Source organism: Bacillus sp. EB106-04-02-XG92 (genome assembly GCF_058791995.1).
Map to the genome: position 1 here is coordinate 84,446 of NZ_JBYTEA010000005.1, position 115,343 is coordinate 199,788.

At 35.7% G+C, this 115,343-nt stretch carries 101 protein-coding genes, 1 pseudogene, 2 riboswitches and 4 other annotated features (2 of these 108 running past the window's edge); of the genes and pseudogenes, 23 read left to right on the forward strand and 79 right to left on the reverse strand.

Going from position 1 to position 115,343, the window contains the following annotated elements; translation table 11 throughout:
- Positions 1-784, reverse strand: the beginning of a protein-coding gene (topB, locus tag AC3WVA_RS14280; RefSeq protein ID WP_098520193.1) for a DNA topoisomerase III. 1,361 nt of this gene lie to the left of the window's left edge; the window shows 784 of its 2,145 coding nt (coding positions 1-784); its start codon is at positions 782-784; its stop codon lies beyond the left edge, outside the window.
- A gap of 336 nt (positions 785-1,120) precedes the next feature.
- Here topB and AC3WVA_RS14285 point away from each other — a divergent pair, with 336 nt between their 5' ends.
- Positions 1,121-1,666, forward strand: a complete 546-nt coding sequence (locus AC3WVA_RS14285) for a hypothetical protein (protein WP_098520194.1) — start codon at positions 1,121-1,123, stop codon at positions 1,664-1,666.
- Positions 1,667-1,717: 51 nt separating this feature from the next.
- Here the strand turns inward: AC3WVA_RS14285 and AC3WVA_RS14290 are convergent, their stop codons facing one another.
- Both AC3WVA_RS14290 and AC3WVA_RS14295 read right to left on the reverse strand, forming a co-directional pair.
- A complete protein-coding gene (locus AC3WVA_RS14290; RefSeq protein WP_098520195.1) occupies positions 1,718-3,358 on the reverse strand; it encodes a multicopper oxidase family protein in 1,641 nt (546 codons plus the stop codon).
- A 118-nt stretch (positions 3,359-3,476) separates the two neighbouring features.
- Positions 3,477-4,760, reverse strand: a complete 1,284-nt coding sequence (locus AC3WVA_RS14295) for an aminopeptidase P family protein (protein ID WP_098345605.1) — start codon at positions 4,758-4,760, stop codon at positions 3,477-3,479.
- Between the two features lie 219 nt (positions 4,761-4,979).
- Here AC3WVA_RS14295 and AC3WVA_RS14300 point away from each other — a divergent pair, with 219 nt between their 5' ends.
- A complete protein-coding gene (locus tag AC3WVA_RS14300; RefSeq protein WP_098345604.1) occupies positions 4,980-5,963 on the forward strand; it encodes a F510_1955 family glycosylhydrolase in 984 nt (327 codons plus the stop codon).
- Positions 5,964-5,978: 15 nt separating this feature from the next.
- Positions 5,979-6,698, forward strand: a complete 720-nt coding sequence (locus AC3WVA_RS14305; RefSeq protein WP_255294395.1) for an urease accessory protein UreH domain-containing protein — start codon at positions 5,979-5,981, stop codon at positions 6,696-6,698.
- A gap of 46 nt (positions 6,699-6,744) precedes the next feature.
- Here the strand turns inward: AC3WVA_RS14305 and AC3WVA_RS14310 are convergent, their stop codons facing one another.
- Positions 6,745-7,668, reverse strand: coding sequence for a hypothetical protein (locus tag AC3WVA_RS14310; protein WP_098345602.1), 924 nt, complete (start codon positions 7,666-7,668; stop codon positions 6,745-6,747).
- Positions 7,669-7,915: 247 nt separating this feature from the next.
- Here AC3WVA_RS14310 and AC3WVA_RS14315 point away from each other — a divergent pair, with 247 nt between their 5' ends.
- A complete protein-coding gene (locus AC3WVA_RS14315) occupies positions 7,916-8,146 on the forward strand; it encodes a DUF896 domain-containing protein (RefSeq protein ID WP_071757868.1) in 231 nt (76 codons plus the stop codon).
- A 47-nt stretch (positions 8,147-8,193) separates the two neighbouring features.
- Here the strand turns inward: AC3WVA_RS14315 and AC3WVA_RS14320 are convergent, their stop codons facing one another.
- The 9 genes from AC3WVA_RS14320 to AC3WVA_RS14360 all read right to left on the reverse strand — a co-directional run bounded on the left by AC3WVA_RS14320 (position 8,194) and on the right by AC3WVA_RS14360 (position 16,979).
- On the reverse strand, positions 8,194-8,673 hold the full coding sequence (locus AC3WVA_RS14320; protein ID WP_071757867.1) for a CcdC family protein: 480 nt from the start codon (positions 8,671-8,673) through the stop codon (positions 8,194-8,196).
- Between the two features lie 15 nt (positions 8,674-8,688).
- Positions 8,689-9,084 carry a DUF2871 domain-containing protein gene (locus AC3WVA_RS14325; protein WP_098345601.1) on the reverse strand — a complete coding sequence of 132 codons (396 nt, stop codon included), beginning with the start codon at positions 9,082-9,084 and terminating at the stop codon, positions 8,689-8,691.
- Positions 9,085-9,230: 146 nt separating this feature from the next.
- A complete protein-coding gene (locus tag AC3WVA_RS14330; RefSeq protein WP_098345600.1) occupies positions 9,231-9,626 on the reverse strand; it encodes a cytidine deaminase in 396 nt (131 codons plus the stop codon).
- Positions 9,627-9,659: 33 nt separating this feature from the next.
- Positions 9,660-10,961, reverse strand: coding sequence for a pyrimidine-nucleoside phosphorylase (locus AC3WVA_RS14335; RefSeq protein ID WP_001983022.1), 1,302 nt, complete (start codon positions 10,959-10,961; stop codon positions 9,660-9,662).
- Positions 10,962-10,997: 36 nt separating this feature from the next.
- Positions 10,998-12,179, reverse strand: a complete 1,182-nt coding sequence (locus tag AC3WVA_RS14340) for a NupC/NupG family nucleoside CNT transporter (RefSeq protein ID WP_341013672.1) — start codon at positions 12,177-12,179, stop codon at positions 10,998-11,000.
- 102 nt (positions 12,180-12,281) lie between these two features.
- Positions 12,282-12,953, reverse strand: coding sequence for a deoxyribose-phosphate aldolase (deoC, locus tag AC3WVA_RS14345; protein WP_001017445.1), 672 nt, complete (start codon positions 12,951-12,953; stop codon positions 12,282-12,284).
- A gap of 307 nt (positions 12,954-13,260) precedes the next feature.
- Positions 13,261-14,208 carry a DNA-binding transcriptional repressor DeoR gene (gene deoR, locus AC3WVA_RS14350; protein WP_016717188.1) on the reverse strand — a complete coding sequence of 316 codons (948 nt, stop codon included), beginning with the start codon at positions 14,206-14,208 and terminating at the stop codon, positions 13,261-13,263.
- Positions 14,209-14,624: 416 nt separating this feature from the next.
- On the reverse strand, positions 14,625-15,800 hold the full coding sequence (locus AC3WVA_RS14355; protein WP_492322010.1) for a DUF4272 domain-containing protein: 1,176 nt from the start codon (positions 15,798-15,800) through the stop codon (positions 14,625-14,627).
- Between the two features lie 441 nt (positions 15,801-16,241).
- Complete coding sequence (locus tag AC3WVA_RS14360; RefSeq protein ID WP_048527498.1) at positions 16,242-16,979, reverse strand: DUF975 family protein; 738 nt, start codon at positions 16,977-16,979, stop codon at positions 16,242-16,244.
- Positions 16,980-17,404: 425 nt separating this feature from the next.
- Here AC3WVA_RS14360 and AC3WVA_RS14365 point away from each other — a divergent pair, with 425 nt between their 5' ends.
- Positions 17,405-17,833 carry a hypothetical protein gene (locus AC3WVA_RS14365; RefSeq protein ID WP_492322011.1) on the forward strand — a complete coding sequence of 143 codons (429 nt, stop codon included), beginning with the start codon at positions 17,405-17,407 and terminating at the stop codon, positions 17,831-17,833.
- A gap of 467 nt (positions 17,834-18,300) precedes the next feature.
- Here AC3WVA_RS14365 and AC3WVA_RS14370 read toward each other — a convergent pair whose 3' ends face one another.
- The 10 genes from AC3WVA_RS14370 to AC3WVA_RS14415 all read right to left on the reverse strand — a co-directional run bounded on the left by AC3WVA_RS14370 (position 18,301) and on the right by AC3WVA_RS14415 (position 34,813).
- Positions 18,301-18,579, reverse strand: coding sequence for a hypothetical protein (locus AC3WVA_RS14370; RefSeq protein ID WP_098345596.1), 279 nt, complete (start codon positions 18,577-18,579; stop codon positions 18,301-18,303).
- A complete protein-coding gene (locus tag AC3WVA_RS14375; protein ID WP_098345595.1) occupies positions 18,551-20,188 on the reverse strand; it encodes an SWIM zinc finger family protein in 1,638 nt (545 codons plus the stop codon). The genes AC3WVA_RS14370 and AC3WVA_RS14375 overlap by 29 nt, the downstream gene beginning before the upstream one ends.
- Positions 20,164-21,270 carry a VWA domain-containing protein gene (locus tag AC3WVA_RS14380; protein WP_492322012.1) on the reverse strand — a complete coding sequence of 369 codons (1,107 nt, stop codon included), beginning with the start codon at positions 21,268-21,270 and terminating at the stop codon, positions 20,164-20,166. Before AC3WVA_RS14380 ends, AC3WVA_RS14375 begins: the two co-directional genes overlap by 25 nt.
- On the reverse strand, positions 21,260-23,566 hold the full coding sequence (locus tag AC3WVA_RS14385; protein ID WP_098345593.1) for a DUF5682 family protein: 2,307 nt from the start codon (positions 23,564-23,566) through the stop codon (positions 21,260-21,262). The genes AC3WVA_RS14380 and AC3WVA_RS14385 overlap by 11 nt, the downstream gene beginning before the upstream one ends.
- Positions 23,527-24,633: an ATP-binding protein gene (locus AC3WVA_RS14390; RefSeq protein WP_098345592.1), complete on the reverse strand. Its 1,107-nt coding sequence runs from the start codon at positions 24,631-24,633 to the stop codon at positions 23,527-23,529. Before AC3WVA_RS14390 ends, AC3WVA_RS14385 begins: the two co-directional genes overlap by 40 nt.
- A 15-nt stretch (positions 24,634-24,648) precedes the next feature.
- Entirely contained in the window at positions 24,649-28,077 is a 3,429-nt protein-coding gene (locus AC3WVA_RS14395; RefSeq protein WP_492322013.1) for a DUF4132 domain-containing protein, read from the reverse strand.
- 575 nt (positions 28,078-28,652) lie between these two features.
- Entirely contained in the window at positions 28,653-29,732 is a 1,080-nt protein-coding gene (gene nheC / locus AC3WVA_RS14400) for a non-hemolytic enterotoxin NHE subunit C (protein WP_098345590.1), read from the reverse strand.
- Between the two features lie 260 nt (positions 29,733-29,992).
- Positions 29,993-31,201 carry a non-hemolytic enterotoxin NHE subunit B gene (gene nheB / locus AC3WVA_RS14405; protein WP_098880777.1) on the reverse strand — a complete coding sequence of 403 codons (1,209 nt, stop codon included), beginning with the start codon at positions 31,199-31,201 and terminating at the stop codon, positions 29,993-29,995.
- Positions 31,202-31,232: 31 nt separating this feature from the next.
- Positions 31,233-32,393: a non-hemolytic enterotoxin NHE subunit A gene (gene nheA, locus AC3WVA_RS14410; RefSeq protein ID WP_098880778.1), complete on the reverse strand. Its 1,161-nt coding sequence runs from the start codon at positions 32,391-32,393 to the stop codon at positions 31,233-31,235.
- 593 nt (positions 32,394-32,986) lie between these two features.
- On the reverse strand, positions 32,987-34,813 hold the full coding sequence (locus AC3WVA_RS14415; RefSeq protein WP_071758985.1) for an APC family permease: 1,827 nt from the start codon (positions 34,811-34,813) through the stop codon (positions 32,987-32,989).
- Positions 34,814-34,957: 144 nt separating this feature from the next.
- A riboswitch (cyclic di-AMP (ydaO/yuaA leader) is annotated at positions 34,958-35,104 on the reverse strand.
- A 139-nt stretch (positions 35,105-35,243) separates the two neighbouring features.
- On the opposite strand from AC3WVA_RS14415, the gene AC3WVA_RS14420 reads away from it, so the two are divergent.
- On the forward strand, positions 35,244-35,372 hold the full coding sequence (locus AC3WVA_RS14420; protein WP_257192073.1) for a hypothetical protein: 129 nt from the start codon (positions 35,244-35,246) through the stop codon (positions 35,370-35,372).
- 55 nt (positions 35,373-35,427) lie between these two features.
- Here AC3WVA_RS14420 and panE read toward each other — a convergent pair whose 3' ends face one another.
- Complete coding sequence (gene panE / locus AC3WVA_RS14425; RefSeq protein WP_429603635.1) at positions 35,428-36,372, reverse strand: 2-dehydropantoate 2-reductase; 945 nt, start codon at positions 36,370-36,372, stop codon at positions 35,428-35,430.
- 175 nt (positions 36,373-36,547) lie between these two features.
- Between panE and AC3WVA_RS14430 the strand changes: the two genes are divergently transcribed.
- Positions 36,548-38,023 (forward strand): hypothetical protein, encoded by a 1,476-nt coding sequence (locus AC3WVA_RS14430; protein ID WP_492322014.1) that lies wholly within the window; start codon positions 36,548-36,550, stop codon positions 38,021-38,023.
- Positions 38,024-38,213: 190 nt separating this feature from the next.
- Here AC3WVA_RS14430 and trhO read toward each other — a convergent pair whose 3' ends face one another.
- Positions 38,214-39,173 carry an oxygen-dependent tRNA uridine(34) hydroxylase TrhO gene (gene trhO, locus AC3WVA_RS14435; RefSeq protein ID WP_088315063.1) on the reverse strand — a complete coding sequence of 320 codons (960 nt, stop codon included), beginning with the start codon at positions 39,171-39,173 and terminating at the stop codon, positions 38,214-38,216.
- Between the two features lie 478 nt (positions 39,174-39,651).
- Here trhO and AC3WVA_RS14440 point away from each other — a divergent pair, with 478 nt between their 5' ends.
- Complete coding sequence (locus AC3WVA_RS14440; RefSeq protein ID WP_048527295.1) at positions 39,652-40,947, forward strand: Nramp family divalent metal transporter; 1,296 nt, start codon at positions 39,652-39,654, stop codon at positions 40,945-40,947.
- Here AC3WVA_RS14440 and AC3WVA_RS14445 read toward each other — a convergent pair.
- The 3 genes from AC3WVA_RS14445 to AC3WVA_RS14455 form a co-directional block, all read right to left on the reverse strand.
- Positions 40,904-41,845 (reverse strand): M23 family metallopeptidase, encoded by a 942-nt coding sequence (locus AC3WVA_RS14445; protein ID WP_098880781.1) that lies wholly within the window; start codon positions 41,843-41,845, stop codon positions 40,904-40,906. The genes AC3WVA_RS14440 and AC3WVA_RS14445 overlap by 44 nt on opposite strands.
- An 82-nt stretch (positions 41,846-41,927) precedes the next feature.
- Positions 41,928-42,995 carry a sensor histidine kinase gene (locus AC3WVA_RS14450; RefSeq protein ID WP_142341990.1) on the reverse strand — a complete coding sequence of 356 codons (1,068 nt, stop codon included), beginning with the start codon at positions 42,993-42,995 and terminating at the stop codon, positions 41,928-41,930.
- Positions 42,985-43,683, reverse strand: coding sequence for a response regulator transcription factor (locus AC3WVA_RS14455; RefSeq protein ID WP_098520212.1), 699 nt, complete (start codon positions 43,681-43,683; stop codon positions 42,985-42,987). The genes AC3WVA_RS14450 and AC3WVA_RS14455 overlap by 11 nt, the downstream gene beginning before the upstream one ends.
- Before the next feature lie 142 nt (positions 43,684-43,825).
- On the opposite strand from AC3WVA_RS14455, the gene AC3WVA_RS14460 reads away from it, so the two are divergent.
- Positions 43,826-44,356: a GNAT family N-acetyltransferase gene (locus AC3WVA_RS14460; RefSeq protein WP_048527291.1), complete on the forward strand. Its 531-nt coding sequence runs from the start codon at positions 43,826-43,828 to the stop codon at positions 44,354-44,356.
- Between the two features lie 147 nt (positions 44,357-44,503).
- On the opposite strand, the pseudogene AC3WVA_RS14465 reads toward AC3WVA_RS14460, so the two are convergent.
- The 11 genes and pseudogenes from AC3WVA_RS14465 to AC3WVA_RS14515 all read right to left on the reverse strand — a co-directional run.
- A pseudogene (locus AC3WVA_RS14465) lies at positions 44,504-44,650 on the reverse strand (radical SAM/SPASM domain-containing protein); the annotation flags it as partial.
- Positions 44,651-44,678: 28 nt separating this feature from the next.
- Positions 44,679-46,724: a class I SAM-dependent methyltransferase gene (locus tag AC3WVA_RS14470; RefSeq protein ID WP_098346855.1), complete on the reverse strand. Its 2,046-nt coding sequence runs from the start codon at positions 46,722-46,724 to the stop codon at positions 44,679-44,681.
- A 307-nt stretch (positions 46,725-47,031) separates the two neighbouring features.
- Positions 47,032-47,412, reverse strand: coding sequence for a BA_1872 family lipoprotein (locus tag AC3WVA_RS14475; RefSeq protein ID WP_492322015.1), 381 nt, complete (start codon positions 47,410-47,412; stop codon positions 47,032-47,034).
- A 245-nt stretch (positions 47,413-47,657) separates the two neighbouring features.
- Complete coding sequence (locus tag AC3WVA_RS14480) at positions 47,658-49,283, reverse strand: peptide ABC transporter substrate-binding protein (protein WP_088315068.1); 1,626 nt, start codon at positions 49,281-49,283, stop codon at positions 47,658-47,660.
- Between the two features lie 144 nt (positions 49,284-49,427).
- Positions 49,428-50,753 (reverse strand): bifunctional S-methyl-5'-thioadenosine deaminase/S-adenosylhomocysteine deaminase, encoded by a 1,326-nt coding sequence (locus AC3WVA_RS14485; RefSeq protein ID WP_142341991.1) that lies wholly within the window; start codon positions 50,751-50,753, stop codon positions 49,428-49,430.
- A 53-nt stretch (positions 50,754-50,806) separates the two neighbouring features.
- Positions 50,807-51,166 carry a YunG family protein gene (locus tag AC3WVA_RS14490; RefSeq protein WP_048527286.1) on the reverse strand — a complete coding sequence of 120 codons (360 nt, stop codon included), beginning with the start codon at positions 51,164-51,166 and terminating at the stop codon, positions 50,807-50,809.
- A 27-nt stretch (positions 51,167-51,193) separates the two neighbouring features.
- Entirely contained in the window at positions 51,194-51,637 is a 444-nt protein-coding gene (locus tag AC3WVA_RS14495; RefSeq protein WP_048527285.1) for a GNAT family N-acetyltransferase, read from the reverse strand.
- A 212-nt stretch (positions 51,638-51,849) separates the two neighbouring features.
- Complete coding sequence (scpC, locus tag AC3WVA_RS14500) at positions 51,850-53,364, reverse strand: succinyl-CoA:acetate CoA-transferase ScpC (protein ID WP_098346852.1); 1,515 nt, start codon at positions 53,362-53,364, stop codon at positions 51,850-51,852.
- Between the two features lie 127 nt (positions 53,365-53,491).
- Positions 53,492-54,136 carry a LytTR family DNA-binding domain-containing protein gene (locus tag AC3WVA_RS14505; protein ID WP_071758995.1) on the reverse strand — a complete coding sequence of 215 codons (645 nt, stop codon included), beginning with the start codon at positions 54,134-54,136 and terminating at the stop codon, positions 53,492-53,494.
- An 81-nt stretch (positions 54,137-54,217) separates the two neighbouring features.
- Positions 54,218-54,823 (reverse strand): pentapeptide repeat-containing protein, encoded by a 606-nt coding sequence (locus tag AC3WVA_RS14510; RefSeq protein ID WP_048527282.1) that lies wholly within the window; start codon positions 54,821-54,823, stop codon positions 54,218-54,220.
- A gap of 54 nt (positions 54,824-54,877) precedes the next feature.
- A complete protein-coding gene (locus tag AC3WVA_RS14515; protein WP_048527281.1) occupies positions 54,878-55,801 on the reverse strand; it encodes an alpha/beta hydrolase in 924 nt (307 codons plus the stop codon).
- A 205-nt stretch (positions 55,802-56,006) separates the two neighbouring features.
- Between AC3WVA_RS14515 and AC3WVA_RS14520 the strand changes: the two genes are divergently transcribed.
- Entirely contained in the window at positions 56,007-56,768 is a 762-nt protein-coding gene (locus AC3WVA_RS14520; protein ID WP_048527280.1) for a DODA-type extradiol aromatic ring-opening family dioxygenase, read from the forward strand.
- Between the two features lie 53 nt (positions 56,769-56,821).
- Here the strand turns inward: AC3WVA_RS14520 and AC3WVA_RS14525 are convergent, their stop codons facing one another.
- From AC3WVA_RS14525 to AC3WVA_RS14535, 3 genes are all read right to left on the reverse strand, one after another.
- A complete protein-coding gene (locus tag AC3WVA_RS14525; protein ID WP_048527279.1) occupies positions 56,822-58,036 on the reverse strand; it encodes a multidrug efflux MFS transporter in 1,215 nt (404 codons plus the stop codon).
- Between the two features lie 167 nt (positions 58,037-58,203).
- Entirely contained in the window at positions 58,204-59,055 is an 852-nt protein-coding gene (locus AC3WVA_RS14530) for a GNAT family N-acetyltransferase (protein WP_141539462.1), read from the reverse strand.
- A gap of 18 nt (positions 59,056-59,073) precedes the next feature.
- Positions 59,074-59,790 carry a DUF554 domain-containing protein gene (locus AC3WVA_RS14535; RefSeq protein ID WP_098880785.1) on the reverse strand — a complete coding sequence of 239 codons (717 nt, stop codon included), beginning with the start codon at positions 59,788-59,790 and terminating at the stop codon, positions 59,074-59,076.
- 215 nt (positions 59,791-60,005) lie between these two features.
- Here AC3WVA_RS14535 and AC3WVA_RS14540 point away from each other — a divergent pair, with 215 nt between their 5' ends.
- Both AC3WVA_RS14540 and AC3WVA_RS14545 read left to right on the forward strand, forming a co-directional pair.
- The gene (locus AC3WVA_RS14540; RefSeq protein ID WP_098880786.1) at positions 60,006-61,109 is read left to right on the forward strand and encodes a CapA family protein; all 1,104 of its coding nucleotides are present in this window, start codon (positions 60,006-60,008) and stop codon (positions 61,107-61,109) included.
- Positions 61,110-61,161: 52 nt separating this feature from the next.
- Positions 61,162-61,389, forward strand: coding sequence for a hypothetical protein (locus tag AC3WVA_RS14545; RefSeq protein WP_000910227.1), 228 nt, complete (start codon positions 61,162-61,164; stop codon positions 61,387-61,389).
- Between the two features lie 80 nt (positions 61,390-61,469).
- On the opposite strand, the gene ilvA is transcribed toward AC3WVA_RS14545, so the two are convergent.
- From ilvA to ilvE, 6 genes are read right to left on the reverse strand one after another with little or no spacing between them, the layout of a single operon-like run.
- A complete protein-coding gene (gene ilvA / locus AC3WVA_RS14550; protein ID WP_098346847.1) occupies positions 61,470-62,732 on the reverse strand; it encodes a threonine ammonia-lyase IlvA in 1,263 nt (420 codons plus the stop codon).
- Positions 62,733-62,763: 31 nt separating this feature from the next.
- Positions 62,764-64,437, reverse strand: a complete 1,674-nt coding sequence (ilvD, locus tag AC3WVA_RS14555; protein ID WP_098346846.1) for a dihydroxy-acid dehydratase — start codon at positions 64,435-64,437, stop codon at positions 62,764-62,766.
- Between the two features lie 46 nt (positions 64,438-64,483).
- Positions 64,484-65,491: a ketol-acid reductoisomerase gene (locus AC3WVA_RS14560; protein ID WP_098346845.1), complete on the reverse strand. Its 1,008-nt coding sequence runs from the start codon at positions 65,489-65,491 to the stop codon at positions 64,484-64,486.
- A gap of 14 nt (positions 65,492-65,505) precedes the next feature.
- The gene (locus AC3WVA_RS14565) at positions 65,506-65,736 is read right to left on the reverse strand and encodes an ACT domain-containing protein (protein WP_048527271.1); all 231 of its coding nucleotides are present in this window, start codon (positions 65,734-65,736) and stop codon (positions 65,506-65,508) included.
- A complete protein-coding gene (gene ilvB / locus AC3WVA_RS14570) occupies positions 65,733-67,445 on the reverse strand; it encodes an acetolactate synthase large subunit (RefSeq protein WP_098346843.1) in 1,713 nt (570 codons plus the stop codon). Before ilvB ends, AC3WVA_RS14565 begins: the two co-directional genes overlap by 4 nt.
- Before the next feature lie 22 nt (positions 67,446-67,467).
- Positions 67,468-68,367 (reverse strand): branched-chain-amino-acid transaminase, encoded by a 900-nt coding sequence (gene ilvE, locus AC3WVA_RS14575; protein ID WP_048527269.1) that lies wholly within the window; start codon positions 68,365-68,367, stop codon positions 67,468-67,470.
- A 152-nt stretch (positions 68,368-68,519) separates the two neighbouring features.
- Positions 68,520-68,758 (reverse strand) — a binding site (T-box leader).
- Between the two features lie 67 nt (positions 68,759-68,825).
- Positions 68,826-69,071 (reverse strand) — a binding site (T-box leader).
- Between the two features lie 265 nt (positions 69,072-69,336).
- Here ilvE and AC3WVA_RS14580 point away from each other — a divergent pair.
- Positions 69,337-70,095 carry an SDR family oxidoreductase gene (locus tag AC3WVA_RS14580; protein WP_098346842.1) on the forward strand — a complete coding sequence of 253 codons (759 nt, stop codon included), beginning with the start codon at positions 69,337-69,339 and terminating at the stop codon, positions 70,093-70,095.
- Positions 70,096-70,186: 91 nt separating this feature from the next.
- A complete protein-coding gene (gene msrA / locus AC3WVA_RS14585; protein WP_098346841.1) occupies positions 70,187-70,723 on the forward strand; it encodes a peptide-methionine (S)-S-oxide reductase MsrA in 537 nt (178 codons plus the stop codon).
- Positions 70,724-70,886: 163 nt separating this feature from the next.
- On the opposite strand, the gene AC3WVA_RS14590 is transcribed toward msrA, so the two are convergent.
- On the reverse strand, positions 70,887-71,087 hold the full coding sequence (locus AC3WVA_RS14590; protein ID WP_341013686.1) for a hypothetical protein: 201 nt from the start codon (positions 71,085-71,087) through the stop codon (positions 70,887-70,889).
- Positions 71,088-71,284: 197 nt separating this feature from the next.
- Entirely contained in the window at positions 71,285-72,181 is an 897-nt protein-coding gene (locus AC3WVA_RS14595) for an RCC1 domain-containing protein (protein ID WP_098520306.1), read from the reverse strand.
- A 364-nt stretch (positions 72,182-72,545) separates the two neighbouring features.
- Here AC3WVA_RS14595 and AC3WVA_RS14600 point away from each other — a divergent pair, with 364 nt between their 5' ends.
- Positions 72,546-73,430, forward strand: coding sequence for an NAD(P)-dependent oxidoreductase (locus tag AC3WVA_RS14600; protein ID WP_303660238.1), 885 nt, complete (start codon positions 72,546-72,548; stop codon positions 73,428-73,430).
- Positions 73,431-73,502: 72 nt separating this feature from the next.
- On the opposite strand, the gene AC3WVA_RS14605 is transcribed toward AC3WVA_RS14600, so the two are convergent.
- From AC3WVA_RS14605 to AC3WVA_RS14620, 4 genes are all read right to left on the reverse strand, one after another.
- Positions 73,503-73,886 (reverse strand): MerR family transcriptional regulator, encoded by a 384-nt coding sequence (locus AC3WVA_RS14605; protein WP_098880790.1) that lies wholly within the window; start codon positions 73,884-73,886, stop codon positions 73,503-73,505.
- A gap of 292 nt (positions 73,887-74,178) precedes the next feature.
- Positions 74,179-74,820 (reverse strand): FusB/FusC family EF-G-binding protein, encoded by a 642-nt coding sequence (locus AC3WVA_RS14610; RefSeq protein ID WP_098880791.1) that lies wholly within the window; start codon positions 74,818-74,820, stop codon positions 74,179-74,181.
- Positions 74,821-74,928: 108 nt separating this feature from the next.
- The gene (locus AC3WVA_RS14615) at positions 74,929-75,615 is read right to left on the reverse strand and encodes a DUF421 domain-containing protein (RefSeq protein ID WP_098346838.1); all 687 of its coding nucleotides are present in this window, start codon (positions 75,613-75,615) and stop codon (positions 74,929-74,931) included.
- Positions 75,616-75,792: 177 nt separating this feature from the next.
- Entirely contained in the window at positions 75,793-76,056 is a 264-nt protein-coding gene (locus AC3WVA_RS14620) for a CD3324 family protein (RefSeq protein ID WP_098520284.1), read from the reverse strand.
- 325 nt (positions 76,057-76,381) lie between these two features.
- On the opposite strand from AC3WVA_RS14620, the gene AC3WVA_RS14625 reads away from it, so the two are divergent.
- The gene (locus AC3WVA_RS14625) at positions 76,382-77,086 is read left to right on the forward strand and encodes a polysaccharide deacetylase family protein (protein WP_098520285.1); all 705 of its coding nucleotides are present in this window, start codon (positions 76,382-76,384) and stop codon (positions 77,084-77,086) included.
- A gap of 41 nt (positions 77,087-77,127) precedes the next feature.
- Here AC3WVA_RS14625 and AC3WVA_RS14630 read toward each other — a convergent pair whose 3' ends face one another.
- Positions 77,128-78,465 (reverse strand): sodium-dependent transporter, encoded by a 1,338-nt coding sequence (locus AC3WVA_RS14630; protein WP_492322016.1) that lies wholly within the window; start codon positions 78,463-78,465, stop codon positions 77,128-77,130.
- A gap of 300 nt (positions 78,466-78,765) precedes the next feature.
- Positions 78,766-78,988, reverse strand: a binding site (T-box leader).
- Positions 78,989-79,208: 220 nt separating this feature from the next.
- On the opposite strand from AC3WVA_RS14630, the gene AC3WVA_RS14635 reads away from it, so the two are divergent.
- The gene (locus AC3WVA_RS14635) at positions 79,209-80,843 is read left to right on the forward strand and encodes a putative polysaccharide biosynthesis protein (protein WP_098520286.1); all 1,635 of its coding nucleotides are present in this window, start codon (positions 79,209-79,211) and stop codon (positions 80,841-80,843) included.
- A 40-nt stretch (positions 80,844-80,883) separates the two neighbouring features.
- On the opposite strand, the gene AC3WVA_RS14640 is transcribed toward AC3WVA_RS14635, so the two are convergent.
- The 6 genes from AC3WVA_RS14640 to AC3WVA_RS14665 form a co-directional block, all read right to left on the reverse strand.
- Positions 80,884-81,708: a DUF4037 domain-containing protein gene (locus AC3WVA_RS14640; protein WP_098880792.1), complete on the reverse strand. Its 825-nt coding sequence runs from the start codon at positions 81,706-81,708 to the stop codon at positions 80,884-80,886.
- Positions 81,709-81,800: 92 nt separating this feature from the next.
- Complete coding sequence (locus tag AC3WVA_RS14645) at positions 81,801-82,313, reverse strand: GNAT family N-acetyltransferase (RefSeq protein WP_098880793.1); 513 nt, start codon at positions 82,311-82,313, stop codon at positions 81,801-81,803.
- A gap of 77 nt (positions 82,314-82,390) precedes the next feature.
- Complete coding sequence (gene cysK, locus AC3WVA_RS14650; protein ID WP_098880794.1) at positions 82,391-83,308, reverse strand: cysteine synthase A; 918 nt, start codon at positions 83,306-83,308, stop codon at positions 82,391-82,393.
- 11 nt (positions 83,309-83,319) lie between these two features.
- Positions 83,320-84,531 carry an MFS transporter gene (locus AC3WVA_RS14655; protein WP_098880795.1) on the reverse strand — a complete coding sequence of 404 codons (1,212 nt, stop codon included), beginning with the start codon at positions 84,529-84,531 and terminating at the stop codon, positions 83,320-83,322.
- A 266-nt stretch (positions 84,532-84,797) separates the two neighbouring features.
- Positions 84,798-86,057 carry a GTPase HflX gene (gene hflX, locus AC3WVA_RS14660; protein ID WP_098880796.1) on the reverse strand — a complete coding sequence of 420 codons (1,260 nt, stop codon included), beginning with the start codon at positions 86,055-86,057 and terminating at the stop codon, positions 84,798-84,800.
- A 483-nt stretch (positions 86,058-86,540) separates the two neighbouring features.
- Positions 86,541-87,095 carry a cobalamin biosynthesis protein CbiN gene (locus AC3WVA_RS14665; RefSeq protein WP_195756156.1) on the reverse strand — a complete coding sequence of 185 codons (555 nt, stop codon included), beginning with the start codon at positions 87,093-87,095 and terminating at the stop codon, positions 86,541-86,543.
- 180 nt (positions 87,096-87,275) lie between these two features.
- On the opposite strand from AC3WVA_RS14665, the gene AC3WVA_RS14670 reads away from it, so the two are divergent.
- Positions 87,276-88,259 (forward strand): ketoacyl-ACP synthase III, encoded by a 984-nt coding sequence (locus AC3WVA_RS14670; RefSeq protein ID WP_098346829.1) that lies wholly within the window; start codon positions 87,276-87,278, stop codon positions 88,257-88,259.
- Positions 88,260-88,347: 88 nt separating this feature from the next.
- Here AC3WVA_RS14670 and AC3WVA_RS14675 read toward each other — a convergent pair whose 3' ends face one another.
- Positions 88,348-89,616: an MFS transporter gene (locus AC3WVA_RS14675; RefSeq protein WP_098346863.1), complete on the reverse strand. Its 1,269-nt coding sequence runs from the start codon at positions 89,614-89,616 to the stop codon at positions 88,348-88,350.
- A gap of 339 nt (positions 89,617-89,955) precedes the next feature.
- Entirely contained in the window at positions 89,956-90,768 is an 813-nt protein-coding gene (locus tag AC3WVA_RS14680) for a polyphosphate kinase 2 family protein (protein WP_098880798.1), read from the reverse strand.
- Between the two features lie 402 nt (positions 90,769-91,170).
- On the opposite strand from AC3WVA_RS14680, the gene AC3WVA_RS14685 reads away from it, so the two are divergent.
- Positions 91,171-91,635, forward strand: coding sequence for a YozF family protein (locus AC3WVA_RS14685; protein ID WP_098880799.1), 465 nt, complete (start codon positions 91,171-91,173; stop codon positions 91,633-91,635).
- 19 nt (positions 91,636-91,654) lie between these two features.
- Here the strand turns inward: AC3WVA_RS14685 and AC3WVA_RS14690 are convergent, their stop codons facing one another.
- On the reverse strand, positions 91,655-91,933 hold the full coding sequence (locus tag AC3WVA_RS14690; RefSeq protein ID WP_098347636.1) for a hypothetical protein: 279 nt from the start codon (positions 91,931-91,933) through the stop codon (positions 91,655-91,657).
- A gap of 28 nt (positions 91,934-91,961) precedes the next feature.
- Positions 91,962-93,224 carry an MFS transporter gene (locus AC3WVA_RS14695; protein WP_098347637.1) on the reverse strand — a complete coding sequence of 421 codons (1,263 nt, stop codon included), beginning with the start codon at positions 93,222-93,224 and terminating at the stop codon, positions 91,962-91,964.
- A gap of 134 nt (positions 93,225-93,358) precedes the next feature.
- Here AC3WVA_RS14695 and AC3WVA_RS14700 point away from each other — a divergent pair, with 134 nt between their 5' ends.
- The gene (locus AC3WVA_RS14700) at positions 93,359-93,844 is read left to right on the forward strand and encodes an 8-oxo-dGTP diphosphatase (protein ID WP_048527245.1); all 486 of its coding nucleotides are present in this window, start codon (positions 93,359-93,361) and stop codon (positions 93,842-93,844) included.
- Positions 93,845-93,872: 28 nt separating this feature from the next.
- Here AC3WVA_RS14700 and AC3WVA_RS14705 read toward each other — a convergent pair whose 3' ends face one another.
- The 3 genes from AC3WVA_RS14705 to AC3WVA_RS14715 are packed head-to-tail and all read right to left on the reverse strand — an operon-like array spanning position 93,873 to position 97,027.
- Entirely contained in the window at positions 93,873-95,498 is a 1,626-nt protein-coding gene (locus tag AC3WVA_RS14705; protein WP_098347638.1) for a YndJ family protein, read from the reverse strand.
- Between the two features lie 5 nt (positions 95,499-95,503).
- Complete coding sequence (locus AC3WVA_RS14710) at positions 95,504-96,115, reverse strand: DUF4166 domain-containing protein (protein ID WP_098347639.1); 612 nt, start codon at positions 96,113-96,115, stop codon at positions 95,504-95,506.
- A 3-nt stretch (positions 96,116-96,118) separates the two neighbouring features.
- Complete coding sequence (locus AC3WVA_RS14715; protein ID WP_098347640.1) at positions 96,119-97,027, reverse strand: DoxX-like family protein; 909 nt, start codon at positions 97,025-97,027, stop codon at positions 96,119-96,121.
- 192 nt (positions 97,028-97,219) lie between these two features.
- A riboswitch (Lysine riboswitch) is annotated at positions 97,220-97,406 on the forward strand.
- A 199-nt stretch (positions 97,407-97,605) separates the two neighbouring features.
- On the opposite strand from AC3WVA_RS14715, the gene AC3WVA_RS14720 reads away from it, so the two are divergent.
- Positions 97,606-98,835, forward strand: a complete 1,230-nt coding sequence (locus tag AC3WVA_RS14720) for an aspartate kinase (protein ID WP_098347641.1) — start codon at positions 97,606-97,608, stop codon at positions 98,833-98,835.
- 188 nt (positions 98,836-99,023) lie between these two features.
- Here the strand turns inward: AC3WVA_RS14720 and AC3WVA_RS14725 are convergent, their stop codons facing one another.
- Both AC3WVA_RS14725 and asnA read right to left on the reverse strand, forming a co-directional pair.
- Positions 99,024-99,473, reverse strand: coding sequence for a helix-turn-helix domain-containing protein (locus tag AC3WVA_RS14725; RefSeq protein ID WP_098347642.1), 450 nt, complete (start codon positions 99,471-99,473; stop codon positions 99,024-99,026).
- A gap of 137 nt (positions 99,474-99,610) precedes the next feature.
- Entirely contained in the window at positions 99,611-100,594 is a 984-nt protein-coding gene (gene asnA, locus AC3WVA_RS14730) for an aspartate--ammonia ligase (protein ID WP_098347643.1), read from the reverse strand.
- 70 nt (positions 100,595-100,664) lie between these two features.
- Positions 100,665-100,923: a binding site (T-box leader), on the reverse strand.
- A 403-nt stretch (positions 100,924-101,326) separates the two neighbouring features.
- Here asnA and AC3WVA_RS14735 point away from each other — a divergent pair.
- The gene (locus AC3WVA_RS14735) at positions 101,327-101,461 is read left to right on the forward strand and encodes a DUF3934 domain-containing protein (RefSeq protein ID WP_000047591.1); all 135 of its coding nucleotides are present in this window, start codon (positions 101,327-101,329) and stop codon (positions 101,459-101,461) included.
- A gap of 100 nt (positions 101,462-101,561) precedes the next feature.
- On the opposite strand, the gene AC3WVA_RS14740 is transcribed toward AC3WVA_RS14735, so the two are convergent.
- The 6 genes from AC3WVA_RS14740 to AC3WVA_RS14765 all read right to left on the reverse strand — a co-directional run bounded on the left by AC3WVA_RS14740 (position 101,562) and on the right by AC3WVA_RS14765 (position 111,694).
- The gene (locus AC3WVA_RS14740; RefSeq protein ID WP_492322017.1) at positions 101,562-104,756 is read right to left on the reverse strand and encodes a DEAD/DEAH box helicase; all 3,195 of its coding nucleotides are present in this window, start codon (positions 104,754-104,756) and stop codon (positions 101,562-101,564) included.
- Positions 104,757-104,874: 118 nt separating this feature from the next.
- The gene (locus AC3WVA_RS14745) at positions 104,875-105,807 is read right to left on the reverse strand and encodes a response regulator (RefSeq protein WP_098347645.1); all 933 of its coding nucleotides are present in this window, start codon (positions 105,805-105,807) and stop codon (positions 104,875-104,877) included.
- A 2-nt stretch (positions 105,808-105,809) separates the two neighbouring features.
- The gene (locus AC3WVA_RS14750; protein WP_098347646.1) at positions 105,810-107,108 is read right to left on the reverse strand and encodes a sensor histidine kinase; all 1,299 of its coding nucleotides are present in this window, start codon (positions 107,106-107,108) and stop codon (positions 105,810-105,812) included.
- Between the two features lie 63 nt (positions 107,109-107,171).
- Complete coding sequence (gene malS / locus AC3WVA_RS14755) at positions 107,172-108,884, reverse strand: oxaloacetate-decarboxylating malate dehydrogenase (protein WP_142321107.1); 1,713 nt, start codon at positions 108,882-108,884, stop codon at positions 107,172-107,174.
- A gap of 74 nt (positions 108,885-108,958) precedes the next feature.
- Positions 108,959-110,398, reverse strand: coding sequence for an aspartate ammonia-lyase (gene aspA, locus AC3WVA_RS14760; RefSeq protein ID WP_341013692.1), 1,440 nt, complete (start codon positions 110,396-110,398; stop codon positions 108,959-108,961).
- A gap of 24 nt (positions 110,399-110,422) precedes the next feature.
- Positions 110,423-111,694: a cation:dicarboxylate symporter family transporter gene (locus AC3WVA_RS14765; RefSeq protein ID WP_000713281.1), complete on the reverse strand. Its 1,272-nt coding sequence runs from the start codon at positions 111,692-111,694 to the stop codon at positions 110,423-110,425.
- 377 nt (positions 111,695-112,071) lie between these two features.
- Here AC3WVA_RS14765 and pyrH point away from each other — a divergent pair, with 377 nt between their 5' ends.
- A complete protein-coding gene (gene pyrH / locus AC3WVA_RS14770) occupies positions 112,072-112,815 on the forward strand; it encodes a UMP kinase (protein ID WP_048527234.1) in 744 nt (247 codons plus the stop codon).
- 53 nt (positions 112,816-112,868) lie between these two features.
- Here the strand turns inward: pyrH and AC3WVA_RS14775 are convergent, their stop codons facing one another.
- From AC3WVA_RS14775 to AC3WVA_RS14785, 3 genes are all read right to left on the reverse strand, one after another.
- Positions 112,869-114,080, reverse strand: a complete 1,212-nt coding sequence (locus AC3WVA_RS14775) for a phospholipase D-like domain-containing protein (RefSeq protein ID WP_142320963.1) — start codon at positions 114,078-114,080, stop codon at positions 112,869-112,871.
- A gap of 111 nt (positions 114,081-114,191) precedes the next feature.
- A complete protein-coding gene (locus tag AC3WVA_RS14780) occupies positions 114,192-115,337 on the reverse strand; it encodes an ABC transporter permease (RefSeq protein ID WP_098345333.1) in 1,146 nt (381 codons plus the stop codon).
- A 1-nt stretch (position 115,338) separates the two neighbouring features.
- On the reverse strand, positions 115,339-115,343 hold the final stretch of the coding sequence (locus AC3WVA_RS14785) for an ABC transporter permease (RefSeq protein ID WP_098345334.1). Its footprint extends 1,105 nt past the window's final position; the window shows 5 of its 1,110 coding nt (coding positions 1,106-1,110); the start codon falls outside the window, past its right edge; it ends in the stop codon at positions 115,339-115,341.

Here is a 115,343-nt window from a genome sequence, read left to right on the forward strand (position 1 = left end):
AAAATGCCGCAATTTTATTCGCCATATCAGGGTCTTTTAAACGGGATTCATTATCCTTTTCCCATTTCCCGTCATATTTCTTTCCTTCTATATTAAAGGTTGCGAACACTTCCCAAAAAGGTTCTGACTTAAAGTTTTCAATTTCTTTCTCTCGCTTTACGATCAATGCGAGTGTCGGTGTTTGTACACGACCGGCTGAAAATACATCGTTCATTCCTTTTTTCTTTAGCAAAATACTAAAGACACGCGATGCATTCATACCAACGACCCAATCGGCGCAAGATCTTGTATATGCTTCGTAATACGTATTGATTGTATCTGATTCATCTAGTAAATTTTTAAAACCTTGATAAATAGCTTGCTTCGTTAAAGATGAAATCCAAAGACGTTTCATCGGCTTCTGTACGTTACAAAGGTTAATTATATTCCGTACAATCAATTCCCCTTCACGCCCAGCATCGCCCGCGTGAATAATTTCTGTTACCTGTGGATTATGTAACAGCTGTTTCACAACGTTAAATTGCTTATACTTTGATTTTGTTACTTCAAATTGAAAACGCTCTGGAATCATAGGTAACGTATCAAGTGACCATTTTTTCCACTCTGCGTGATAATGTTCTGGATTACATAACTGCGTCAAATGACCAATTGCCCATGTACAGTACGCTCCATTTGGAAATAACTCATTCGCTTCTACTTCTAAATATCCATCTTTCCGGCGATATTTAAATTGTGAAACAAGAGCCAAACCTTGATCTGGTTTCTCGGCAATAATTAATTTCATTGTATAACTCCCTATCTGTATTCCAGTGTTACTTTCATTGTCTATCTGTTTAGAGGCGATGATAAAACAACAATCTTATTTATCATTCGCGGGTTACTCCCCATAATGGGATAACTATAATATTATACGCTTATTCTTTATGGCTTCACAATAGAAACTCTTCATTTAACTCTTACATTCACATGCTCATAATTAAAAAGCCGTCCCCCAAAAAATCACAAGCCTTCTTGCTTACCTTTATGGAAATTGTGCAGATAATATGCAGATATAAATAAGCATAAGTACTCTCCATATGAACATATGATGAAATGAATGATAAGACAAGGAGGTATCATAATGTTCACTTACACATTAACCGCCTTAACACTTTGTTGTATCTCGATTCTTATTACATCATATATGTCTAAACGTAAGGGTACCCTAATGGAGTATATGGTATTTATTATGTCTTTTAGTATGAGTATCGGTTTAAGTATCGGGTTTTATTTAGGTATTCTTTTTAAAGGTGAATTACTATATTCTACTTTGCTTGCTATTTTGATTAGTGGTTGTATCGGTTTTTTAGTCGGTCTACGGTTTCACCTATTTACTGCTTTAGAAGGAATGTTCTCTGGATTAATGGCCAGTATGATGGGAGCAATGATTACAGAAATGTTAAACGCTCAACAAGCTCATAGTATACTGTTTATTAGCCTTTTACTTACGATAACAATAACTATGTCATGTATAATTCAACTTTTATCAGAAACTTTTTCTGCTTTTATCCAAAGGCGTTTTTTATTATTACTTTCAATTAGTGTAGTAATTATCGTTGCCGTATTCGTGACATTCCCAGATCATACTCCTCCACCTTCAATCGGGCATGATCAACATATACATTGATACTTGCACCGAAATTGAATAAGCAGCTATCCATAGGATAACTGCTTCATCTTATTCTGGCTTATTAGGAATGTTTGGATTTGGAATATAGTCAGATTTATAGTCTGTATATTTCACCTCTGTTACCATCCCCGCTGAAGCATGGTGTAAATCATGACAGTGGAACATCCAATCACCCGGATTGTCTGCTACAAAGGCTACTTCATATTCTTCTCCTGGTTTTAAGTTCAATGTATCTTTCACAATTGGCGAACCTTCTATCGGTTTTCCATCTTTACTCAACACCTGGAAGAAGTGACCGTGTAAATGCATCGGATGATCGTCCATTTTAGAACGATTTACCAATTTCACTTTAACTAAATCACCCTTTTTCACTGGAATTGGATCAATATCTGGAAATACCTTTCCGTTAATTGTATATACCATTTCATTTCCATTCATTTGCGTATTTAAGTCCATATTATATGTGGTCGTATACTGCTGATTTAACGTGAAACCACCTAGTTTTTTAGCACCATATGTCGTCATATCTAATTTCGATAATTTTTCTTTTTCATCTGCTTTATCTTTCATCTCTTTGCTGCCATCATATTCAATTACAGCTTTCATTTCTTTTGCACCTTTATTTGCTGAATGGTCTTCAACATACCATTTCCCAGGATTATTAGCAGTAAATTCAATATCATAACGTTCACCAGGTGCGATTGAAATGACTTGATCCCTTATAACTTTTGGATCGTTTATTGGTTGACCATCTGTCGCAATTACTTTTATATCATGACCGTGAACATGTATATTATGTGATAAATAACCAGCATTAACGAGTCGCAGACGAACTTTATCCCCCTTATTCACTTTTAACGGTTCTACTAAATCCCCGCTTTTACCATTAATTGTGAATAAATCATACATACTCATATCATGACCTTCCATCTTCATATTTCCATGGTCCATTCCTGCCATATTGCCAGAGTCTTTTTTACCACTGCCCATGTCCATACTAGAATGATCCATAGCGTTCTTATTATCATTCTTTTTCGTATTTTCATTATCCTTAGATTTATTACCTATTTGCCCTTTTGTCATTTCTTTTAACTGATTATTAATTTCTTCTTTATCTGTTACCCATTCATCTAACATTAATGTGTAATCTTTATCATACTTTTCATTTGTAGCTTCTACAATAAGCGCTCCATACAAACCTCTGTCTAATTGATTTACAGAATCTTGATGTGAGTGATACCAATACGTTCCTGGGACGTTCGCTTCAAACTCGTAGGTGAAACTTTTTCCAGGTTCAACTGCATCTTGCGTCACACCTGGAATTCCATCCATATTATTTGGGACAGGATACCCATGCCAATGAATAGACACTGGTGCAGATAGTTCATTTTTTAATGTCACTTTCACCTTTTCGCCTTTTTTCACCCGAATTTCCGGACCAGGAGATGAACCATTAAATGTCCAGACCGGAACAATAACACCATTACTTAATTTTTGCTTTTCTTCTTTCGCTATTAAAGTAACTTCTGGTCCTTTTTCAACTTTCAATGGTTTTGTAGCTGTTTCAGTCTGGGTTATTTTTTTATCATTCATATTTTTAGGATCGTTTGTTGTATTTGTGGTCGCAGAACATGCAGAAATTAAAGATATGACAGAGACTGTAACTGCTGTTAATACAAATCGCTTCATGGAAAGCCCCTCCTTTTTCTTTTTCATAATCATTATAAAAAATGACTTTCAAGAAAATATGGAGATATGCAATGAACCAAATAAAAAGACGCCCAAAATTGAGCGCCTCTACTTTTGATTATTTCGTAACTACTTCATCTTCTTTTACATTCACATTATTTTCTCTCATAAACGCTTCAATCTCTTCAACTTCTCTAATGATATCTTTTGACAAGTTTTCATGTCCGTCTTTCGTTACAAGAATATCATCTTCAATACGAATTCCAATTGATTCTTCTTCAATATAAAGACCAGGTTCAATTGTTATAACCATCCCTTCTTCTAGCACTCTATCTTTATATGTTCCTACATCATGCGTGTCTAAACCAAGGAAATGGCTGACACCGTGATAATAGTATTTTGATAACTCTTCGTCTTCTTGAATTAAACCAATTGCTTTACACTCTTCTGCTAGTACCTTTTTTGTATGCTCATTTAATGCAGCAAACTTTACTCCTGGCTTAATGAGCTCTGTTGTTTCTTTCAATGCTTTTAATACAATATTATACATTTGTTTTTGGCGACTAGAGAATGTTCCATTTGCCGGGAATGTATAACTAATATCGGCATTATAGTAATCTTTTTGAGCGCCTAAATCTAGCAGTACTAAATCACCATTTTGAATTTGTGCATCATTATCTTCATAATGAAGAACTGTAGCATTTTTCCCACTTGCCAAAATTGTATTGAACGCATGATGTTTAATGCCAGATGACTTCAGTGTGAAATCAAACTGAGCTTCTAATTCATACTCCATCATGTCAGCTTTTGCATGCTTAAGTACGTTGTAAATACCCTCTTTTGTTACAGCAATCGCTTCTTTAATGATTTCAATTTCTTCTTCTGTTTTAAACACCCGTAATTCACAAATATTCGGATATACATTACCAATTAAAACGTGTGGATACTGTTCTCTTACATGTTTAGCAAATGCTAGCGTTTTTGTCTCCGTACCATTCCACTCACGACGCTCTAAATCTAAATAAAGATGCTTCACATTTTCAGTGAAAAGTATATTTGACATCGTCTTTTCAAAGCTATCTAAATATACAACTTTCTTTATACCTGAAGTTTTCTCTGCTTCCTCGTTAGAAACTGTTTTACCGACCCATTTTTCCATTACTGGATCTGACTTTTCAATGAAAAGTGTTTCTTCTACACTACCTCCAACCTTCTTCAACATGAAAATAACATTTGGTTCATCGATCCCTGTAACATAGTAAAAGTTTCGATTCGGCACAAATTTATAATGTGCATCCGCTGACATATGAGGTGCTTGTCCAGCAAATAAAATAGTAATAGATTCATCTGGTAATGTGTTTACTAATCGTTCTCTATTTTGAGCAAAAAATGTTGATTTCATAATAATCCCCCTAGCGTTCTATGTATGATTAAAAAACTAATGATCTAATCAATTCATTTTATTATTGTTACAATTTTTCGTCAATTAATAGTACTCATAGAAAAAGGAAAATCACCCTTACTAGTGCCCCTCTAATCTACATTATGCATACCACTCCACAATTTCTTGACATTTATTCCATATACTTAAAATCTCATATATAGGAAAGGAGCCACAACTTTGAAACATTATGTAGCAACAGGGTTAGCAATTACTTCCTTATTCATAATTACTGGATGTTCTAGCAACACCGAAACAGCACCCGTGAAGAAAGAAACGGTGCAATCTGAGTCAAAAAATATAGAAACAGCAAATACGAGTCCGCAAGACTTCTATAAAGAAATTACATCTGGAAAAATCGAGCACATTCACGGAATTGGCTATGCAGGAAATATGTCTGGGGTTTCTATCGCCACTCATAGCGGAATAAAAGTTTATCAAAATGGAAAATGGCTTGAAACTAAGACTGGATTACATGATTATATGGGGTTTCAGGCAACGAAGAACGGGTTCTTTGCCAGCGGCCATCCTGAACCAGGTGCAAATTTAAAAAATCCTTTAGGATTAATGAAAAGTTCTGATGGTGGTAATACCCTTGAAAAGCTAGCTTTTTACGGAGAATCTGATTTTCATAACCTTGCTGTCGGATATAATACAGAAGCAATTTATTTATACAATGAGCGTCCTAATTCTAAATTGCAACAAGGTTTTTATTTCAGTACGAACAACGGACAAGATTGGAAAAATAGTAAGTTAAAAGGTCTTTCAAGTACAATTCATTCCTTTTCCGTACACCCTGATCAATTTAGTGTAGTCGCGGTAAGTGCTAAAAACGGTGTTTACTTATCTACAGATTACGGAAATACATTTGAACCATTCTCTACATCACTTGAATCGACAGCAGTTACATTAAGTAATGAAGATGTTTTTTACGCCCCTATCAATAAGCAAATGATAACGAAGAAATCAATTGCTACAAATGAAGAGACAAACATACAAATTCCACCTTTAGATTCTAAAGATGCAATTATGTACATTTCACAAAACCCTCAAAATTCAGCTGAAATAGTATTTGCTACAATGAAAGCAAATGTGTTCCTTTCTACAGATGAGGGGGAAAATTGGAAGCAGATTACGAAAGAAGGAGCATTTCAATTTAATTAGAAAGGTGAATATAACGTGTTTTCAACAATTAGCGAGTGGAGTTATCAACTCATGTCTCCTTTAATGGATGTCGCGAATGCTACGAAATCAATTCCTCTTTTATTTGCATTTTTATTAGGCATTGTAGGTACCCTTGCTCCTTGCCAATTAACAGGAAACATTAGCGCTATTACACTTTACGGGAATCAATCTTTACAAAAGGGACATGCATGGAAACATATATTGTTATTCATTTTAGGAAAAATAATAGCTTTTACGACACTTGGACTATTAGTATGGTTTTTAGGAAAAGAGATTCAGCAAATATTAACTTTGTATTTCCCATGGTTACGAAAAATAATTGGACCTTTATTAATTTTAATGGGGCTAATGTTGGCAGGTATTATAAAAGGGAGAAGTTTCTTCTCAATCAAATTTATACGAAAACAAAATGAGATTGGCTCATTTTTACTTGGATTCTTCTTTTCCTTAGCTTTCTGTCCGACTATGTTCGTTCTATTTTTCGGAACGTTAATCCCTTTATCTTTCTCATATAATTATGGTTACTTGTTTCCGACATTCTTTTCGATAGGAACTGCTCTCCCTATCGTTATATTAATGTTCATCATCTCCTATCTTGGATTAAATGGAGCACTACTTAAAAAGAGCCGAAAAATAGGAAAACACATTCAACTTATAGCAGGGATACTACTCATTTTAGTTGGAATTTATGATATATCCTTATATTGGGTATAAATATAAAAGGTAAGTTCAAGTGATTTGAACTTACCTTTTTTACAAATTATATTTCACTCTTCTGCATGCCCTTTTGCTTCATCTCCCACTTCTTATACAATAGTACTGCACCAAATAAAAATACCCCTGCAATGAATGAACCTACTGGTAACATTTTTATCATTTCATCAGGAAATACGAGCGGTAATAATGGAAATGCATACGCTGCTGGAATACGTACTCCAACAATTTTTAATAAAATAAGCATTACTATCATATTGAATAAAGTAACTACAATCCATGAATCAATCGCAAAGTACAATAACGTTCCAACAGTTGCCGATATAGTTAATACCACGATCTGCTTAAACGCCATTTTCTCATTGTACATCGGTTTTTGAAGTGATTCATACACAACGACTAGAATTGGCGGAATAACCGCTAATTGTTCATAACCAGTTATCCAACATAAACTGATCCATACAAAATTTAAAAATAAAAATACAACCATATATTTATATTGGATTTTAACTTTTCTCTCAATACCATTATTCAATTTAAAAATAAGAACACCAATCATTAAAATAAATGTCAAAACGAAGACTGCGATAACAAATGACCATTCCGTCGCATTTGTTACTAATGGTAATAAGCCAGTCGCAATAGATGGTGCTAAATTAGATTGAATTACACGTAAAAATAGCATCATCAGTACAAGTGTTATGCTTACTTTCCCTAAATAGGCTATTTCCATTTGATTCACCATAAAACCAATTACAGCTGTTATTGACGGTGCAATAAAGATTTTTTCTGGTTGTCTTAACCAACCTGGCTCACGATACACCCATAAAGCAATTGCCATTGCTGCTATTTCCGGCAAAATGACTTCCGGGTCATTTAATAAAACACCTGCTGTTACCATTGCTAAAATAAATAAAATAGCAATCGTATATGAGATGATTGTTTCTCTCTTTGAAATTGCTGCATTCATTCATACATACTCCTTTTTGCTTGTTACTTTCATAATAAAAAATAACACTTTTATATACCCTACTAAGGTATTGTATATTAGCATCTTTTCTATTTCAAGTATTTGTAGTTTTTTTCATTTTTTATCCCCACATACACTTACAAAACAAGACATGTTTATAAGCATTGACACTTATAAAAAGATACGTTACAATAACTATACATTAGTAAGTAACTAATGTAATTAATTAAAACTAGAGGTGAAACAAATGAAAAACATTTTATTCCGTATTAACGAATTATCAAAAAAAGAGAAAACATCTGGATTAACAGTTGATGAAAAACAAGAACAACAAATGTTGCGTCAAAACTATACAAAAACATTTCGTGGAAGCTTAGATTCCATTTTATTAAACACAAAAATTGTGGATCAAAATGGTCATAACGTTACACCAGCCGCATTACAAGATGCTCAAATACGTTTAAAATTAAGCAAATGAGTTCCGAGCTAAAGAATTTCAATAAAACATAAACAGAGCTGGATTTCCTATATAGAAATTCCAGCTCTGTTTATTGTCTTTTCTAATTTAGTAAACGAGCGATACATCGCAACTCTCCACGACACAATCATCGCAAATGCGAGTAAGAAAAACATTCCGCTTAACTCTGCCAAATCAATTGATTGGCTTAAATATGATTTTAACGCCACTCGTACAGCTAATAATCCGACTAAAATAAATATGAATGCTTTTGACGGTTTCATATATATATGTTCATTTCTCATTTCAAACTTCGTTGTTTTAATAAGAAATATAGAGAAAATAAGTCCTATGCCAATCGCCTCTATCATTTCTAACGACGTTAATCGAAACTCTGGTAAGAAGTACATCATTGCGCCAGTACTCATAAAAATTGGCGGTAATATAATTTTCTTTTTCGTTACCGGTTTCTTCGCTGCTTTAAAGCGAAGAAACATTACCCCAACAGCCATACAAACTGCTACAATACTTGATAAAAGTGCTATCATCCTCTCCACTCCTATCTATTTAACAGACTTTTTGAGTAAAATCATAAACCAAACGAGCCCGATACTTATAATAACGTGACCTAATCCAGCCATGTGGCTTAAACCGTTAAAGTCAGTTCCATTTACTTGTAGAAGTCCTCTCCATAGCATTGTAGCAATAGTAAAAATTAATCCTACATTATAAACTACAAACCATGCACGAAAGCTCTTTGTTTCTTGTACATGAAATACTTTAAATAGACCCAAAGCGATTAAAAAGAAGACGAAACCAAGTATTAACACATGTGTATGCACCAATTGCAACATTGTGGACCCTTTAATTCCTTGTGCTTTCGAATACTCTCTGGCAAATACTCCTGATAATAAACCGATAATTAAGTAGCTGAATGCTGCGTTATATAATTTCTTCATTTTATTCCTCCTGTTGTAAACTTTCCATATTCGCTGCAATCATTTTACGGAAAGTTTATGAACGGAATATGAACAAAATATTACATTCAACTTTCGAAAATAAAAAAACCATTCCACAATTCATATTTGTGGAATGGCTTTTCAACTTATTTTAAATCTTCTATTGAGAAAGCACCTGGAAGTAATTGCTCAACCGTCACTTCTTTTTCATCGCCTTTTACATTCGTTAGTAAAACTGGCATTTTCGGTTCACAGAATTCAGCAATTACTTGTCTACAAGCACCACATGGTGAAATCGGTCCGTCCGTTTCGCCTGTAATAACTAAATAACTAAAATCGCGCTCACCTTCTGATACTGCTTTAAAGATCGCCGTTCTTTCTGCGCAGTTACATAAACCATAAGAAGCATTTTCTATATTACAACCAGTATAGATTTTACCTTCTTTCGTAACTAACGCTGCACCAACAGGAAATTTTGAATACGGAATATACGCTTTTAATAACATCTTATTTGCTTCTTCGATATATTTTTTCTTATCCATATTATTTCCTCCTCAAAGTAAGTATAATTATGATTAGTCAGTAATCACTGTATGAACTAATTTAGGTGCTACTGCTGTTTCAGCGATAGAAATGTTCTCATAGATTTTTGCTTTTACATCTTCTACATTTTCACGGTTTGCATAGATTGTTACGAATGGCTCGCCTTCTTTTACTGCATCGCCAACTTTTTTACGTAACATTAATCCTACCGCTAAATCAATTTCATCTTCTTTTGTCGCACGGCCAGCACCAAGTAACATAGCTGCGATACCGATTTCATCTGCAACAATGTTAGAAATAACACCTGAAGTTTTAGCAGGTACATCAATTACATACTTCGCCTGTGGCATTTTTTCTGGATTGTCTACAATTGAGCTATCTCCGCCTTGATTGCTTAAGAACTCTTTAAACTTCTCAGTTGCTTTTCCGTTTTTCATCACTTCAATTAGCATTTCACGAGCTTCTTCTAACGTATTTGCTTTTTTCGCAAGTACGACCATTTGACTTCCTAATACAAGTACTAATTCTGTTAAATCTTCTGGACCTTCACCTTTTAACGTATCGATCGCTTCTTTCACTTCTAGAGCGTTACCAATCGCAAATCCAAGCGGTTGTGACATATCTGAAATAACAGCCATAGTTTGACGTCCTACATTATTTCCGATACGTACCATTGCATGTGCTAATTCTTTTGCATCTTCTTCTGTTTTCATAAATGCGCCAGCACCTGTTTTTACATCAAGTACGATTGCATCTGCACCAGCTGCAATTTTTTTACTCATAATTGAACTTGCGATTAAAGGAATTGAGTTTACTGTTCCTGTTACATCGCGTAATGCATAAATCTTTTTATCGGCAGGTGTTAAGTTTCCTGTTTGTCCAATAACTGCTACTTTGTCACGGTTTACAATATCAATGAACTGCTCTTTCGTAATTTCAACGTGGAATCCTTCTACCGCTTCTAATTTATCAATTGTTCCGCCTGTATGTCCTAAACCACGACCAGACATTTTTGCTACTGGTACATCTAAAGCAGCTACTAATGGTCCTAATACTAATGTTGTTGTATCACCAACACCACCAGTTGAATGTTTGTCTACTTTAATTCCTTCAATTGCTGATAAATCGATCGTTTCTCCAGACTCTACCATTGCCATCGTTAAATCTGCACGTTCGCGATCTGTCATATCTTTAAAGAATATTGCCATTGCAAGTGCACTCACTTGATAATCAGGAATACTTCCGTCTGTATATCCATTAATAAAGAATTTAATTTCTTCAGTCGTTAATTCTTTGCCATCACGTTTTTTTGCAATAATATCTACCATTCTCATTACAATCACCATTCCTTTTTATATGATATAAATCTATTAAAATAATAAGCCAACGATTGTTGCTGATAAGAAACTTACTAATGTTGCACCGAACAGTAATTTCAAACCAAATCTTGCGACTACATTCCCTTGTTTTTCATTTAAGCTCTTAACTGCCCCTGCAATAATTCCAATTGAAGAGAAGTTTGCAAATGAAACTAAGAATACAGATATAATCGCTGTCGTTCTATCTGAGAAATTAAAGTTTCCTTGTGCTAAATCTGTCATAGCGACAAATTCATTTGATACTAATTTTGTTGCCATAATATTTCCGGCATTAACTGCTTCATGCCAAGGTACACCCATAATAAATGCAAATGGTGCAAATACATAACCAAGTATTTCTTGGAATGAGATACCAATTACACCTTTAAATACTGCATTAATGAATGCGATAAGAGCAACGAAACCGACTAACATAGCTGCTACTGTGATCGCAACTTTAAATCCGTCTATAATGTATTCACCTAATACTTCAAAGAAAGTCTTTTTCTCTTCTTCTTGCACTTCTAACATATCTTCTTCTTCAGTAACTTCATACGGGTTAATGATAGAAGCGATAATAAAACCACCGAATAAGTTAAGAACTAAAGCGGTTACAACATATTGCGGTTTTAATAACACCATATATGATCCAACGATAGACATTGAAACGGTAGACATTGCAGATGCACATAATGTATACATTCGTTTCTCTGGCAATAATCCTAGTTGTTTCTTAACTGAAATAAACACTTCAGATTGTCCTAAAATCGCAGAAGCAACAGCATTATATGATTCTAGTTTCCCCATTCCATTTACTTTACTTAATGCTAGACCGATAGATTTCACAATAATAGGTAATACTTTAATGTGTTGCAATATACCTATTAGTGCTGAGATAAATACGATTGGCATTAATACACTTAAAAAGAACGAAAACTCTTTTTGATTTACTAATCCACCAAATACAAAATTCACACCGTCAGCAGCATATTTTAATAACTCTCCAAAACCATCTGCTATTCCGCTAATTAATATATTCCCTACACTTGTATTTAATAATAAAAACCCCAAAATGAATTGTAAAATAACCATCGTTATGATTGGGCGATATTTGACTTTCTTTCTATTATTACTAGCAAGCCAAGCGATACCTAAAATCAATACGAGGCCAAAAGTACCAATTAAGTATTTCATAAGCCTTCCCCTCCCATTCGTATCCGCTTACATCTTTTTCAATTGTTAAAGCAATAGATACACTTTACTTTGTGTATCTATTGCTCTTCACTCCATTAATGATTAGTAGTTATCTGTAGCACCTTTTGCATCATTTAATACGATTGCAACACTAGCACTTGCTCCAACGCGAGAAGCTCCAGCAGCTACCATTTTGTCTGCATCTTCACGTGTACGAACGCCACCAGATGCTTTTACACCAACGTTTGGTCCTACTGTTTTACGCATTAATGCGATGTCTTCAGCAGTTGCTCCGCCAGTTGAGAATCCAGTTGAAGTTTTTACGAAGTCAGCACCAGCTTTTACTGATAATTCACAAGCACGTACTTTCTCTTCATCTGTTAATAGGCAAGTTTCAATGATTACTTTTACAAGAGCTTTTCCTTTTGCTGCTTGTACTACTTCATAAATGTCTTTTTCAACAAGTTCGTTGTCGCCATCTTTTAAAGCACCTACGTTGATTACCATATCAACTTCAGTTGCTCCTTTTGCGATCGCATCTTTTGTTTCAAATGCTTTTGTTTCAGTCGTGCTTGCTCCTAATGGGAAACCGATTACAGTACAAACATCTACATCATGTCCAGCTAATTCTTCAGCAGCTAGCTTCACCCATGTAGGATTAATACAAACAGAAGCGAATTTATATTCCTTTGCTTCTTCGATTACTTTCATAACATCTTCTTTAGTAGTATTAGCTTTTAAAATTGTATGGTCAATTAACTTTGCAATGTTCATTATCTTCACTCCTCATATCTTTTAACAACTTCATTCTAACCCTTAGTTGAACAAATGTAAATACACTTTTGAAATTTTGTTCATTCTTTTTTAGAAGGGAATCTCTTGTAGTAAATAAAGCTCATTCTAACTAAGAAACACTTCCTATTTTAAAATCAAAACTTTTATATTAACAATGGTAGTATGTATCTCAATATCCATAATTATTTTAAAAAAGGCAATTTGTATTCAAAAAGCACCCCATAATTCATACTTAATAAAATAAAAGGCTTTCTCAAAATTAATATCTTGAGAAAGCCTTTTATTTCTAATCTTTTTGATAATGTAACAATTCCTTTGCTGTATGCTGATCGATAATTAATACATTTGCATACCCGCCACGTAACGCACCATCAATTGCTTTTATTTTTCTATTACCACCTGCAACTAAAATAGAACGTTTCTTTAATTTCAGTTCTTCTAACTCAATTCCAATGGTCCGCTTATTAATTTCTTCACTACTAATATTTCCGTCCCCATCAAAGAAACGTGAACAAATGTCACCGACCGATTGTTTTTTGAGTAAACTCGTTTCATCCTTATCGAAATAACCTAATCGGAATAATAGCGCTTCATCTCGCACTGTCCCTACAGTGAAAATTGCAATATTCGCTTGTTTCCCCATTTCAATAATGTGATGAATATGTCGATCCTGCTCTACTAATTCCTTTGTCACTGCGTTATCAAATATAACTGGAAGGGGTAGATTTCTTGGCGTCGTTTGAAAAGCATCTGCAAATAAAGCGATTGTTTCATTCGCATATGTATTTACACTCGAATGACTAATACCACCTTTTAACTGAACAACTTCTACACCTTTTACATGTTGCGGTACGATTTTTCTAGCGATTTCATACATCGTCATTCCCCAGCTTACACCAACGATATCCCCGTTTTTAACCGTTTTTTCCATATACTCTGCTGCATATTTACTAATATACTCTGTAATCGTTGCATATTCTGGCACTGGTGAAAATACGACATGCGCCTCTAACAAGTTGTACTTTTCTTTCAGTAAATTGCCAACGTTATCTAAATCAGCAAATGGATCGGCTATGCTAATTTGAACAAATCCTTTTTCTTTTGCGTACTTTAATAATCTAGAGATAGTCGGTCTTGAAATATTTAATTTATTAGCAATTTCTTGCTGACTATAATCTGATTGATAATATAATCTTGCAACTTCAACGCTTAATTGTTGTTTATCTTTATCCATAGTAACTCGCTACATATCCTTTCCTGTATTTCCTTTTCGTTACAAGCATTATACAGCTTTATGCAAAAAAATTCGACTACCCAATTTTATCTAACTGAACTTCTACTACACTTATTATATACAATGAAAACTTATTGTGTAGATTTACAAACTCAATATAGATACGCTTGAAACATGTAAATCGATTATCATTTCATTCACGCATTTTCTGCAATAACGATAACAAATCCGTTCAAAAACGTACGGTAGAATCAAGTTATTTAACATAGAAAAGTTGTATATGAGGCCTAGGATATCAAAGACTGTTTTTCTCATACTTATGGAATTCCCGTTCGTTTTTCTGTAAGAGATTGAACTAATGAAGCAATAATTTTATTATATAAAATACAAAACTTCTACTGAACAAAGAATATACATTATGTATCCATGGAAATGCAATCCCACTCTTCATTTTTATAATTGATTAGCCAAAACAAGCCCCTTCTTCTTTCAATAACAATACTTTCCTGCATACCTGTAGTTGCTTCTCTTACATTAATTCTATCATGCACACAAGCCCAATGAAGCCGATACACGAGGTCAGCCTCGTCCAAAATCTCTTCTGCATTTCGCAATTTTGTTTTTTGATAAAATTCATTAAAAGAACTACAATCAGAAACAAGTTTAATTGCATAATGACAGTCACAGATTTCTTTTGGAAATTTCAGTTTATTCACGAGACCTATTGACCAAAGCAAAACCCATTGGGCTTCATACTGCCATGCAATCTGTATCGCTTCTTTCTCGTCAGGTTGCTCTGAATTTAGAAAATTCCTTTCCTGCATCGTTAATGATTCAACCACATCAAATTGGTTCAGCAGCTCCATGACGAACTCTTTGGAAGTTTTCAAATCACTTTCTTGAGCAACATCACAAGCATATTGTATAACAATCAGCAAAGCTACTGCTCTCTTCGTGATCTCTTCTCGACTTCTTAACTGAATACTTGTCAAAGGAGGCAATTGAGGCAATCCTTCGATATACGGAATCCCTTTATCTTGCAGATAGCTTATCGATTTCTGTTTTCTTTTCTCCCCATCCGTAGAAGTACTATTCTGTCCCCTTATTTTGTTCGTACATGCTTGAGGAGTAAATTCTGAGGGCCCAGAGGACCCATCCGGAAATACGATTACTTTTCCATCCTTCCCGACGAGAGTTCGATCAGGGATAAAACCAATACCGTTCACCTCATTAAGTAATTTAAGAAACAGCTCCACGTATTCATCACTATAATCCTTCTTCGTCTCTATAGCGATTATGGTATTAATTACAGAAATCTGTGCCAAAACCATCCTCTTAAGATGTTCTTCTTGAAATTCGATTTGATCGTACATGTGCATCATTCCAGGAATATTATTGGCAAAATAATTAGGAGATGATTCTTCAGAATCCACCCGGATAATAATTTTATTTTTGCCAAATAGCCTTTTCGATTGAATCGTATATTCATTTTTATTGCGTTCAACCTTGAACCCATTTTGAAAAACTTGAGTAATGAAGCCTTCTACATCACTTGTATCATTTCTTGATGCAAATATCGTAAAAAATCTCAATCTTCCCCCTCCTCTAATTCTTATATTCTTCTTTACTATTAAATTTAAAAAACAAAAGAACATAAACTATTTAATATATTAAACAGCCTTTTATTATGTCTTATTCTTCAACTAAGATACGTTTGATTGTCTTAGTTGTTAATATAAATGATTATACTATTCAGTTAGGAGCGCCGCCATATGCCCATCTATTTAACGATTTTATAATACCCAAAACGAAAAAATGTTTTTTATTACAACTATTATAATTATGAAGAAGCTCACTTAAAGTTACGGGGGCGTCAGTAAAATAACAAATAACAAAACAATCAAACTTTTTTATAAAATCTTTACACCACTTTTCAAGAAAGAACTCCATTTTAATCACTCCTTTTTCAAAATAGAGTCTTTGTGTTTGTCATAAAATCAAGATACATACAATATTCCGAATCAAAATTAAAGTCAAATAGTTAACTTTTTTTCCTGCATAACAGTATCTTTATTCACTATTTTCAAATAGAAATGCGATACTGTTGTAATGTAGTATGGATAGATCCAAAGAAACGGGATACCAAATGTGAAAAATCCGATGATAACACCTAAAATAAACCATCCGATAAAACTTAACGATAGTAGGAATAAATCTAATTTATGTCCTTTCATCAGTACTTGACTCTTTTTAATTGCTTCACTCGCCGTATATTCTGGATGATCTAACAAAATATAGTAAGCCATAGAATAAGAGATAAACTTTATAATACCCGGCACAATTAATAATACACTCCATAAAAGTGTATATACAGTCATTAAAGTAGTCACCTTTATAGATCTAAACACATTACTTTTTTGAAATCCTTCAAATAACTCACCAATTGTAGTAGATTCTTGTTTTGCTAAATGCAATGTAACTTTAAGATACCCATAATTCATAATGCCTTGTACACTTACTAAACAGATAAATAGAACAACAAAAACAAGTAAATAAGAAAAAGCACCTGCTGCATTTAACTTCTCGTCTCCTGTAATGGAATAACTAGCATTCATTATTTCACTTAATATGATACCAAGAAACAAAAGGGGAAATCCTATAATTAGCATACAAACTCTAGAAATAATATGATAAAGAAACGATGACAATACCGCCAATCCCCATTTGTCTTTCAATGAAGATACGGCCGCTTTTTTTAAGCAACTAATCATTTTGATCCTACCTTCCATTTTTTCTTTTACATGAACTACTTTTACATAAGGAATAATAGCATATTTTAACAAAATTCACATTATATATAATTCCATTAACATCCAAATGAATGGTGAAACTGTTCCAAAAGTGTTATTTTTAAGTAAGTATCAAATTCAGTACTTCTAATGCTTTTCTAACACTACTTGACTAATTTTTGTATGTTTATTTTTAATCCATTAATCATGTAATTTATTTAAAAACACAATGAATATACTCGCTACATAAAATCCATTACCAAACTGAAATGATTCTATAATAGCTTAAATTAAGTTCGAAATAATCAAAAACACTCTGAATTAGCCATTTTAGTTTTTATTCTTGTTCAATATGGTATAGAAAAAGATTAATTATTTACAAGACAAGAAGCTAGGAGATGTTACATATGAAATATTTTGTAATAGAAAATGATGAATTATCAAGCTGTGGTGAAGAGACAATATATGTTTTTGAACATAGCAAAGAAAAAAACAGTTACTACACGATTAAAACCTTGGAAGATTTTGCAGCAACATGCCAATTCATTGAACGAAGAAATACGCATTGGTTTTGGTATAAAGGAAAACACGTTGAAGATATGCCTATTTGGGAATTTGAAAAAAAATTTAGAGCTGAACAAGAAGAACTGAAAACAATATCCCAAGAAGAATTCACAGAATTGAGAAACAGATATGCCCCACTTATTAAACCTATCGAGTTCCCTATGGGAGGAATCCGAATTGCTTATGCTTATGAACCAGAATGGAATGATGAATTTTTTGTTATGGAAACGGAAGAAAGTTATTTTTCCGTATATTGGTTTACAACGGCTTAATAATCGTTTTTATAACAAACCAACAGATTTCTTATCCGAAAGGACTTTCGATAAAGTGAAACTTTAATCAGTGGGGGTTTTGTTCATTCCCCACTGATTATTAGTTGAACCAATCGGACTTTTATGGGCAGTTGATTCTCCACCTAAATTCTTTGCTTTCGCTGAATTTTGAGGTGGAGGTCTTACTGCCCATTAAAGCGGGATAAATACGAATTAGGTGTTTAGAAAGTTTCTTCAAAGTCAGGGTGTCTATGCTTGGGTATTCCTATTACTTGTTCTCCACTGCTAATATGATGAATAAAGCGAAACTGTAATGAGTGGGGATTCTTCATTCCCCACTCATTATTAGTTGAAACATTCGGGCTTTTACGGACAGGTCCTCTCCTACTTACCTTCCTAGCACTTCTCTAAATCTTGAGGCGGGAATTTTATTGCCCGTTAATACGGCTTCCCATTCAATCACATCTTTATAAATGTAGCATTTCAGCCTTTACAACTCGAATATATTCCTGCAACTTGCAAAACGCTTCCGTTAATTCCCCAGTTTCTTCTTTATGAAGAAAGCGAGCCTTGTTTCGTTCTTCCTCTATGACAAGTAGTTGCGCAGCTGCATAAGAAAGACCGTACTTTTCGCATTTTCGTTTTATATCTTGAAAAAAAGAAGGAGGTACCGTCCCTGCTCCTGAGACAAGCATCTCATCTAGAGCTTGTTCCAATTCATTGATTATGTGCACTAACTCTATCATAAAATGTTTCCCCTTCATTAAGTGTAATATTTATAATTTCTCCTACTTCTGTATATAAAATAATAGGTGTAACTACGAGCTTTGTTCCTTCCTGATAAGGATGAACTAGCATTCTCTTTACATGTAATGAGTCCAAATATATTTTTACAAGTCGAATCGTCCACTCATTTTCTGGTTGTTTCATCATTTGCAGTTGTAATATTTCCCCCTTTTTATCAATAAGAGGTATAATCCATTTTTGCTCTTTCTTTTGAAACTTCCATTCTTCCATTTCAGTAAATTCAATACAAAAGACTCCTTGTTTAGATGTCTCTAACCTGTTTGCTTTTACTTTTTTTAGTAGTTCTTCCCATGAGGTTATAAAGAGCGATTGCCACTCTGTTACATTTGTTTTCCCTCCTGCTTCTCCTACTGTTTGTGAGCTAGATGACAATTGAAAATCGACGTTAAGCTTTGCATGTTTCAACCATAGACATGAACGAGACAGCTCGTTTCCCTTCCCTGCAATCCCCCATGGAACTTGCTTTTCATGGAGATCTTCAGAAGTTATGTTGCTCCCTTCATAAAACATGGGGCGTGACTTTGTGTATGTGATCCACTTTTCCTGTTCTCGATTATAGAAATAATAGGTCACACCAACATAACCAGATTTCGTTTGCCAGCCGGCTGCGCCAAAGGCATGCAAAGTAAGGGGTGGTACTTCATAATATTCCGAACGATACGGACTCTCTTGCAGACGATGCTTTTCTAACAACACAATGTATTCATAAATCGCGGACAGCGTTTGCCGATAGGATGCCATTTGAAAAGAGGCATGTTTCATTCGGTATAGTCTAATATCAGTCCCGAGCTTGCGAAATAAATTTTCTAACTTTGCTAGTTTCAAAGAGCGCGCTTTTACAGAAAGTTGTTCTATTTCATAGATTGTTTTTTCTGTAAGACGTGTTAAGCCCAAGTGAACAATTTGCTCAATCATCTCTTTGAAAATAGATAGCTTATCCGACTCAATAATAAGACACTGCACTTGTTTCGTTTCATGCGAAATTCCTCTTTCTTTTTGATACCAATATATCGCTTCCGCCTTATGCCGGCATATTCCCTCTGTTTTACATGTACAAATCGCATCAGCTACCGACTCAGCTGTCAGAAAACGAACCGTTATAGACTCTTCTGGAAAAGAGGCAATTAAAGCACCCTCCTCTTCCAAAACAATTTTTTGATGAAATGTTTCGCGAAACATCATTTCATCCCACATTTTTTCGGAGACACTATTGCGAACATCCACATTCAAAAGGGCAGAGAGATCAACTTTTATGTTTTCTTCACCTTCGTACATCTTCTTCGCTTCTAATAAAGCCATCATGACATGCTTACAAATCGAGCGCGCTTCACAAGTGCAGGAGTAACTGCGTATATCTCCCGTAAACGTTACAGTAGTTTCATCATCAAGATGTATTTGCGCTATATCCTCTTCTAAATCTATTTTGATATTTTTTACAACTGCCAAATCCTTTATTGCTCTTTTATATGTTCCTTTGTTGGACATGGCAATTAAATATGTTTCATCGATAGAGGAAAGAACATTTAAGAAATGATTGTTGCGATCCATTGCGCCAACCTCCCTGGTGTTAATGCTGCTACATGAGCACCAAGCACCGCCATTTTTTTTGCTGCCTGTTTATCATAAAAAGGCTGTGCAGTCGGATCAAGAGAAGTAAGCACAATCAGCTTCGCCCCTGATTCTACAATCTTCATCGCTTCTCGGTACATTTCATTGTAACTACCGCCTTCATATAAATCCGTTACAAGTACGACAATTGTTTTATGAGGTACCTCAATTTTATTCGTTGCGTAACGCAGCGCCTGAGCAATATAGGTTCCTCCACCAAGCTGTACACTCATAAGCGTTTCCACCGGATCGTCAATACGATCCGTTAAATCAACAACAGCTGTATCAAAGATGAACAGATCTGTCTTAATCGTCGGTAAGCTTGCAAAAATACCTGCCATAACTGCGCTATGGATAACAGAATCAATCATACTTCCACTCTCGTCTACTGCGAGGATTACCCGCCATGTGCTAACATGCTTCGTGGCAGCGTAAAAGTATGTTTTTTCAATATGAATGGTATTTGTTTCTTTGTCAAAATGCTTTAAGTTTTTTCGAATCGTTTTCTTAAAATCAAAATTGCGCATCGTGCGTACGCGGCTAGAATGATTTCGATCCGGTCTACCGCTTAATGCGTGCTTCACTTCTTGCTCTAAATTACGACGCAACTCTTCAGTGACTTTCGCTACAATACGTTTAGCTGTGTCTAATACATCCGGTTTTACATAATCTTTAAATTGTAAAATGCATTTTAATAAATTTATATTCGGCTCCATTTTTTCAAGTGTTTGCTTATCGTGCAATAGAGCGGTTAATTCATATTTTTCTAACGCATGATTTTCCATAATTTCAATGGTTTCCTTCGGAAATAACTCTCGCACTTTCGAAATCCAAGTCGGCACGGTTAGCTGAGATGGGTCTAAGGATCCACCGCGCTCTTCTCCGCGTTCTCTCTCGTACAAAAAGTCCAGCATCTCGTCCATTTCTCTGTATGCAGGCTCTTCTTCCTGAAATGTGATTTGGTCATCTGCATGTTTCCCGAGAACAAGACGCCAGCGATTTAAAGAAATGTTATTCTCCATCTTCTAGCCCCCGTCTCATTAAAATCCCCTTTGCTTTCCGGTCTAACTGCATTACATACAACAGCATCTCTTCGGAAATTGGGTCTTCTTTTATCGCTTCTTCTGTAGCACCATATAACTTGGAAATATGCTTAGCAATCGTATCCACTTCAACCGGCGTGAATTGACTGAATAAAAGGCGCAAATGTGGCAACACTTGTAGAAATATCTCTTCATCAAGTTCTTCTAGAACATGAGACATTCCGCTAAGCAACGATTCGTTATATAAAAAGATATCTTTGGCGCCAGCAAACAAACCATTCAAAAATATCGGAGCTTGCTTTTGCATATCACCACTTCCATAAAAATATCCTTCTGTCACTTGCATTACTTCATCGATTTCCCGCTTCCCTAAAGAAGTTAACAGCCCAAATACCGCTCCCTCTACTTGACTTTCTCTCTTTTCCTTTTGTAAATAAAGCTCTAATGCGTCAATAAATTGCTGATCTGTATGCTTCATTGTATACAAATCGATAAGTTTTTCTGCAATAATTGCTGGTTCGCCCCCATCTAAAACTGAAAATAACGAAAGTGCTTTATTCCTAGCGTACTCCGCTTGCTGATTTGCTTTTTCTATTTGTGATAAATAATAAGCACAATCTGCCATAGAAGCAAAATCTCCATCCTTTTGCACAACTTCATCTATAAATTGGGTGTACATGGAAAAGTCGGAAAACAAACCACTTAAATAGGCTTCTAGCAATAAAAGGGCCACCTCTCCAGCCCGTCCCTTTTCCTTGTTCAGCTTTGCTCTTAACATTTCCTGCGCCGCTTCTCTCACCGTTCCGCCATACACAGATAAATCAATTAGAGAACTTTCTACTTGTGCTGAAAAACGATATTTCCAAGTTTCACGCATAAGATTAATATGCTGTTTTCTAGCTATGTTTGGACCGCGTAGTCTCTCGCAAAATGGAACTCCTAAAAAAGCAAGGCAATGAAAAAATTGACTTAAGCGCAAGTGCTTTTCTTTCTTGTATATGTCCAGAATCGTCTCCTGCGGTACAGTTGAACGTACTGGTAGACGAAACGACCGAACAGAAGCACGAAAATCATGCACGAGCGGCGGCAAATCGGCTTCTTTTGACAATTCCCCGCGCTTTACCCCTTGCAAACTCTTCTGAAGTAATGTGAAAGGCTTATTTGCTGAGAATATCTCACCTTTCACAAATGTACTGCGCACTGCGTCCATCAATTCATACAATCCGGATTGCATCTTTCCACGAAGCAGTGCAAGTTCACGTATCATTCGTGCAGCCTCAATCTCATCTGCCATTGATATTCCTTCTACCTTTAGCTGTCTAGCAATTCGTATCATAAATTGCTCAGCTATCGATTCATCCCTGTTTTCCCAAATATGTTGGTAAAAAGCAGGTGCAGGCATTCCGCTCTCATAGCCACGCATCTGATCGCTTTCTAAAAAAGAATACGGCATAAGATAGTTTTTAGCATTCGATTTAGATAACGGGCTTTTCGACAGCTTTTTCTTTTTTCCTTCCAATTCAAGGAGCCCTTTCACATGAAAGCCTCCAGTAATAACGAGCACCTTGTCATACACTTTACGCGCTTTTTCAATTTCTTTTGCCATATGTATCTCCCTGGCTTCACAACCGTCTTCTGTCAGCATCCCCTGCGTATAGTCCGCGCGTGTATAATAGCAGTAATGGAATAACTGACGAACAAATTCCTCGCTTGTCATATGAAAACCTTGCAACTCAAAGTATTTCTCCCAAAACTCATGGAAACTTCGGCACCCCGTTTTTTCCGAAAGCATACGAACATATTGACTATGCTGGAAATATCGCTCGTCATTTTCCTCATTCTCTTCCTCATTTTTCGCTAGAAACAAATATTCTTTATAAGGAAGATCAATAAATGAAACAGGAATGTTCTGCGCAGCTCCTTCTCGCAGTGCGACAAGTTCCGGTGAATAGTCGAGAAATGGATAGTACGCACGGTACTTTCCACTTTCTCCTCTTTCAAGCACATTCGTTTTATCATCATAACTGCAATATATACAAATTGGAGCTTTACTATCTGCACTCACAATATGCGGAATAAGTGGGTTGCAGTCTATCGGGCCTTCTATAAGAATTACATTTGGTTTATAGCATTTAACAATCTTCTGTATATGAAAAGAGCACGCTGGACTATGATGGCGAATCGGCACGTATACGACGTTTCGATCTAAATTGTAAGCTCTTTGAAACAATGCATTTACTTCAGCTGATTGCGAGCTTCGAAAAACGACTTCCATACCTCTCCTCCTATTTGACCTCGCGCCTTAACGATGCTTGTAAAATAACTGCGTAATTTTTCTAAATCATCCTTGTTTTCTTTCGCAATCGTCCCTGACAAATATCGAACAAGCGCATCCATTTTCACTTCTCCACTTCCATAATAGTACGTATCCATTGCACTTTGATAATATACAGATACAGCTTCTGCAGTACTCATAACAGAAGATGGCTGATCAATTCGTTTTCCTTCAGCAGTTATCCCTTCCCGTAGTTCATGAAAAACAGTCGCTAACAGTTGAACAACCGTTTTATCCACTTTTGGTGCGATGCCTGATGCCCCTAATAACCGCGTTACTTGTGACTCTATTATTTTTGCTTCAAGCTTTACATCTTGAATTGGATGTACCGTTTCAAAATTAAAACGACGTTTCAATGCACTACTCATCTCATTCACACCGCGATCTCGTGTGTTAGCCGTTGCAATAATATTGAAGCCAGGCTTTGCTGTCAGAATTCCTTGTTCTCCAAACTCCGGAATAGTGAGCACCTTATCGCTCAGAACGCTGATCAATGAATCTTGCACTTCCTGTGGGCAGCGCGTTAACTCTTCAAATCTAGTTAATATCCCTTGCTCCATTCCAACAAAGAGAGGCCCTGGCACAAGTGCTTCCCTTACAGGTCCTTTCGCAAGAAGAAGTGCATAGTTCCACGAATACTTAATTGTATCTTCCATCGTAGCAGCGGTTCCTTGTACCGTATTACGGCTATTTCTGCATATTGCGGCAGAAAGTAGCTCACTCAGCATCGTCTTTGCAGTCCCAGGCTCTCCAATTAACATAAGTCCGCGATTCCCTGCTAATGTAACAATCGCTCGTTCCACAAGTGCATCATTCCCATAAAACTTACGGCTAATTTCCACTTCTTTTCCTTCCGAAAGAAGCGCTTCTTCTTGTCCGATAATAAACGTACGAACAGCACGTGGTGACAATCGCCAATTCGGTGGTTTTGGAAACGAATCATTCGCTTCTAACGCATTCAGTTCTATTTCATACAATTCTTCCATTAATGGTTTAATAGATTGCATATGTCATTTCCTTTCTTATCGCTTACTACGCCAGTTTTCATCATGGCCAAGATTCGATTCTGTTGTCCGTTTTATATCATATAAAATTTCGCTAAAAAATCGTTCAGGTACTTGCTTTGGTACAATGCGTCTCGCATCATCAACTTCATCATAGGAGTATGAGCCGCGGCTCACTGTGCCTGCTTTATAAAATTGAATTTCAAATAGGCATACATCGTCCTCTTCTTCATATCCAACAGGTGCACCCTCAAACGCAAGCTCCGCCCCTAATCCTGCGCGAGTGTCTTCTTTATAGAAAGAATAATACACACCAGCATCTTCAACTGATCCGCGATTCCAGCCATACTTCGTTAGCTTACCAAACAGCGAACGACCATTGATTTGAATACCTCCAAATCTTTCCACAGTTACTTTCTCATCTTCCTCCGCCAAAAATACTTCTCGAACAATCTGCGGGAATGGTTGGATAACCTCATAATCTTCTAGCTGTTCCTTCCATAATTCCCTTTCCTCTTCGGACAATTCTAGCGGATGAATCAGACCGATAACAGTGTCTGGCGTAAGCTCATGCTCTTCTTCGTCAATCGTATTAAATGTTCCGTCCTCCATATAACGGAACATCGCAACCAACGTTCCTTCCTTATACTCGCCCCAAATCAGTGAGATAGCAAATTGCTGCATAATTGGATTTGCTACAAACAGAGATTTCCATGTATGTTGCGACCAATAGCGATTAAGAGAAAGTGCTGTTTCGAGACGTTGCGTTTGCATACTAATGATGCTTCGAAGCTGTTTCTTGATAGACGATAACTCCCCCTTAGCCTCTTCTGCTTTTTCCACATGATCTTTTGCATTTGGCTTCGGAAGCGACTTTATTCGTTTTCCCTCTTCTGTTTTCAACTCGATTTTCAGGTTGGACGTTAAATAGGCAGTAAATGCCCTGCTTCCGTAATCAATTGTCTTTTCACCGTGTTTATTAAAACCAAGGTCTGGAACAAGCTGATCCTCTAGCTCTTCTTCTGTTATACCGCGTGTTTTAGCAGCGAGACTCAACGCTTCTTTCGCAGCACTACGTACCTGCTTGTGTTTATATTTAAATGCCATAGTATTAATCGTCATAAGTGCAAGATATGATGAAGATAACGCCAACGCCTGAACAGCTGCGGCAGCAATAGCTCCACGCATGCCAACAGCCCACTCATCAATCTGCTTTTTGAGTAGCAGCGCCATTTCATCATCACTATAAATGCCGTACATCGAAAGAATACCGCGTTTTTTCGCCCCCGCCCCTTGAGAAACCCACAACTGATAGATTGCTTGTATATTTTCTTTCAAATCTTGTTCATTCAAAGCCGCAGCTATCATTTCCGCCGCTTCCTTTTTCAAAATTACAGACTCTGATACATACTGCTGAAAATAAGCTAGTGGAAGCGTTGTATCGGCAATCGTATCAGAGTCACGAAGACGAATTTGTGGTTCAAATCCGATCCATTGTACGAGTGCATTTCTTTTTTGCGGTGTTAAGATACGTGTACAAAAAGCTTCGATACTTCCTGATACTCCTTCTATGTCTTCATCGCCAATCAGCGGAGCAAACTTCTCCATCAAGGAAGCATTTTTCTTTTCTTTCAAAGCTTCTTGCACAAGCTGTGTATATTTTTCAGATTTATAGTATAAAAGTGTTTGCATTACATTTTCGCGTACGACTTTCTTTCTACTATTCAATTCCTTCGCTACATCATCTGCAGCTTCAACATCTTTTGTAAGAAACTCGACTGCGGCAGTACGTACTTTTTTAGAGGAATCTCCAAGACTTTGAATAAGAAGAGCACGCGTTTTAACCGCATCATACTTTGCTAGCTCATCCAAAATGAAAATCCGTTCATCTACAGAATAATCAGTAAATACTCCTGTCACATATGCCTGTTCTTTTACAAATAAACGAACGAGTGCTTCTTTTGCCTTACTTTCCTCCTTACTGTGCCGAGCAGCTTGTTTAACTGAATAATAAACAAGTTTCTCCTTCGATAAACCGTAGGATAGAAGATCTTCCAACATTCGTTCAAGCGAACCTTCCTTATGAGAATACTGTTGCAGAAGTTCATATAATTTATAATTATAGTCATTTCCAAATTGAAGTTTGAGCGCTGCTTCCCTCTTTACCGCTTCCTCTATATCCCAAAGGAGTGCAATTGCTAAAACAGACATTCCCCGGTAATTATTTTGCTGCTTTGAACTCTCAAGCACTTGCTTCATATCTTCAAATGATAATCTCCCAACTAAATAGTCACGATATGTATCACGTATGTCAGATGATTCGGACTCAAGGGCAATCATTAAAAATTCTTCACGTAATCTGTTTCGATTAAATTCGTATCCTTTTTCCGCCAAAAGCATCACCACGAAAAGATAATAACTTTGACTTAAATATTGCAGCGTACGCTGAACAAATTCTGGCTGCTCTTCCACCATACGAAGCAATAATTGATATTCATATACTTTGTCGGAGTTAAAGACGCCTAAATGACGCCATGTAAGACGGTATGCGAAAAACCTTTCCTCTGAAACACCGAATTGTTCGCACAAGTTTAGACTGGTTTCATACGCTTGTTTATCAAAACTCCTTGTTCTTACATGATTTCCAAACTGATCAAGAACATGACACACATGATCCGTTGCATAATCCATAAAATTTTTAACAGAACGTTTCGCTAACAAGTCAATATATCGTCTTGCCACATTTGAATGCTGATAAATACGAAATAATAGGTGCCAGGTTACATCAGGTAAAGATGAACCAACAGTAACTTCACTATCAGATTCACCTCGAACGTATCTTTTCGCCAATTCTATCTTCTCTCGATCCCCATCCAGTTTTAATATAAACTCCGCATGCTCTTGCAGCTCTTCCTCCAATAAAGAACTGTACGTAAGAAATCTCTCATAATCTGCATCTAGCATATGCAGAAGCAAAACCATCTTTGGTCGACCTGTTATAACTTGCAACTTCTCTTCTATGTACTTTGGATTCTCCCTTATTAATTCCCTAAGAAAAACATCCGCTTCATTTACAGAACGGGAAAGATTCGTTAAATACTTACACGCCAATTCTACAAGACTATCAAATGCAAGACCGCTTTTTTCAAAATAAACTTTTATATCTGGAAAGCTCATATGTGAAAAGCGTACGAGAAGAACGTTCAACAGTTGATCTTCCAGCAAGTAATAAAATAAACGAAAAAAACCTGCGTCTTGCTTATACGTTTCCCTAAAATCACTCATAAACTGCCAAGCAAAATCACTACGTTTATTGTCACGAATCGTCGTTTGTTCTATATGTTTTAAGACTTCTTCATCTCTCGTCTGTAAGTAACGTAACGCTAATTCCCCTTGTTCTCCTGTTATATTAAGATGTTGAAACAGCTGATATGTACTGACTGCCATCTTCTCTGCCTCCCTAGTTCTTTTATAAATTCATCGTTATATCATTTACCTATCATAATAACTACCATCTCACATGTCTGAAATTTCAGATACAGAAATACGGAATATATTTACATTATTAGTATATCACATCACCCGAAAAAGAACATACGTTTCCTTTTGGAATTTCATATTTATTTAAAACAACCAATGAAGATTTGGTTTAGAGGTAAACACAAGTAATCAAAATTTTTATCAAAAGTGAGATAAAGTGGACCTTTCAGAATTACCTTTATACACTGAAACTGAGTATATCTTTTATCCAGTTCTATTCTTCTTTCATTATATTTATTGTGTACGTTCATATAGTGTATATCGTTCTAATGCAAAGAAACATATATATATATATTTCTATAAGGGTCTATTTTAGGTCTCACGACATCACAGTCACACTAAGAAAAGCCAATACCCCGAGATAAGAAGATTGGTATACTCAGCAAAAAATGCACATTTTTTGTTCTGAGGTGCTATCAAATTACAAGTCCACCTCTCACAAAAAACAGGATAAAAAATAAACAGCGGAACTAGTCCACTGTTTACTGCGCCACGCCTTCATGTAATTTTTCTGTATAATCTTTTACATCTTTCCAGCTATCTTTTGCTGTATGTAAATCTTCTTTTATGAAGGTAAATTCTTCAGGGCTGATTCCTTTTACGTTTTGTAGTAAATTATTATATTTTGCCCCTACTGTATACCATTGATTTGATATATTTTGCAATGCTGTAATTGCTGCATCAATCGTTTCAGTCATATTTGTTGTTTTATTTTTTACATCTGTCAATATCACCACTTCTGCTTGTGCACCAGAAATTCTATCCTTTAAACTAGCGATTTCTCGTTCTGCATTTGCGATATCTTTTTTCGCAATGGCAATCATCGGTCCGCCAGCAAGACATGTAATTAATGCTACGCAAAGTACGCCACCAGCAATGACCATATCATTACTCTTTTTGATCGAATCGTTATATGTATTGATTTGTTGCTCTAGAGCGGGGATACCAGCATTCGTACTTGCCAAAATCGAGGTTAGTTGATTTGTATCCTCTTTAAAGCTATTTGTATCTTTCGCCATTCTATCACGAAAGGCTTTCAAATCTCCTAATAATACATCTACCTCATTTTGATTCTTTACAATATCCGCATACAATTTTTCTAAATCCGCTTTCAACTTTACGCTATCTTTTTGATCAATCGCAATTAGCATGCTATTATAATACGTTTGAAAAGTATTATTGTAATTAATAATATTTTGATCTGTTTTCATAATTTGTGGCTTCATATGATCTAACCAATACGCCGCGTTAATTTTTGCATCTCTTTGGTGCTGAATCATATTTCCTTTAAACTCACTATTAATGGAACTTATTTTACTCAAATCAGTCTCTTGTTGATTTTGAATTAATTTTGCATATGAATCCATTGCAAATATGCTCGATGTCGTTTGTGCCATAACATCTTGGAATCCAGCTGGTCCGAGAGAATAATGTTTCACACTTTCTTGCAATGTTTTTACGTTTTGTTCTGCTGCAAAAGGATGTAAAGGAAATACATTACTCGTTGCCACCCCAGCAATCATTAACGTTAAAAGACATTTTTTATAAAATCGTTTCTGCATACTTTTCACCTATTTTCTTTATAAGGGTATAAAGTGAAACTTTAATCAGTGGGGGTTTTCTTCATCCCCCACTGATTATCAGCCCTCACCAATCGGACTTTTATGGGCAGCCCGACCCCCACCTAACTTCTTTGCTTTCGCTGCATTTTGAGGTGGGGGTCTTACTGCCCATTAAAGTGGGATAAAAAGCTCCTGCTCACAACTGAACAGGAGCTTCAAATCTTTCATCAATACGTAACGCTCTAACGATCCGTATTTGATTAAGCTTTTTTCGTATCTACTACTTTAATATCTTCAGCATAAATCTTTTCTGCATAGTCTTTAATGTTTTTCCAGCTATCTTTCGCAATGTTTAAATCTTCTTTAATGAAAACAAGGTCATTCGGACTAATTGAATCTACATTTTGAAGTAAAGAATTGTATTTTGATCCCATTGTGTACCATTGGTTTGAAATGTTTTGCAACGCTGTAATTGCAGTATCAATTGTATTTGTTAAATACTCCGTTTGTGTTTTAATGTTCGTTAACCCAGCTACTTCTAATTGAGCAGTTGTAACTTGTCCTGTTATTTTTTGAATTTCAGCTTGTGCATTATCAAGTTCTTTCTTCGCTAATACGATACCAGCTGTACCACCGCCTACAGCTGCTGCACCACCTGCAATTAACGCGACTCCTAGCGGCGTTCCTGCACCTGTAGCAATCACTACTGCACCACCGATAATTGCAATTGGTCCTAAAGCTGTTGCAACAGATGAACCGATAATAATTGCATTATATTTACTAATTGCTTCATTGTACGTTGTAATTTGATTTTGCAGAAGCGGAATTCCAGCATCTTGACTAGCTAATATAGATGTAATTTGATTTGCATCACCTTTGAAGTTTTGCGTATCGGACGTCATTTTGTTTCGGAATTTTTTTAAGTCTTCTACTAATTGATCTACTTGCGCTTTATTTTCATTAATACTACTTGATAATCTAGTTAACCCTTTCGTAAGAGTCGCTTTATCCTTCGCATCCACCGCAGCAACTAAAGTATCGTAATAGTTTTGGAATTTCGTATTGTAGTTAATGATATTTTGATTCGTTGAAATAAGCTGTGGCTTTAATACATCTAACCATTGCTTCGCATTTCCTCTAGCTGTATCTTGGTGCTGAATTACTTTCCCTTTTAAAGTCGCATCAACAGACGATACATTACCAAAGTTAACATTACCTTGTTTAATAATTGTTAAAGCGTACAGATCCATTACTAAAGCGTTTGAACCTGTTCTTTCCATTGCATCTTTTAGGCCTTCTGGTCCTAATGAGTATTCTTCATAGTCATTATAAGCTTTTGCTACCGCATGAACTGGAGCTTGTTTCACTGTACTTTCAGCTGCATACGTATGAGCTGGTATAATGTTTCCTGCTGCAAATACTGCCATAAGTGCTGATAGAGCCATTACTTTATAAGGTTTTTTTATCATTTTTCTTCTCTCCCTATACCGTTACTTATTTTTAATGTACTTCAACGTTTGTAACGTAATCTTCAAATTGATTCGTTTGTTTATTCATTTCATCACTTACTTTTTTAATTTGGTTGAAATGTTTTTGTAGTAAACTACTATCTGTATATGTGCCTTCTTCAACATTCTTTTGAATTTGGATCATATTATTGTTTAGAACTTTCCAATCTGTTAATAACGTTTCTAAAGTTGTAATTTGACGATCGATTAGTTCTGTAAAGCTACTTACTTGATCTTCAACGAATGTAATTTGTGTCGCCTCTGCTTCAGTTTGTGATAATTTTTGAATAAGTGGTAGTAGCTCTTTTTGCTTTTGCTGAATGCGGAGAGCTGCTTCCCTCGTTTGACTATCGGCAGCATTTACAATTTCATTACTTAAAGTACCGATAGAAACGAAATCAATTGTTTTCGTTTGTGCAGTTTGATTTGTAATTGTAAATACTTGTTTGCCGATATTAATAGAACCTTTAATAATTTCTTGAGGTCTATTCAATATAGTAGTTAGTTCAGCTTGAATTTCCCCTTGAATTCTTTTAATATCTTCTCTTAACTTCACAATATCTCCACTTGATCCTTGTAGTGTCTTTATTGCTTCATCAGCCTTTATCGATAAGTTATTACTATCTTTGTCTAATACTGTTTTAAATCGATTTAGCTCTAATAAATCTTGCTCCATACTCTCTTGGATGCTTTGTACTTGCAATTGTAATTTTCCATATGCATTTGTAAAATCTGCTTTTGCCTGCTCATCTTCATTTACGTTTCCTGCTAATTCATAGAGCTTACTATAGTAACTATTAAATCGAGTACTATATCTCATCATCTCTTGATTTAAGTCGATTAGCTTTGGATTATATTCATCAATCCACTCTCTTACATTTGCCTTCGCAAACTTTTGATGATTCGTCAAACTACTCATCGCATTCACTTTAATGTCTGGCTGTTGTAAGATAACTAATCCGTATGCTTGTATAAGTGGTGACTGTGATCCTAACATTCTAATTGAATTAGATAATGTATTTGGAGCAATTACATTTTGTACATATACTGTTTTCACTTCTGATTGCCCCTTCTCAGCGTAAGCGCTTACAGGAATGAAGCAACTCGTAGATACTGCCGTAACCAATAACCCTGTAATTAAAGTCTTTTTCACTTTAACTCCTCCTATGTATTAGCAACTATTACTATCGCATTTTACTATTCTATTTTCTTGCATAAAATTTGAGATGGTTAAAATAGAGAACGTTCTTACCGCGATCCATATACGAACCATCACTCCCAACCTTTATTGCTACAGCACTTACTTATTGTTATAAAACTTTTCACATGTGCTTAGTATGAATAATATTGCATAAATTTTCTATTCCAACTCATTTCTCACATTCATACAGTGAATATATTACACAAAAATACTATTCATTTTAGACTAATCCACGTAGAAAAATATGAAATTTCGTTTTGTTTCCATATAAGTTTTGTACTGTAAGGTCATTTAAACACAGCTATTTATATAACGTAAAGAAGTATTTTCATTCCCTTTATTTTCAAGCTTTATTGTCCTTATTCCAAAATATAATCGTCTTCACTTTTTTAATTGAAATATCCATATATCACAACAAAAACCTCTACTTATTTACAGATACAAAAATTATATCAATATAATTTTTACACTCATATGCAATTATGCATAGTGTATACACAAAAAGGATAGCTTCACTTTCATGAAGCTATCCTTAAAAAATCTTCTTACTTTTTCAAATGATATGGAACTGTCGTAATAACAACATTTCTTTTATAAAGTAAATACGCACGAATGAGTAAACTAGACTGATTATGAAGAATGTTATGCCAACCTTTTTTCGGTATGAACTGCGGTATCACGACCGTAACGCGGTAATTTGATTCACTCGCTTTATATTGCACTGTATCAATAAACTTTGTTAGCGGTTGAATAATACTTCTATAATGAGAATGTAACGTAACAAGTCTTACTTCAGGTTGCCACTTCTTCCATTTCTCTTCAAATTTCTTTTCCTCTTCTCTGTCAAAAGCAACATATACAGCGATAACTTGATCTGCTGAAAGAGACTTTGCATAGTTCAATGAGTTTTCTACCACATGCGTCATACCAGCTACAGGAACGACAATTACATTTCCTTCAATCGGAACAATCCGTTCACAAGTTTTTAAACTTAGTTGGTCTCCTACTGCATCATAATGCTTCTTAATTCGGTGGAACAAGAAGATAATAACAGGTAAGAAAATAAGGATTGACCAAACTTGTGCGAATTTAGTTAAAAAGAACATAATCATTACGATAAAACTAATGACTGCTCCAATTAAATTGACCGTTAATCGAAAAGCCCATCCTTCAGGCTTTTCACGAAGCCATTTTAATACCATCCCCGTTTGAGAAAGTGTAAATGGAATAAATACACCTACTGCATATAGCGGAATTAAATGTTCTGTTTGTCCTTGGAAAGCTACAATTAAAATAATCGAAGCAACTCCAAGTATAATAATACCGTTTGAGTAACCTAGGCGGTCTCCTCTAATCGTAAACATTCTCGGTATAAATTTATCTTTTGCAAGGTTAACCGCTAATAAAGGAAATGCAGAATAGCCTGTATTAGCAGCAAGAATTAATATTAAAGCCGTTGTACCTTGTATGAAATAGTACATGAAATTACGTCCAAAAGTTTGTTCAGCAATTTGTGAAACAACTGTTACTTCTTTACTTGGAGTAATTCCGTAATAATAAGCTAAGAAAACAATTCCTGAAAATAAAACGGCAAGTAATGCACCCATTGCAAGCAATGTTTTCGCAGCATTGTTAGGTGCAGGATCCTTAAAGTTTGGAATTGCGTTAGAGATCGCCTCAACACCTGTTAAAGCCGAACTACCTGATGCAAATGCTCGTAACAGTAAGAACAAGCTAATACCCGCAACCGGAGTTCCAATTGGCGTGTGTAATGTCGGTGAAACTTGACCAGTTATAATATTATATATACCTACACCAATTAATATAAATAGTGCTAGAACAAATAAATAAACAGGATATGCTAAAACGGAAGCTGATTCCGTTACCCCTCTCAAATTTAATATCGTAATAAATATAACAAATATAATCGCAATGATTACATTATGTGCATGTAAACTAGGAAAAGCTGATGTGAGCGCATCTGTACCTGCTGATACACTTACCGCAACAGTTAAAATATAATCGACTAATAAAGATCCTCCAGCTATTAACCCTGGATTCATCCCTAAATTTTCTTTTGATACAACATACGCGCCTCCGCCATGCGGATAAGCAAAAATAATTTGACGATAGGATAAAATAAGGGCTGTCAATAATACTAATACCCCAACGGCGATCGGAATTGAATACCAATAAGCAATCGCCCCAAGACCTGCTAAAGCAATTAAAATTTGCTCTGGTCCGTATGCAACCGATGACAATGCGTCAGAAGATAAAATGGCTAATGCCTTCGTTTTATTGAGCTTTTGTTCTCCAAGCTCAGTTGATTTTAACGGTCTTCCAATTAAAAATCTTTTAATAGATGAAACCAATGCTGTCCACTCTCCAATAATTTTGTACGAACGATGCTGCTTGTTACAGCCAGCAAACTATTTCTTCAGAAAACAAAAAATGTCTACAAGCCATAGCGAAATAGACTTGTAGACATTATTTTTTTTGTCGCACAAGCTCCACCTTCCTTCTCAATATAACGCTTACGAGGTTAGCTGTCGGATTCGGGCCTATGAGTAGCCCTACCTTTTTCAAGGATTCACCCCATTGGATTAAGAACTAATCCATAAGAACGGGTCCCCCGTACCATGCGGTTTCAGCGATTTAGAAAATTGAAACTGTGGATTATAATACTCCTTTATTTTCAAAATGTAAACAAAAATTTTTAAAAAGACAAAATTTAAATGATTGTGCATAATCCGCTGGTAATTATACATAATGAATACTAAAAAATTGATAAAGGAGACTCATATGTCTAAAGAAAAGAAGCCTATTTTTTCCGATTCCTATTTAGATGCATTAGCAAATGAAATTAATCAATTATACGGTAAACGTGAACAGGAAATAGATTTGACAGATAGAACGAAAAGAAATAAATAAGTTGTCATAAAAAAAGAAAGCAATACACTTATATATTGCTTTCTTTTTTATTTTTTCATACATCCAATTCTATCGCTGATTTGTTAAAGGTCATTTCTTCATACACTTTCAAATTTTGATATACTGCGCCTAATAATGGTGCTTCTATAGAAAATTGTTTTGCTACATCTAGTAAGTATCCTTGTAAGTGCTCACCTTCAATGAACGAACCTTTTTCCATATCACGCTGCATCGATGACTTCATATCATATGAAATTTTATCAATTGTTTTCATATGTTCTTGGGCAATACCATCCTTAACTGGAGCTTTCATAGATCTCATGATTTGCACACATTCTTCAAATAAGTTTTGGATAAAAGCGCGTCCACCTTGGCTTTCACGAATCGGTCCTATCGGTGCCCGCAGTAATGTCGTCACACCCGACATTACAGTAATAAATAAATATTTATGCCACATATCTTGCATAATGTTTTCACTTAAAACAAAACTAGATTTCGTACCTGTAAATGCTTTAGCAATATGCTTTATTCTCTCTGTATCTTGAGGCTTCATTTCTCCAAACACAAGTCTATTTGCAGCACTCGTCTGTACAATCTCTCCTTGATCGTTTAACGTCGTCTCTATAAAGCATAAACCGCCAATCACTTTCTCATCACCAAATTCTTTTTGTAATAGTGATACATGTGCGATACCATTTAGTAATGGAATGATGACAGTTTTTTCACCTACAAACGGCTTCAAATCTTGCATTGCCTCGTTTAAGTGATACGCTTTTGTTGAAAATAAAATAACATCAAATGGAGAAGTTCGATCTTCTTTCGTTATTAATTTCGGTTGAAAGGAAAAATCTCCGTTAACACTTCGGATTACAAGTCCCCTTTCCTCCAATTGTTTTTTCCGTTTACTACGAACAAGAAACGTAACATCTTCTCCCTTTTCTACTAAGCGACCTCCAAAAAAGCCTCCAACGCCACCAGCTCCTAATACTAAAATACGCATACAACATCCCCCTTTTCAAAATACAATTTTATAACTTTTCGTATACATAACATTATACATGTCCCCTACTAAATAAGCTGAATTTCCATACTTAATCAAGTGTAAAACAGTGGTTATTTTCAAATAAATTTGGGCATGTTGTTTTTATAGCATATATGGAAAGGAAATAATGTAAATGGAGGCAATACAAACAATCGAGGAAAAGGATGTAACAACAGCTATATTTCAATTTATATTCCCGTGTTCTTTTAAAACTGGATATGAACAAAATATGTTCCCCTTCTTACAGAAAAATGACTTTCACCCTTTTCGACTCGATCATCTTGAAAATGAAAATACATACTATGGAAAGTTTCAGGTTTCACATCAGAATATGGAAGCATATTATCTTTCATTTACAAATAAAATACTCTTTCCTCACTCAGAGCATCAAAAAGGATTGCAGCGCTATTCTAAAGACCTTAACTTAACTGGACATTTAACAACAAATCTTATTTCCGTTCCATTTAAGATTCATTCTATTGACGTAACACTTTGTCCTTATGAGCTTGGCTTCTTAACAATCCGGACAGAAGTAGAAACCGCACCAAACATGACATTATCAGAAGCGATTGAATTCGCCGCCCGCTTCCGTGTACTTGAAACTAAAAATGATACAAACGAGACTATTTGTATTGAATGTAATGGAAAAAAATATTCACAAGTAGAGAAACTTATATTCGGCGATTTATTTCATGGGGTAACCGACTTCTTTGAGAAAAAGAGATTGCGGAGCTCTTACTTTCAAACATTCCCATTCTTTGAAGATCAACGAATGTATGTACAAACTTTATTATCCATAAACAAAGAGTCGGATCTTCATGTAGTTGATGTATACCGAGCTTCCAGTCTTTCCGGATTAACAGACGATGGTAAGCCCTATATTAGTGCAAATAATCTTCCTTATATTCATGATTATTTAAAACAACACGCTTACCAAAGATGGGCTCCAAATCGCTATTTCATAATGGAAGAACATATATTCACATGTGTAACAAATGAAGGAGAACGCGAATTTACTAAACTTGCGAGTCAAATGTATGGGGAGTTTTATTACGCTTTATTATTAAATCTATTTCATAAAGTTGTTTTATTAAAAATGGCAAATGCTTATGCCGAGTTAAATATTGAACAAGATACAAATGAAATAGAGCAATTAATTTATTCAATCAATTCGTTTACAGCGAATTACTTTTCTTTAGAGCTAGTATCCCAGTCACAAAGTGAAGATATTTTCTTTCGCTTAAGAAAGCTTTTTAATATTGAGATACTATACTCAAATGCAAAACAAAATCTTGATAGTTTGTTTAAATATCAAGAAAATGTCGCTTCAAAAAAAGATAGCCTTTTACTATTAATTTTAACGCTCTACTCTGTAGTAGGCCAAATGTTAGGGTTTACTATGATTGATTTGTTAAGAAACACCGATTCAAACAAAATATCGTCGCCACTGGAATTTTTCGCACTTTTAATAGCAATTAGCGGCATCGTCATTTCACTTATTTTAGGTGCACAAAGTTTATACCAATGGGGTATACAACATAAACGAAGAAAAGCGTGGGTAAAACAAACTGTACTTTCTGCTGTGAAAGAGAAAGATGATGAGAAGTAAAGAAGGTTATTTTCAAATCACAAATACGTAGTACACGTTTTAGTAAATGAAATTTTTATCGGCGATATATTTCGATTATATCAGCGCAACTCGAAATATATTGCCGATTTTCAAGATATATTGACTTACCGAAAAAAGCTGACAAAAAAAGTACTCCAAACTAAAATTTGGAGTACTTTTTTATTAAAACTTACTTTCCTGCTTCGATTTTTTCTAATGCAGCAGCTACTTGCTCTTCAGTTAATTCATGTTGTATTACGTAGCGGTTACGTGGGCTTACACGACATTCATGAGAACATGCACGTAAATATTTCGCTTCGTTTTCTTCAGAACATAAAATTTTCTTATTACATTCTGGATTTGAACAGTTTACATAGCGCTCACAAGGTTCACCTGAGAAGTGGTCTTTACCCACGATAACATGTTCTTTTTGGTTTACTGGTACAGCAATACGCTCATCGAATACGTAACATTGTCCATCCCAAAGCTCACCTTGTACTTCTGGGTCTTTACCGTACGTTACAATACCGCCGTGAAGCTGGCTTACATCTTCGTAACCTTCACGAACTAACCAACCAGAGAACTTCTCACAACGAATTCCGCCTGTACAATAAGTTAAAATCTTTTTGCCTTCAAGTACTTCTTTATTTTCGCGAATCCAATCTGGTAATTCACGGAATGATTCGATATCAGGTTTAATCGCGCCTTTGAAGTGACCTAAATCAAATTCATAATCATTTCGTGCATCAATGATAACTGTATCTTCTTGTTTCATTGCTTCATAAAAATCTTTTGGCTCTAAATACTTACCTGTGATTTCGTGTGGGTTAATGTCATCTTCTAGACGAAGTGTAACTAACTCTGGACGAGGGCGCACGTGCATTTTCTTGAATGCATGACCATCAGCTTCATCTATTTTAAATACGATACCATCAAAACGTGGATCGTTGTTCATAGCTTCCATGTATTTCTCTGTTTGTTCTACAGTACCAGAACAAGTTCCATTAATACCTTCTTTTGCTACAAGAATTCTACCTTTTAATTCAAGTGAATTACAAAATGCTAAATGCTCTGCCGCGAATTCTTCTGGGTTTTCAATTGTTGTGTACATGTAATATAGTAATACTCTATATGGTTTTGTAGTTGCCAATGTATTTCTACCACCTATCTAATTTTTAAAATCATGTATAAGTTAACGTTCATATCAAAACATATATAATAAGAAAATGAATCCCATTTTCTTTTCTTTATACTATTTTCTATCAGTTAACAAAAATAAAAAACAAGATTACACACCAAAACACTATGGTTATGTTGCAATCCCAATATATTATATATCATACAAATGCAATTCCATCAATTAATATGCTATATTATCAGCTTTATGTTCACATAAATTTCAAAAATAGCCCTTTAATTTATTATCTTCCCCCTTATCTATAAACCATAAACTTCCAAAAGTTTTTCGCATCGTCACACCATTCATTGCATAAAGGCATATAATTTGCACTAAGGAAACATTTATGTTCAAATAAAAATATCAACAATACATTTAAATGTATTGAAATAATGCATAAGAATAAATACAATAATTTCATCATGTTAACATTTTAAAGGGGAAAACGACTATGAATAAAGATATATCAAAAGATGAACAAGTCCCTTCTCAAAGTACAACTGTTCAATCAGCGCATTTAGCATTAAGCGGACAAACGAAAGGTTTAAAAAGACTATTACCCTTTTTAGGTCCTGCTTTCATCGCTTCAGTCGCTTATATTGATCCTGGCAATTTCGCGACAAATATTGCTGCTGGATCACAATATGGATATTTATTACTCTGGGTAATTCTCGCTTCTAATTTAATGGCTGTATTAATCCAAACTTTATCAGCTAAATTAGGAATCGCGACAGGCAGAAACCTTCCTGAAATAGCTCGCGAGAACTTCCCAAAACCTGTTTCCATCGGCTTATGGATACAAGGTGAACTCGTTATTATGGCTACTGATTTAGCTGAATTTATCGGGGCAGCACTCGGATTGTATTTATTATTTGGAATTCCGATGCTACCTGCCGCTTTAATTACAGCAGTTGGATCATTTATTATTCTTGAGTTTCAACGCAGAGGATTTCGTCCATTAGAAGCTATCATAACAGGAATGATTTTCATCGTTGTTATCGCTTTTGGTGTACAAGTCTTTTATGCAAAACCGGAATTAAGTCCTCTACTTTCAGGGCTCTTCATTCCAAAATTCCAAGGTGTAGACAGTATATTACTTGCAGCCGGAATTTTAGGTGCGACAGTTATGCCGCACGCAATCTATTTACATTCCGCCTTAACACAGCGCCGCGTAGTCGGAACAAATGATGAACAAAAGAAAAAGATTTTCCGCTTCGAGTTTATTGATATTATTATCGCAATGGTTATCGCCGGAGCAATTAATGCAAGTATGTTAATTGTTGCTGCTGCACTATTCTTTAAAAATGGCTTACATGTTGAAGACCTTGATGTTGCTTTTAACCAGTTTAGTACTTTAGTCGGCCCTGTATCAGCTGCTTTATTTGGAATTGGGCTCTTATCAGCTGGACTATCTAGCTCTTCTGTCGGTACAATGTCAGGCGATATAATAATGCAAGGTTTCATTCGAATGCATATTCCGTTATATTTACGACGTTTTATTACAATGATTCCACCATTAGTAATTATCGCTTTAGGTGTAAATCCAACTTACGCTCTAGTCATGAGCCAAGTCGTCTTATCATTCGGTATTGCTTTTGCATTAGTACCACTGATTATGTTTACAAGCAGCAAAAAAATTATGGGTGCACTCGTTAACCACCGCATAACAACTTTTATCGCTTGGATTATTGCTGCACTTGTTATCATTTTAAATATTTTCTTACTGTATCAAACATTTGTAGGTTAATAAGAAAAGGTATTCCAATAATACTGGAATACCTTTTTTCATTACTACTTATGTACGTACCTTTTTCCGGCATTATCACATCTTTCTCAGTTCGAAAGTACAGTGGTAATCCTTCCGAAAGAAAAATGCTCACCCTGGATGGATCCTGCCTTTGATGATGAATGTGCAAATGCGGCTCACTTGAACTTCCGGAGTTACCGACTTGAGCAAGAACCTCTCCTTCATTTACATGTTGGCCTTCCCTCACTTTAATTGATCCTTTCTTTAAATGAGCCAGAACCATAAATGTTCCTGATTCATCTAGTCGTAAATAAATATGATTCCCCGCCATTGACTGAAAATCATCCTCTCCTGGGACTACATCTTTTTCATCGTTATTGATAGATACAACTGTTCCAGAAGCTGGTGCCATTACTTCCGCTCCATATATTCCATAATCCTCTAACTTACTACTTTTCACTTCAGCAGGTGGAATAAGAATATCATATGCCCAACGTTCATTTGGTTTTATAACATGATAGTTCGTTTCTAATCGATCACCGCCCCATCCCACTAATGCTCGTTCATTCAAAGGAAAACGAACTACTGCTTTAGGATTCATAGAATGTACATCTGCTGGGTAAGCAAGTCCTCCTATGTTAGCAAACCACCCTAAAGGCCAAGCTCCCATTATAGAGAAAAGAACGATGAAGAGTAGCGCTCTATCTACTCGCTTTCTGAAAATGCCTTTCCACACAAAAAGTAACGCTGCTCCTATCAAAATAAAGATTGATACTATGCTAAAGGCTTGTATACTCCACCAAAAAATGATTGATATAAAACCTTTAGCTAAATAAACTACACTCCAACTTATAATTAAAAACGCAACTAAAATTATTAATACATATTTCTTCCACATGTTGTATCCCCACTCTCATATCTTTGTTCTACATGATACGAAGTGAAAATTACGACATATAAAAGAAATACTTACGACTTTCTTACAATTCTTTATAATGCGGTAAGACGATAGTGAAAACAGTTTCTTTCTCGTTACTGCATACAGTGATATCCCCTTTATGAAGCTCTGCTATACTTCTTGCAATTGCAAGTCCCATTCCTTTTCCACCCGTATGAGAGCTACGTGATTTTTCACCACGATAAAACTTTTCAAAAACGTAAGGAAGGTTCTCATTCGGAATACATTGTCCAAAATTTTTAATTTCTATTTCAACATTCATGTCACTTTTAGAAATTTGAATCAAAATCTGTTTTCCGTCTTTCCCGTACATAATACTATTACTAATTACATTTCCGAACAGCCTCACCATAAGCGCTACATCCATTTCCACATGTAACTCCTTATCACTATTAATACAAAAGCTCATATCGGCTTCATCTAGTTGTGGCACAAAATCAATCATGATTTGTTCAATGAACGCTTTCATATTTACTACACTTTTATGTAATTCAATCTCCCTATAATTTATTTGACAATATTCTAATAAATCATCTACTTGATTTTTTAATTCATAACTTTTTCGCTTTAATATACTTACATACTGTTCACATTCTTCTCTATTTGAATGAAGCTGATTTCCTAACAGGTCCGCGTAACCGATTAGAGATGTTACAGGTGTTCGTAAGTCATGAGAAATATTGCTAATCATTTCATTTTTCGTTTCCTGCGATTTTTTTTCATTTTCGATAGACTCTTTTAAACTTTTAGCCATTCTATTAACATTCGCTGCTAATTCACCAATCTCGTCATTTTTTGAAATAGGTATATGTATTTCCAAATTACCACTACTTATTTGCTTCACACTCTTGTTAATTTCAGATAATCTTTTCATCATTGTTTTTGTCATGAATGCAAAATATATCGTAGTAAAAGTTAAAAAAGCTATTAAATATAACAATGAATATTTTTCCTCTAATCCGGTAACTTGACTATATATATTTCCAACTACAATTTGAAACGCTATTATACTTACAGTTGCTAACATAATGCTACATATGAATGCGGTAAAAAACTTAGCTCTAATGCCTTGTAATGATTTAATCTTCAATTTTATATCCGACTCCCCAAACATTTTGAATAAACTTCGGTTCTTTTGGATTCTCTTCAATTTTATTTCTTAATCTTGCGATATGAACCATTACTGTATTATTACTTTCATAGGCTCTTTCTTTCCAAACGCTTTCATATATTTCTTCAATAGTAAAAACACGATTCTTTGCAGCTGCCATTAAGTACAAAATATCATATTCAGTTTTCGTAAGATTGATTGTTTCTCCGTATAACATTACTGTTCTAGACACTTCATCTATTTCTAAACCTCTAATGTTTATTTTCTTTTCTATTACTTGGACAGCATTTTGATTGAAATATGTATACCTTCTTAATTGAGCTTTCACTCTCGCTATAAATTCAATTGTACTAAACGGCTTCACAATATAATCATCTGCGCCAGTACTAAATCCAATTACTTTATCTACATCCGATGATTTTGCACTTAAAAACATAATTGGTAAACTATGTTTCTCTCTAATCCTTCTGCACAATTCTATCCCATCCATGTGTGGCATCATAATATCCAAAATAGCAAGTTGAATACTGTTATTATTTATGATTTTTAAAGCCTCTTCTCCGTTATGAGCACTTAAAACTTTAAAACCTTCTTGCATTAAATTCGCATTAACAAATCGAACAATATCTTGATCATCATCTACAATTAAAATTGAGTTTTTCTCCATATACAAACCTCTTTTTGAAATATATTCCACAATCAATTTTATCACAAATCAAAACCATACTTCCCTCTTGAATAATCTTTATTTTCAGACTAGATTATATAATAACAACACATTCTAGTTTCAAAAGAAATGGAGTGAAAGCATGTTTCCTATATTGAAAACCGACCGACTCATTTTAAGAGAACTTACCGAAGAAGATGCACCGAGTATACTACAATGCTTCTCTAATACTGACGTACTGCGCTATTATGGCCAAAAACCATTACAAGATGTTGATCAAGTGAAACAAATTATTCATAACTTTAAACTGAGTTACAATGCAAGAAGCGGTATAAAGTGGGGAATTGAATTAAAAAACAAGAAAGAACTCATTGGTACCATCGGTTTTCACGATTGGTCTTCTGAGCATAAACGGGCCAATTTAAGTTATGCCTTTTTCCCTGAATACTGGGGAAAAGGATATGCGACTGAAGCTGTTTCTGAGGTTATATCATACGGTTTCCATACCATTCACTTAAAGCGTATTGGGGCAATTGTATTTCTTGAAAATGAAGCTTCAAATAAGGTGCTATTAAAATTAGGATTTGAAAAAGAAGGCGTTCTAAAAAATTATATGTATCAAGATGATATCCCCTATGATACGAATTTTTATTCTTTATTAAAATCGGTTTAATAGAAATTATGCGTAAAAACTCGTTTCAGGATAGTGGATCTTTAACGAAAGATGGGAAACCGAGCGTTTTTCATTTCTTAGATCATCATACGACTGATGCGAAGTACAATAAATTATATAATTTTAAAAAGGGGCATGAGCATATTCTTACTCATATCCCTTTTTTACGTTCTTTTTCTGTTTTCGCAATGCTTTTGGAATGTATACACAGAAAAGTTGGCTTTCCATGTAATCTCCCGTTATTGCATATGCTCTAGAACGAGATCCCCAACAAACATATCGAAACTCACAAACTAAACTTTTTAAAAGTTTTTCAACATCATTATCTCTTTTCTAAAACCATAAAGAACGTACTATCCGGTAGCACAACCGCATTCCCAGACTCATCTTTAAACTCGATTTTCTCGCTAAGATGTTGTGTATATCCATCCTGTAAATAGTTCATAGCTTGAACGATGTTTATTTTATCTCCAAAGATCCCCTTTACGAACTCCTTATATTCGTTTGGCGTAAATATTCCAAACTGCTCTTGCACCTCGTGAACGAAGGAATCCTCGCCCCATGTATACGTATATAAGAACTCCATTGCATCGTTAATAGGCATTTTGACTGTATTTTCTGCAAGTACCTCATACTGGATTATGCGCCCCTTAAATTCACGGACATACTGCTCTAAGAACTTCATTCCACCTGCATCTTTAAAATAAATCACACCCATTAACGTTTTATCTTCTGTCATGATGCCATCACGAATGATAATACGACCTCCTGGCTTTAACACTTCGTAAGCACTCTGCAGCCCCTTTTTAATTACTTCATGATTGAATTTCTTACCTTCATACTCGATATAAGAGAACAGCTCATGAAGGATAGAAGAATATACAATCGTATCAACCGATTCTTTTTCAAACGAGCTGCTTAAGTTGATTGCATCCCCTTTAATGACGTCCCAAGAACGCCCCTCGTTCTGCTTCTTCTTTTTCAACGTATCAATTACGTTTTCAGAAATATCGATACCGTAGATTCGTTTGTCCTCGGTCTCTTCTTCGATCATGTCTAACATGACACCGCCACCGGCTCCTACATCTACAATCGTATCTCCCTTTATATAATCAAGAATAATTCGTTTATCATCAGCTGAACTATTCATATGCTCCAGATACACTTCTTCGTTATGGAATCTATCATATGCATCCTTACGTAACCCGAAGAAATCAAAGAGCAATACATTTGCCCGAGCATGCATCATATCTATCTTTTCTGCCTCTACACAGAAGGTAATTAACGCCTCACCTACAGCAGAAAACTGAAACGACACATACGCAGTCTTCATATCTTCATCGACTTTCGCCTTAAAAGAAACATGCGTTGTATTCGGCTTCTCGTTCTCACGATACTCCCGTAGATACTTCTCAATAACCCGCTTACGATACACGTTGTCCTTTTTCTCACCTTTGAAATCATAGTGCAACTGCTGCATCAATTTCTCGAAATGTATATGCTGAACTTTTCTAGTGCCTATCTCGTTCTTTAACATAACAAAAACTGTCCAAATATCCTCAAAGCTAAGAGCATGCATAGACGGTTCTACATACCACAAATCCTTATCAGATAAAAATGTTTGAACGTCTCTCTTCTCGCTCCCCATAATTATATCTTTTTCAAATACTGACTCCTTATGTTTTGGCGTGAGTCTATGTATACGAGAAGTAAATGGCTCCATATAACCATCAAACAGGCCATCAATTGTAATCTTCACATCGTTCTTCACTTCACTCCACAAAGCTTTTGATACGCCTTCAATAATGCATTGGTTAAGATAGTATAGAATCTCCTTTAACCTAACGTCTCCGTATTCTTCTTTATATGTGTTAATTAAATCAACATGAGAGTTCAAACGAGCCTCTCCGCGGATATACTGCCCGATTAATCCATGTGTTCTAATTAAATCTCGAATAAACAAATACTCAGTAGAGTTTAAGTTTGTCTCTACACGTTCAATAAACTGCATATCACTAAAAATATCAGCAGAACCCTCGTTATGTACGAATAGATTAATCCCTTTTTTCTCCCATTGCTCCCGCTGTTTTAAAGATCCTACCTTTGCAAGTTCACTATACGTTAGTACCTTTTCAATAATACGATACGCTTCTTCATCTAAAGGCAGTCCATCTAACACTTGTAGCGTACGGCGCACATAGTACAACACCGCATCCGTTTTTAATGTTCCAAGTACTTGTACATTCTCATAGTTTTGATGTATCTCCTCTGCCTCAATTAAATACTTTAACCACGTAGGGAGAGTATCGGAAACCCCTTCAATGTATTTATTTAGAATCTCAATGTTTTTCAACTTATTTACCCCCATATATAATCAATATCTGTAGTAAAGTCTGGAACGCCTTCTCTAAAAAATCATCACCCTATGTCCCCCTTTACCATCTAGTACTCTTTCAAATACAAACGCATCAAACCCAGTCTTTTTATCTTGTAAAAAATAGTTATCAAGTTTGTAACACATTCTTTTGTTCATCTCTTATTTTAACTTCATCAGGAATTTCGGCGGAATAAACAGTAGGACTCAGCGGATCACTTCTTACATTGATAAACATATGTTGTGATAGAATCAACCGAAAATGGAAACGGCAAGCGGGTGCACTCCACTTGCCGTTTTTTCATAGCTTAGTATGTATTTGAATTTCTTTTGCTTTATCTTTTTCACCCTTCACGCGTACAATTAAATCATATGATCCGGATTTTGGCGCTTCAAAAGAAAGCAGACCTTCTTTTTGAGAAGTAACTTCTTCTTCATAAATAACCTTATCATCTTTTGTAACTTGCAATAAAATCGTACCTTCCTCAACGGCTGCTTCATAAGGAATTTCCACATTTCCTTTTTCAGCTTTAACCGTTTGCACATCGTAATACCCTTGCAACGAACCAATTTTCAAAGTCGTTTCGCCATTTTTTTGAACCTTTGTGACTTGTGTTGCTGTATTGCATGCGCTTAACAATACAACAAGAGTAAGAATCATAAATAAACGTAGTAATTTCATAAAAATTCCCCTTCTTTATAATACTCAAATAATTCCACACAAACATCTCTATCAATTCATCTTAATACCTCAATTACCTTTTAAGTATATCAATGACAAAATAAATAATCTAATATTTTTTATAATTAAAAACAAACATAGTTACAACAAGAAAATGTTTGTATGCTGATCTGTACTGCATTCCCTTACTCCATGTACTCTTTAAAAAAACCTTACTTTTAAAAAGTAAGGTTTTTTTACATTTATTAATTAGTAATATAAGCATTCTTATACGTATAAACACCACCAAATTGATGCTTTTCAATTCCTTTTACATAATCCTTTTGTACGTAAGCTGAGCCCATTTGATAAAGCGGTGCGACCGCAGCATCACCTAATAAAATACGCTCGGTTTCTTGCAATGCTTCCCATCTTTTCTTCTGATCTAGTACTAAATCGCTTTTTGCTTTCTTTATTAATTCATCATACTGACGGTTAGAATAATTCATTTTGTTATTCGGATTACTCGTCGTAAAGAGTTCTAAATAACTAATTGGGTCTTTATAGTCAGGTCCCCAATTTGCCATAGATATATCGTAATCTCCTGTTTGTTCTAACTGTAATTTTTGCTTAAATGGCTGTTGTTTAATTTGGATCGCGAGTCCCTGCAAATGCTTTTCTAAGTCACCTTTTATATATTCTGCCATACGTTTTGCATTATCTTGTTCAAATGTTAAAAACTCGAGATTTACTTGTTCTACTCCAAGCTCTTTTTTCGCTTCTTCCCAAATCTTTTTCGCATTTCGCAAATCATATGGAGAAAGATCTCCGTTTTCTTTTCTAAAATCTTTACCAGTCTCTTCATTTACATGACCAACTGGTACAAGTCCACTTGCAGGTTTTGCTCCGTTATTAATAAAATGAGCAACGAAATCTTCTTTATTTAACGCGAATGAAATAGCCTGACGCACTTTCTTATTTGCTAACGCACTATTTTTTTCATTAAAACGTAGCATAGCAATTCCAGGTTCGCTCGACATATGTAATTCCTTATTCCCTTTATACTTGTCTACAAATTGAGAATTAATAGACACTCGATCCAAATCACCAGCTTCGTATAAATTAACAGCCGTCATTGTATCCTTTACAATTTGAAAGTTTATCTCTTCTAATTTCACTTTCTTTTCATCCCAATATGTAGCATTCTTCTTTAATTGAAACTCTTGTTCATGCTTCCACTTCTCTAATACAAATGGCCCGTTATATATGAGATTACTAGGTTCCAATGCATAATTCTTTCCTTGTTCTTTCAAAAATGACTCATGCTGCGGCAAGTAAATCGGCAGTGCTAACAGCTGTAAAAAATACGGAATTGGCTGTTCGAGTTCCACTTCTAACTTATAATCATTTATAACTTTGACCCCAAGTTCATCAAGAGGCATTGTTCCCTTATTTATCTCTTTCGCATTTTTCACGTAAAAGAGCATGTACGCATATTGAGACGCTGTTTCACTGTTAATTGCACGTTGCCATGCAAACATAAAATCATTTGCTGTCACACTGTCTCCATTTGACCATTTTGCATCTTTACGCAAATCAAATGTATATTTTTTACCATCTTCACTTCTTTTAAACGATTTCGCTACTGCTGGAATAGGCTGATCTTGATCATCTAATACATACAAACCTTCAAATATGTTTTGCATAACGTGTGCTGATGTACCATCCATCGTTTTCGCAGTATCAAGAGAAGGGATCTCTTCTGATACCGTTACATTTAATACTTGTTCTTTTGCCTCTGTGTCACTTTTATTCGCTTTATTATTACAAGCTGTTAATAATAAAGATGTAACAAGTGCCATTACCATTAAATGGCTCTTCTTTCGCTTCATGAGTTGTTCTCCTTAAAAATATAATATTATAAAACGTTATATATTATAGCAGAAATAATAACAGAAAGATGCGACATTCTTTTGAATATTTATTCGTTCGAGAAAAAAGCGATCCTTTTTAAAAAGGATCGCTTTTTCAAATACCTATCTTTGTAAACCTCGTTTAAAACGACTTGCTTCAAATATAATACGCTCTTCATCTAACGTTTTACATTCGCCATTCCAAACGACACGTTTTCCGTTAATAATTACATCGCTTATATCTTTTCCACTAGCAGCATATACAAGGTGCGATAACACTTCATCTGCTGGTTGTAAATGCGGCTTATTAGATGGATCAATCGTAATAAAATCAGCACACTTCCCAACCTCAAGTGATCCTGTTTGTTTCATCCCGATTACTTCAGCAGCCCCTTTAGTCGCAAGTGTAAGAGCCGTTTCAACTGGTAACGCTGTTGCATCTTGATGAATACCTTTTTGTAATAATGTTGCGATACGCATTTCTTCAAACATATCTAAATTGTTGTTAGATGCCACACTATCTGTTGCAATTCCTACTTTTATTCCTGCTTCTATCATCGCTTTTACATTTGCTATACCAGAACCTAGTTTTAAATTACTATTCGGGTTATGAGCTACTCGAACATCATGTTCTGCTAAAAATGCACGCTCATTTTCATTTAATACTACACCGTGTGCAATAACCGTTGGACGTTTAAACAACCCGCAACTTGCTGCATATTCTACTGGACGTTTTCCGTACTGTGCTTCAATATCACGTACTTCACGCTCTGTTTCTGAAAGGTGAATATGAACCATCGTTTGATTTTCTACTGCAATACGTGCGCATTCTTCTAATAGTTCTGTGGAACATGTATATGGACTATGCGGTGCAACCATCGTAGTTAACATACCACTTTCATTATAGTAACGCTTCACATATTTTTCAGCTTCTTCAATTGCTTTCTTTTCATCGTCTTTCGTTCCAAAACTAAATAAAGTTCTTGAAACAGCAGCTCGCATTCCGCTTCTTGATACCGTTTCCATAATTGCATCTTGATCTACTCCAATTGGATTAAACATATCAGAGAATGATGTTGTACCGCTTTTCACCATTTCAAGTAATCCTAATTCCGTACTAGCGACCGCAAGCTCTGGAGTAAATTGACTTTCAAGTGGCCAAATTCTCGTCTCAAGCCATGGTTGTAATAACATATCATCACCAATACCTCTTAAGAGACTCATTACAACGTGTGTATGTGTATTAACAAGCCCTGGTAGAATCCACTTTCCTTTCATGTCAATTACTTCATCTACTTCAAAATCATTAATGAATTCTCCGCTCTTTACATCTATAATTTGATCATTTTCTACAATGATATATCCATTTTCTATCACTTCATTTTGTTCATTCATCGTTACGATTGTAGCGTTTACATAAGTTGTTTTCAAAAGTATTTCCCCTTTCAACTCTATGAAGTTCCCTTTAATAAGTTACCACCATTATAGTAACTTATTAAAGATTAAGAGTCAAAAGATAATTTGAATTCTTTCGTTATCTTTTTCTTCAAAATGCTATATTGTTTTTCATTTGTATCTGCAAATGCTTCTTCTCGATTTGATTCCGCATCCAAATAATTCAATCTTCCATTGAACTGAGTCTCTGTAAAATCAAACCTCTGCCCATCTATAAAGTTATAAAAGTGCCACACCTCTCTTACTTTTGTCTTTTTAATCTCTCCTCCGTATATATCTTGAACGACTAAAGCTGTAACACCACATTGTCCCTTTGCTGGATTTTCAATTGTCCACTTTGAACTTGTTTCAATCGACCACGATCTTATTAATGCTTCATATATTTGCTTTCTCTGTACATGATCCATTCTCATCTTCTCCTACTATTAATTGTTTTACACATCATATTTCAAAAGAGGCAGTAAACGATCCTCAAAAACAGTGGATGGTGTCTCTCCGATTAACTTTGCTCCCATTTTTAAATAATACCCTTTTGCATTCGGATCACTATCAATCGTAAAGCTTTTTATTCCTAGTTCCTTTGCTTGCTCTATTACAAATTTCCACATTATTTTCCCATATCCCTTTCCTTTGTAACGAGGGTGAATGTATAAGAAATCGAGAGCTTTCTCATTACGTAAAAATGAGAAAAACCCAATCTTCGTATTATCGTTTTCTAAAACATATACAAAATTATTTTTTATGTACTCTTCAGTAATTGTTAAATCTTCCTTACAAGCAAGTATGAATTCTTCACTATAATCCCACGTTGCTTTTGACTGTAGTGCGAGTTCACTTAATTCATTTCCTTCACTTAATAACGCTTCTCTTATCTTCATGATTCTTTCTCCTCACCTTCGATATATAAACTCTTAAAATGATTCGAAAAGCAATTTAAAAAACCTCTTATTTCCGGAAATAAGAGCTTACTTTTATAATTCTTCATAATAGGTAACAATTTTTCAAAAGAAAAAAACGCCATTCCTGAAAATTGGCGTTCTTTTTCTTTTAACCTTTATGGCATATTATATTAAAAATCATTTTTACACTTCTAAACAGTTTCTACTACTTCTTCAAGCATTGTTCCATTTTTAGCATAATTCGTATGCCAAGAAAAAGCTTTTTCTAAAACATGAGGGGTTTGTCCACCTCTTGTTTGTGCTTCTTCGTAATAAGCTCTTAGTTGATCACGATACATTGGATGTGCGCAATTCTCAATAATTAGTTCCACTCTTTCTCTTGGCGCTAGTCCTCTTAAATCCGCATAACCTTGTTCAGTAACGATAACATCTACATCGTGTTCCGTATGGTCTACATGAGATACGAAAGGAACAATACTTGAAATGTTACCACCTTTTGCAATCGATTTCGTAACAAAGATAGCTAGACGTGCATTTCTCGCAAAATCACCAGAACCACCTATACCATTCATCATTTTTGTGCCTAAAACGTGAGTAGAGTTAACATTTCCGTATATATCTAATTCTAAAGCCGTATTAATTGAGATTAACCCAAGGCGGCGAATGATTTCAGGGTGATTAGAAATCTCTTGCGGGCGCATCATTAATTTGTCACGATATTTTTCAAAGTTAGAAAATACTTGTTGCATTTTCTCTTCAGAAAGCGTGATCGAGCAGCAAGAAGCAAAATTAACTTTCCCAGCGTCCATTAGATCAAAGACCGCATCTTGTAAAACTTCAGAATACACTTCTAAATCTTCAAACTCAGAATCTAGCATGCCGTGCAATACTGCATTAGCAACTGAACCAATTCCCGATTGTAGCGGCGCTAAACGATTTGTTAATCGGCCTACTTTAACTTCTTCTCGAAGGAACTCTATTAAATGTTGTGCCATAATAACAGTTTCTTCATCTGGAGGAACAATTGTCGATGGTGAATCCAGTTGATTCGTAAACACAATCCCCTTCACTTTTTCAGCATCAATTGGGATACCAATCGTTCCAATTCGATCATCCGTTTTTACGAGCGGAATTGGAAGTCTTTCCCCTTGTTTACCTGGTTCATATAAATCATGCAGCCCCTCTAGTTGCGCGGATTGGGCCATATTCATTTCAATAATAATGGACTTAGCATTCAAGGAAAATGCTAATGAATTACCAATTGAAGTCGTTGGAATAATCATTCCGTCTTCAGTAATCGCAACCGCTTCCAAAATAGCGACATCTATATCCATAACATCAGCACGAAGTAATTCTGCTGTATGAGATAAGTGCTGATCTACAAATAAAAAGTCGCCGTTATTAATTCCTTTTCGCATAGTCGCATCGGCTTGGAAAGGCAATCTTTTCCCTAAAATTCCTGCCTCAGCAAATAATTTATCTACATCGGAACCTAAGGACGCCCCTGTATAAACATTCACTTTAAAAGATTTATCATTTTTAACTCGGTTTACAAGTGCAAATGGAACTGCTTTTACATCCCCAGCACGTGTAAATCCACTTAAACCTAAAGTCATCCCACTTTCAATCCATGAAGCTGCTTCTTCAGGTGTAACTACTCGATCTTTTAATCGTTGATCCCTAATTCTATCTAAATTATTCTCCATATGTACTCCCTCTCCCAATGAATATTCATAATTATTTTACACATTAACACTATCAAAATAGGGATTTTTGTATACAATGCCGAAAATTCAGATAAAACAGCAAATCTAGGTTCTAAAGCAGAACATTTTAGAATCCTAGAAGCTTACGAAAATAGCTAGCATATGATTGACTCACTGGTACCCTCTCTCCGTTATCCATTGAAAGTACAAAAGTAGAATGCGTATCAGGATAAATCGCTTTAATATGATTCACATTTACTATAAAGGAACGATGGCATCTAATAAACGAATCTTTCGGAAGCAAGTATTCGAATTCTTGTAGCGAGCACTTATGTGTTCCAGTTAACTCTTCTGAATTCACATACGTCTTTTTATCTTTAGCTTCTAAATACATGACCTTTGAGAAAGGAACCGGAACCCATCCGTCTATTGTTTTTAAAGTAACGACTGACTTCCCATCCGTTAAAGCGGGATAAATTGCCGTCACGCAACCTTCAATCTTTCCATTATTTGAAAATGGTACCGCCATTCCATGATAAGGAATACCGAAAACATCTCGGTTAATAAACTCAGAGGCTTTTTGCTTCGTTACTATTGCTTTATGAGCAATCGTCCCTTCCTTAATAGGATCCCCAGCGCTAATCTTTAAATCAATTCGTTTACTTGGCCGATAATAAATATATTCTTCCGTATTCGAAACGGCGATTGATATTTCATCTGAAAATAATTCCCCAACAACATCTAGTAGTATACCTAATGTTTTATCTTCCATAGTATTAACACCTCATTTACTATTATACTACTATTATGATTTGAAAAAACGTTCAGCATTTTGAACGGTTTTTCAAACAATTTAGTTCACCTTAGCTCCATAACATCTTGCTACTGCAACTGCCTGCGCTATATCTAATTTCACATTTTTTAAATCAAAACTTGTAAAGTCAATTCTATCGACTATCGCTCCTTTTAAATCTGCACCGGTAAGTTTCGCCTTACCTAATTGTGCACCGGTTAAATCCGCTTCACGTAAATCTGCTTTTTCTAAATTACATTCATATAGGTCAGCTTCAATTAAACGTATACCCTTCAACATTTGTTTACTTAAGTTCGCGAACCTTAAATTCGTATATGACCAATCGCCCGATATGATAGTTATTCCGTCTAAATTCGCTTCTTCAAAATCAGAGCCAGTCATTTTACATTCTTCAAACTTTGATACGAATAAATTTGCACCCACAAACTTACAATTTGCAAATGTAGTTCCTTGATGAATAGAAGCGTTAAAAAGAGCACCGGTAAAATCACATTCTATGAAATTACAATTTTCAGTAGAAACTTCCGATGCATCTATCCCTCTAAAACGGCATTTTATGAACGTACAATTTTTCAATTCCTCTTCTTTAATCAAAACATCTTGAAAATCTATTTCTACATATTCTTTATTTACAAATTCACTCATAACTACTCCTCCATATCCTTAAAGAAACCTCACTTCAAAAAGTGAGGTTTCTGCTCATACAATATGTCCATCTAACCAAGAAATCAAATCTTGAAATACTTCATCTCGATTTACTTCATGGAACATTTCATGTCTTCCATTTTCATATAAACGCAGTGTTACATCTTTCACGCCACATTTTTTATAATTCTCATATACTTCCTTTACACCTTTCCCCATATCCCCAACAGGATCACGATCTCCTGAAAAAATATGTATTGGAAGGTTTTTCGGTGTTTTTTTGAACTCTTCTAGTTTATTAACTTCTAATACACCAGAAAACAATTCGCGATAAAAACTCGTCGTACAAATGAATCCACATAACGGATCAGCAATATATTTATCTACTTGATTATTATCTGAAGATAACCAATCAAATTTTGTACGATTTGGTTTAAAGTGTGAATTGAAGTTTCCGAAAGATAAAAAGTTTAGCATCGGACTTTTCGTTTTTTCCCCGCGTAATTTCATCTCAATTGTTGCTACTTTATGACCGATACTTCCTAAAAGTCCTGGATTTCCACCAGTTCCTGAAATAAGAAATCCATCATACAATTCACCCTTCAGTTGTACAGCACGCCTTGATAAAAAAGAACCCATACTATGTCCAAGTAAAAATAACGGGCATGTCTGCTCTTTTCTTATCGTTTCAGATACAAAAATCACATCAGACACAGCCTCATTCCAACCTACATTTGGTTTAAAATAACCATAATCTTCTTCTCTTTTCACCGTTTTCCCATGACCTTTATGATCATGCGCATAAACACCATAGCCCGCTTCTAATAACGCATCAATAAAGTCTGTATAAACACCTGCATGTTCTGTCATACCATGTGCAATTTGAATAATCCCTTTCGGTTCACCTTCTGGTAACCACTTACGCAAATAAATTTCTGATCCATCCAATGCCGTAACGAAACTTTCCTGTACGTTCATTTCGTCAGCTCCCAACTCTATTATGTATCTTTAAAAATGAATATCCATTCATTATTCTTACTATGTATTATATGCAATTGCCTTCATTATGACAAATGACTCACTTTTCTAATTAGCTCTTAAATTAATATGTTGACGAACCATCCATAAAAATTATATAGTTACTTACATAAAGTAATTATTATATTTTTGGGAGGTTTCTATTATGATGCCATCATTATTTTTAGCACACGGATCACCAATGCTTGCTATTCAAGATACAGACTATACAAGGTTTTTAAAAATACTTGGAGAAACATATAAACCAAAAGGAATTGTTATTTTCACTGCTCACTGGGAAAGCGAAGTACTAACAATTTCTTCATCAGATAACGAATATGAAACAATTTATGATTTTGGAGGTTTTCCTCCTGAGTTATACGAAATCAAATATCGTGCGAAAGGCTCTTCTAACATTGCATCCATGTTAGAAACAAAATTTAAAAACAAAGGTATTCCGGTCCATCATAATATGACGAGAGGTTTAGACCACGGCTCATGGACACTCTTGCACCGTATGTATCCAGAAGCAAATATTCCTGTCGTACAAATATCAGTCAATCCATTCCTTCCTGCAAAAGAGCAATTTAAGATTGGAGAAGCATTAAAAGGACTTGGACAAGAAGATATTTTAGTAATCGGAAGCGGTGTTACCGTTCATAACTTACGAGCACTGAAATGGAATCAAAGTACACCCGAACAATGGGCAATTGAATTTGATGATTGGATTATAAAACATATGCAGACTACTGATAAAGATGCATTATTTCATTGGGAGACAAATGCCCCTCATGCTCAATTAGCTGTACCAAGAGCAGAACATTTTGTTCCTTTATTTATCGCTATGGGAAGTGGTGAAAATAGTGGTGAAGTCATTCACCGCAGTTACGAGCTTGGTACGTTAAGCTATCTTTGTCTCAAATTTTAAAGAAAAAGGATGAAGCAACCACTGCTTCATCCTTTTCATTTTCATTCACTTAGTTAACTAACTTCCAAATGTCGTTTCTCTGATACTTCTTCGTTCTTATTATGAAAATAAACCCAAATGCACGCAATAAATAATAGTGATGATGTAGAGAAGAAAACATATTGGAAGCCTGCATGTGCTGCAATTTGTCCACCAAGTACTGGTCCAATCATATTTCCTAAAAACTGAAACGATTGATTATACCCAAATATTCTTCCCGTTACATGGGTTGGTGTATGTTGTTTTAGTAGAGTTTGTACGGAAGGTAATAATCCTGCTTGTGCGATACCTAATAAAAATCGAAGAATTAATAGTTGCCAAGCTGAAGTTACAAATGCTTGCGGGATAAAAATAATTCCTGCAGCAAACAACGCTACAACTAACGTTTTTTGAGGACCAATTTGATCTGATAATCGTCCGAGTCTTGGTGCTGCCAAAATAACTGCTAACCCTGTCGCTGACATAACTGCACCCGCAATTGTTTCAATATGTGCAGTATGAGGACCTACTAAATTTTTTACGTACAATGTAACAATTGGTTGAACAGACATATTAGCAAGTTGAATAATAAATGTTGTTACAAACAAACTAATAATTAAATGCTTCGCTGGAACCATCGTCCATACTTTTTTCGTTTGTACTTTTTTTGCTTGAGCGGAGTGATTCTCTTCATGTAGGAAGAAAAAAACGATGAGAAAAGAAAGGAATAAAAAAGCTCCTGTAACAAGAAAAACATGACGCATTCCAATTAACTCTGACAAATAACCACCAAGTAATGGACCGAGTAAAGAACCGCTCACTCCACCAGTTGAAATTGTAGAAATTGCCCAACCTGAATGCTCTTTCGGAGTTTCTGCTGCAATAAATGTCATCGCTGTTGAAAGGAAACCAGATACTGCTCCCATCAAAAATCTTAGTGCGACTAGTTGATACACATCCGTTACAAACCCCATAAGCGTCATAATAATCGCCATACCAAGGCTCGCACGAATCAGCATCAATTTCCGTCCATGTATATCACCAAGTTTTCCCCATATTGGTGATACGATCGCACCCATTAAAAATGTTATACCAAATGCAAGTCCCGACCACTGTGCAATACTAGAAGTGCCAGTTACTCCCAATTCCTCAATATAAAAAGATAAAAAAGGAATTACTAAACTCATACCGGCTGCAGTGGTAAAACAACCTAGCCAACAAATCATCAAATTTCGTTTCCAGCTGGCCATTTTCACACCTTCTTTCTTTAGATACCCATTCTACACCCTTTCTTGTAAAAAGTTTAGTAATTTGCTTTATTTGTAAGATTTACTACAAAACCCGCTATTTTCTAGTAAGAATCACTACTTCCCTACATTATTTTCATAAAAAAACCAACTCCCCTATATGGAGTTGGTCACTTATTCTCTAACGGTATTAAACGCGCATCACAATTTCTTTCATAAAACTCAATCGGACCTGCTTGTCCAATTATTGCGTATTCATATCCATCTTGCTTCATACTATGTAAACAACGATGTAACAATTCCTTACCTACACCTTTCACACGATTTTGCTTTGCTGTTCCCATTGGACCAAACAATCCTTTCTTCCCTCTCACTACATCATAACAAGCGAAACCTACTATCACTTCTTCTTGTTCTGCTATATAAATAGGTAAATTTTCTTTATATGTACGAAATCCATATTCTAGTGAACGTAACCAACGTTCACCAAATTCCTCATTAACAAAACTTGCTAATTGCTCAAAATCAGAAGGGTTAGCCTTTCTAACCGTACAAATTAAATGATTATAAGTAGGACCAAAACATTTTAAATCGACCGCTAAATCTCTTGGCTCAGCTAGAATACGTAATATATCTTTTTGTATTTGTAGATTTTCAATAAACGTATCCGCTCGAAATAGTGCATCTATAACATGTCCTTCATTCATTATTACTTGTTGAAAACGTTCCATACGTTTCTTCGCTATTTGTAAAATTTCTAACACCTTATAAGATAACTTATATTGTCCTATTTTTTCATACTCTTGATCCGTTAAATCGTCTTGTTTTCGTAATGAAAGTTTTTCTAAAAAATCCGTACCCACGTTACGAAACAAATACATATACAACTCACTGCATACTCCAGTACCTTCTTTACACATGCCAATAAACAAATGAACTGGTTGAATAATATTACTTTCCGCCTCTTCTGCTGCAATCTTCAATATGCTATGAACGCGTTTTGTGAATTGAAATTCCTCCATATGTACCTTCATCCCCTACTACTTTACTATTAAACCGTAACCATAAATAAGTGAAACAATTATACCAACTACCAATATACCTGGCAGTAAATTTGCCACCTTAATTTTAATAATACTAAGTAAGTTCAATCCAATAGCGGCTATCATAATACCACCTGTAGCTGTCATTTCTACTATAAATTGATTCATTAATGCTTTCGGGACCAAACTATTAATTTGTGTTGCAAAAACTGCAATACCTCCTTCGTATAAAATAACTGGAATCGCCGAAAATACAACACCAATTCCTAAAGTTGTCGTTAATATAATAGAAATAAATCCATCGATAATTGCCTTTGTAAATAAAATATCGTGATTTCCGCGAATCCCACTATCAAGTGCACCAAGTATACCCATCGCGCCAATTGCAAAAATTAAAGTAGCTGTTACAAAACCTTCTGATATGCTTCCTTTCCCTTTCGATCCAACTTTTTTTTCTAGCCAATCTCCTAACTGTTTTAACTTTCCCTCTAATTGTAACCATTCCCCGATGACGGTACCAATTACTAAACTTAGTATGACAACAAGAAAATTTTCACTTTTCAATGCCATTTGAAGTCCAAGCACAGTAACCGCTAAACCGATTGCATGCATAATTGTTCCCTTCATACTTTCTGGAATCCTACTAAATAATTTACCTAGTAAAGTACCAAATATAATACAAACCCCATTTACAACTGCTCCTAATATAACCATTTCTCATTCTTCACCCTTCGAATTCTTTATTTCTATATTTTGGTTTATTCATTGATTTACAGGTTATCTATATGTTAACTTAATATTGAGAATATTAACAAATGTTTTTCACAACATAAACCGCAATTTTTGTAGTTATACATAATGTGAAACTTTACTTAACGTGAGTTTTATTGCCCACAAATTGCGGTATAAATTCAAAAGGGACGGTATTTATGAAAACTTTACTAAAACGATTTCTGTTAATAGCCTTTTGCATTACACCAATTGTTTTATTAATTAACTACTCTTTTACTTCAAAAGCGAAAGACAAACCCGATTTGCAAAACAAATCTAGTAAAACCGCTTCAACAAATGAAAAGAAAATAGAAAATCCTGAAATCACACTCACCTTCTCTGGTGATACAATGTTCGATTGGCAATTACGTCCTGTAATCGAAAAAAACGGGGCTGATTATCCATTCCAGCATGTAAAAGAAGAAATAACAAAAGCTGATATTTCTTTCGTTAATCTAGAGTCAGCATTTACAATGAGAGAAAAGAAAGCTCCTGGACAACTGTTTTGGATTAAAAGTGATCCATCCACGCTTCAAGCGATAAAAAACACTGGATATGACATCGTAAATATTGGGAATAACCATACACTTGATTATGGGCAAGATGGATTATTAGACACAATTTCTCACGTAGAAAAATTAAAGTTCCCTTACATCGGAGCTGGGAAAAATGCAAAAGATGCATATACAGCGCGAGAAATGACTGTAAAAGGGAAAAAGTTCAAATTTCTTTCCTTCGTTCGATTTATGCCTGATACGAATTGGGTAGCTGGCGACAATAAACCTGGTGTTGCGAACGGATATGATTTAAATCTCGTAACAAAAACAATTAAAGAGCAAAAGAAAGGTGCAGACTATTTAATTGTCTATATGCATTGGGGCGTTGAAAAATCAAATCGTCCGGTAGAATACCAAAAACAATATGTACCTAAAATGGTTGAAGCAGGAGCCGACGCGATTGTCGGAAGTCACCCACATTGGCTTCAAGGATTTGAGTATTATAATAAAGTTCCTATCGCTTACTCATTAGGAAACTTTTTATTCCCAAGTTACGTGAGCGGGAAAAGCGCCGAAACTGGCGTATTAACTTTAACTTTTAAAGGAAAGGATGTCCAAATGTCATTCAATCCTTACATCATCCGTAACAACCAAATCTCCCCTGTAAATGAGGAGGAAAAGAGAAAAGCTCTACAATATTTACAAACGATTTCAACTGATGTAGAAATTGATGATACAGGGAACATAAAAAACAAGCGAAACTAGACAACGCAATATCTATTTCTCTGTAGCATACATTATAGAATAGGTGATGAACATGCTGAAAGACTTATTAGAAAATGTAAGTTTGTTAGAAAACATTTATAAAATGTCTATAGCCGTTCTACTTTTATGTTCATTTTTCTCTGTTAGACTTCTAAAAAAAATAAAACGTGAACGAACACTTACTACCTTTGAATTTACTATGTATGTAATCATTCGTATTGCGATACTCTTTTGGTTAACTAGCTTTATTCTTCTTGAATTTAATGAGTATCTAGTTTAACTTTAAAAAAGATAGAACAAGCATTATATTTCCCCGCTTGTATCTATCTTTTTTATTTGGGTGCTAACTCTTTCCTTCTATTAAATAAGTAAATCAAACAAAACAGGATTTTTATTAAGCTCCATAAATTGAATATTATTTTCTTTAAAACGAGTAATTAATTGCTCATAATCTTCTTTATGTTTTAACTCTACTCCGACTAATGCTGGACCATTTTCTTTATTATGTTTCTTAATGTATTCAAAGCGTGTAATATCATCTTCTGGTCCTAATCCTTTATCAAGAAATTCTCTTAGCGCACCTGAACGTTGCGGGAATTCAATGATGAAGTAATGTTTTAATCCTTCATAAATGAGGGAACGTTCTTTCATTTCTTGCATTCTATCAATATCGTTATTTCCACCACTTAGCGTACATACAACTGTTTTACCTTTTATTTCATCTCTATATAAATCAAGCGCTGCAATAGATAGTGCACCAGCCGGTTCAGCTACAATTGCATTTTTCTTATACAGTTCTAAAATCGTCGTACAAACTTTTCCCTCTGGTACTAAAACAATGTCATCAATTACATCTTTACAAGTTTCAAATGTTAACTTTCCTACCTTTTTAACAGCTGCCCCATCAACAAAACTATCTATTTTCTCTAATGCGACATTTTCATTTTGAAGAAAGGCCTCTTTCATAGAGGCAGCTCCCATCGGCTCTACACCAATGACCTTTGTAGCAGGACTAACACCTTTCACATATGTACCAACACCTGATGCTAACCCACCGCCGCCGATTGCTGTAAAGATATAATCCACTGGTTTCTCCATATCATGCATAATTTCAACTGCCACTGTTCCTTGACCAGCAACTACATACGAATCATCAAATGGATGAACGAACGTCATCCTATTTTCTTCACAATAGCGCTGTGCTTCTTGGAACGAACTATCAAATGTATCACCAACTAATACAATTTCCGCAAAATCGCCACCAAAAAACTGTACTTGCGATACTTTTTGTTTAGGCGTCGTTGTCGGCATAAATATCTTTGACGGAATCTTCAATAAATTGCACGTATAAGCAACTCCTTGTGCATGATTACCAGCACTTGCACAAACAACGCCGTTTTGTAATTGTTCTTCCGATAAACTTTGAATTAAATTGTACGCACCACGAATTTTGAAAGAGCGAATCAATTGTAAGTCTTCTCGTTTTACATAAACGTCACAATCATATTTCTCAGATAAAACTGTATCACGTTGTAACGGTGTTTTAATAACGATATCTTTCATGCAATTATGTGCCATTAAGATATCTTCAATTTTCACTCTCTCCTTTACCTTCTGCACCATTATATATCATCCTTATCTTTTTTAAATTGGCTCAATCAAAATCCGGGATTTTTAGAACTGCACCTGTATTCGCCGATGTTACCATTTGTGCATAACGTCCAAGCCAGCCCGTTTTCACTTTCGGTTCTGGTCTTTTCCACTCTTTTTTACGCTTATTTAATTCTTCATCACTCACTCTTACTTCTAACAATCTTTCCTCAACATCGATACAAACGATATCCCCTTGTTCAAGAAGTGCAATCGTTCCACCCGCAGCTGCTTCTGGTGAAATATGCCCTACTGAAATACCACGTGAAGCACCCGAGAAACGACCATCCGTTAATAGCGCAACATCTGCACCTAATCCCATACCAGCAATCGCTGACGTTGGTGCTAACATTTCCGGCATACCAGGGCCGCCTCTTGGTCCTTCATAGCGAATAACAACTACATCGCCTTTCTTCACTTTCCCAAGCATAATGCCCGCAAGCGCCTCATCTTGTGAATTAAAAATAACGCAAGGTCCTTCAAATCGTTTTACTTCGGTTGCCCCGCTTTTAATAACTGCCCCATCTTTCGCAAGATTTCCTTTTAATATACGTAATCCCCCTTCTTCACTATGAGGGTTTTCAAGAGAATGAATTACTTCCTTATCTTTAATCTCTGCCTCAGCAATATTTTCTCTTAACGTCTGCCCAGTAGCAGTAATACGATCTAAATGAAGTACTCCCTCTTTTCGACTCATCTCTTTCAAAATTGCACTAATCCCGCCCGCTCGATCAATATCTTCCATATGCCAATTGGAAGCAGGACTTACTTTACATAAATGTGGTACACGCCTTGAAACGGCATCAATACGGTTCATATCATAATCTAAACCCGCCTCTTGCGCGAGAGCCAATGTGTGCAACACTGTATTTGTTGAACCGCCCATCGCCATATCAAGCGCGAACGCATCGTCAATTGCTTCTTCTGTTACAATGTCTCGCGGTTTAATATCTCTATCAATTAAAATTTTTAATTTTTCTGCTGCTTGTTTAATTAATTCTTCACGTCTTGGGTCGATAGCTAAAATACTTCCGTTACCAGGAAGAGCTAAACCTAACACTTCACATAAACAATTCATAGAATTCGCTGTAAACATACCGGAACAAGAACCGCAAGATGGACAGCCATGATCTTCAATATCCTTTAATTCTTCTTCTGAAATTTTCCCAGATTGATAAGCTCCTACTCCTTCGAAAACAGAACTTAAATCGACAATGTCTCCTTTAGATGTTTTTCCAGCCGCCATCGGACCACCTGAAACAAATACAGTTGGAATGTTAATACGAAGTGCAGCCATCATCATACCGGGTGTGATTTTGTCACAGTTTGGAATACAAATCATGCCATCAAACCAATGTGCATTTACAACCGTTTCTACTGAATCTGCAATGATTTCACGACTCGGAAGCGAGTAACGCATACCGATATGCCCCATTGCAATACCGTCATCTACTCCAATTGTATTAAATTCAAATGGAACCATACCTGCTGCACGCACTGCTTCTTTAACAAGTTTCCCAAACTCATTTAAGTGCTTATGGCCTGGAATAATTTCAATAAAAGAATTACAGATAGCTATAAACGGTTTATCAAAATCTTCATCTTTCAAACCAGTTGCTTTTAATAAACTACGGTGCGGCGCTTTATCAAAACCTTTTTTAATCATGTCACTTCTCATCTTGTCCAATCCCCTCTTACGTATTTTTCACTTACAATCACTTACTCTATTTCTTTACTAATTCTTTCGGTGCATGAATCCAGCTCATCATTTCACGAAGCTCTGCCCCTACTTTTTCTAACTGATGATTTTGCTCTGCTTTTTTCATCGCATTATATGTTGGACGCCCAGCTTGATTTTCTAAAATCCACTTCTTCGCGAATTCACCTTGCTGAATTTCTGTCAGAACACGCTTCATTTCCTTCTTCGTTTCATCTGTAACAATTCTCGATCCTGTTACATAATCTCCGAACTCCGCCGTATCGGAAATAGAATGGCGCATGTTCGTTAAACCACCTTCGTACATTAAATCAACAATTAACTTTAATTCATGTAAACATTCAAAGTATGCAATTTCAGGCCGATATCCGCCTTCTGTTAATGTTTCAAAACCAGCTTTCACAAGTGCAGTTACCCCGCCGCAAAGCACTGCTTGCTCTCCGAATAAATCTGTCTCCGTTTCTTCTTGGAATGTCGTTTCAATTACACCTGCACGTGTACAACCTACACCTTTTGCATACGCAAGCGCTACACGTAATGCCGTGCCCGTAGCATCTTGATGTACTGCGACCAATGCCGGAACACCATTTCCTTCTTGGAATACACGGCGAACGAGATGTCCTGGACTCTTTGGTGCGACCATCGCTACATCTACGTAACTTGGCGGGTTAATTTGTCCGAAGTGAATATTAAATCCATGTGAGAAAAGTAACATTTGCCCTTCACGGAGATTTTGTTCTACTTCTGCTTTATACACATGTGCTTGTTGTTCATCCGGCAATAACATTTGTACAACTTGCGCGGTTCGAACTGCTTCTAAAACAGGCATTACTTCAAATCCATCTGCTTTTGCTACTTCAAAAGACTTACCATGGCGAACACCAACTACAACTTCTACACCAGAATCACGTAAATTTTGTGCCTGCGCATGACCTTGAGATCCATAACCAATTACCGCAACTGTTTTCCCTTGTAATAACTCTATATTTGCATCTTTCTCATAATACGTTTTCATATTCGATACACTCCTTATAATTTATTTACTTGCAGTACATCAATTAATTTTTTCAACTGACTAACAAGTAATGTCGCTTCATTTTCAGTACAAACTGCTGTGAGTTTCATTTCAGAAACACCACTAGTATCTTTTTCGTTTAAATATAAAGAAGAAATATAATAGCCACGCCGAGCAAAAATTCCACTTATACGTAATAAGACGCTTGGCTCGTTATGAATAACGAGTGAAAAAGTATGACTCATTCTTCCCACCTCTTCATAATCATTTCGTTATTCCCTTTGTTTGGCGGAACCATCGGAAATACGTTTTCACCTTCTTCTACACAAAAATCAACTACGACAGGACCTTCATGAGCAAATGCTTCTAACATTACTTGTTTCGCCTCTGTTGAATTTGTCGCTCTTAATCCCTTCACTCCATAAGCTTCTGCCACTTTCACAAAATCTGGCGATCCAATCTTTGATTCTGATAAACGATTTTCATAAAACATTTCTTGCCATTGCCTTACCATCCCTAAAAATTTGTTATTTATAATAAATACTTTTACAGGAATATTATTTTCAGCAATTGTTTGTAGTTCTTGAATGTTCATTTGAAAAGAAGCATCGCCTGCAATACAAATGACGAGTTCTTCTTCTTTTGCAAGCTGAGCACCAATAGCTGCTGGGAAACCAAATCCCATCGTTCCTAGTCCGCCAGATGTGAGAAAAGTCCGTGGGTTTTTCGCTTTATAATAATGAGCAGCCCACATTTGATGCTGTCCTACTTCTGTCGTTACAATCGCTTCACCATTCGTTAATTCACTTACTAGACTAATAACATGCTGTGGTTTTAACTCACACTCTTTTTGATTATAGGAAAGAGGATATTCCGCTTTCCATTCCTCTATTTTCGTAAGCCATTCATCTGTCTGTGTATCAATCGGCATATGTAACAACATATGTAACGCATTTTTCACATCACCAGCAACCGGATATTCCACAGTTACATTTTTATGAAACTCCGAAGGATCTATATCAATATGTACCTTTTTTGAATGCGGAGAAAAGAGTTCTAATTTTCCGGTTACACGATCATCAAACCGAACACCTAGAGCAAGTAGTAAATCACATTCTGTTACTGCCATATTTGCAGCGTACGTTCCATGCATGCCGAGCATTCCTAAAAATAACGAATCTCCTGGCGGATACGCACCCAGTCCCATTAAAGTGGAAACGACAGGAATACGATTCTCCCTCGCAAATTTGATGAGTTCATCAGAAGCACCCGAATGAATGATCCCTCCTCCGATATAAAGAAGTGGGCGTTTTGCTTCTGAAATTGCTTTAGCTACCTCTTTCAGCTTCACACTGTCTGGCATAGGCTCTAACTTATATCCTGGAATCTCAATTACTTCATTATAAAAACTTGTTACCTTTTCATTTTGAACATCTTTTGGAATATCAATTAATACCGGTCCCGGTCGCCCGCTTTCGGCGATGTAAAAAGCTTCTTGTACAATGCGTGATAAATGATTCACATCACGAACTTGGTAATTATGCTTCGTAACAGGTACTGTAATCCCAACAACATCTGCTTCTTGAAATCCATCTTTCCCGATGAGAGGCTTTGCAACTTGCCCTGTAATAACAACTAAAGGAATCGAATCCATATAAGCATCTGCTAAACCCGTAACTAAATTTGTCGCCCCTGGGCCAGAGGTAGCAAAGACTACCCCGACCTTTCCAGAAGCTCTCGCATATCCTTCTGCCGCATGAATAGCAGCTTGTTCATGACGAGTTAAAACATGCTTCAAACCACTTCCGTATAACGCATCGTATACTGGCAAAATCGCTCCGCCCGGATAACCGAAAACAGTCGTTACGCCTAATTTTTTCAAACATTGGATAACGTGTCCGGCACCTTTCACTTCTTCACACTGCAATTTCTCACGTGTTGTATACTGCTCCATTTCAAATAACTCCTCTCCCTACCTATAGTAAACTTTCCGCCAGTCCTGGAACACGTACTCCTCTTTCTCTCGTTAACTTTTTAAATTCCTCTGTTAATTGTTTCGTTACACTTCCTGGTTTCCCATCTCCAATTTCTCTTGAATCAACTTTTACAACTGGAATTAATTCTGCTGCCGTTCCTGTTAAAAACACTTCATCTGCTACATAAACGTCATGGCGAGTGAATGGCCTTTCCTCACATGGAATATGAAGTCTCTCACATAACTCGATAACACTATTTCTCGTAATACCTTCTAGCGCTCCTAAATAAGAAGGAGGTGTTAACACCTTTCCATCTTTCACAACGAAAACATTATCTCCAGATCCTTCACAAACATATCCTTGTTGATTTAACATAAGTGCCTCTAGCACTCCTGCTTGCGCCGCTTCAATTTTTACAAGTACGTTATTTAAGTAGTTCATTGACTTAATGCGTGGGTCTAATGCATCTGGCGTGTTACGTCTTGATGCAACAGATACAACGCTTAATCCATTATCGTAAAATTCCTGTGGAAACAACTTTAATTGTTCTGCAATGATAATAACGCTCGGTTTCACACAACTTCTCGGATCGAGCCCTAAGTCACCCTTTCCTCTTGAAACAATTAACCGAATGTAGGCATCCGCATACTCATTTTTTTGCAACGTTTGTAAAACTGCTTCTTCCATTTCTTCAACCGTCAATGGGATTGTAAGTAAAATAGATTTTGCCGATTCATATAATCGTTTTACATGTTCTTTTAAACAAAATACATTTCCACCGTAACTACGAATTCCTTCAAATACACCGTCTCCGTATAAAAAACCGTGATCATATACTGAAACAACTGCCTTTTCCTTTTCTACAAATTCCCCATTCATATAAATGTACTGGTTTCCCATCTCACATCGCTCCTCTTTTTTTCTCTCTATTTTGCAATCTATTTCTATATCGATTGCTGAGATGAGTATTTTTAACAGAATATTCAGTATATAAATCTTAAAAAATATACTCGTCTCAACAATCGATTACTTACATACTTGTAGCAATCCATTGCTGAGACGAGGGAATCGCGGTACCACTCAGCTTCCTTACACTTCTCACGAAATATAAGCTCTGCAAGTCCAATTAGACTTTTGTTTTTCTATCGGAAACAACTCCGCTACTTTTTACTAGTTTCAAAAGTAGTGCTCCGAGGTGATCTTCAATGATGAAATTGTTACCACCCTCACAGCTTCTAGGCGGCTCTCTGAAACAATCTTTATCATTTACTCTCCTCTTCTACGCATTCTCTTATTCGATTTTTTAAAATAAAAACTCTCGCCTCAGCAATCAACTACTACAATTTAGTAGCTTTGATTGCTGAGGCGAGAGTTTCGCGGTACCACTCAGCTTCCTTATACTTCTCACGAAATATAAGCTTTGCAGGTCCAATTAGACCCCCGTCCTTTTACCGGAGACGATGCCGCCGCCCTCTACTCAGTTTCCCTTTCGCAAGCGATGCTCCGAGGTGATATTCAATGATTCGATTGTTACTACTCTCACAGCCTAGGAGTAGCTCTCTGAAACGATCATAACCATCTACTTTCCTCTTCTTTGCATATGCAACATATAAAGTTAGAAAATTCTTAATTAACTTTTATTTGTTAAACGTATTATAGGACGTTGTTCTTTTCATTGTCAACATGTTTTTCTAAAAAAAAAAAAAAATAAAATTCAATTAATTTAAGAGAAGTCTATTTATTTTTTCTCAAAACAAAATGGGAATGAACTTCTTACACATACTCATATATTACTTAAGTATGTTCGCATTACTACATAAAGAAAAATAACTTAATAACATATAAATTTTATGAGGAGATGAGAAAACTATGTTAAAAGGAAAAGTGGCATTAGTTACAGGAGCAAGCCGAGGAATTGGACGTGCTATTGCAAAACGTTTAGCAAACGATGGTGCATTAGTTGCTATTCATTACGGAAATCGAAAAGAAGATGCTGAAGAAACTGTGTATGAAATTCAATCAAATGGCGGATCTGCTTTTTCTATCTGTGCAAATCTTGAATCTTTACATGGTGTAGAAACACTTTATAGTTCTTTAGATAGCGAATTACAAAAAAGAACTGGTAGTACTAAATTTGATATTTTAATAAATAACGCTGGAATTGGTCCTGGTGCTTTTATTGAAGAAACGACTGAACAATTTTTTGATAGAATGGTTTCAGTTAATACAAAAGCACCATTCTTTATCATCCAACAAGCTCTATCTCGTTTACGTGACAATAGCCGAATTATTAATATTTCATCCGCTGCCACTCGCATTTCCTTACCTGATTTCGTTGCCTATAGTATGACGAAAGGTGCTATTAATACAATGACTTTCACGCTAGCAAAACAGCTCGGAGCACGAGGAATAACAGTGAATGCAATACTTCCTGGATTTATTAAAACAGATATGAATGCGGAACTCTTGAGCGACCCAATGATGAAACAGTACGCTACTACCATCTCCGCTTTTAATCGCTTAGGTGAAGTAGAAGATATTGCCGATACCGCGGCATTTCTCGCTTCTCCAGACAGCCGCTGGGTTACTGGACAATTAATTGATGTTAGCGGAGGATCTTGTTTATAAAAAAACATATATTTTCAAATCTTTTTTATTGCGCAATAAAACAATTTATATAATACTATATAAAACATATATATTTAGGAGGATTACAGCAATGTCCGAAAAAACATACGAACTCGCAACCTTTGCAGGCGGTTGCTTTTGGTGCATGGTAAAGCCATTTGATGAACTTCCTGGTATTCATAAAGTACTTTCTGGCTATGCAGGTGGTCATGTAGAAAACCCAACATACGAACAAGTAAAAGCTGGTACATCTGGTCATTTAGAAGTTGTACAAATTACATTCGATCCTTCTATTTTTCCATACGAAAAATTACTAAATTTATATTGGCCACAAATCGATCCAACTGATGATGGTGGTCAATTCTTTGACCGTGGCCCCTCTTATCGCACTGCTATTTTTTATCATAACGAAACGCAAAAAGAGCTTGCTGAAAAATCAAAACAAACTCTTGCAGAAAGCGGTATGTTTAAAGAGCCAATCGTAACTGAAATTCGCCCGGCTGCACCTTTTTATGAGGCTGAAGAATACCATCAACATTTCTATAAAAAGAACCCAGAAAATTATGCTACTGAGCAAAAAGAATCTGGTCGTGAAGACTTTATAAAAGAAAATTGGCAAAAAAAATAATAAAAATGCATCGTACCTTTTAAGTACGATGCATTTTTATCTTTGAAAAAAATACCATGCAATGATGAGAACAGCCGCTGTTAATGTCCAAAGTGCGATTTCATTTTTCACTCTACTCTTTTTCTTATTCATTTCCTTTCCTCCTAATTGCAATACAACATATTCAAAATTTCCTCTGTTTAATTGTCCACCTTATATACATGAATAAATCCTTACAAATTCTTATAACAAGACCGCCAATGATTCCGATTGCAATTGAAATTACTAACATCTGTCCAAAACTAAAAGATTTTGTATATGTTATGTAGAAAACAATGCACACAAGTAAAATATCTGGTAAAGAAAATAAAAGCTTTTTAAGCATTTCTTCAGCTCTCCTATGCTTTATTTATCTCTTCTACTGTAGCTTTGAAATAAAGCTTGTTTAAAAATTCTATTTAGACACTCATTTTACGGAAAAAGAATAAGAATCCCTTTTGAAAAGAGATTCTTATGTATATGTTCTATTCCATAATTACTCCTAAAATAGAATAATATTACTAGTGATTTGTTGTACATTAACTATTTGCCAGGCAATCGGATGTTACGCCACCTACCTACATCGCATTGACCGTATGTATTATCACCTACTGCAACCACGGTGCCATCTAAATTAAGACCGACCGTATGCGCACAACCAGCCGCTATCGCTACAATATCGCGCCAATCACTTACATTACATTGACCATACTCATTCCAGCCAACTGCCACCACGGTACCATCTGATTTAAGTCCGATTGTATGATTCGTACCAGCTGCTATTGCCATAATATCTTTCCATCTGCCTACATCGCATTGACCAAGTTTATTATTACCCACCGCCATCACTTTGCCATCCGATTTCAAACCAACAGTATGAAGGTAACCTGCCGCCAACTCCACCATACCACGCCATCCACTTACATTGCATTGGCCATATCGATTATTCCCCACTGCCGTCACTGCGCCGTCCAATTTAAGGCCGACTGTATGCCAGTCACCCGCCGTGACTGCCACAATATTTCTCCAGCTACTTATATTACATTCTCCTTCTTTATTTCGCCCCACCGCTATTACCGTGCCATCTGGTTTAAGACCAATGGTACGACGCCATCCCGCCGCAACCGATACAATATTATGCCAGTCGTTCACATCACATTGTTCATGCTTATTCCACCCCATCGCTTCCACAGTATTATCACATTTCAGAGCAATTGTATGAGCATTCCCTGTGTTCATCGCCATATGAACATTGCCCGCTGCGACTGCTTCCATATCACACCATCCGCTTACATTGCATTCTCCTTCTTTATTTCGCCCTACTGCTACTACCGTGCCATCCGATTTAAGAGCAACGGTATGACCACGACCCGCTGCTATCGTATCTTTAGGCCACTGTTTCACTTTTAACATTTCTTCTTTCGGTGAAATATAATTCATATTTACCTCCTTCAAAATAAGCAACTGTTTCGAAATATATATCTTTTATCAAACTTTATTTCATTATCAAGACCTAAATCGTAAAAAGTCATAAATAATAAAGAGTGATACATATTAGTCATGGATAATATGTATCACTTTTCACTACTTTTCCCGTAATCTCGCCCTTTAATGGAATAATAGATTACTTATAACTGGTTTGTTGAAATATTATAACTAAAAATATTTTTGTTGACTCTGACACTGGTGTCATACTTTAGAATTAAGTTTGAACATCTGAAAGGAGGCATTTTCATTGAAGAAAAATGACCAAAGTGAGAAAGAACAAAATATCAGTCAAGTATCAGATACAGATGTATCAGTGATGGAGAACCCGAACCGTTCACCTGTTACAGTTATCGGCTTGGGTCCGATGGGCCAGGCGCTGGCTGGTGCATTCCTAATGAACGGCCACCCTACGACATTATGGAACCGCACCGCCGAAAAAGCCGATTACCTTATTTCTCAGGGGGCGACCCTTTCAAATTCAGTCACCGGCGCGGTCTCTGCAAGCCCCCTAGTGATCATTTGTGTTCTGGACTATAATGTTGTCCATGAAGTCCTTGGCCCCGTGGGAGATTCCCTAAAGGGACGGACACTGGTGAACCTCACTGCCGACTCACCCAAACGTGCCCGTGAAATGGCCACATGGGCTGCCCAACACGGAGTCGATTACCTCGATGGGGCGATTATGACCCCTACTCCGACCATCGGGACGCCTGCGGCTTCCGTCCTGTATAGTGGACCAGAATCCATCTTTAAGGTCCATCAACCGACCTTGGCAAGCTTGGGTGGCACTACTTCTTATCTTGGGGCGGATCCTGGCCGGGCGGCGGCATATGATGTGGCCCTGCTCGATCTCTTTTGGACATCCATGAGCGGTTACGCTCACGCTCTCGCACTTGCCACTGCCGAGAATATTCCGGCAAAGGAGTTCGCTGTCTATGCCCAGGGCATCATAGACATCTTGCCCGACATCATGGCTTATTTGGCAAGCGAAGTAGACTCGGGTCACTACCCTGGTGACAAGTCCAATATCATCTCAGCCTCGGCAGGAATGGAACACATTATCCATGCTGCCCAACACCACGGCCTCGACGTTAGCGTTCTGAGTGCTGCAATGGCCGTAACCCAGCAGGCCATCAACGAGGGCTACGGAACCGACGGATTCTCGCGCTTGACCGAACTGCTAAAAAAACCATTCGCATAACATCATAGTCTTATGTAGAGATCCCGGATCCCGCTATGATCGCGGACTGGGATCTTCAATTATTCCGTTGTTTCAACTAAGGGAATTTCCATTTCTCTTTCTTCTTTTATCCGTCATTTGCATGATTTGTTTTTCCAACCGATGCTTTACAACGTCCAATACACTCATTTGTCTGTTGATTTGATCCAACTTCACTTGATAAGTTTCCAGCATTTCTTCACAAAATTCATAGTCTTCCGGACCATTAACCTCGCAATTCAATATTTCCTCAATTTGTTCCGTTACCAGACCCAAACCTAAATAAAGTTGAATAATTCGAATACGTTTGATGGCAGATTCATCAAACTTGCGATAACCATTTTCAAGGCGTACAGCGGTAATGAGATTTTTTTTCTCATAATGCCTTATGGATCGAATACTTGCACCTGTCTTTTTAGAAAGCTCACTGATTTTCAATAGAAACGCCTCCCTATAAAATATTCGAAAACCTTATCTTATAATATGACATTAGTGTTATGGAAAATAATAACCTATAGGTTTTTGTTTCATTGAAGTTGTGATGTAAGTGGTTCAGTTTTTCAAATAATCGTTCTAAAACTGATTGAGAGATATGGTCATAAGGTTTCTTTTTTGATTTCCGTTTATCTATTGAACTAATTATCCTCTAATAATCATAGTACAGTTAAATTTTTAATCAACTTCTTCAAAAAATAAAAACCTCCAGTTTAAGTACTAGAGGTCTTCCATTTTATTTCTTTAATCGCTCAATAAAATCCTGTAATTTATCAAGTGATTTCATGTTCTGATTACAAGCTATACCATCTTTGCAAATGTAGTTTCCCTTTTTCACGAAAGTTCCTTGTACATCACCTTTAATTTCAACTAAAAACATCCCAACTTCTTCATGCCCATGACATAATGAACAAATGCTCTTTTTATTTAAGCTTTGGAAAGTTCCTTGCAGACCAACAAACTTATTTTTATCATTTTTCGCTATAATAAATTTCCTGCTTGACCCTTTATCAATCCAGCTTAAATAACATAATTCTTTCATATCCAGTTCTTCCATATCAGGAAGTTTCAACTTTTTCGCTTTAGGAAATAATTTTTTTAATGTTTGCGCTGTAACTTCTTCAAACGGAATGACATACGGATTTATTTTCGTTAAAAATGATTCTGCATCTTCTCTATTTTGAACTGTTAATACGGTATCAATTAACTCTTTTTGTTCATCCGTTAAATTCTCAAATACATGTATTATCTTTTCAATCGCTAGTGATTTTAACGCTTGAATGACACCTCTATCATTTGCCGTTGCATGCCCATTTGCTAAAATATAAGCTTGTGATTTTATAAAATTATATTGATCACTTCTAATAAAAGCTTCCATCTTTATCACTCCATACAAATTGTTGATCTAGTTTTATTGTATACAAAGATTCAGCTTTTTGATATGTAAAAGATAACTTAGAAACGAATATTACATACCGATTATATTCTACCGATTCATTTCCTGACAAAAGAACCCATCGTCTGTTTTCCATTCAGCATATAATACATCCTCAAATTTAGTAATCCCTTTTTGCTTTATTTGCTTATACAGCCAGCCTTCATCAAAGCCAGCCTCTCTCAAATTATCTTTCACTACTTTTCCATCACTAATTAGTGAAATTGGTAAGTATACAGGCTTATGTTTTAAACTTAAATCATTTATAGTGGGAGATTCATATTTGCTCTTTTTCAGAACGCTTATGTTTCCGTTAGGTTCCAATATCATATATTCAACTTCTCGAATTGAAAAAATATCTTTTTGTTGTCTTAGCATTTGTTGTAATTGGTTAATATCCAAATGATTCGATTTTAATTGCTCTCTGTCAATATGTCCATTACGAATGATAATAGAAGGGTATCCTTCAAAGAACTTTCTTGTCCTTCTAAATTTTTGTGTTATTACTTCTATTGCGTAAATTAAAATTACCCATACAAAAACAGCGTATAAAATAGACCATACTCTCACCTCAGGATCATATACAGTGTTTCCAACTAGTTCTCCGATTACAATGGCGGAAATAAAATCAAAAGGTGTTAGCTGCGATATTTGTGTTTTCCCTAATATTTTAGTAGCAATTAATAAAACAAAAAAACCAACAAAAAGTTCTATCGTTATTTGCCCTAGATGATTCATAATCGTTCACCTTTCTGTACTATGTAATATAACGTTTTTATTTCTATTCACATTTCTATACGATACAATTGTGATCATTTTTTCTATTATCATGCCCATTCATACCCCATATATCCAATACGGGCAAAGTAAAAAGAGTCTAGTTCAATTTAATAATTGAACTAGACTCTTTTATCTTCATTTAGAATACACAATCTTTTTAATCGTTTCTCCGGAAAGAAAATACTCCTCTGCAAGTTGATGAATGGAACTCCCGCTTTTAAACGCATCTTTAATCGCTTTGTTTCTTTCATCTAGTTGTTTTCTTCCTCCAGATCGTGTACCCCATTTATAATGCTTTGTTTCTTGTTTTGGAATGTAAATTGTTTCACCTTGTATATACTTTTGAATTTCAGTAATTAAACTTTCTGGTAAAACCGTCGCAGCTTTAACATATTTCATTTCTGCTCGCCCCTTATTTTTTATGGTTCATTTCAATAAGGTGCAAAGCCAAATATAAAAATGATTCGAGCTCATTTAGGCGATTGTATATTACTTGTCTACCTCACGCAAAGTATCGCCATTTCCATACTTGGCTTTGCATGAGACGCTGCAGTGTCCGGCAATTGAATTGTAATCGCCATTTAAACACCTCCTAATATACCTTTTGCATTTTATTATATGATAAATCCCTTCCCCTTGCATCCACATCCTTTTTAAAGCATGAAATTACTTAATTTGATATAATACTTTTTAGTTCAATCCAAAAATATAGTGAGGTTGCTTTATGAAAAAGAAAATAATCATTACAATCGTTACATTATTCATTATTACTGTAGCATTATTTGGAACATACAAATTAATGAACGCAAGAACTTTTCAATTATTTGGTGATTTAACAAACCGAGTAGAAACAAATGAAAAAGTGGTTGCCTTAACTTTTGATGATGGCCCTACGAATAATGTAAAACAAATATTACCACTACTAGATACATACAATGCAAAAGCTACTTTCTTTTTAATCGGAAATGAATTAGAAAAAAACGTATCGTTAGGAGAAGCTATTGTACAATCTGGACACCAAGTTGGAAACCATACATATTCTCATAACAGAATGGTTTTAAAAACACCTTCTTATATTAAAGAAGAAATAGAAAAAACGAATGCATTAATTCGCCAAACGGGATTTACAGACGCAATTGACTTTAGACCACCAAACGGAAAAAAGCTAATTGGTCTGCCCTATTATTTAAATAAAAACAATATCGAAACAATTACATGGGACCTTGAACCTGATACTTTTTATAAATCTGCTGCTGATAAAATTGAATATGTTAATAATAATGTAAAACCAGGTTCTATCATTTTACTGCACCCTATGTATGATGAGTCTAATGAAAATTTACAGACCATCGAAGGTATTTTAAACTCTTTATCTAAGAAGGGCTATCAGTTCGTAACAGTAAACGAACTGCAAAAAAGAGCAAAATAAAAAAGGTAGCGTATCATACAATGATACGCTACCTTTCTTTATTAAATAATGCCAAGTACATTTAAGAATACGATAATAATCGCAATTGGTGCGATAAAGCGAAGTAAGAATAACCATAACACGAACAGTTTATAGCCCTTATTTTTACTTACATCAAGCTCTTTCATTAAGACATCTTTCTTCATTTTTAAAGGAACGAAGATAGAAACTAATAAAACACCAAGTGGCATTAGTACGTTACTAACTGCATAATCCGCTAAATCAAAGACTGTCTTTCCGAAAATCTTCAGATCACTTAATATACCGAATGATAACGCTGACGGTACTCCAACAACGAAAATTAATAATCCTACGATTAAAGCCATTTTTTCACGTTTTCCTTTACCTTTTGCAGTTAAAGATGCAACGCTAATTTCTAACATCGAAATTGCTGATGTAATAGTAGCAAAGAAGAATAGTAATAAGAAAACGATGAAGAATAATTTTCCGAATGCCATTTTACTGAAAATAGCTGGCAGTACGATAAATAATAGTCCAGGTCCTTGAGATGGTTCCATTCCAAATGCGAACACAACTGGGAAAATTGCAAGCCCTGCAAGTAATGTAATCACAAGCGTTAAAGCTACGATAGAAACTGCTGAACGTGGTAAGCTTTCTTCTTTCGGTAAGTAAGAACTATACGTTACCATGACGGCTACACCGACAGATAGCGAGAAGAACGATTGCCCCATTGCATATAATATGATTTCTGATGTTACATGTGAGAAATCAGGTTGTAAGAAGAAACGAACTCCCTCTCCAGCACCATCTAACGTAAGTGCACGAACGATTAAAACAAAGAATAAAACGAATAATGCTGGCATGAAATATTTGTTTACTTTTTCAACACCATTTTGTACACCTTTACTTACGATGAAAATAGTAATAAGGATGAATAATAGCTGTGATCCAACTGCTAAATACGGATTGGAAATGATTTCACCAAACGTAGCTTCGTATGCCCCATTTCTTTCCCATAATCTACCTGTAATTGCATTCCATAAGTATAATAAAATCCAGCCTCCTACAACACTGTAGAAAGAAAGTAGTATGAAACAAGTTACAATCCCTAATTTCCCTAACCACGGCCATAATGTTTTTGGTGCGATTTCTCTATATGCATCAACGGCCTCTTTTTGTGTACTTCTTCCGATAACGAATTCAGCTAATAATAGCGGTAAACCAATTAATAATGTGAAACCGATGAAAATAAGGAAGAACGCGCCGCCCCCTCCAATTCCGGCCATATACGGGAACTTCCAAATTGCCCCTAGACCAATTGCTGAACCTGCTGCAGCTAATACGAAACCTAATTTCGACGTCCATTGCTGTGAATTCATTTGTTAATCTCCTCTCTTTATCTTTTTCTGTTTTACAATCCGGTATTTATATTGTTCTATCCACACTCTTTTCTAATACGTTCACTTCCTCCCTACTAATAAAAAACGCCCCTACGTAAATACGTAGGGACGACAAAAATATCGCGGTACCACCCTAGTTATGAAGATACAACAAAAGTAAGACCTAAATAAAAAACGTCCCTACGCAAATACGTAGGGACGATAAAATATCGCGGTACCACCCTAGTTATGAAGCCACAACAAAGTAAGACCTAAATAAAAAACGTCCCTACGTAAATACGTAGGGACGATAAATATCGCGGTACCACCCTAGTTGTGAAACAATCTTCACCACTTTATTTGATAACGGTATAAACTACCGTCTTTCATTTCCTCAAAATATGAGATTTATGAAAGATGCTCCAGGACGAACTTCATGAATAATCTATATACTGATTCACACCAACCATCAGCTCTCTGAAATAGGGAGATATTCACTACTATACCCTTTCATTGCCCAAATATTATTTTCCGAATTGATTACTATCATTTTTATCATACATTAAAAATAGTGTCAACTTATATTTTGAATTTTTATGTATTACGTTCTATTTAAAAATGTAAAATATGACTTTTAAATGAATAATATTAGAATATTTATGTTCCATACTATATTAACTTCTCTAACAGGTTTATAGTAGTATACGATGAACGCAAGACAGCACGAGTAGGAGGAAAGAATTTTGTCTACTTCAAAAGTTTTAAAAGGAACTGCTTTATTAAGTGGTGCGACAATGATTTCACGTATATTAGGTTTTATATACTTTTTCCCTTTTCAACTATTAGTCGGAACACAAGGGGTCGCTTTATATGGATATGCATACTCTTGGTACGGTATTTTATTAAGCTTTTCAACTGCCGGTATTCCTATTGCCGTTTCCAAATTTGTTGCAAAGCATAATGCGCTCGGTGATTATAGTACAAGCAAAAAATTATACAACTCTAGCGTAAAATTAATGTTGTTTATGGGCTTTTTAGGGTTTTTAACTTTATTTATTGGAGCACCATACATATCACAATTTATTATTCGCTCGAAAACGCCAGATCCACAATTTATCGCCGATGTAACACTTACGATGCGAGCATTAAGTTTTGCACTTATTATCGTACCAGCAATGAGTGTTACACGTGGTTATTTCCAAGGATTCCAACATATGAAACCAAGTGCTGTTTCTCAAGTCGTAGAACAAATTGCACGCGTTGTTTTCATTTTAGTTGGTAGTTTCATCGTCTCAAAACTATTAGGGGGTTCCGTAGCTTCTTCTGTTGCAGTTGCTACGTTTGGTGCTGTTATCGGGGCACTTGCAAGCGTTTCGATTTTAATGATGTACTGGAAAAAATATAATAGATTAAAGCCTCCCGAAGGAGAATTAAAGTCCAGGGCATCGAATATCCCATTAAAAAATATTTATATAGAATTACTTCGATATGCAATCCCAATTGTATTTGTCGGCATTGCCATTCCGCTCTATACGTTAGTAGATCAATATACTGTAGCTGATGTCCTTAGAGCGATGGGAGAGCCCTTAGAAACAGCGAATGCAGTGTTCGCTTATATAACGAACTATGCCCAAAAGTTAATTATGATTCCAGCTTCACTTGCAACTGGATTCTCATTAACGATTATTCCGGCAATAACGAAATCTTATACAAGCGGGAAACTTGAAGAATTACAAGAACAAATTGCAAAGATATTTCAAGTCTTATTATTCTTCACTATCCCAGCTGCATTCGGTCTTGCTAGTATCGCTTATGATGCATTCCGTATGGTTTATGTAAATCCTGAAATTGCACTTGGTGGATCACAATATTTAATTTCATTTGCACCTTCTGCTATATTAAGTGCGATTTTCACAGTTTCAGCTGCCATATTACAAGGAATCGATTATCAAAGAAAAACGATGATTGCTTTCTCAGTCGGTATTCTTGTTAAAGTTTTAGTAAATACACCGCTCTTACATTTATTTGGCGGTCACGGTGCTGTACTTGGAACAATTCTTGGATACCTCGTTTCCAATGTTATTATGTTGTACTGCATCATTAAGTTTGCGAAATTTAGAATTGGCGAAACAGCAAAAACAGTATTTCTTATTACGATTTACTCCGCAGCGATGTCTGCTGTTGTAATAGCATTAAAAGCAATATTAAAATGGTTAATTCCTGGACAATCTTATATGGAATCACTTCTCATTGTTGTTATATGCGGCGCCGCTGGAGGGATTGTTTACCTTTTATTCGTCTTAACGGGCGGACTTGCTTCACATATTCTCGGTGATAAGATTCAACGATTACCAGTGCTAGGTAAATTAATTAAATAAAAAAAGAAGGGATGTAACGCATTGTTACATCCCCTCTTTTTTACTTCGTATATTGCATCCGTTTTTGTTGTTCAGCAATATGTAATTCTGGATCATGTTGTTCTACTAAATGGAATAGTTCTTCAATTAACACTTCTAATTCCTGTACACTATACTCCGGTTTCCCTATTAATATATTTGCCATACGCTCATATAAGTTTTCAGGCTTAATAATCATTCGTTCCACATTATATGGCATCCATTTAAACGCTGGGTGATGTACATACATTTTATTCAAACCAAATAAGACCCCAAATATATTCCTTTGTGCTTCACAAATAACATCATATAACATAAGCCAGTCTTTTCGTTTTAAAAGCGCCTCTCGATTATGCCAGCGATTACTTAACCAAAGATTTTCTGAAATCATCCGTTTCGCTAGGTCTTCTGGATATGCCACCACCCTACCTTTTAATTCATGTACTTTCTCTTCTCCATACAAGCTAACACCATCATGAACGGATGATACAATACATTGTTTTTCATAACTTATATCATATTGAACCACCACATCCTCAATAACTTTCTCTACTGTTTCTGTTAAAAAGTTACTAATCTCTAATTTAATTCCTTCTTTCGTCAAATATGTTTCCGACCATTCTTCTTCCTCGTAAGGATGGTATGACAAAATTGTTCCACCAATATACTTAATAGGCCCTTTACGATCCTCATCCTTTGGTGGCATTGACCATAAAATATGTAGTTCTATATCTGAATGTTCATCTTCAAGCTTTCTAGCTACTGAACCTGCTAAAATAATAGCTTCAATTTTCGGATTTCTCCTATAAATCTCCGACATTTCTATTGCTTTCTCTTTTAATCCCACTTTATTTCCCCCTAAAATTGCAGTACAACTTCGCTTTTCATTTATCTATTTCGATATTATGCATTATATTTCCTTTTCAAAGTTCCACCGAATCATATTTCTACCCAATAACGCTGAACAATTTCACTTGTATGAGAAGAAACCACTTCATCTTCTAACACACCGCCAACCTTTTGAATCGTTTTAGCCGAAGCAATATTGGCTTTATCGCAAGTTATTAGCACTTTCTGCAATCCTAATTTTTGTGCTTCATCTAATGCAAGTTGCAGTTGTTTCGTAGCGTAACCTTGGCGACGTTTATCCGGATGTACACTATATCCAATATGACCACTTTCCCGCAATAATTCTTCGTTTAATCGATGTCTAATATTCACAAAACCTATAAGTTCCCCTTTTTCAAAGCTTAAAAATTGGCTAGAGGGTACTCGATTACCTTGTAAGTTTTCTCCCACTTCTTGTATACTCACTTTTTCAAACCACTCATCGAGAGAATCAAAATTTTGTAAAGAACTACTGCCATGTAGTTGTTCATCCACATGTAAAAATGCCTCTCGATACTCCATAATTTGTTCGCTATATTCATTTGTCGGTTTTAATAGTTTCATTGTGTTTCTCCTCTCTTAATAACCTATAACAAACCCCTTAACAGCGCTATTTCACCATTAAGGGGTTTCTATCATTTTTATTCAAATAATCCCATACTCAAATAACGTTCTCCTGTATCAGGTGCAATACATAAAACTTTTTTACCAGCGCCTAATCGTTTCGCGATCATAATCGCCGCGTAAACAGAAGCTCCTGAAGATGGCCCAACTAACAATCCCTCTTGTCTAGCTAAGTTTCTCATTGTCGTTAAAGCCTCTTCGTCTGCAATTTGAATAATTTCGTTATACACGTCTGTATTTAAATTTTTCGGGATAAATCCTGGACTTGTTCCTACTAATTTATGAGGACCTGGAACACCGCCTGATAAAACGGGGGATCCTTTCGGTTCTACTACTGCAATATATAAGTTTGGTAGTTTCTCTTTTAACGTTTCCCCAGTCCCTGTAATAGTTCCGCCAGTTCCAGCAGTTGCTACAAAGGCATCAAGCTCTCCATCCATTTGTTCATAAATTTCAAGTGCAGTCGTATAACGATGAATATTCGGGTTTGCTGGATTTTCAAATTGTTGCGGAATAAAACTATTCGGAATTTGCTTTTGTAGTTCTAACGCCTTCGCAATTGCTCCTGGCATTCTTTGTTCTGCCGGTGTTAAAACTACTTCTGCTCCGTATGCTTTCAATAAATTTATACGCTCTTTTGACATATTGTCTGGCATAATTAAAATCGCTTTATACCCTTTTGCAGCTGCATTCATCGCTAAGCCTATTCCTGTATTTCCACTTGTCGGTTCAATAATTGTATCTCCTGGTTTGATAAGACCATTCTCTTCTGCAACGTGCAGTAAATTATAGGCAGCACGGTCTTTCACACTGCGTGAAGGATTAAACATTTCTAGTTTTACATACACATCTGCTGCATCTTCTGGAATAAATTTAGATAATCGGACGACAGGTGTATCTCCTATTAATTCTGTTACGTTTTCACATAATTTCATAGCGTATCCCCCTATTCTATCGTTTTCTTATCACTTGGTAATAACCAAGAAGTAAGTCCAATTAATGGTAGACAACTACATAGTAACATAATAAATTGAAGACTATATATGTCAGCTAATTTCCCGAGGACTACAGATCCTAAAGCGCCGAGTCCAAACGCAAGCCCTACAATTAATCCAGATACCATCCCTACTTTTCCAGGAACAAGCTCTTGCGCATAAACAACAATTACACTAAAACTACTTGAACTAATAAAACCGATACATAAAAATAGCGGTACGACCCACACGAGCGAAACGTGAGGTAATAAAAGTGCGAGTGGGGCTGAACCTAGCATTGAAAATACAATAATTGTTTTCTTTCCAAATCGATCTGCTAATGGACCACCAAAGAAGGTTCCTAACACACCAGCAATCATAAAGGCGAATACGAAATACTGAGCATTTTTTATCGATAAACCGTAATGCTCAATTAAGTAAAATTGATAAAAATTCCCGATACCAGCACCGTACCAAGATCGTACAAAAGTAAGAAAAACAAGAAGTATAATAACAAATTTAATATGTGTACTTACAATTGCATTTTCTGCCTCAAGCGCAGCCCTCTTTTTTCTCCTTGCAGCACCCGTTGCTAATTCATTCCTATACCAATTTGATACGAAAATTAACAATACAATTCCTACCGCTGCAAAGGCTGTAAAACCTAAAGAGCCAATTTGGCCGAGCGGAACGAAAATTAATGCTGTAAAAATAGGAGCTAGGGAATTCCCTGTATTTCCTCCCACTTGATAAATCGCTTGTGCTAAACCTCGTTTTGTCCCTGCTGCCATATAAGCAACACGAGCGCCTTCTGGATGAAAGACTGCGGAACCTAATCCGATAAATAAAACAGAAATAATGACAATAATAAAGTTCGGTGCAAAAGCAAGTCCGATCATCCCAAGCATACTTGAAAACATACCGAGCGGTAATAAAAATGGTGATGGCTTCTTATCCGAATACATACCAAAAACCGGCTGCATAATCGACGACGTCATATTTAACGCAAACGCAATCCACCCTACTTGCATATAGGATAAATTCATCGTTTTTTCCAAAATAGGAAACAACGCGGGCACAACTGCTTGCATCGAATCATTTAAAAAATGACCGAAACTAATCGCAAATAATATTCGATATATTGTCGGTGTTTCTACTGTGTTTTTTTGCGAAACTGCCTGCATACGTGTATTTCTCCTTCCTGTACAAAATGTATATTTATTACATTAGGTGTAATAAATTCTGACTTTTGAAACATTTCTATTCTATACTGGTTTCATTTCTTTTTCCAGAAATATCACTTCTCAAATAATATATTTTTTCTATCTGTTTTATTGGATTTTTTAAAAACGTTCTGTATTTTCTTTTATAATAGGACAGGACAAAGGAATTACTTGCAACTATTAATAAAAAAAGGCGATCCTAACATATATTAGGATCGCCTTTTTTATTAAATTGCAAAACGCTTATACTTTTCGTAATCACTCGTTTTACATTCTACTTCTAGTTTCGTACCTTCGTTTTCATAACTCGTAGATAAAACGTGCGCATGATTATTGAAATAAGAAACTACCTGTCCTTGATCATACGGAATTAACATTTCACACTTCGTATACTCTTTATAAATGTGTGAACGAATCATTTCGACAAGCTCTTCTATTCCAATATGTTTCTTCGCCGATAAATAAACGCGTTCTTCTTGTACTTTCGGAATTTCAACATCTACCATATCTGATTTGTTATAAGCATAAATGGTTGGAATATTTTCTACTCCAATTTTCTTTAACGTTTCATTTGTAATATCAATTAACTGTTCATAATTTGGATTAGCGTAATCTACAACGTGAATAAGTAAGTCCGCTTCCGCTACTTCTTCTAACGTCGAACGGAACGCTTTCACAAGGTGGTGCGGTAATTTGCTTACAAATCCCACTGTATCCGTTAATAAAAATGATTTGTTATCTGGCAGATCAATATTTCGTACAGATGTTTCTAACGTCGCGAATAACATATCTTTTTCAAATACTTGTTTTTCTTCTGTACCATTATAAATTTCAAGCATCGCATTCATCGTCGTTGATTTTCCTGCGTTCGTATAACCTACTAAAGCTACAACAGGAACTTCATTTTTCTTACGCTGCTTTCGCTGTGTTTGACGCTGGGCAACAAGTGCTTCTAGGTCTTTATTTAAAACTGAAATCTGTTCTTCAATTTTACGACGATCTAACTCTAATTTCTTCTCACCGACACCTTTATTTTTCGTACCAACTCCGCCGCTCTGTCTTCCTAACGATTCACGAAGACCGATTAAACGTGGCATCATATATTGAAGGTGTGCTACTTCTACTTGCAACTGCGCTTCTTTCGTTTTCGCACGTTGCGCAAAAATGTCTAAAATTAATATGGTACGGTCAATTACTTTGCAATCTAAATCCGCTTCTAAATTTCGAATTTGAGAAGGAGATAATTCGTCATTAAAGATTACCAAATTCGCATCTACTTCATTTACATAGGCTGCTACTTCTTCAATTTTTCCTTTTCCAATATAATGTGACGGATTTACTCGTTGTAAATTTTGCGTCACTTGCCCAATTACCTCTACATCACAAGCTTCTGCAAGATTCGTTAACTCTTCCATCGAATACGCAAAATCATCTTCATTACCTAAATTTACTCCAACTAAAACAGCTCTTTGTAATAATTCTTCCATATATTTATTCCTCCATTTCGATTACGTAAAATAAAAAACACAGGTCACTGCCTGTGTTTTCGTAAACGGATAAGGGTTCACCAAAGAAATAGAAGAAAGTTATACTTTCATCCTATCTCATAGTCATTAAGTCCCAAGATTATATACGTATCCACAATAAGTGTTCACCTATACGATCCCATTCTATTAATAAAGGCAAAACAAAAAGAGGGCGTATTCGTCCCTCCCTCTTTTTCACATATAAGCTTAATAAAGGGTTCCTTTAAAATAGGCAGACCAATCCCGTTCACTCTGCACACAGACAGAGCCTTTGAGCGCTATTCAATTATTGGCACAAAGTATTGAGACGTAATCTGATTAAGATCAAAGGAAGCCCCTCCGTTCATTTTAAGTTACATAAAGTGTAGCATAAGTAATTCGCTTTCACAAGATGAAACCACCTATAGAAACAGAAAGAAATTCTCTATACTTTTACTTTAATCGTCATTTTTTGCGCCTTCTTCTTACATTAAAAATCACAAGAGCTACAATCAGTAATATACCTATAGAAATGGTAACAACTTTCCACCAACTGAAACCACTGACCATCTTCCCTTTTAAATCGACTTTCTTCGTCGGAACAGATTCTTTTGCAATTTGACTTACAGCCACTTCGTCCGCCCCTGCCTCATCTAGCTTCTTCGTACCACTGCAACTATGTGTGAATAATTGTTTCTCTTCCCCTCTTTGAGAAGAAAACACTAAATACTCTCCTCCCTCTACAAAGTGAAACACACAATCACCACCATTTGTATATACAATAATTTGCGAAGATGTTGTCCCTTTCCAAATGCCCTTCACTTCAAATAATACTTCAATTCCAACACTTTCTTCCCTTCCAATCTCAATCACTCTTCCCTTAAATACTACATCGTTTTTTTGAAAGGCATCTTCTGCTGATACATTAATACAATCACAAGCATAAGATTTCTCTGAAAAAATAATAAGAATAAAGCTACAAATAATGACAACAGGAAATATATACAAAATCCTTTTCAAGGAGCTCAACTCTCTTCATTATCAATTTTAAAAACTTCTTGTATATGATTTTTACAACACTCGCCAAATTCCTTCATAATAAGTTAAGCATTATCAATTCAATATAATAAAAGTCTTTATTGACATTTTTATAACCTGATATTAGTATCAGGTTATAAAAATAAGTTAGGAGATGTTCCCATGCATTCTAAATCTCGTATTACTGCAATTGGTACTTATGTTCCAAATCAAATATTATCTAATAACGATTTAGAGAAAATGATTGATACGAATGATGAATGGATTGTACAAAGAACAGGAATGAAGGAAAGAAGAATTGCTAGCGAAGACGAATACTCCTCACACTTAGCCATTAAAGCAATTGAAAATTTATGTACAACTTTTAAAAAGAACTTAGAAGATATAGACTGTATCATCGTCGCTACAACAACCGCTGACTATGTTTTTCCTAGTGTCGCGTGTCAAATACAACAACACTTCAACATACCTCATACAATAGCATTTGATTTAAATGCCACTTGCGCTGGTTTCACATATGGCTTGCACGTTGGGAATAGCTTAATCACTTCTGGATCACACGAAAAAGTACTTGTTGTAGCGACAGAAACATTATCAAAAGTTACTGATTACACCGATAGAACGACCTGCATTTTATTCGGCGATGGTGCTGGTGCTATTTTATTAGAAAGAGATGAAAACAAACCAAGCTTTATCGCGTATCATATGGGCACAAATGGGCACGGCGGTATTCATCTATACAGAACAAACTTATCTACTACTATGAATGACACTCCACTGCAAACAAATGAAAAAATCGTGCAAAATGGAAGAGAAGTATATAAATGGGCAACACGCACGGTGCCAGCAGGTATAAAAGAACTATTACATACCGCAAATATGCAAATAGATAATATAGACTGGTTCATACCACACAGTGTTAACTTACGAATGATTGAATCTATTTGTGAGAAAACCGAAATTCCAATCCAAAAAACTTTAACGAGTGTAAAACACATGGGAAATACATCTTCCGCTTCCATTCCACTCGCTCTAGATTTAGCTAGAAAAGAAGGAAAATTAAATAATGGAGACACACTTTTACTATACGGATTTGGTGGTGGTCTTACGCATTTAGGTCTGATTGTGGAGTGGGATTTAAACTAATCTTTCTCTTTTTATACAACTAACTACAAGAAGCTGCATTCGAAGATTGGTTATCTCCCATTGAATGCAGCTTCTTTTACCTTAATTTTTATTTACCTGTCCGAGCCCATATCACAACAGGAATCAGCATGAAAGCTACAACTCCTCCAGCTAATGACAATGCCGCATAACTTGAATTGGCCACTACCATACCTGACATCGCTCCGCCTGAAGCTCCAGCTAACGCAATAAACACATCTATTTTCCCTTGTGTTTTCGCACGTGTGGAAGGTATAGTTGCATCAACAATTTGAGCCGTACCACTTATTAAACCGAGGTTCCATCCTAATCCAAGTAAAGACAAAGCGACGATTAATAGTATTAAAGAATCACTCGGCGCGATTGCGGCTATAACACCTGCAGCTAGTAAAATTACTCCGCCAGCTATGCTCATCGTTGTTCTTCCAATTTTATCAATTAACATTCCCGTAACGAGAGATGGAAGGTACATTGCACCGACATGAAAACCAATCACAAGTCCTACTGCACTTAAGCCATGACCGTGATGCCCCATATGAACTGGAGTCATCGTCATAATCGCAACCATCACAACTTGAGTAAGTATCATTACGATTGCCCCAACTGTAATACCTCGTTTATTTTCTGTAGCTTCTTCTGTTACTGGCTGCCCTTTATATGTATGCTCTTGTTTATATGTTTCTATCATATTAGCAATAAGTAATGGATCTGGACGAAGCATAACAAATAGAACAATACCCGCTAGTATAAATGCTGCTGCCGATAATATAAACGGACCAGCAAGTTCAGGAATTCCAATTGAATGAGCAAACCTTCCCATCACACCTACTAAATTGGGACCTGCAACTGCACCAAAAGTCGTCATTACCATCGTGATACTAATAGCTGTTGCTCTTTGCTTCTTATTCGCTAAATCTGTTCCAGCATAACGCGCTTGTAAATTTGTAGCTGTGCCCGCGCCATATATAAGTAAAGAAACTAGTAAAAGAATAATACTATTTGTTAAAGCTGCCATCACAACTCCAATAGCCCCTAACCCGCCTACTATAAAACCTCCTGCAAGCCCTACGCGGCGACCATACTTTTGCGATAATTTCCCAACAAAAAAAGCTGCTACCGCAGATCCCATTGTAAACATAGCTGCCGGCAATCCTGCATATGCATCTGTCCCAAGCATTTGCTGCGCAAGAAGTGCACCTACTGTAATCCCAGCGGCTAACCCTGCTCCGCCGAACATTTGTGAAATACTTACGATTATTAACGTTCGTTTATATAATTTTTGCTGCTCTTCTTCTGTATACATACGATTACTTATTGAAACATCGGCTGTATCAATCATTTCCTCACCCTCTCTATAAAGTGAAACTTTAATCAGTGGGGTTTTCTTCATCCCTCACTGATTATTAGTTGAACCAATCGGACTTTTATGGGCAGTTGATCCCCCACCTAACTTCTTTGCTTTCGCTGAATTTTGAGGTGGGGGTCTTACTGCCCATTAAAGCGGGATAAAACTAATCCCCCTTGTTAATGTACTATAGAACAGCAAAATCCCCAAATTTATAATGCTGAAATTTATTTATACAGGTAAAGAACCCCACGGTTTATATCTTTCCCATTACCGAGGGGTTCCCAAAATTACAGGGTGACTCTACTTCATATTTCATATACACATTTTGTACTATTTTACAACTTCATCTTGATTCGCTTCAAAGCTTTCTGTCTTTCCCTCTTTTATTTCATAATAATAAGAAGGTAATTCTATATTATGTTCTACAAGGTAATCCTCAATTAATGAAATAATTAATTTCAACGTTTTCAATCGAGCGTATAATTTATCGTTACTTGCGATAATTGCCCATTTTGCATTTGATTTATTTGTTTTTTCAAACATGTCTTCCATTGCTTCAACATACTCGTCCCATTTTTCACGGTTACGCCAATCTTCATCTGTAATTTTCCATCTTTTTAAAGGATTGTTCTCTCTATCCTTAAACCTCTTTAATTGCTCATCTTTACTAATATGATAGAAGAACTTCCCGATTATATAATGATCATCTGTTAATAGTTTTTCAAAATCATTAATCTCATCATACGCTCTCGTCCACTCTTCCTTCGTAGCAAAGCCTTCAACACGCTCAACTAACACACGGCCGTACCATGAGCGATCAAAAATAGTAATTTGCCCGTACTGAGGTAGTTTCCGCCAGAAACGTTGCAAGTAATGGTACCGTTTTTCATGAGGTGCTGGTGCTCCGATTGGATTTACTTGAAACCCGCGCGGATCAAGGTGTTCTGTCACTCGTTTAATCGCTCCGCCTTTTCCAGCCGCATCCCAGCCTTCCATAACGAGCATAACTGCAATTTTTTCTTCTTTTACAATTTGCTGCAACGCTAATAAGCGCCTTTGATATTTTTCAAGTTTCTTATTGTACTTAGATTTCGATTCAATTCTTTTCGTTACATCTACTTTAGCAAGATATCCATTTTCCATAAAACAAATCCCCCTTGTTGTATGACAATGTTATTTTAACATATCTTTGGAAATTATTTCATGTTAGAAAAAGCAGTGTAGAAAAATCTCTACACTGCTTTCATAAAGAATACAGTAGTTAATATTCGCATTTAAAATTTAAAATACATTCATGAGGGTCATAAATATCACCTTACATTATATGGTATATACTCACCTAAAGAGAAGATAATAACAAATAAAGTGAAACTATTATCAGTGGAGGTTTTGTCCATCCCCTACTGATTATTAGTTGAACCAATCGGACGTTTACGGGCAGTTGATCTCCCACCTAACTTCTTTGCTCCAGCCGATTTTTGATGTGGAATTTTTACTGCCCGTTAATGTCGAATAAATCCGTTACAGAATGGGAGCTCTCTGAAAATGAAGCGAAAAATATTTTCTCTCTTTGCACTAATCTGTTTAGCACTACCAATACAAGCTAGTGCATACACATTCCAATCACTACCAATTGAATCAAAGTCAAAACAGTGGTATATCGAAATTGATAAATCCCATAACGCAAACAAGCAAGCAGTGCAGCCAAAACAGGGAGTATATGATACATATCGTTTACTCGTAAAAAACATCGGTAATGATGTATCAAATGTATCAGTGGAAATACTTGATAACGCTCCTACATCTAAAGTTACTTTTAATCCTACTACATCGCATAACAACGTTTCAAAAAGTCAGACGAGCTTTAACTACATCGTATTCCCTTTAGACTTGAACAGCCATAATTTCAAAGTCGTCATTACTTGGGAAGAAAACAATTTCTCTTACAACGGCCATCCGGTAAATGAGGGTAAAAAAATGAAACAAACATTTGTATTTAATGAAGAGTAAGCCCTAATTTGATTAGGGCTTACTCTTCATTTACAAAACCAGATTGAATTGCTTCTGTCACTTCTTTTGTGATATCCAGTTTTGTTGCATCGGCGCTAATTTTCTTATGCCAAATATGTACGGAGGGCTTTTCGTTACAAAGATGTTTTATTAATAATAATTGATTATATGCTATGTTATTTTCTATTTGGATAGCGATATAGACTGTGAAATTTTTTGCTTCAAAGACCTTTTCTTGGAAAGCGTATTGGCTGTCCAATTCCTTTGCGACTATATCGTTCAAGTTTTTTATCATCATATAAGTCGTTTCCCCCTCCCTTATATCATCAATCAAATCTTCGAATACTCGGTACACATAATGCTACTCCAATTGTTACAAGTACTAAAATAGCTAATGCTATAATCGTTATCTCACCACCTATGACAGTAGCGAGCCATCCTACAACTACATAACCTAGTGGCAGTAAAGCAAATGAACCTAACATATCAAGGCTTGCTACTCTTCCAAATGCTTCTTCTGGCACAAGCTCTTGTAAACTTGTTTCCCAAATGAGTCCAAATATCATCATACCGAAACCTTCAATTGCCATTAATCCAATTAAAGCAGGTGCCCAAGCAATAAACGGCATTATTAAAAGCGCACAACCACTTATTAAAACACCACCATAGGCAAGTAATCCCCGCTTATGCCACCGTTCTCTCCCGCCAAATATTAGTGCAGCAATTACAGCTCCAACACCAGAAGATGCCATTCCTAATCCATACACGTATGCTTCAAAATGATGATGAACATTAAATAACCATGGAATTAATACAACGATAATTCCTGCATAACAAATATTGATGAAAGAAAAGACTAAAATTGTAATCCATAGCCACGGATGACTTTTTAAAACGTAAACACCTTCCATAAACTCTTGTTTGTAATCGACCTTTCTCTTTTCAATAGGTTTTACTTTTTTAAACTTTATTTCTCTTAAAAATAATAAGCAAAAAAATGATAACAAATACGTTACTGCATCTAGCCCAAACCCTATTCCGGCAGATGCAACAGAAACGATCAATCCTCCAAGAGCCGGTCCAATTAGTCGTATACCTTGATTACTCATTTGCGTTAATGCATTAGCTGCATTTCGAATTTCCGGCACAAATATTTTCGCTCTTACAGCCGCATACGCTGGCTGAAATATCCCTTCCATAAGTCCATATAATGCTACGAGTACATATAGAAGCGGAATTGTTAATACATCCATAAATATAAGTGTTGCAAGTAATAGCATTAATACGCAACGAATTATATCTGTAAATAACATTAATTTCACCCGATCAATTCGATCTACTACTAATCCTGCAAACGGTAACGTAAGAATATTAGGAAGCATGTACATTGCCATCGTCATCCCCATTACAACTGTTGAACCAGTCAATGAATACACAACGACGGGCAAAATAACCATCGTTATCGAACTACCTAAAGTCGAAAATAATTGCCCAATCCATAAAAATTTAAAATGTGGTGATGCTTTAACTGGCAATAACAATTTACCGACATATCCCAAAGCTTTTTCTCTTTGCATTTCCCCTTGCATTTCCCTCTCCTCTTTTCAAATGATTATAGACTTTATCATATACCGAAAAAATCAGAATATTATATCTTTAATTATATAAGAAACCATTATGTTATGGTAAAATTATCAAGAAAAATATAGGAGAATACATGATTATGCCTCAAAATCCTCATAACATCGAGCACCGCATCTATACAATGTGTATGATCCAGCGAAATAATGACGTTTTACTTATAAAACGTCCCAATCATCGAGGTTTTCCTGGCTATATAGCTCCTGGCGGTAAAGTAGATTTTCCAGAGAGTATCGCTCAAGCTGCTAAACGAGAAGTAAACGAAGAAACTGGATTACTTGTTTCAAATTTAACTTTTAAGGGATTAGATGAATACGTAAATCCGAAAGAAAATGTTCGATATATGGTATTCAATTATTGGACAGACTCATTTGATGGTGAACTTCTTATGAACCCTCCTGAGGGCGAATTATTATGGGTGCCAATTGATGAAGCACTAAACCTTCCTATGCAAGATTGGTTTAAAGAAAGATTCCCATTATTTTTTGAAAAAGGTACATTTGAAATTCAACGTGTTTGGGACCGAGACTTAGATAAACAAGTTGCTATGACAATTACGCATACGTAAAAAAGCTTGGCATCTCTCCAAGCTTTTCTTACTTCTCCTCTATTTTCTTAATCTCATAATCAATTTCTAAAAACTTAACTCCAAATATCCACATTTTATGGTTAGCTTCTAACATTTGATTTGTGCCCTCTTTAATAATAAATGTCTCTGCTAACGGTAATCGTATTGTAAAGAAACGAGCATGTAAATAAATCCCCTCATCTCCCTTTCCATTTCTTCTCAGCTTACTAGTAATGATTAAATTATTACTCTTATTACATACTTTCAAAATCCCTGTCATATTCGAATATGGTAAAGGTAATGCAATATTCATATACGTCTCGTTCTCATATGTATGTTTTGAATAGAGAGCTACAAAAATTGATTCTTCTGCTTCATTTTTTCTTAGCCAAGCCCTTACATCCTCTCTCCCATCCTTCTCATCCATTACCCCGATGATAGAGCCGTGCATCGTTTCCCACTTGCCTCCCATTCCTAAATGTATTTGCCCTATACGCTTACTCATTTTCTCATAACAAAATGCAACTGGGCGGAACCAGCGAGTCCATTTAATATGTGATTGTAACTCATACTCTTTTGTATTTTCATAAAAGTGAATAGTGCTTAAAGGAAGCTTCGTCACTTCAAATGCTTCACTATGAAAATCATTCATTTTATCAACTAAACCGCTGTATTCCTTACTATCTATTACATTTTTGTTATGTAAAAATGCTTCACCAACAATCGCCTTTCCTCTTAATCTACTCATTGTTTTCCCGTAATATTGATAGTTCGGAACACTCTTTTCAATCATCCAGCCGACAAATGCCGGCAACGCTACTCCAATTCCATTGACAACACCGTGAATCCAAACCATTTGAGCAATTGTAATCGTCATTACATGTTTCAAATTCCCATACGAATATATGAGTGCGAACATAATTGTTACCATGAGTGTACTAGACGATATGACTAGGAGGATTTTTGCGCTGATAGCATTAAATTTCGTGCGCCAAACATAAATTCCATAACCATAAATCGCACATAAATATAGGCACACTGCAAAAAATTCAAATACCCTTGAGTATGTAATCCCTATCGCAACTGTCATAGGTGAAATAACGATGATAAACATAATCGCATCATATACTTTACTGCCCTTTTCTCTCTTACGCCCTATTAAACCAGCTGATAATGGCAATAGAAATGCCGAATAATGAAAGTGTGCAGCTGTGAGTAAAACAATGTCGGAACTAAAGTGCATAATGGGGAGTTTTGCTACAGAAGAAAAAAACCAAAAACCACCTAAAAACAAATATATAAACGCACTATCGATAGCTGTCTCTTCTAGCGGTTTCCATCCTCTTTCTAGTAATCTACTCACACCAAACAATGCAACAATGCCTGTATATACAAACCAAAGTAATGCAAAGAAATAGTGATTTGTTACGAAAGCTAACATTGCACTCATTGCTGCGATTGGATATAACAACGATACAAATTTATAAAAGAATACATATGATCCATTTCTTCTTTTCTTATCAATGATGCAAAATGACATCGGTATAAATAACAAAATAGATAATAAAATAATTGCTTCAACTGGGTTTATATTTGACCACTCACATATTAGAAAAATAATATAACAAGCAAGTCCAACTATTATATTTTTCATATTATTTATTTCCTCTCCACAAATGTTCCCTTGTATGAAAATAATGAACCAATTAATGGATTGCGTACTTGTACATGAATTCGAAAGCACTGTTTTGTTTCATCATAACTTTCTACAATGTTGGCCTCTCCGTATAAGAATCTAGGTAACGGGATTTTTCTTCTAAACATGTAAAACCATTGTTTCTTTGAGGAAATATGCATTGCCCCCATCTCATCAATATGAATTTTCAGCGTAGAAACAAGTATGTGTGGTTCACCAAAATAATCTACAATTTCATTATTCTCTTCATCCAACTGCATAACAGCGTTAAAATATCTTTTCTTATTTTGAAAATAAAAAGTACGATTCCACCGCACAAATTCATGTCCATGTTCATCCCGCTCAGCAGTATTATGTATTGTAAATGGCACTTCCTTCCCCCGCTCAGAGAAAAACATACGAAACTTTGATGCAATTTTTAATATGAATTTTACGAAAAAAGAACCACCATAAATCTCATCCATCTTTCCTTCTCCAGTAAAACTATTTTCTTCCGTAATCTCATAGCGTTTCTGTAATTTCGGATGAAGTTTTTTATAAGAATCCCCTAACAGTTTTTCATACATATTAGCCATACACTATCCCTTTCTCTTCCTCTTGCAATTTTTTACACTTGGCAAGTTCGTGCTATTTATATAACCGACAATTGATAACCCCATTAGTAAAACGTTTAATGTAATTGGATTAAACGGCTCTGTAAAGCTTGCGATATTCGTAAATCCTGCTGCGATTGTTAAGGCTATTAACACGCAAATATGTATTATGAATACATTTCGTTTTGGAAATGGAAGTAACCATGTGACACCAAAAATAACTTCTAACAACCCAATTATTTTAAGAATAAAAATACTATTTTCAGTTGAACCAATTATGACCGAAAGCATTTTCACTTCTTCCGGATGGATAAAGATTATTTTCGGTACAATCCCTTGATATAGCCATACAAAAGCAATTAAAAAACATACGAGCCAATATGTCATCGTTCTTCTAATTAGCAAACTAGGATGAAGTCCCTTTTCTAGCCATAATTTTAATGCATCAAAGCTCCAAGCAGTCGCCCAGCCTAATAACGGCCGAAACATATAGAAATCTATTACATTCCCTATACGACCAAACCTCGTATCATAATCATATTGCGTCTCAAAATGAATGTATTCTTTACGAGGGGTATACTTCCAATAACCACGCCCTGTTTGAATAAGAGATAATCTATTATCCGTCCAAAATTTTAAAGAAGAAATCCGTTCACCTGTTTCTTTTCTTATTTCACCTATCGATTCACCTTCTCCAGCTATTTCAAGTCCAAATCCGATTTTTGTTTTATATAAAAACTTCTGTGGTTCTCCTTCCTTTTTCTCTAAATACGAAATTTCAGTAAAGCGAGCATCCCATTCTGTATGTATATGTGGTTCTTGCGAGTATTCCCATAATTTCTCCATTGTTGTGTTCATTTCTGCCGAAACATAAATAGGCTTTTTCCCCTTCATTCTTCCACCTCCAATGCACTATAATTTTAATGTACATGCAATGAATTTGATTTGCTACATTTTTCACAAACTTTTTTATAAAAAGAAAGAATTTTTAAAATTTATTCAAAACACTTGATTCCCCGAAAAATTTAAATTATTATAAATAAAAATGTTACCAACAACTTCATAAATCAAACACTCTCGCCTAAAACGTGAGATAGAGGTTGCAATACTTATGAGTATTCTAATGGAGACACAGAGATGTCTATGAAATTAGATGAAAGGAAGTATTGCCGAAATCGATATATGTCTCTGTATGTATCGATTGGGGCTGTTTTCGAATAGAAACAGAACTGTCATATGTACAGACGTGTACGTATGAAGAGCTATCTACAAAAAAGAGATATCATTTTTATGGTATTCCTTTTTTGGCGGTTTTTTTATTAGCTCCGTTTTCTGTTTCCCTTTTCCTGTAACAGCACCATCCTCACTTATTTGAGATGGTGTTTTTTGCTTTTCTCTGGTAACTACAGGAATATTGGGATTTATATATGTCCTAATCTATTCTTAAAAATGGATGAAAGAAGGAATTCGTAATGGAAACGATTGTACAAAAATTTGGTGGCACTTCTGTCGGAAGTGTTGAGCGCATTCAACATGTAGCAAATTTAATTATTGAAGAATATGAACGAGGACATAGTATCGTCTCTGTCGTTTCAGCAATGGGAAAAAGTACAGACGAACTTGTCGCACTTGCTAACGCTATTACAGAAAATCCGAGTAAACGCGAAATGGATATGCTTCTATCGACAGGAGAGCAAGTGACTATTTCATTATTAACGATGGCACTACAAGCAAAAGGTTATAACGCAATTTCATTAACAGGATGGCAAGCTGGTATTACGACAGAATCTGTACATAGTAGTGCACGGATTACTGACATTCATACAGATCGAATTCAATCTTATCTTACTGAAGGTACGATTGTTATTGTAGCTGGATTCCAAGGAATGAGTGAAAATCATGAAATTACAACGCTTGGCCGTGGTGGTTCTGATACAACTGCTGTTGCATTAGCTGCTGCACTGAAAGCAAAAAAATGTGATATTTACACGGATGTAACAGGCGTATATACAACGGACCCACGAGTTGTAAAAGATGCTTATAAATTAGAAGAAATCTCTTATGACGAAATGTTAGAACTTGCAAACCTCGGTGCTGGTGTATTACACCCACGTGCGGTTGAGTTTGCTAAAAATCATAATGTCATTTTAGAAGTTCGCTCAAGTATGGAACAAGAAAACGGAACAATTGTAAAAGGAGAATGTAACATGGAACAACAATCAATCGTTAAAGGTATTGCATTTGAAGATAATATTACACGTGTCACAATGAAAGGATTGGAACAAGGTGCACTTTCAACAGTTTTCTCTACATTAGCAGCGGCACATATTAATGTAGATATCATCATTCAAAGTATTACAAATGAAGGAACTGTTCACCTCTCCTTCTCAATCCATTCTAATGATTTAAAAGAAACATTAGAGGTATTAGAACAACATCAAGAAACATTACAATATGAATCTGTAGAATATGAAAATCATTTAGCAAAAGTATCCATTGTAGGATCCGGTATGGTCTCTAATCCAGGTGTTGCTGCGAATATGTTCACTACTTTAAAAGAAGAAGATATTCATATTAAAATGGTAAGTACATCAGAAATTAAAGTGTCTGTCGTTATTGACCGCCTTCATTTAGTAACAGGTGTCGAGGCGCTGCATCAATCATTTATGGCGAAAATTGAGCCTTTAGTGCAACTAATTTAACATTTTTCTTTAAATTTCATAAAAGTCATATCAATCTATTTTCTTCCTATATAAATAAAAAGCTGTTTTGTATAGATTTCAAGACTCTATACAAGCAGCTTTTTAAAATATTAGCGATATCCCAAAATCATTATAAAAAAATAACATTATTCACCATACTCTTTCCTAGGAAATACAACTGACTCTGCTCATTTTTTATCACATATATCTTTTGGCTCTCTTCCTCGAAAAAAAGATCGATATTCATTCAAAATAACTTTTTTCATATCAAAATAAAAAACCATCATGAATAACGCAATTCCTAATAATATCTTTTGAATTCCTTCATAATCAATGAAAGCACTCATTATTAACAAACCGAATCCAATATAAAAACCAAACTCGTTCTCTTTCTCAAAATCCTCATCTTCTTCATGAATATGTATTTTTTCTTTAATGTTTTGATTCCCTTTTATTAACTCATCGAGCGTAACATTGTACATTTCGCTCAATAAAATCAAATTTTCAATATCAGGGCAACTTTTATCATTCTCCCACTTATATACTGCTTGCCTCGTCACACCAATCTTTTTAGCAACATCCTCTTGTGAAAATCCCTTTGACTCTCGTAGTTTTTTTAACTGTTCTCCTAAGCTCATAACGTCCCCTCCTTTAACAAATTATTACATACAAGGAGATGAAAAGGAAAGAAACCATTAGTAAAACTCACTGTAAACCATTCGTTTACACAATAAAAAGAGAGGATAACTCTTTGAGCAACCCTCTCTTACTTCTATTAAAACAGATGAATGTTTTCTTTCTTGCAAGCTTCACGTAAATCGTCAGGCCATACAGAAGATTGAACTTCACCGATATGTGCTTTACGTAAGAAGTACATGCACATTCTTGATTGTCCGATACCACCACCAATTGTTAATGGTAGTACGTCTTCTAAAATCCCTTTATGGAAATCGTACTCACGTTTGAAGTCTTCACCTGTTTTTGTTAACTGCTCATCAAGTGATTTACTATCAACACGAATTCCCATTGATGATAATTCAAATGAAGATTGTAGTACTGGGTGCCAGAATAAGATGTCACCGTTTAATTTCCAATCATCATAATCAGCTGCACGTCCGTCATGCTTTTCACCTGAACGAAGCGCATCACCAATTCCGATAATGAAGACTGCACCGTGTTCTTTCGCAATTGCGTGTTCACGATCTTTCGGTGTTAATTCTGGATATTTATCTTCTAGTTCTTGGGAAGTGATGAAAACAATTTCTTCTGGTAAATACTTTCCAAGGAACGGATACTTTTCAAATAAGTGATCTTCTAAATCTTTGAATATTCCATAAATTGTTAGTACCGTTTTTTGTAAGTAATCTACAGTACGCCATTCTTTTTGAACAATTTTTTCCCAGTCCCATTGGTCAACGTAAATAGAATGTGTTGCATCAAGTTCTTCATCACGACGAATCGCGTTCATGTTTGTATATAAACCTTCACCAGCTTCATATCCATATTCATGCAGTGCAAATCGTTTCCACTTCGCTAGTGAGTGAACAATTTCTAATTCTTCTCCTGAATGTAACATATCAAATTCAATTGGACGTTCTACACCGTTTAGGTGATCGTTTAGTCCTGATTTTTTCGTTACGAATAATGGTGCAGATACGCGGAATAATTCAAGGCGTTTTGCTAATTGATCCTCGAAAAATGTTTTAACTTCCTTAATTGCGATTTGAGTCTCTCTTACTGTCATTAATGATTGATACATGGTGGTTTCCTCCTAAAATGTTTGGATGTTGTGAAAAGAAGCCAACAAAAAAAGCCCTTCTTTCCCAAAAAACTGGGACGAAAGGCTTTGGTTCCGCGGTACCACCCAAATTAGCAACAGAGGTTGCTCACTTATACAATACGGAGATGAAATATCTCGATACTGTTCTTCTTGTAACGGCGAAGTTCCCGGCTAAGTCTACTTTCCTGTAAAGGATTTCGGTTAGCAACTCCAGGAGGTTCTTCATAATAGGCTTCGTATCAGGCTCACACCACCCCTGACTCGCTTAGACTACATCCTACTACTACTCGTCCTTTCATAGTCGTTTTGTTGTCACATCTCTGAAACATTTTATTAATGATTATTCTATACAAAAAAAAAATAAAGTCAACAAAAATTTAAAAATATTTTTCAATTCTTTATTTTACGGCTTTATTGATTGTTTTCAATATAACATCTTCACTTCTTTTGCCTTGTCAATCCAAAAAACGTTTCACTAACCGAAACTAACATATACACAACAAGTAATGTAAACGTTCGAAATATAGAATCCGCAGTATTTCGTATTATTTTCATTTTCTTTGTAATTCCTTTCAGTTTACGTGCAAATTCGTGTTATACTATAGCATTCAAGCAGTTTTTTTACTTAAAGTAAACATAGTCATTTATAAAGAGTATTTTCTAAATCATTGACTATTATCAAATAAGATTTTTATATAACGGAGTGATCATATGAGTAAAACGAAAGCAAAACCGAAAAAAGGTGTAGGACAGGGTACAGGAAGTAAAGGTTGGAACCGTTGGCAATCAAGCGCAAAGAAAAAGAAAGCTGCAAAGCCATACAAAAGTAAAGGTACAAAGAAGTAATTAAAATAACATTTGATTCCTTTACTTTGTACAAAACAAAATATAATTATTACAACAAAAAAGCTATGCCCTCATACATTTGAAGGCATAGCTTTCTTTATTAGATCATTAAGATTTCTCGAATTTCTTCCTCCGTGATGGATGATAATTTCTCTTCTCCTGGCTCAATCACTTCAGCGATTAAATTTTTCTTACTTTCTTGCAGTTCATGCATTTTTTCCTCAATGGTTCCGTGGGCCACTAACTTAATAACTTGTACCGTATTTTTTTGTCCCATTCGATATGCCCTATCTGCCGCTTGTTGTTCAACAGCTGGATTCCACCATAAATCGTACAATATAACTGTATCGGCACCGGTTAAGTTAAGACCTGTACCACCAGCTTTTAAAGAAATGAGAAATAGATCCCCTTCCCCTTCGTTAAACCGGTCACATAGCTCTACACGTTCTTGCGAAGGTGTATTTCCGTCTAAATAAAAGTATGGAATTGCTTGACGATTTAACTCACGACCAATAATGGACAACATCTTCGTAAATTGAGAAAAAATTAAAATTCTCTTACCAGTACTTCTGCATTCCTCTAGTATGTCTAACAGTTGCTCAAATTTAGCTGAACTTCCTTTGTAATCATCGACGAATAAAGCGGGATGATTACAAATTTGTCGTAATCTCGTTAAACCAGCTAAAATTCTAATTTTATTTTTACGTAACGTATCCTTGTCTAAATGTTTTAACGTCTCTTCCCTTAATTTCGCTAAATAAGCAGCATAAAGTCTCTTTTGATCTGGTAATAATTCCGATGACTGTAAGTGCTCTATTTTATCTGGAAGCTCCTGTAATACGTCTTCTTTTAGTCGTCTTAGTACGAAAGGTTTTACGCGCTTTGCTATATCTTCGCGCCTTAAATCACCGAATTCTTTTCTTCCTGGTAATAATTCCGGAAAGACGACATGGAAGATAGACCATAGCTCTTCTAATGAATTTTCTACAGGCGTTCCCGTTAGTCCGAAACGATACTCAGCTTGAATTGTTTTCACTGCTCTTGCAGTTTGCGTTGTAGGATTTTTAAACGCCTGTGCTTCATCAAGAAATAGTGTATGAAACGGCCTCGCATACGATCTTATATCTCTTCTCAATAACGGATATGACGTAATTACGACATCAAATTCCACTACGTCCTTTAAAATTTTTCGTCGTTCTGTTTGATTTCCATCTGCAATAACTGCTCTAATATGCGGGGCGAATTTTTTTAATTCACTAAACCAATTGTAAACGAGAGAGGACGGTGAAACGACTAATATAGGTAGCTTCTTTTCCCGAATTTCAGGCAAAACAGAATCTATAAAAGCAATACTTTGCAGCGTTTTCCCAAGTCCCATATCGTCTGCTAAAATACCGCCAAAACGGTAATAGGCAAGTGTTTTCATCCATTCGAATCCGTATACTTGATACTCTCTCATTACAGCATGTAAAGTTTGTGGCACTGCAAACTTTAATTTTTTCGGGTTTTGAATGCTTTCAACTAAATCTTGCACAGACTCATCTAAACTTAAAACATTACCTTCGTGAAGTCCGTTCATCCATTTTACACTCCGAATAAGCGGAACATTCACTTCTTCCCCATGTAAAAATTCTTTCCGAATACCTGATTCTTTTACAAACTGATTAATTTCATTAAACTCTTTGCTCTCTAGTGACAATAAAGAACCGTTCGCTAATCGGTAATATTTGCGTTTCTCTTCAAGAGCCACTAATACACCCTTAATTTCCGCTTCCGGTATTCCTTTTATATCAAAACGAAACGATAACCAATCAATTCTTTCTTTTCTTCTTACCCTAATAAGAGGTGCTGTATCCCCATTATGAATGCGTAATTTAATTGCTGTTGTCGCGTAAATATCAACTAAACCTTTTAACGTTGGAACGACATGATATAAAAAGTTATACTCCGCTTCTTCATTATGCATAAAATAACCGCCTTCTGTTTTCGCGAAGGCACTTTCACTCATAACGTCTAAAATCTCTTTTTCCTTTTTCTCATCCCGATTAAAAACAGACGGCTGCCCGTCTTCTTCTAGCGGATTGATCACGACGTTTCCATAATGGAATTCAAGACCTGCTAACAAACGATTTTTCACTCGATCTAAATACAGTTTTGCTTTTAGCAACGGCGTTTCAACACGATCGGATATTACTTCATCAATGCGTACCGTTCCAAGTTTCATTAATCCAGGCACAACTTTCGCTACGAAATGTTCCATCTTACTTTCAGGAATATAAAACTGATTACTATTTGAGCGACTCATCATTTTTTGCAATTCAATAAGCCGCATACAATCTTCCATAGGTAACTCATATAATTTCCCATCGTAAAGAGCATAGTTATACATTTCCATAACTTGAACACGATTTAGGCCATCTATATGAAGTGTAAACCCACCATTATTTCCTTTCGTAAACTCAAAATGTAATGGCAATAAACCTTTTGACATTTGCAAGCCGTGAAACAGTTGCTCATTTTGTTTCAGCTGTACATACTCCAATTTAGAAAGTGAAGAGAGCATATCTTTCCACGAAGCTGGCGGTATGAATATCATACTTTCATCTTGTTTCGCATGTACTTCTAACGTATCTTCATACATTTTTTCGTTATGATATATTTTAATGAGTTGTTGTATAATTGCGTCCGTTTCTTGTTTAAAGCTGTGTACATCTGGCGTGTATGTAAATTCATTCGCGCAATGAAAAACCTCTCTTTTCTCCACTTTAGAAAGAAATTCTCTAATATGATTTATAACATATGTTTTCGCAAGTTTTAACTGAATTCCAAGAAGGGCCCCACCACTTTTCGTCGCTACTGGTGAACATATAAAAGCAACATCTAATATTTCACGTGTATCAAAACGGTGTTGTTTACTTTTTGGCCGTAGTGGTTTGTCTGCAAACAACTGAAACATCCCGTTTGTTAATTGATCATTTTTACTACTAACAGGGCCCATTCCACCCGTTTGCTGGTTATAATTTATTTGTATTAGTACGGCTGCAACATGTTGACAGTACGTTTGAAAAGACGCTAATGAAGGACAACTACATCTCGCAACTACATCACCTTTTTTAGCTTTTTCTACTGTAACATGAAAATCTTCATTCCCTTTTACCGTCGCCTCACAAATTTCTTTCGTTTCATCATAATGATTCACAACTACTTTATTTGCTTTATAATAAGCTTCGCCTCTTTTATAGGAGGTCTCTCCGCATACTTCTTTTATAATCGATTTATTTAATGTAAAACTCATTGTTTTGACACTTCCTTAATGTAAAACCATTTTCTCTTACTTAACATTTTACATGCTCAACGAGAAAATATAAAATGTTGATTCAACAAAAAAAGATGCTTATTTATAAGCACCTTCTTCACTCAATCTCCATCAACCGTTTCGCCTCAAAATACAACACTTGAATAAATTTTTTCGTATTAATTCGTATATGTCCAGAGGCTGCTACTTCATCCTTTGTCATTTCTGTCATCCGTTTTCTAACTACAGTGAAATCAAAAAATTTCGGAGCATAACTTTCAAATTTCGGATTTGAAAAGTCTGTTAGTCCTAGAGAAGCTAAATGATTCAATGATTGATAAATTGCTCTTCTTACACGTTGTTCAGATGCTTTTCTCTCTTTATCTATATCTGCATCCGAAGCTATATGATCTAATTTTTTTAATGTTATTTGGTGAAAAATATCTTTTAACGCAGGGAATCCAAATTCAAATGTTTGCGCCTTTTCTTGCCCATATAAATATTCCAGCATATTAAGTAAATCTTTACTTCCATTCTCTCCCGCGATACCGAGTTCTGCTAGTAAGAAGCGTCCGGAATCTGATATCTTTTTTTCTTCTTGCACTGTTTCATTACGCATTTGCGGCTTTTCCCACTGAAATACATTATTTAATGATTTTTGAATGTCATATATAGAACGTTCCAAACGAATACGCTCTATTACTTTTCGTACAACCGATACTACTTCTATTTTGTTTAGTGGTTTTGTAATATAATATTCCACACCAAGTGTATACGCCTCACCAATGAGCTGTTTCGATTCAACTTGAGAAATCATAATAATTTTCCCAGTAAATGAAGACGCTATATGACGAACTGTTTCGATTCCATCTCTCATCGGCATGAGTAAATCAATAAATAAAATATCTACTTTTTTATAATTTAGCTGTTCTGCTTCAATAAACGCTCCATCTTCCGATTCTCCAATCACTTCCCCAAGATCGCCATCTTCAATAATTTGCGAAAGCATCGAACGGAAAACTTCATCATCATCTACGATATAATAAAACAAACCTATTCCCCTTCCCGCTTTAAACTGCACTCTGGTAAACAAACGATAAACTTACATCCTTTTCCGGTTTCATTGTCTTCTAATCTTACTTCTCCGCCGAGCTCTGTTACCATTTCATGTATGTAAGAAAGTCCAATCCCTGTTGACGGCGTTCCCATTTGATCATACTTTGAAGTAAACCCGGGCTTAAATACTAATTTCTTATACTTTTGTGCTATGCCAGGGCCATCGTCAATTACTTCAAAGATTACATGTTGCTCTCGTTTATATAACTTAATGTGAATGTGCCCTCTATCTTCAATAGCTTCAACTGCATTCGCAACTAAGTTATTAAAGATTGATAGCACTGTATACACGTGGTATGCAGCGTGTTCACCTTCTATATGTTTAGTAAAGCGTATATCTTTCTCTAGCATTTCAGCATACTTTTCATTTATTCTTACAATCATTTCTGTAAGCTCATGACCTTCTACATACTCCGCCACATTTTTATCTAATAACAGTTTAGATAATCCTGCAAAAATCCTTTGATTATCCTTTTTTATTTCGTGCACTTCTCCTGCTATTTTCAATGCTGTTTTACTGCTAGAATCATCGTTCGCTTGTAAGTTTCGATATAGTTGATATGCTTCTTGTGTAATCAACTCTGCATTTTGTAACGTTTTTTTCAAGTGAACTGATTCTACATATAAATTTGAAAGGTGCATTAACATTTTTTCATTTTCTTTTCGAACTTGTGATTCTTTTAATTTCGTTTCATATAAGTTCATCATATTTAAAAATCCAAGCGCAAAGAAACTACGGAAAATAGCAATAATAATAAGTTTATTCACTTCAGAAACTGTTATCGTTGTACCGAGAACGACCATATGATAAATCGCTAGTTCTGACATACTTGCAATAATTTCAATTGTAATTCCAAGGCAACCAATAACGATTGGTCTTTGATGAAACTTATTTACCCTACAAAGCGAAAAAAGACTTCCATAAATAAAATAATAAAAGAACACAGGATAGCGCAAATAAAATGATTCTGTCATATGAAATGAACCTTGCATAACCCAGTCAAGACATACGCGGAATAAAACGACACATATACCGACAAGAATACCTGCAGCCGCTGCGGGTATTCTTCTTAAAAATAGCAATAAAAAGAAGAAAAGTGGTGTCCCAAAGCTAACGCGAAACGTATCATTAAAAGGATGAAAATTAAGCTCTCCAGCAATCGGAACAACAACCATTAATATAATTAAAAGGGAAATATCTTTCTTCCATAATTGATTCCAATTCAAAGCTGCCACTTCCTATACTTTTTTCGGTAATAAAAGTGAAAGCCCGCTTATTATAATAAACGGGCTTTATTTCTATATTCTAACCTTTTCTACCGCTTTTATTTGGCGATACTCAGGCTCCCAGATTGCTTCTTTCACTGCAATCTTGATATCGTTATCATTTAAGTTCTCTCTCGCTACACCTTCTGCAACAGCAACTTTCGCTACTTCAATTGCAACCATTTCCGAGATATTACGTAACTCTTCAACTTCTGGTAAAATAGGTGCTCCTGGCTGACTTGTATCTACCATGCTTGCAACTGCTTCAGCTGCTGCTGCAAACATTCCATCCGTCATGACGCTTGCACGTACAACAATTGTTCCAAGACCAAGCCCTGGGAAAATAAGTGCATTATTTGATTGTCCAATCACATACGTTACACCGTTATATGTAACTGGTTCAAATGGACTTCCTGTTGCTACTAATGCTTTTCCTTCTGTCCACTCGATTAAATCAGCTGGTTTCGCTTCAGCAAGTGGAGTCGGATTCGACATTGGTAAAATGATTGGTCTTTCTACGTGAGAAGCCATTTCTTTAATAATCTCCTCTTTAAATGCTCCTGCAACCGTTGATGTACCGATTAAAATTGTCGGTTTTACATGTTTCACAACTTCAGTAAGTCCGATCACATCATTTTGTTTCCACTCACTTACTTCCGCTGCTTTTCTCGCATACGGCATTTGGAAATCAAGAAGATCTTCCATATTATCTGTAACTAATCCGTTACGATCGATACACCAGAAACGCTTATACGATTCTTCTTCTGATACACCTACGCGGACCATTGCATCTCTAACTTGATCTGCGATACCGATTCCAGCCGTACCAGCACCAAATACAACAACGCGGTGTTCACTTAGTGGTACACCCGAAGCTTTCACCGCCGATAACACAGCAGCAAGTGAAACTGCACCTGTACCTTGAATATCATCATTAAATGTACAAATATCATGACGATATTTATCTAAAATTTTTCGTGCATTTCGAGAACTGAAATCTTCCCAATGTAAAAGTGCTTTCGGAAATTGCTTACTTACCGCTTGTACAAACGTATCAATAAACTCATCGTAAGCTTCACCAGTTATACGAGGGTGACGATTTCCAATGTAAAATGGATTGTTTAATAGTTCTTCACGATTTGTACCTACATCTAAAATTACTGGTAACACACGACTAGGATCGATTCCAACTGCGGCCGTATAAACAGCTAACTTTCCGATGGCGATGTTAATACCACCAACGCCCCAGTCACCAATTCCAAGTATGCCTTCTCCATCTGTAACAACTACTAAATCAATATTTTCTGCTGTTGCACCGATATTGGCGAATGCTTCTTCAATGCCTGATGGATCGTTAATTGATAAATACACACCACGTGGTTTACGGTATTCATGACTATATCTTTGTATCGCTACACCGACTGTTGGTGTATATACGATTGGTAACATTTCGCGCAAGTGATCTGTCAAAATACGATAAAATAATACTTCATTTCGATCATGTAACGCTGTTAAGTATACATTCTTTAATAAATCATCCGGCTGAGAACAAAATTGTTCGTATGCTCGGCGTGCTTGTTCTTCTAATGTTAAAACTGCTGGGGGTAATAACCCTTTTAAACCTAATTCTTCTCTCTCTTCTTGCGTGAAAGCGACCCCTTTATTTAAAAGTGGTGTTGATAATACTTCTACTCCTCTTAATGTTGTTTCTAATGAACCATTAGAAGCTACTGTAAACTTACTCATAACATCCCTACCTCTATTCATATATAGCATTTCTATATTGTAAACAAAAAAGAGGGGCTTGTCCCCCTCTTCTTTTAATTTTTCTTTAAAAGAGTTGCTCCTGCAATCCCTGGGTGTGTCATTTCGAATGGATCTAGAATTAACTCTAAGTCTTCTTGTGACAGTACACCATTTTTCACACAAAGTTCTCGAACGGATTGCCCTGTCGCGATTGCTTCTTTCGCAACGCGAGCTGCTGCTTCATAACCGATATGAGGGTTAACGGCTGTAATAATTCCTACACTCTTCTCAACATACTCTTTTAAGCGATCTTCATTCGCTTCAATTCCTTTTAAGCAATTATCTGTAAAGGCACGGAAACCGTTATTCATAATGCTAATTGATTGAAGTAAATTGAATACAAGTACTGGTTCCATAACGTTTAATTCTAATTGTCCTGCTTCTGAAGCAAGGCAAATTGTATGGTCGTTACCAATGACTTGGAACGCAATTTGATTAATTACTTCTGGCATAACAGGATTTACTTTTCCTGGCATAATAGAAGAACCTGGTTGACGAGCTGGTAGCATAATTTCCGCTAAGCCAACGCGTGGACCTGATGCCATTAAGCGAAGGTCATTCGCAATTTTAGACATATTCATCATACATACTTTAAGTGCTGCTGATACTTCTGTGTATGCATCCGTATTTTGCGTTGCATCTACTAAGTCTTCTGCACCAACAAGTGGTAACTCACTAATTGCAGCTAAATGTTTTACAACTGCTTCAATATATTCTGGGTCTGCATTTAAGCCTGTACCAACTGCAGTTGCTCCCATATTTACTTCATATAGATGTTGACGTGATTGCTTAATACGTTTCATATCACGTTCAAGTACGCGAGAGTACGCTTTAAACTCTTGTCCAAGACGAATTGGCACAGCGTCTTGTAAATGTGTACGACCCATTTTAATAACATGGTCAAACTGCGCTGCTTTTAATTCAAATACATCGTGCATATAACCCATCGTTTGTAATAAACCTTCTAATGCGTTTAATGTTGCGATATGAATCGCCGTTGGGAATGCATCGTTCGTTGATTGCGCCATGTTCACATGACTATTTGGACTAATATAATGATAGTCTCCCTTTTCCATTCCTAATAATTCAAGAGCACGATTGGCCATAACTTCATTTGCATTCATGTTCATTGAAGTACCCGCTCCACCTTGAATTGGATCTACGATGAAATGATCATGCCATTTTCCATCAAGAATTTCTTGAGCGGCTTCTGCGATCGCGCCGCCCTTATTCAATTCCAATCTTCCTACATCTGTATTAGCAAGTGCTGCAGCTTTCTTTACAACTGCGAACGCTTTAATTAAGCCTTCATGAATTTTGTATCCTGTAATTGGGAAGTTTTCAACTGCACGCATTGTTTGTACACCGTAGTATGCATAGTTTGGTACTTCTTTTTCACCTAAAAAATCTTTTTCAATTCGAACACCATTTTTAACTTCAGTTAATGTTGCCATGATTATTCACTCCTTAACGATTTCTTATGCTGCTTTTGTTTCTTTGACTGTTTCTACATATTGTTTTGCTTTCTCATTATCGAATTCGCCTTCCCACTTCGACATTACAATGGCCGCTAATGCATTTCCTAATACATTGACAGATGAGCGAATCATATCTAAAATGCGGTCAATTCCCGCAATTAACGCGATACCTTCTAGTGGTAACCCCATTGAACCTAACGTTGCTAATACAACAACGAATGATGCACCTGGAACTCCCGCCATACCCTTGGATGTTAACATGAGAACGAATAATAACGTGATTTGCTCTGTCAGTGACATGTGCACACCGTACATTTGTGCAACAAACAATGCCGCTAACGCTTGATAAATAGCCGATCCAGTCAAGTTAAATGTATAACCTGTCGGAATAACGAAAGAGGCAACTGCCTTTGGACAACCGAACTCTTCCATTTTTCTCATTATATTAGGTAAAACAGCTTCTGAACTTGCTGTCGTAAATGAAAGAATAAGTTCTTCTTTTAAAATTTTCATTAATGTAAAAATGTTTACGCCAACCATTCGTGCATTAATACCTAATACAATCACAACGAATAGTATAACAGTTACGTATACAGCTAGCACTAGTTTTCCTAAAGGAAGTAGTGTTGCTACACCAAATTTTGCAACCGTAACCGCAATTAATGCGAATACACCAAATGGTGCAAATTTCATAACTTGATTTGTAACCCAAAACATCGCTTCGAGTACACCTTCAAAGAAGTGGAAAACAGGTTTCCCTTTTTCTCCAATTGCTGCAACTCCTAAACCGAATAATACTGAGAAGAAAATAATCGGTAATAAGTCACCTTGTGCAATCGATTCAAATACGTTTTTCGGTACGATATGAACAATCGTCTCAGCGAATCCTTGCTTCTCTGTAGCATCTGCTGTTTGTTTATAAGAAGAAATATCACTTTGCTGTAAGTTGTTCATATCAACGCCAGTACCTGGCTGGAAGATATTAGCCGCAAGTAATCCCATTAAAATAGCGATTGTCGTAATGATTTCGAAATAAAGAATTGTCTTACCGCCCAGTTTCCCAAGCTTCTTCATATCTCCTACACCAGCTACCGCAACAATTAATGCTGAAATAACAATCGGTACTACAATCATTTTAATTAAGTGAATAAATATATCCCCAACTGGTGTGATATAAGAAATAGCCGTTTTATTACCATAGAAGATTGCCCCTACTACAATCCCTAAAACAAGTGCAACAAAAATTTGTGTTGCCAATCCGAATTTTTTCATTTATGTTCATCCCCTTTATGCGAACGCTTTCATTTCGTATTTATAAAAGCTTACTCACACATCATATAAGCGAACCTACAAAATCATACAAAAACCTACAAGTTCGTCACAAAAAATTCGAAAATTTTTCTTTTCTTTTTCATTGACACCTTTTCATTAAAAAGAAATAAAATATACTTGATAAGTAATCAGATTGTTTCGTATAATCAAAAAGATATATACTTACAACAAATCGAAATGAAAAGGAGTGGGTGATATGAAAAATTATGTACAAAAATTCGTTCTATCTTCTTCTTTTCTTTTTCATTTTCTGAAAAAGGAACAAAGGCATTCGCCTTTGTTCCTTTTTTATTGCGATCTATATAGGGGGAATTGTTATGAGGCCATATAAACGTGTCTTAATCAAATTAAGCGGCGGTGCACTTGCCGATCAAACCGGAAATAGCTTTAACTCCAAACGATTAGAACATATCGCAAACGAAATTTTATCCATCGTTGATTTAGGTATTGAAGTATCTATTGTCATCGGAGGCGGTAACATTTTCAGAGGTCATTTAGCTGAAGAATGGGGAATTGATCGTGTAGAAGCTGATAATATCGGTACACTAGGTACAATTATTAATAGCTTAATGCTACGCGGCGTTTTAACGAGTAAAACAAATAAAGAAGTGCGCGTTATGACTTCCATCCCGTTTAATGCTGTAGCTGAACCATACATTCGCCTACGTGCAGTACACCATTTAGATAGCGGTTATATCGTTATTTTTGGAGGTGGAAACGGGCAACCGTTCGTTACGACAGATTATCCAAGTGTTCAAAGAGCCATTGAAATGAATAGTGACGCAATATTAGTCGCAAAACAAGGAGTAGATGGCGTCTTTACTAGCGATCCAAAGCATAATAAAGCAGCAAAAATGTACAAAAAACTAAACTATAACGACATTGTTAGGCAAAACATACAAGTAATGGATCAAGCCGCTTTACTGCTTGCCCGTGATTATAATTTACCAGCACACGTCTTTAACTTTGATGAGCCGGGAGTTATGAAAAGAATTTGTTTAGGTGAACATGTAGGGACTTTGATTAATGATGATGCTTCATTACTTGTGCATGAAAAATAATTAGTTCTCATAAAAAAAGGGGCGTCTATAAAAGACCCCCTTTTCTTTAAACTTTATAAATAAAAATCCACCAACCCTGCCAATTTCTCCTTACAACGCTCCCAAAAAGATAACTTCTTAAAAAACTCTTTCGTCATTTCTTTCGAATCATGAAAATCCTCTGTTAATGCCTTATTAACTTGCCCTACAATAGGACCACCATGAATATAAAAATTCATTTCATCATTTATATTGAAGCTACGCGAAGTAAAGTTTGTTGTGCCAATAACTGTTAATTCATTATCAATAAGCATTAATTTGCCATGAAACATTCCTTTTTTATACCCATATACAGTAATCCCATTATTAACAGCTTGACGTATGTATGGATACGCCGCTTCTTTTATAAGAGGTAAATCTGGTTTATATGACCAAAGTATTTTTACTGTAACACCACGCTTTTGTGCTGCGATTAAAGCATTCATTGATTCTTTATTTTTCGCTATAAAATACGGCGTTGCAATTACAATTGAATGCTGAGCTTGTTTTATTAGCTCTATATATTTTTTAGCAACGTAATGCCCATTGTAACTCACCATAGTATGCAATGTATTCCCTTTACTTGCCTTATTCGTACTCCTCTTTATATCTTCTTTCGTATCTCGTTTCCAATCTAAAGCAAATTGTTCCTCTAAATCTTTTGCGCCTTCACCTTTTATCCGTACATGATAGTCTCTCCAGTACCCAAAGTGTTTATCTTTCCCTAAGTACTCATCCCCTATATTAAAACCACCCGTATAACCAATCTCTCCATCAATCGTCGTAATGCGGCGATGATTACGATGATGAAGGGAATAAAACCCGAATGGTAATTCCTGTTTTCTACTATATGTAAAATGCACACCATTTTCCTGTAATTCTTTTTTCATCTTTCTTTCAAATGATAAATCGTTAAGTAAATCAACAGATAAATATACGTTCACTCCTTCTTTTGCCTTTTCTTTTAATAAATTCAAAAAAGTGTGGCTGCTTTTATCATCCGACAAAATAAAAAAGTACGTGTAAATAGATTGCTTTGCCTCTCTTATATCAGTAAATAACTGTTTATAAAATGACTTCCCTTCTACATATAATTGAAAATCACTATAATGAGGCGCATACTCTGTCGGCATGTTTTTCCCGGCTTCCATTTTCCTACCTAGAGTAACATCAATATGCATACAAATTAAAATAAAAGCGAAAATAGCAATAATAATAGAAGTAACCCGCAATATTTTTTTAATCATTTTGATTTCCTTCCGCTCATTTTTCTTTCCACCTTTCTATTTTGTCATTCAAATTTACATTTCATGCTTCATACAAAAAAGGGTGCGACGTAACGTCACACCCTTTACATACTAAACAAAGTTTCTCGCATCATTATTTCTTCCAAACTTATAAATAGCAATTAAGAAGAATGCTACCGCAAAGGCAATTAAGATTAAAATATTTAAATACAAATCTGAAATTGGAGTTCCTTGTTGTAGTTTTGATACTGTGTCTAATAGCCATCTCTGCGGAAGAAAATCAGCTACTTTTTGCACTGCTTTTGGCATAATGTCATACGGAAAATAACATCCAGCAAGTAAACATGTCGGTACAATAACCATATTTTGCATTGCATTTGCTGATGCTGAGTTTTTCGAAAAAGCAACAAGAACTAACGATATTCCAATCGCTATTAAAGCAAATAGCATGAGTACACCAATCATCACTATGAAAGGCATATTGATATTCGTATGAAAAACATTCGTTAGGAATAGGATTGTAATCACAATTTGTACTGTTAATATCATCAGATTTACCCCGACATTAGATAATATGAACTTCTTCCCATCTATCGGCGTTGATAAGAGTCTGAAATACGTTCTATTTTCTTTTTCTTTTAAAATATAACCTGATAAGTTCGCTGCTGAAAACAGCATAAACATAATAAGGTAACCCATCGTTTGGTTTGTCATATCATTATTTTTTGAAGTATCTTCTAGCGTCTCTGTTTTCATTTTAAATGCACTTTTTTGATACCCTGCGTACATATTATCAAATGCACTTTGATTTGTTCCTGCTACTTTACTAATAGCTGCTACATTATCAATATAATTATATAAATATGATTTTATAAAGCCCGTTACTTGATCACCTTTAATCGATGCAATCTCGATACGATCTGGTTTCCCTTCTCGAACACTTTTTGAAAAACCAGATTGTAATGTAATAACACCATCAAATTTTTTGGAAGTAAGTTTATCTTCTACTTCCGACTCCTTAACCTTACTCACTTTCACATGATTTAATCCTTCTAAAAACTTTATCGTATCATTTGCTATCGGCTCATTTTCTTTATTTACAACCCCGATATTTAACGTTCCTTGCCCTGGATTTCCATATATCGAAAAAGAGATGAGTGTTCCGATTATTGGCAAACTAATAATAATGAATAACCCTTTTTTATTTTTCAAAAGTACAGATAACGTTTTTTGTATGAGCCATAAAATATCTTTCATACTATA

Excerpts from the sequence above, each read along its gene's own strand:
- nheC (WP_098345590.1), bottom strand. The coding sequence starts at position 29,732 with ATGCAGAAACGATTTTATAAAAAATGTCTTTTAACGTTAATGATTGCT.
- AC3WVA_RS14445 (WP_098880781.1), bottom strand. The coding sequence starts at position 41,845 with ATGTGGAAGAAATATGTATTAATAATTTTAGTTGCGTTTTTAATTATA.
- AC3WVA_RS14655 (WP_098880795.1), bottom strand. The coding sequence starts at position 84,531 with ATGCAGGCAGTTTCGCAAAAAAACACAGTAGAAACACCGACAATATAT.
- aspA (WP_341013692.1), bottom strand. The coding sequence starts at position 110,398 with ATGGCAACATTAACTGAAGTTAAAAATGGTGTTCGAATTGAAAAAGAT.
- AC3WVA_RS14620 (WP_098520284.1), bottom strand. The coding sequence starts at position 76,056 with ATGAAATATGTTAAAGCTGCGACGGTTTTACCAGAAAGTTTAATTACT.
- AC3WVA_RS14335 (WP_001983022.1), bottom strand. The coding sequence starts at position 10,961 with ATGAGAATGGTAGATATTATTGCAAAAAAACGTGATGGCAAAGAATTA.
- AC3WVA_RS14310 (WP_098345602.1), bottom strand. The coding sequence starts at position 7,668 with ATGAATGCAGCAATTTCAAAGAGAGAAACAATCATCTCATATACGATT.
- AC3WVA_RS14325 (WP_098345601.1), bottom strand. The coding sequence starts at position 9,084 with ATGAAGAAATTATATAACGCAGCATTCAGCTACTTAATTATCGGTTTA.
- deoC (WP_001017445.1), bottom strand. The coding sequence starts at position 12,953 with ATGAACATTGCAAAGTTAATTGACCATACAATTTTAAAAGCTAATACT.
- AC3WVA_RS14680 (WP_098880798.1), bottom strand. The coding sequence starts at position 90,768 with ATGGAAAATGGATATCTTGCTAAAGTAGATGTAACGAAAAGAATTGAA.
- AC3WVA_RS14295 (WP_098345605.1), bottom strand. The coding sequence starts at position 4,760 with ATGAAATCAACATTTTTTGCTCAAAATAGAGAACGATTAGTAAACACA.
- AC3WVA_RS14560 (WP_098346845.1), bottom strand. The coding sequence starts at position 65,491 with ATGAAAACGTATTATGAGAAAGATGCAAATATAGAGTTATTACAAGGG.
- AC3WVA_RS14395 (WP_492322013.1), bottom strand. The coding sequence starts at position 28,077 with ATGGCAGTCAGTACATATCAGCTGTTTCAACATCTTAATATAACAGGA.
- nheB (WP_098880777.1), bottom strand. The coding sequence starts at position 31,201 with ATGATAAAAAAACCTTATAAAGTAATGGCTCTATCAGCACTTATGGCA.
- AC3WVA_RS14340 (WP_341013672.1), bottom strand. The coding sequence starts at position 12,179 with ATGAAATACTTAATTGGTACTTTTGGCCTCGTATTGATTTTAGGTATC.
- ilvD (WP_098346846.1), bottom strand. The coding sequence starts at position 64,437 with ATGAGAAGTGACATGATTAAAAAAGGTTTTGATAAAGCGCCGCACCGT.
- AC3WVA_RS14330 (WP_098345600.1), bottom strand. The coding sequence starts at position 9,626 with ATGGATAAGAAAAAATATATCGAAGAAGCAAATAAGATGTTATTAAAA.
- deoR (WP_016717188.1), bottom strand. The coding sequence starts at position 14,208 with ATGGATAAAGATAAACAACAATTAAGCGTTGAAGTTGCAAGATTATAT.
- AC3WVA_RS14625 (WP_098520285.1), top strand. The coding sequence starts at position 76,382 with ATGAAAAAGAAAATAATCATTACAATCGTTACATTATTCATTATTACT.
- AC3WVA_RS14545 (WP_000910227.1), top strand. The coding sequence starts at position 61,162 with ATGCTGAAAGACTTATTAGAAAATGTAAGTTTGTTAGAAAACATTTAT.
- AC3WVA_RS14320 (WP_071757867.1), bottom strand. The coding sequence starts at position 8,673 with ATGATAGCACTTTTATCAAGTATTGTAGCAGTTTGTATGGCTGTTGGG.
- AC3WVA_RS14360 (WP_048527498.1), bottom strand. The coding sequence starts at position 16,979 with ATGATTAGTTGCTTAAAAAAAGCGGCCGTATCTTCATTGAAAGACAAA.
- AC3WVA_RS14645 (WP_098880793.1), bottom strand. The coding sequence starts at position 82,313 with ATGAAACTATTAAAACCGACAAATGAATATAGCGAACAAATTATGGAG.
- AC3WVA_RS14700 (WP_048527245.1), top strand. The coding sequence starts at position 93,359 with ATGCCTCAAAATCCTCATAACATCGAGCACCGCATCTATACAATGTGT.
- AC3WVA_RS14470 (WP_098346855.1), bottom strand. The coding sequence starts at position 46,724 with ATGGGGGTAAATAAGTTGAAAAACATTGAGATTCTAAATAAATACATT.
- AC3WVA_RS14600 (WP_303660238.1), top strand. The coding sequence starts at position 72,546 with ATGGAGAACCCGAACCGTTCACCTGTTACAGTTATCGGCTTGGGTCCG.
- AC3WVA_RS14420 (WP_257192073.1), top strand. The coding sequence starts at position 35,244 with ATGTCTAAAGAAAAGAAGCCTATTTTTTCCGATTCCTATTTAGATGCA.
- AC3WVA_RS14715 (WP_098347640.1), bottom strand. The coding sequence starts at position 97,027 with ATGAAGGGGAAAAAGCCTATTTATGTTTCGGCAGAAATGAACACAACA.
- AC3WVA_RS14440 (WP_048527295.1), top strand. The coding sequence starts at position 39,652 with ATGAATAAAGATATATCAAAAGATGAACAAGTCCCTTCTCAAAGTACA.
- AC3WVA_RS14390 (WP_098345592.1), bottom strand. The coding sequence starts at position 24,633 with ATGCAATCTATTAAACCATTAATGGAAGAATTGTATGAAATAGAACTG.
- AC3WVA_RS14775 (WP_142320963.1), bottom strand. The coding sequence starts at position 114,080 with ATGATTAAAAAAATATTGCGGGTTACTTCTATTATTATTGCTATTTTC.
- AC3WVA_RS14460 (WP_048527291.1), top strand. The coding sequence starts at position 43,826 with ATGTTTCCTATATTGAAAACCGACCGACTCATTTTAAGAGAACTTACC.
- AC3WVA_RS14595 (WP_098520306.1), bottom strand. The coding sequence starts at position 72,181 with ATGAATTATATTTCACCGAAAGAAGAAATGTTAAAAGTGAAACAGTGG.
- AC3WVA_RS14370 (WP_098345596.1), bottom strand. The coding sequence starts at position 18,579 with ATGATAGAGTTAGTGCACATAATCAATGAATTGGAACAAGCTCTAGAT.
- asnA (WP_098347643.1), bottom strand. The coding sequence starts at position 100,594 with ATGTATCAATCATTAATGACAGTAAGAGAGACTCAAATCGCAATTAAG.
- AC3WVA_RS14290 (WP_098520195.1), bottom strand. The coding sequence starts at position 3,358 with ATGAAGCGATTTGTATTAACAGCAGTTACAGTCTCTGTCATATCTTTA.
- AC3WVA_RS14685 (WP_098880799.1), top strand. The coding sequence starts at position 91,171 with ATGAAGCGAAAAATATTTTCTCTCTTTGCACTAATCTGTTTAGCACTA.
- AC3WVA_RS14615 (WP_098346838.1), bottom strand. The coding sequence starts at position 75,615 with ATGAATCATCTAGGGCAAATAACGATAGAACTTTTTGTTGGTTTTTTT.
- AC3WVA_RS14530 (WP_141539462.1), bottom strand. The coding sequence starts at position 59,055 with ATGGAGGAATTTCAATTCACAAAACGCGTTCATAGCATATTGAAGATT.
- AC3WVA_RS14630 (WP_492322016.1), bottom strand. The coding sequence starts at position 78,465 with ATGAATTCACAGCAATGGACGTCGAAATTAGGTTTCGTATTAGCTGCA.
- AC3WVA_RS14285 (WP_098520194.1), top strand. The coding sequence starts at position 1,121 with ATGTTCACTTACACATTAACCGCCTTAACACTTTGTTGTATCTCGATT.
- pyrH (WP_048527234.1), top strand. The coding sequence starts at position 112,072 with ATGAGGCCATATAAACGTGTCTTAATCAAATTAAGCGGCGGTGCACTT.
- AC3WVA_RS14495 (WP_048527285.1), bottom strand. The coding sequence starts at position 51,637 with ATGAAGATAAGAGAAGCGTTATTAAGTGAAGGAAATGAATTAAGTGAA.
- AC3WVA_RS14480 (WP_088315068.1), bottom strand. The coding sequence starts at position 49,283 with ATGAAGCGAAAGAAGAGCCATTTAATGGTAATGGCACTTGTTACATCT.
- AC3WVA_RS14385 (WP_098345593.1), bottom strand. The coding sequence starts at position 23,566 with ATGGAAGTCGTTTTTCGAAGCTCGCAATCAGCTGAAGTAAATGCATTG.
- AC3WVA_RS14535 (WP_098880785.1), bottom strand. The coding sequence starts at position 59,790 with ATGGTTATATTAGGAGCAGTTGTAAATGGGGTTTGTATTATATTTGGT.
- AC3WVA_RS14670 (WP_098346829.1), top strand. The coding sequence starts at position 87,276 with ATGCATTCTAAATCTCGTATTACTGCAATTGGTACTTATGTTCCAAAT.
- AC3WVA_RS14705 (WP_098347638.1), bottom strand. The coding sequence starts at position 95,498 with ATGAAAAATATAATAGTTGGACTTGCTTGTTATATTATTTTTCTAATA.
- ilvB (WP_098346843.1), bottom strand. The coding sequence starts at position 67,445 with ATGGAGCAGTATACAACACGTGAGAAATTGCAGTGTGAAGAAGTGAAA.
- AC3WVA_RS14510 (WP_048527282.1), bottom strand. The coding sequence starts at position 54,823 with ATGAGTGAATTTGTAAATAAAGAATATGTAGAAATAGATTTTCAAGAT.
- AC3WVA_RS14430 (WP_492322014.1), top strand. The coding sequence starts at position 36,548 with ATGGAGGCAATACAAACAATCGAGGAAAAGGATGTAACAACAGCTATA.
- AC3WVA_RS14725 (WP_098347642.1), bottom strand. The coding sequence starts at position 99,473 with ATGAGCTTAGGAGAACAGTTAAAAAAACTACGAGAGTCAAAGGGATTT.
- AC3WVA_RS14380 (WP_492322012.1), bottom strand. The coding sequence starts at position 21,270 with ATGGAGAATAACATTTCTTTAAATCGCTGGCGTCTTGTTCTCGGGAAA.
- hflX (WP_098880796.1), bottom strand. The coding sequence starts at position 86,057 with ATGGAAGAATTATTACAAAGAGCTGTTTTAGTTGGAGTAAATTTAGGT.
- AC3WVA_RS14475 (WP_492322015.1), bottom strand. The coding sequence starts at position 47,412 with ATGAAATTACTACGTTTATTTATGATTCTTACTCTTGTTGTATTGTTA.
- AC3WVA_RS14675 (WP_098346863.1), bottom strand. The coding sequence starts at position 89,616 with ATGATTGATACAGCCGATGTTTCAATAAGTAATCGTATGTATACAGAA.
- AC3WVA_RS14735 (WP_000047591.1), top strand. The coding sequence starts at position 101,327 with ATGAGTAAAACGAAAGCAAAACCGAAAAAAGGTGTAGGACAGGGTACA.
- AC3WVA_RS14780 (WP_098345333.1), bottom strand. The coding sequence starts at position 115,337 with ATGAAAGATATTTTATGGCTCATACAAAAAACGTTATCTGTACTTTTG.
- AC3WVA_RS14690 (WP_098347636.1), bottom strand. The coding sequence starts at position 91,933 with ATGATGATAAAAAACTTGAACGATATAGTCGCAAAGGAATTGGACAGC.
- AC3WVA_RS14525 (WP_048527279.1), bottom strand. The coding sequence starts at position 58,036 with ATGGCCAGCTGGAAACGAAATTTGATGATTTGTTGGCTAGGTTGTTTT.
- AC3WVA_RS14515 (WP_048527281.1), bottom strand. The coding sequence starts at position 55,801 with ATGAACGTACAGGAAAGTTTCGTTACGGCATTGGATGGATCAGAAATT.
- AC3WVA_RS14590 (WP_341013686.1), bottom strand. The coding sequence starts at position 71,087 with ATGCTTAAAAAGCTTTTATTTTCTTTACCAGATATTTTACTTGTGTGC.
- AC3WVA_RS14565 (WP_048527271.1), bottom strand. The coding sequence starts at position 65,736 with ATGAGTCATACTTTTTCACTCGTTATTCATAACGAGCCAAGCGTCTTA.
- msrA (WP_098346841.1), top strand. The coding sequence starts at position 70,187 with ATGTCCGAAAAAACATACGAACTCGCAACCTTTGCAGGCGGTTGCTTT.
- AC3WVA_RS14315 (WP_071757868.1), top strand. The coding sequence starts at position 7,916 with ATGAAAAACATTTTATTCCGTATTAACGAATTATCAAAAAAAGAGAAA.
- AC3WVA_RS14765 (WP_000713281.1), bottom strand. The coding sequence starts at position 111,694 with ATGAAAAAATTCGGATTGGCAACACAAATTTTTGTTGCACTTGTTTTA.
- cysK (WP_098880794.1), bottom strand. The coding sequence starts at position 83,308 with ATGAAATTATGTGAAAACGTAACAGAATTAATAGGAGATACACCTGTC.
- AC3WVA_RS14740 (WP_492322017.1), bottom strand. The coding sequence starts at position 104,756 with ATGAGTTTTACATTAAATAAATCGATTATAAAAGAAGTATGCGGAGAG.
- AC3WVA_RS14720 (WP_098347641.1), top strand. The coding sequence starts at position 97,606 with ATGGAAACGATTGTACAAAAATTTGGTGGCACTTCTGTCGGAAGTGTT.
- AC3WVA_RS14375 (WP_098345595.1), bottom strand. The coding sequence starts at position 20,188 with ATGGATCGCAACAATCATTTCTTAAATGTTCTTTCCTCTATCGATGAA.
- AC3WVA_RS14610 (WP_098880791.1), bottom strand. The coding sequence starts at position 74,820 with ATGGAAGCTTTTATTAGAAGTGATCAATATAATTTTATAAAATCACAA.
- AC3WVA_RS14505 (WP_071758995.1), bottom strand. The coding sequence starts at position 54,136 with ATGGAAGATAAAACATTAGGTATACTACTAGATGTTGTTGGGGAATTA.
- ilvE (WP_048527269.1), bottom strand. The coding sequence starts at position 68,367 with ATGGGAAACCAGTACATTTATATGAATGGGGAATTTGTAGAAAAGGAA.
- malS (WP_142321107.1), bottom strand. The coding sequence starts at position 108,884 with ATGAGTAAGTTTACAGTAGCTTCTAATGGTTCATTAGAAACAACATTA.
- AC3WVA_RS14455 (WP_098520212.1), bottom strand. The coding sequence starts at position 43,683 with ATGGAGAAAAACTCAATTTTAATTGTAGATGATGATCAAGATATTGTT.
- AC3WVA_RS14580 (WP_098346842.1), top strand. The coding sequence starts at position 69,337 with ATGTTAAAAGGAAAAGTGGCATTAGTTACAGGAGCAAGCCGAGGAATT.
- AC3WVA_RS14365 (WP_492322011.1), top strand. The coding sequence starts at position 17,405 with ATGAAATATTTTGTAATAGAAAATGATGAATTATCAAGCTGTGGTGAA.
- AC3WVA_RS14710 (WP_098347639.1), bottom strand. The coding sequence starts at position 96,115 with ATGGCTAATATGTATGAAAAACTGTTAGGGGATTCTTATAAAAAACTT.
- AC3WVA_RS14695 (WP_098347637.1), bottom strand. The coding sequence starts at position 93,224 with ATGCAAGGGGAAATGCAAAGAGAAAAAGCTTTGGGATATGTCGGTAAA.
- AC3WVA_RS14520 (WP_048527280.1), top strand. The coding sequence starts at position 56,007 with ATGATGCCATCATTATTTTTAGCACACGGATCACCAATGCTTGCTATT.
- scpC (WP_098346852.1), bottom strand. The coding sequence starts at position 53,364 with ATGGAGAATAATTTAGATAGAATTAGGGATCAACGATTAAAAGATCGA.
- AC3WVA_RS14490 (WP_048527286.1), bottom strand. The coding sequence starts at position 51,166 with ATGGATCATGTACAGAGAAAGCAAATATATGAAGCATTAATAAGATCG.
- AC3WVA_RS14540 (WP_098880786.1), top strand. The coding sequence starts at position 60,006 with ATGAAAACTTTACTAAAACGATTTCTGTTAATAGCCTTTTGCATTACA.
- panE (WP_429603635.1), bottom strand. The coding sequence starts at position 36,372 with ATGCGTATTTTAGTATTAGGAGCTGGTGGCGTTGGAGGCTTTTTTGGA.
- ilvA (WP_098346847.1), bottom strand. The coding sequence starts at position 62,732 with ATGGTGCAGAAGGTAAAGGAGAGAGTGAAAATTGAAGATATCTTAATG.